A 114,918-nucleotide genomic window follows, 5' to 3' on the forward strand; every position below is an offset into this window, starting at 1 on the left:
TTTCCCCGTAATCGGGGTGACACCACGAGAGCGGAACCAGGAGAGGAATAATCTCCCGGTTCACAGCGTCCTCGCTGTGCGCCTGCCAGTCGAAGACCGGCAGGACTTTTTCAAAGGAACCTCGTCCCAGCTGATGCTGGAGACGGGGTATCAACATATCTGGCGTTGATTTTTGGCACGCTGTTGAGTTCTCAAGGAACGGACGCTTCCTTTGTACTCACCCTCTCGGGCTTTCCTCCGGGCGCTTCCCTTCGGTATTTCGTGTTTCCGACTCTATCAGACCGTTTTACCGGCCGATTTCCACGGGGTCTTGCTTCGCTTTCCAGGACTCGCTTTCGCGTTTCCCTTCCGGCGGTCGTAACTCTAACAGCGTTTTCTCGCCTCTCTGACCACACCCGTGAGTACAGAGGTCTAGACCAGAGGTAGGGTTCGACTCGTTAGAGGCCGCAAGGGATCACGGTGCTCGTTGGCATCTCGTGCTCCCAGGCGGAGGTACGACAGTACATGGGCCCCGGTGCGCGGTGCAAATCGTTTGCGGGGTGCTCTACGTCAGCCAACCGGTACCTCTCATGCGGAACCGGGACTTTTTATGACTTACGCTTCTGAACGGTACGTCGTCCAGGACAGGCAGTGACGACGACCATCAATCTCCACCCCTGGGAGGCTTGCCATGACCAATGTGACGTCCCCGCTTGCCGGACGCGCGATTGGGCTCTCCGCCGTTCCTGACCCGGTGTTCTCCGGTGCGATGGTCGGCCCCGGCACCGCCATCGACCCCGCGCGTGAGCCTTCCGAGGCCGTCGCTCCCGTCAGCGGCATCGTCGTTTCCCTTCACCCGCACGCCTTCGTCGTCGTGGACGAAGAGGGGCACGGTGTACTGACGCACCTGGGCATCGACACCGTTCAGCTCAACGGCGAGGGCTTTGAGCTCCTCGTCAACAAGGGCGACACCGTTCAGCGTGGTCAGGCCGTGGTGCGTTGGGACCCGGCCGCGGTCGAGGCCGCCGGCAAGTCTCCGGTGTGCCCCGTCGTCGCGCTCGAGGCCACCGCCGAGTCGCTGTCCGATGTCGTCGAGGACGGCGACATCAAGGCGGGCGAAGCGCTGTTCGGCTGGAAGTAGCAGAGCGCCGTCACTGACGGTCCGCAGGACAACCATCGCGGCGGCTGGGCCCGCCGCACTATCGGAGACGGGTGAGATGGAGACAACGCTGCGAGGCGTCGGCGTGAGCCACGGTGTGGCGATCGGCGAGGTTCGGCACATGGGGACGGCGGTACTGGAGCCGCCGGCCAAGCAGATTCCGGCGGAGGACGCGGAGCGCGAGCAGGGGCGCGCCCGTCAGGCCGTCGAAGCTGTTGCGGCCGACCTGATTGCGCGCGGCAATCTGGCCGGTGGCGAGGCCCAGGCGGTGCTCGAGGCGCAGGCCATGATCGCTCAGGACCCCGAGCTGATCGCCGACGTCGACCGCCGTATCGCTGTCGGCAGCACGGCCGAGCGTGGGATCTACGACGCCTTCTCGCACTACCGGGAACTGCTGGCCGGTGCCGGCGAGTACATGGCCGGTCGTGTGGCGGACCTCGACGACGTGCGGAATCGTATCGTCGCTCGTCTGCTCGGTGTTCCGATGCCGGGTGTGCCCGACAGTGACAAGCCGTACGTCCTCATCGCCCGTGACTTGGCGCCTGCGGACACCGCTCTGCTGGACCCCACGCTCGTTCTCGGTTTCGTCACCGAAGAGGGCGGGCCGACCAGCCACAGCGCCATCCTGGCCCGCGCTCTCGGAGTACCGGCGATCGTGGCTCTGCCCGGCGCGGGTGAGCTCGCCGAGGGCACCGTGGTCGCGGTGGACGGCAGCACGGGCGAGATCTTCGTGGAGCCGAGCTCGGAGAAGCGTGCCGCTCTCGAGGCCGCTGCCGCCGAGCGCAAGGCGGCGCTTGCCGCTTCGACCGGTCCCGGCGCCACCTCGGACGGGCACAAGGTGCCCCTGCTCGCGAACGTCGGCGGACCGGCGGACGTGCCGGCCGCCGTCGAGGCCGGGGCCGAGGGTGTCGGGCTCTTCCGCACCGAGTTCCTGTTCCTCGACGACAGCAAGCAGGCTCCGTCCGAGGAGAAGCAGGTCGAGGCGTACCGCCAGGTGCTCGAGGCGTTCCCCGAGGGACGTGTCGTGGTGCGTGTGCTGGATGCCGGTGCCGACAAGCCGCTGGACTTCCTGACTCCTGGCGACGAGCCGAACCCGGCTCTGGGCGTGCGGGGTCTGCGGTCGCTGCTCGACCACCCCGAGGTGCTGCGTACCCAGCTCACGGCGCTGGCGAAGGCGTCCGAGGGGCTGCCGGTCTACCTCGAGGTCATGGCCCCGATGGTCGCCGACCGCGCAGACGCCAAGGCGTTCGCCGATGCCTGTCGTGAGGCGGGGCTGCAGGCCAAGTTCGGGGCGATGGTGGAGATCCCGTCCGCCGCGCTGCGTGCCCGGTCCGTGCTGCAGGAGGTCGAGTTCCTGTCGCTCGGCACGAACGACCTGGCCCAGTACACGTTCGCGGCCGACCGTCAGGTCGGTGCCGTGTCGCGTCTGCAGGACCCGTGGCAGCCCGCGCTGCTCGACCTGGTCGCCCTGTCCGCCGATGCGGCCAGGGCCGAGGGCAAGAGCTGTGGTGTGTGCGGTGAAGCCGCGTCCGACCCGCTGTTGGCCTGTGTGCTGACCGGTCTGGGTGTCACCTCCCTGTCCATGGGCGCCGCGTCGATCCCGTACGTGCGGGCGACGCTCGGCAAGTACACGCTGGCCCAGTGCGAGCGTGCGGCTGCCGCCGCCCGTGCCGCGGACTCCGCCGAAGAGGCGCGCAACGCCGCTCAGGCGGTGCTGTCCGGCGAGTAGTCGGCCAGTTCAGCTCTTCTGGAGGGCGCTCCACCAACCGGTGGAGCGCCCTTCGCGGTTTCTCGTCAGGTCAGTGCCGGTGCCGGCCGTCCGGGTCGCTCGCGTTCGCCGCCGGTGCGGAGCGGTAGTCGACGTCGGGTTCCGGCGCCATCAGGTCGCCCGAGTAGGCGTCGATGCAGTAGGCGTCGAAGACCTGGGCAGCGGTGAGTTCATGGAGGCCCTCGTCCTTCAGTTGCCAGCCGTACACCTGGTCCCGCTCCCCCGTCCTGCTGGTCCGCAGGACCAGTCCGCACGCGCTGTTCGTGGCGACGGCCAGGGCGAGCACCGTCGTCAGCTCCATGGCCGCGGACTCGTCGAGCCGGACGGTGTCGGGTGCGAGGGCATGGACGTGGAGGACCGCTTGCAGGGGGTCGCGGGTGGTGGAGGCGCTGCACACCATGTGGTGGATGCCCTCGCCGATCGCGTCGAGGACTCGGGCGAGGAGATACGACGCCCGCGCGAAGGCGATCCGGCCGATGTCCTGGCCGCACACCGCGCAGGGGCCGATGTGGGCGAGGACGGACGAGGCGTACGTCCAGGTCGCCCGGCGCACCGCCTCCTCGACGAGGTCGGGGACGAGGTCGGCCAGTGGCTGTCCGTCGTACGGGACCGAGGGGCCCATCGAGGCGAGTTCGGCGGTGAAGCGGGTACGGCTGGTCGCGGTGTCCGGTTCGAGGCCGGTCTCCGCGCAGAACTCCGCGTACTCCTCCGGGTCGAAGAGGGCCACCGTGGTGTGGCCCCCGGACGCGGCCAGGGATTTGAGCAGGCCTTCCACCTGCCGCAGGTATGTCTTGTGGTCCTCGAAGGTGAAGCTGCGGTAGCGCCGCATCGCCGTGAAGTCCTGCTCGTCGGCCAACAGGCCGATGGTTCCGGCGACTTCGCGGCGCAGAGTGCTCCGCATGCCGATGGTCCGGCCGTGCTGGGTGTTCGCCATGATTCCCCCTGAGTGCTCTCGATCAATGCTCACTCAGAGTAATCACGGGTACTGACAATGGCCTGTGGCCGGGGTGCACGACCGGACGTGAGCGGGGGCTCAGGCGCGCTTGCGGGCGATGTCCTCGTAGAACCTGAGGAGGTCCAGGTTGTCGATGGAACCCGGATTCACCGCCTTCTCCAGCGGTGTGCCCTGCAGAAGACGCTTGACCGGGACCTCGATGCGTTTGCCGGTGAGGGTGTGGGGGACGCCGGGGGCTTCGATGATCTCGTCGGGGACGTGACGCGGGGAAAGCTGTTCGCGGATGATCTGCTTGATGCGGGAGCGGAGAGCGTCGTCGAGGACCGTGCCGGGCGTGAGGTGGACGAAGAGCGGCATCCAGTACCCCCCGTCGGGCTGTTCGAGGCCGATGACGAGGGACTCGCGGATCTCGGGGAGGCGTTCCACGGCTTCGTAGATGTCGGCCGAGCCCATGCGGACGCCCTGGCGGTTGAGCGTGGAGTCGGAGCGGCCGTGGATGACGACGGAGCCCCGCGAGGTGAGGGTGATCCAGTCGCCGTGGCGCCAGACTCCGGGATACGTGTCGAAGTAGCTGTCGTGGTACCGGCTGCCGTCGGGGTCGTTCCAGAACCGGATCGGCATGGACGGCATGGGGTTGGTGACGACGAGTTCGCCGACTTCGTCGACGAGAGGGTTGCCCTGTGGGTCCCAGGCCTGGAGGTCCGTGCCGAGGCCGGGTGCCTGGAGTTCGCCGATGTGGACGGGGAGCGTGGCGACGGCTCCGGCGAAACAGGAGCAGACGTCGGTGCCGCCGCTGACCGAGGCGATCCAGAGGTCGGCGCGCACCTCGTCGTGGAGCCAGCGGAAGCCGTCCGGCGGGAGTGGGGAGCCTGTGGTCGCCACACACTTGACGCGGGACAGGTCATGGTCGCGTGAGGGGTGCACGTCGGCTTTGCGGCACGCCATGACGTAGGCGGCGGAGGTGCCGAAGAGGGTCGCGCCGGTGCGTTCCGCGACGGCCCACTGCGCGCCGGTCTCCGGGTATCCCGGGCTGCCGTCGTAGGTGACGATCGTGGTGCCGGTGAGGAGGCCGGAGACGAGGAAGTTCCACATCATCCAGCCGGTGGACGTGTACCAGAAGAAGCGGTCGTCGGGGCCCAGGTCGCAGTGCAGACCGATCTGCTTGAGGTGTTCGACGAGGATGCCGCCCTGTGACTGGACGATGGCCTTGGGGAGGCCGGTCGTGCCCGAGGAGTACAGCACCCACAGGGGATGGTCGAAGGGGACTTCTTCGTAGACAGGTGCCACGTCGCCCGATGTGAGGGCTGCCCATTCCAGGGCTCCTTCGGGGGCCTGGCTCCCGAGCAGGGGGATGTGGACCACTGCGCGCAAGGAAGGCAGTTCGGAGCGGAGTTCGGCCACCGTGTCGCGGCGGTCGTGTTCCTTGCCTCCGTAGCGGTAGCCGTCGACGGTGAACAGGACGACCGGTTCGACCTGTTGGAAGCGGTCCAGGACGCTGCGGGCGCCGAAGTCGGGGGCGCAGGAGGTCCAGACGGCGCCGACGGCCGCGCTGGCGAGCAAGGCGACGACGGCTTCGGGGATGTTGGGGAGGTAGCCGCTGACGCGGTCGCCCGGGCGGACGCCGAGCGTGCGCAGCTCCGCCGCCAGCGAGCCGACCTGTCGGCGGAGCTCGGCCCAGGTGACGGGGCGGGGTTCGTGCGTCTCGTCGACGTGGAGGATGGCGGGGCTGTCCGCGCGTGCGGGGTCGTCCGCGGCGCGCAGGGCGTGAGCGGCGTAGTTGAGGGTGGCGCCGGGGAACCATTCGGCGCCCGGCATGGACCGGTTGCCGAGCACGCGCGCGTAGGGGTGTGTGAAGCGCACGTCGAACCAGTCGGTGACGGCCTTCCAGAACGTTTCGAGTTCGGCGACCGACCAGCGGTGCAGCGCCTCGTAGCCGCCGTCGGCGGGTGCTCCGTGGTGCTCGGCCGCCCAGGCCTGGAAGCGTGTGATCTGTGCGTCGGCGATCTGTTCCCGATCTGGCTGCCAGAGCGGTGACGGGTTCGCTGTGTCCATGGGGCGGCTCCCGGAATGTACGCGGCGTGGGCGTCCTTGGCGCGCACGGGCTGGGGTGTGCGCGTGACGCGGCTGACAGCGACGATGCCACGTGATCGACTTCGGCACCAGGGCGTTCCCCACATAGTCGGTGTCGTGAAGATGTGCTGGCACCACGGGTGAACGGCAGTTGAACGCGGCACGCGCGCGTGGCAGTCAGTGGCAGGGTGAGCGGCATGGACGGTCGTGGCCTGGCGCGCTCGGTGAAGGCGGCTACTCAGGTGGGCGCCGCACAGGGGCTGCGCGCCGTACGCGCCTCGTGGCGGCACCGCCGGGCGGATTCCGTGGGACTGCCGCGGCGTGGGCCGGAGCGTGCCCGGGTGCCGGGGAGCGTGGTCGCGGTGGACCCGGAGCCGGGTGGTGGCCGGGTGCACTTCGCCAGGTCCCGGCTGCGGATCATGGTCACGGTGAACGGGGCTGTCTTCTGGGGCTGGGACGGGGCCGATCCCGAGCCCTCGTACGCCCTGTCCGGGGTGTCTCCGGAACCCGACGCGCGCGTGACGCTGGAGCCCGACAAGGACGGCGGCTGGCGGGTGGTGTCCGAGCGGGCGACGGTGACGGTCTCCCGGCACGGTGCCATCGAGGTGTGCACGCCGGGTGGAGTGATGCTGCGCCGGGATCTGCCGCCACGGTGGTGGGAGTCGGAGGGTGGCGCGGAGCCGCATTGGGTGCAGCGTTCGGAGCTGGCCGCGGACGCGCGGTTCTTCGGGCTCGGTGGGCGTTCTTCGGGGCTGCGGCTGCGTGACGGCACGTATCGGCTGTGGAACAACGGTCCGGGCGGCTCCTTCGCTCCTGGAGAGGATCCGCTGGCCCTCACGATGCCGGTGCAGATGGTGGTCGCCGACGCCGGAACGCATCTGGTGTTCCACGACACGACGTGGGGTGGCACGGTCGATCTGCGCGAGGGGTGCGAGGGCAACGGGTCGGGGCACGACCGTGCCGGGGGTTCCGAGCTGCGCATGGAGGGCGGTCCGTTGCGGTGCTGGACGGTGGTGGGCTCGCCCGCGCGCGTGCTGCACACCTGGGCTCAGTTGACGGGTGGTGCCTCGGTGCCGCCCTCTTGGGCATTGGGGCACCACCATGGTCGACAGGGCTTCGCCAGCGAGGCGGAGGTCCGCCGCGTCGTGGCCGGCCACAAGGAACACATGTTGCCGCTGGAGGCGGTGCACGTGGACATCGGACCCGATGAGGCGCAGGGATTCGCTGCCGATCGTGACGGCTCCGCCTGGTTGCCGCGGCTTGCCGAGGAGTTGCGCGCCGACGGGGTGCGCCTGGTGTCCGTCGTCGCGCCTGCGGTCAAGCCCGTTCGCGGCAACGCCGTGTACGACGGCGGGCGCGCGATCGACGCCTTCGTGCGGGACAGCGCGGGCCGAGCGGTGCGGGGTGTCGTACGGGACGGCGAGTCCGTGTATCCCGACTTCACGGCGGAGCGGGTGCGCAAGTGGTGGGGCGGGCTGTACGAGGAGCGGCTCGGGCAGGGCTTCTCGGGGTTCTCGCACGACATGGACGAGCCCGTGTCCTTGGCCGCGTTCGGGGACCCCACGTTTCCGCTCGCCGCCCGTCACGATCTCGACGGTCGTGGTGGCGATCATCGGGAGGCGCACAACATATATGGGCTGTGCATGGCGCGGGCCGGGTACGAGGGGCTGCGTGAACTCCAGCCTCAGGAGCGGCCTTTCGTGTTCTCGCGCTCCGGGTGGGCGGGGACGGCACGCTACGGGGGGACGTGGTCCGGCGATGTCGCGACCGGTTGGCACGGTCTGCGCTCCTCGCTCTCGCTCGTCCTGGGGCTCGGTCTGTGCGGTGTGCCGTGTTCGGGGCCGGACGTGGACAGCGGCGGAGAGCTGTCGCCCGAGCTGTTCTTGCGCCGGTTCCAATTGGGCGCCTATATGCCGCTGTTCCGTACGCGCTCGGCGTCGCACGCGGACAGCCTCGGACCCTGGGCCTTCGGTGACGAGGTGCTGGGGCACGCGCGCGTGGCGCTGGACGAGCGCCGTCGCCTGCTTCCCTACTTCGTGACGCTCGCTCACCTCGCGCGGCGTACTGGTGCCCCGTATGTGCGTCCCTTGTGGTGGGGGTCGCCCGAGGACCGGGCGCTGCGCGACTGCGAGGACGCCTTCTTGTTGGGTGATTCCTTGCTGGTCGCACCCGTGTGCGAGGCGGGTGTCACGAGCAGGGACGTGCTCCTGCCGCAGGGGCGCTGGTACGACACGGTGACCGGTGAGGCGTTCGAGGGTCCCGCACGGGTGACGGTGCATGCGCCTTTGTCACGGATTCCCGTGCTCGCGCGCGCGGGCGCCGTGGTGCCGGTACGCGCCGACCACGGCGGCATCGCGCTGGACGTCTGGGCCCCGGCCCCCGGGTGCTCGGGCGGCGGTCATGTCGTCCGGGACGCCGGGGACGGCTGGGAGGAGCCGGAGGTCGAGCGGTACCGGGTGCACCGGAACAGCGGGCGTGTGGTCGTCGAGACGGACGGTGAGGGCGGCGGTGAGGAACCGCCCCACCCCGTGCGCGTACGGGGACTCTGAGCGCCCGCAGAGGGCCTTCAGCGCCTTCTGCGGTGGCTTCCCACCACGGGTAGCGGCCTTATGGGTAGCGACCCTCGAACCAGGCGCGGACCGCCAACGTGTGCAGCGGGAAGGCGAGTTCGGCCGGGCGTCGCAGGAGGTGCCAGCCGTCGGTCTCGTCCGTCGGCGCGCTCGCCGGCAGCTGTGCCGCCGGGCGCTCGGGGAGCAGCCCGAAGAGGAGGAGGTGGCCGTCCGGGGCGCTCATGGCGTCGACGAGGCGTACGTCACGGGCTGCCGCGTCGATCCCGGTCTCCTCCTTGAGTTCACGGACGACGGCCTGACGCCAGTCCTCCCGGTCGTCGACGAACCCGCCGGGCAGAGCGACCTCGCCCCGCGCCGGCGCGATGGTGCGGGTGATCACGACCAGCGCCGTGCCGGTCGTGTCGTACACCGGTTGCAGGGCGATCGCCACGGGCAGCGGGTTGCGGTAGGCGACGGAGTCGCAGGCGGCGCAGGTGCGCGGCCAGCCGCGTACGTCGTTCCCGTAGGCGGCTCCGCAGCTCGAACAGTGGGAACCCGGAACGGGATTGATCGCGGGATGGATTGATGCGGACACGGCGCGGACTGTATCCGATCACCGGAGTTCGGTCTTCCCCTACCGGCCCGGCGCCTGATAGACGCTGGACCATGATGCGAACTGCAGCCGCTCTGCGGAAGCTCACTGTCCTGACGGCCGCCGCGCTGCTCGGCGTCGCCGCCGCGCCCTCGGCCGCCGAGGCGACTCCCGACCCGAAAGCGCCCAAGAAGTTCGTGGCGCTCAGCGACGTCGACCCCACGATCCTTCAGGAGATCCGCTACTTCACCGAGCACAACTTCGTGGGTGAACCGGTCGACGGCTACAAGAAGCCGATGTGCATCCTTACGAGACCGGCCGCCAAGGCCCTCCACAAGGCGCAGGTCGGACTCCTGAAGAAGGGGTACTCGCTCAAGGTCTACGACTGTTACCGGCCGCAGCGCGCCGTCGACCACTTCGTGCGGTGGGCGAAGGATCTCGACGACCAGAAGATGAAGGCGGAGTTCTATCCGCAGGTGGACAAGACGCGCTTGTTCGCGGACGGTTACATCGCCGAGAAGTCCGGCCACAGCCGTGGCTCCACCGTCGATCTGACGGTCGTGAAACTGCCTGCGCGACCCACGCGGCCCTACGTTCCGGGCGAGCCGCTCAAGGCCTGCTACGGGCCGCAGAAGGAGCGGTTTCCCGACAACTCCGTGGACATGGGGACGGGGTTCGACTGCTTCGACACGCTGGCGCACACGGACGATCCCCGGATCCAGGGTGTGCAGCGAAGCAACAGGGACCTCTTGCGGAACGCGCTCTCGGACCAGGGGTTCGTCAACTTGCCCGAAGAGTGGTGGCACTTCACCTACAAGCCAGAGCTGTTCCCGGACACGTACTTCGACTTCCCCATCGCGCGGAGGTCCCTGACCGGGCACTGATGTCTCCGAGGACGACGGCGATCCTGCCTGGCAGTCCTCCTTGGACGTCCTTGGACGTCCTTGGACGTCCTTGGACGTCGCGATCCGGCGTCGGCGAGGGCGCGACCGGAAACACCCCCGTGGATCCCGGTCGCGCCCTCACCGGTATGGGGACGCAAGCGGGCCTTACATGGTTCTTACGGGACCCCTGACGCCGGACGGTTGCCCGTGGCACACTTCTGACGTTCCGTCAGATTCGGTGTCGGGGAGGGTTCGTGTCGCGTACGCCTGCTCCTGTCGTGTCCGGTTGGTTCGCCGGGGAGGGGGACGACTTCCGTCTGTTGGGGACGCGGTGTTCGGCCTGCGCGTCCGTGTACTTCCCGCGCGAGGACAGGTCCTGCCGCAATCCGGGGTGCACGGGCGGGGACCTGGCCGAGGTGCCGCTGTCGCGGCGCGGGCGGATCTGGTCGTACACCGACGCGCGGTACCGGCCGCCGGAACCGTACGTCTCGGACCGGGAACTTCCGTGGGAGCCGTACACGTTGATCGCTGTGGAGCTTGCCGCTGAGCGATTGGTCGTGCTCGGGCAGGGAGTTCCTGGGGTGAGTGTGGCCGATCTCGAGGTCGGCATGGAGGTGGAGGTCGTACCGGGGGTGCTCGGCGAGGACGGGGACGCGGCGAGCGGTACGACATGGACGACGTGGCACTGGCGGCCGACGGGGGTGACGGCATGACGGAGGACGTGGCGGTGCTCGGCGCGGGCATGCACCCCTGGGGCAAATGGGGGCGCAGCTTCGTCGAGTACGGGACGGCGGCGGCGCGGGCGGCGCTCGCCGACGCGGGCGTCGACTGGCGGGACGTGCAGTCCGTCGTCGGCGCCGACACGGTGCGCGGCGGATATCCGGGATACGTCGCGGGAGCCACCTTCGCGAAGGCCCTCGGGTGGCAGGGTGCGCGGGTGACCAGCGTGTACGCCGCTTGCGCCTCGGGTGCGCAGGCCATCGGTGCCGCACGGGCGCAGATCCTCGCCGGGCTCGCGGACGTCGTGCTCGTCGTCGGGGCCGACGCGGCACCGAAGGGGTTCTTCCGGCCGGCCGGGGGCGACCGGCCGGACGATCCCGACTGGTTGCGGTTCCGGGTGCTCGGGGCGACCAACCCGACCTACTTCGGTCTCTACGCGCGCCGGCGCATGGCCGTGCACGGAGACACCTTGGAGGACTTCGCCCAGGTCAAGGTGAAGAACGCGGCCTGTGGCGCGCTCAATCCGAACGCGCGGTACCGCAAGACGGTGTCGGCCGAGGAGGTCGCCGCCTCCGCCGTCGTCGCGGATCCGCTGCGGCTGCTCGACATCTGCGCGACGTCCGACGGTGGCGCGGCGCTGGTCCTGTCGAGCATGGAGTTCGCGAGGCGGCGCGGGGTCGCGGATCCCGTGCGGATCCGGGCGGTGTCGACCGTGACGCCGACATTCCCGAACACGGTGCTCGACCTGCCGGACATCGCCACGGACTCGGCCGCGGGGGTCGAGCCGGACGGCTCCTCGTTCCGGTCCTCCATCGCCCGGGCCGCCTACGAAGAGGCAGGCATCGGGCCCGAGGATCTGTCGCTGGCCGAGGTCTACGACCTGTCCACCGCGCTGGAGTTGCAGTGGTACGAGGATCTCGGGCTGTGCGCCGAGGGAGCGGCGGCCAAGCTGGTGCGCGAGGGCGCGACCGCGCCGGGCGGCCGAATACCGGTGAACGCGAGCGGCGGGCTGGCCTCCTTCGGCGAGGCGGTTCCGGCTCAGGCCATTGCCCAGGTGTGCGAGCTGACCTGGCAGTTGCGGGGCACGGCCGGTGCGCGGCAGGTGGCGGACGCGCGGGTGGGGATCACGGCCAACCAGGGGCTGTTCGGGCACGGTTCGTCGGTCGTGGCCGTGCACTGATCCGCCCCGCACCAGCCATTCGTACGCTGCGTGACCGTGCCGGAATGCTGCGTGAACAGCGCGTGAACTGGGCCTGGGGGTGCTCCGGGGGCGCCATCATGCTCCCGTGCGCTCCTGGACGGACAGTCTCCGCTTCGCCTTCCAGCCCGTGGTCAATCTGACGACGGGGACCGTGGCAGCGCTGGAGATACTGGCCCGCCCGGAACACGGTGACGTGCTGGCCCGGGCCAGGCGCGAACCCGAACTCGACGGGCACCTCGCGGCGTTGGCGATCCGCGACGCGGCACGCAGGGAGACGCTCCTGCCGCTGCATGTGAACGTGTTCGCGGGCACGCTGGCCGACCTCGGCGACCTGGCCGCGCTGCGCGACGCCGTGCGCGCGGCCGGGCGCCTGCCGTGGGAGGTGACGGTCGACGTGGGCCCGCCGTTCACGCACGTACCGCATCGGGCTCTTCTGGAGGGTGTGGAGGCGCTGCGCGGGGCGGGGTTCCGGATCTGTGCGGACGGGGTCGGGGACGGTGACGTACCGCTGCGGCTGCTCGACGATCTGGCACCCGACCTGGTCAAGCTGGACGCGTCGCTGCTGACACGGGCGGCGTCGGTGCGCGCGATGCGGACGCTGTGCGAGGAGTCGGGGGCGCTGCTCGCGGTCGAGGGGGTGGAGACGGAACGGCAGTGCGCCGCGGCGCGGGACGCGGGGGCCCAGCTCGCGCAGGGCGAGCTGTTCGCGCCGCCCGCCCGGCTCCCGACGTCGGAGGTGTACGTGCCCGAACTTCCGGCCGCGGCACGTGCGTTCCGACCTGTGGGGCCGTCGGTGAGGGAGTTCGTGCGGCCCGCGGCGCTGCTGCCCGAGTCGGCCTCGGCGGAGCAGGTGCGCAAGCTCCTGACCGGGGCGCCCGAGGTGTCGGGCGTGCTGCTCGTGGACGCGGCGGGGGTGCCGGTGCGGTCGGTACAGCGGGACCGGTTCCTGCTGTCGCTGTCCGCGCGGTACGGGCACGCGCTGTACGCGGACCGGCCTGCGGCGCGCCTCGGTGACCTGCCGCGCACCGTGGGCGTCGCGGCGACCGCGTGGGAGGTGCTCGATGTCGTCGCGGACGGTGAACGCAGCCGCGCCGCGGACGATGTCGCCGTGGTCGACGACGGCGGGCGGTGCGTGGGCGTCGTGCGCCTCGCCGACCTCGTACGGGCCCTCGCGGAGAGCCGGGTCGAGGAGGCGGCCGGGCTGAATCCGCTGACCCGGCTGCCCGGTTCGGACGCGGTGACCTGTGAGGTGGACCGGTGGGTGGCGCAGGGGCGGGCGTTCGCGCTGAGCTGGCTGGACATCGACGGGTTCAAGCAGGTCAACGACGGGGCGGGGTTCGCGGCGGGCGACGAGCTGATCCGCTCGGTCGGGCGGGCGCTCGCGCGGACCGAGTCGGAGGCGCTGCGGGTGGGGCACATCGGAGGCGACGACTTCCTGGTCCTGGCCGATCCGGACCGGCTCGGTCCGCTCGCCGCCGCGGTGCTCGACGCGTCCTGGTCGGCGGGCGGGTGTCCGGTGACGCTGTCGCTCGCCACGCTGGTGTGCCCGCCGGGCAGTGTCCCGGACCACCGTCGGGCGGCGGCCCGCCTCGCGCCGCTCAAGCAGGCCGCGAAGGCGCTGTCCGGGGTCAGTTGGGTGTGCGGGCAGGCGGGACGGGAGGGGTACGAGGTGCGGCGCGGGACGGCGGCGACGGACGGGGCCTCCGCCGTGCCGACGCGGCAGGGGGCCTCGCCCGCCTCGTAGGGGCGGCGGCCGCAACTGCCTTACAGAACAGGGTACTTAACGGAGCGTTTGCCGCCGGACAACCGTTGCGGTCTGCGACCTTGACGCTCCAGTAAGGCCGGTGAACACTTCCGGGTGTCAGTCGGCATCGCCGCATGACGGCCCATCGACGCCCGGGGGCGCACGCTGCCCTCAAGGCGTCTCCTGCCCGGTCGGGCCAGGTCAGGGCCGCTCCCCCACGCGCGGTTCCGGCTGTGCGGGCACGCTCGTCACGGATGCCGGGCGGGGCACGGGATCGCCCCTGTCCTCGGCTGAAGTAGCCAGAACCAGCCAGGGGAAACGCCCCCTGCGCGGAGGACCGGGGCCGTCGCCCCGGGCGAGGGGCTAGGAGCCGCTATGCACAGCAACGGAGACATCTTCGTCGGTGAAGTAATCGGCACCGCCATTCTGATCCTGCTCGGCGCGGGCGTCTGCGCCGCCGTCACCCTCAGGCATTCCAAGGCCAGAGCCTCGGGGTGGATCGTCATCGCGTTCGGCTGGGGTTTCGGCGTGCTGGCCGGCGCGTACACGGCGGCACCGCTCTCGGGCGGCCATCTCAATCCCGCCGTCACCATAGGCATCGCCGTCGACACCGGCGAGTGGGGCGACGTATGGGTCTACCTGTGCGGCCAGATGGTCGGGGCCATGCTCGGCGCCGTCCTCGCGTACCTGGTGTATCTCGCCCAGTTCAACGCCAACGTGAGCTCCGGTGTGCGGGGCGCGGACGCCGCCGACGACGCGGACGGTCCGCTTCCGACTCTGGGCATCTTCTCGACGATCCCCGAGATCCGTAACCTGGTCGCGAACCTGATCACCGAGATCATCGCGACGATCGCCCTCGTCCTGCCCATCCTGGCGTTCGGGCTGACCAAGGGCCTGGGCGAGTCGGGTACGACCGCGCTGATCGTGTCGCTGCTGGTCGTCGGCATCGGTCTGTCGCTCGGCGGGCCGACGGGTTACGCCATCAACCCGGCCCGTGACCTGGGCCCGCGCATCGTCCACCAGTTCCTGCCGATCCCCAACAAGGGCACGTCCGACTGGGGTTACGCCCTCGTCCCGGTCGTCGGGCCGCTTCTCGGCGGCGCGCTGGCGGGGGTCATCTACAACGCAGCGTTCTGAAGCGCGGCCGCGGAAGGGCTCCGGCTCGCTCCCGCGGCGTCCCGACACCCCACCCACGTACGACCGTCTTCTCACGAAGGGGTAGCCATGCCCGAGACTTCCGTGAAGTACGTCGCCGCCATCGATCAGGGCACCACCTCCAGCCGCTGCATCATCTTCAATCAGGACGGCGAGATCGTCGCCGTCGACCAGCGCGAACACCGTCAGATCTTCCCGAAGCCGGGCTGGGTGGAGCACGACGCCACCGAGATCTGGTCCAAGGTGCAGGCCGTGGTGGCCGGCGCGATCGCCAAGGCGGGCCTGCGGGCCGACCAGCTCAGCGCCCTCGGCATCACCAACCAGCGCGAGACGACGGTCCTCTGGGACCGGGCCACCGGCAAGCCGGTGCACAACGCGATCGTGTGGCAGGACACGAGGACGTCGGCGCTCTGCAACGAACTGGGCGGCTCCGACGGACAGGACCGGTTCCGAGACCAGACCGGCCTGCCGCTCGCGAGCTACTTCTCCGGGCCCAAGGCGGCCTGGCTGCTCGACAACGTGCCGGGGCTGCGGGCGCGCGCCGAGCGCGGCGAGATCGCCTTCGGGACGATCGACTCGTGGCTGATCTGGAACCTCACCGGCGGCACCGACGGCGGTGTGCACGTCACCGACGTGACCAACGCCGGGCGCACCATGCTGATGAACCTGGAGACCCTTCAGTGGGACTCCTCGATCCTGTCGGCGATGAACGTGCCCGAGGCGGTGCTCCCCGAGATCCGGTCGTCGGCCGAGGTGTACGGCACGGCGGTCGGTCAGCTGTCCGGTGTGCCCGTCGCGTCCGCGCTCGGTGACCAGCAGGCCGCCGTGTTCGGGCAGGCCTGCTACGACACCGGGACGGCGAAGAACACGTACGGGACGGGCAGCTTCCTGCTGCTCAACACCGGGAACCGGCCGGTGCCTTCGAAGAACGGGCTGCTCACGACCATGGGGTACAAGATCGGCTCCGAGGCTCCGGTCTACTGCCTCGAAGGGTCGATCGCGATCACCGGCGCCCTGGTGCAGTGGTTCCGTGACCAGCTCGGCATCATCAAGACCGCCGACGAGATCGAGACACTGGCGGCGAGTGTGGCGGACAACGGCGGGGCGTACATCGTGCCCGCGTTCTCCGGTCTGTTCGCGCCCTATTGGCGTTCCGACGCGCGCGGTGTGGTCACCGGGCTGACCAGGTACGTCACCAAGGGGCATCTCGCTCGTGCCGTCCTGGAGGCGACGAGTTGGCAGACCCGTGAGGTCGTCGACGCGATGTACCAGGACTCCGGGGTGCAGATCACGACCCTGAAGGTCGACGGCGGCATGACGAAGAACAATCTGCTGATGCAGCACCAGGCGGACGTGCTCGGCGTGCCGGTGATCCGGCCCAGGGTCTCCGAGACGACGTGCCTGGGCGCCGCGTACGCGGCCGGGCTCGCGACGGGTGTGTGGAACGACCTGGACGAGCTGAAGGCGCACTGGCAGCGGGACGTCGAGTGGACGCCCTCGATGGACGCGCAGGTCAGGGACCGCGAGTACCACAACTGGCGCAAGGCCGTGGAGAAGAGCTTCGGCTGGCACGAGGACGACGCGTAGGTCGCCGGTAGATACGCGAGGAGGACGGTACGCGCGCGTGGCGGACGGAAACATCGCCACGCGCGCGTGCGTGTGCGGGGGTACCGCTCAGGTGGTGGCGGGCTGGCGGCGTCGGGCGGAGGCCGCCGCGGCGTGTTCGACCACGCCGATGAGGACGTTCTTCACGGAGTCCTTCTCGCGCGCGTCGCACAGCACCACCGGAACACCGGGGTCGAGGTCGAGGGCCTGGCGCACCATGTCGGCGGGGTAGCGCGCGGCGCCCTGGAAGCAGTTGACGCCGACGACGAACGGGATGCCGCGCCGCTCGAAGTAGTCGACCGCGGCGAAGCAGTCCTCCAGGCGGCGGGTGTCCGCGAGGACGACGGCGCCCAGCGCGCCGGTCGCGAGTTCGTCCCACAGGAACCAGAACCGGTCCTGGCCGGGCGTGCCGAAGAGGTACAGGACCAGGTCCTTGCGGACGGTGATCCGGCCGAAGTCCATGGCGACGGTGGTGGTGTGCTTGCCCTCGACGCCCTGGGTGTCGTCCACGGGGCGGCCCGCCTCGCTGAGCAGTTCCTCCGTGCGCAGGGGCCTGATCTCGCTGACCGCGCCGACAAGGGTCGTCTTGCCCACGCCGAATCCGCCGGCCACCAGGATCTTGAGCGTGACGGGCTCGACGGGGGCCTTGCCGCGCTCGGAACGCCCGAAGATCATGGGTTGTCTCTCCTGACTCACTGGTCTCGCTGGTTGCAGGGCGAGCGGGTGGTGCGGGTTGATACGGGTCAGCTCGATCGGTGCCGTCGAGTCCTCAAAGAGCTCTGAGGCCGTCGATCACGTCGCGCAGAATGCTCTCGTCGGGCAGTTCCGCCGGGGGGACCGGGCGGCTGACGTGGACCAGCCGGTCGTCGACGAGATCGCCTATCAGGACGCGGACCACACCGACGGGGAGGTCGAGTTCGGCGGCGAGCTCGGCCACCGACTGCGGGCTGTCGCGGCACAGTTCGACGATGTCGACGTGTTCCGGCGACAGTGTCTGGTCGGCCACCGGGTCGCCGCCGCGCTGTTCGGCGACGACGACCGCGATGAGGTCCAGGCGATGCTGGCCCGCGCTGGTGGTGCGGCCCCGCGTCATGGCGTACGGGCGCACGACGGGACCGGCGTCGTCGTCGAACCAGTGCTGGGTCTCCTGCGTCTCCTGACCGTCTGCGCTCATACCCGACCCACTACCCGCCGGCGGTCAGATCCGTGCGCGGGGCCGTCGCCAGATGTGCGCCCACGCGTTTGACCAGCAGGGTCATCTCGTAGGCCACGAGGCCGACGTCGGAGTCCGCGTCCGACAGGACGGCGAGGCAGCTGCCGTCGCCCGCCGCGGTGACGAAGAGGAAGGCGTCGTCGAGCTCGACCACGGTCTGCCGGACGCCGCCCGCGTCGAAGTGCCGGCCCACGCCCTTGGCGAGGCTGTGGAATCCGGAGGCGACGGCGGCGAGGTGCTCACTGTCCTCCCGGGTGAGGTCCTTGGAGACCCCTGTCGGCAGTCCGTCCCCGGAGAGCACGAGCGCCTTGCGGATGCTGGCTACGCGCTCCACCAGGTCGTCGAGAAGCCAGTTCAGCTCCCGCGAACCCCCCTGGGTGGTGTGCGCGGTGGCCTTCGGTGCGGTCATCGACCGTCCCCCTCAAATGTCGTTCTCTGTGCTGTGCCGCCGGAGGTCTTGTCGCTTGTGGCGCTCTGGTCGCTCGTGGCGGTCACGTCGCTCGTGGTGGTCTGGTCACTTGTGCCGGCCTCGTCGGCTGTCGTCGGCTCGCCGCTGTTCGTGGTCATGGCGTGCGTGACGGCGTCGCCGCTCGTGGCGTTCTTCTCGCTCGTAGTGGGCTCGTCCCCCGCGGCGTTCTCCTCGCGGCCGCGCCGCCAGCCGCTCTGGAGCGAAGCCATCCGGCTGCGCACCTCGTCGGCGTCGCGCTCCGCGGGCTGCTCGGAGACCGGCTCGGCCCGGTCAGGGGCACGGTCGCGGCGCAGATCGGGCCCGTCCTTCAACTGCGGGGCCAGATTCGCCTGTCGTACACGGCGGGGCAGCCCCCCGGCAGTCGCCGCGGAGTCCGGCCGCGCTGCCTCGGTGAGCGCGGGCCTCGGCGGCTGCGGGTCCGTGGCGGCGGTCGTCTCGGTGGCGCGGGCGCGCCGCCTGGGCAGGTCGGCCGGCGGCGGGGGCGGGGTGGCGGATCGTCGCGCCGCGCCCTCGCGGTCGTGCAGCTCACCGGGTTCCGCGGCCTTGCGGCCGCTCTCGCCGAGGCGGGTGTGGATGACGGGCCTGCCGTGCGAGCTGACGAGTTTGGGGGTGCGGCGGCGCGGCAGCGGTACGAGACCGCCGGGAGCGGTGTCGTGGTCGCCGTCGCCGCCCCGGTCGGGCCCGAAGGCGCCGTCGCGGTCGGTGTCGTCGGCCTGCTGATGCTGCTCGCCGGGGGTTCCGGCGACGGGGCGGCGCGGGCGGAAGAGGTCGCCGCGCTCGCTGTCGTCGTCGCCCAGGGCGCCGGGGAACGAGGTCATGTCCGACGTGGCCAGCGGGGCCTCCAGCTCCACCGGCCCGTCGAGCACGGAGGCGGGCAGACCGGGCAGGCCCGGGCGGCCCTCGGCGGGGGCGAGGCCCGGGCCGCGGCCGGCCGACGGCGTGCGGCGCACCGCGTCCGGCCGGTCGAGGCGGAACCCGGCGCCTTCGGTGTCCGGTGCGTCGGTGAGCAGGGCGTCCGGGATGAAGACGACCGCGGTGGTGCCGCCGTACGGGGACGGCTGCAGGGAGACGCGTACGTTCTGCCGCTGCGCGAGGCGGCTGACCACGAACAGGCCGAGCCGGTCGGTGTCGGAGAGTTCGAACTCGGGGGTCTCGGCGAGCCGCAGGTTGGCGTCGAGCAGGGCGTCGCCGGCCATGCCGAGGCCGCGGTCGTGGATCTCCAGGGTGAACCCGTTGGCGACGCTCTCGCCGAGGACCTGCACCGCGGTGTGCGGGGGCGAGAACACCGTGGCGTTCTCCAGGAGTTCGGCCACCAGGTGGGTGAGGTCGGCGACGGCGGGTCCGGTCACCGCGATCCGCGGCAGCCGGCGCACCTCGATGCGCTCGTAGTCCTCGACCTCGGCGACGGAGGCCCGCACGATGTCCATGAGCTGGACGGGCTTGCGCCACTGCCGGGAGGGAGCGGCGCCGGAGAGGATCACCAGGCCCTCGGCGTGCCGGCGCATGCGCGTGGTCAGGTGGTCCAGGCGGAACAGGTCGGCGAGTTCGTCGGTGTCCTCGGTCCTGCGCTCCATCGTGTCGAGCAGGGTCAGCTGCTTGTGCAGCAGGACCTGGCTGCGGCGGGCGAGGTTGACGAAGACCTCGGAGACGCCGCGGCGCAGCTCGGCCTGCTTCACGGCCGCTTCGACGGCTGAGCGCTGCAGGGTGTTGAGGGCCTGGCCGACCTGGCCGATCTCGTCCTTGTCGTACTCGAGGCGCGGGGACTCGGTCTCCACGTCGACCTCTTCGCCGGCGGCGAGGCGGCGCATCACGCTCGGCAGCCGGACGCCCGACGCCTCATGCGCCTCCAGGCGCAGCCGACGCAGGTCACGGACGAGGCCGCGGCCGATGCGGAGCGACAGGAAGATGGAGAAGAGCAGGGCGAGCAGGCCCAGCACACCGGCGATCCCCGCGCGCAGGAACACCTGGACGGCGACGGGCCGGGCCCTTTCCTCGTACTGCTCGGCGGCCTCGGTGTTGCGGCCGTCCAGCTCGTGCAGGACCTGCCCGGCCGCCTCGTCCCACCGCCGGGCGGTGACGCCCTTCGGGGTGCCGGGCTTACCGTCGACGACGGCTTTTTCTGCGTTGTGCAGCGGGGTGGTGTCGGCGCTCCGCCAGTAGCGCTGGTAGCGGGAGCGTTCGTCGCTGGAGAGCAGCGCGAGATTGGTGTCGTACAGGAGCGTGCGCTGGGCGACGAGGTCGGAGACCTGGCGCAGTTCCTCCTGGGTGAGGCGGCGGGCGACGAGTCCGGAACTCACCAACGCGTCTTCCTGGGAAAGCAGTTCGCGCGCCTTGACCACGCCGACGACGGCGCGGCCCTCGCGTTCCACCTTGGCGTCGTCGATGGACACGACGTCCAGCAGGAAGTCGTACGTCGGTGTGATCAGGCCGTTGTAGAAGCTGAGGGCGCCGGCACGGGTGACGGTGCCCTCGTCCACGTTCCGGCGCAGGGACTCGATGTCGTCGAAGCCCTCCAGGGCTGCGTCCAGGGTGCCGCGCGCGTCGCCGTCCATCTCGTCGCGCAGGTCCGAGTTCCGGGCCTTCTCCTTGATGTCGGACATGGCCTCGTCGGAGGCGCTGCGCTTGGCCCGCAGGGCCGACTGCGCGTCGGAGGCGCGCGGGTCCGCGAGGTAGACGAGGGTCTGGCGGCGCTCCTCCTGGAGGACGCGGCCGGTCTCGGCGAGCGGGTAGCCGATGGAGTCGGCGACCTTGCTGGCGGAGAACAGCTGTACGGCGGCGCGTCCCGTGATGACCGAGGCGAAGGCCCAGATCGCTGTCAGGGACAGCAGCGGCACCATCAGCAGCGCCACGATCTTCCGGCGGATGGACTTCCCGCGAAAGCGCATGGCCTCCCCCAGATCGACCCCCTGCGGTCAGGGGCACACATGTGCGTCAACGAGCGGCGCGAGCCTACTACTGCGACAGGAGCAACTCGAAGGCCTGTCCGGATGCTGTCCGGCCCAACAGCGGTGCGGACGTCACCAGTTGTCCGGGCATTGCGGGAGATTGCATCCCGGAATCCCCGCACTCGTCGGCGATCACATTCAGCCTGACCCGAGGGAGAGTTGGCCGGAATCTTTCGCTCTTCCCTTCGGGTGGGATCGGGAGGTTGAAGAACGGATCCGGGAGATCGGTGGGCGGAGCAGGGCAGTTGCCTCGCTCCGGGGATCTTTCGAGTCCGCGATCGGGAATCTTCCGGGCTCGCCGTTCGTCTTCCATCACAGAAGGGTGAAGGGGGCACGCGGAGGCCGGGCAGGCAGCGTGAAGCGGATCAAACCGGGCAGTCACAGTTCAGGCCGGTGCGGGGGCACCGGGACCGAGGCCCGGGAGCGGCGGGGAGTGATGTGGTGATGGGCACGGCGGGGCGTGGCGAACTGTGGGTGGAGGAGCCGGCGAAGCGACGCCGGATGCCTGATCCTGTGCGGACGGCGGCGGTCCGGGCCGTACTCATCGTCTCGCTGACCCTGGTCCAGGCGATGGTCGCGGTGCTGTGCACGCTGGCCGACTCCTGGCTGGCGTTCCCCATGGTGCTCAGCAGCGTGGGCAGCACGGTGGTGGCGACCTGGGGCGTCCTGGACGTGTGGGTGACGCGCCAGGTGTGGAACCAGCGGAACGGCGTGGTCTCGGTCCCCGCGAGCACGGCCCGACGCCTGCGCAGAGAGCGCCGTCGGGCCCGCCGCGGCACGCGGGCCGGACGGCGCGCCCCGGAGAGCATACGGACGCAGGGCGGGACCGGGCAGCTGACGCATACCTGACGGCGCCAGGTGACGGCGATGCCCGACGAAGCCGGGCGACAGCGAGCAGGCCTGCCCGACGCCAGGTGATGCCGGGCAGGCAAGGCCCGCACGCCGGAACCCGCGCGGCTCACCCCACCCCGACCGTCGACTCCGCCCCCGCCACCGCAGTCGTCAGACCGTCGGCGCGGGCCAGTTCGCGACGTACGCGGGTGAAGGGGCGCGGCATGTCGACCGCGAGGGCGGCCGTGGTGACTCCGTCGCACTCGTAGTGGGCCAGGAAGCGGCCCTCCTGCGGTGAGCCCTCCACGATCCGGACGGTGTCGCCCTTGCGACGTCGACCGGCGAACTGAATACGGGAGCCGTACTGGTCCGACCAGAAGTAGGGCAGGGGGCGGGCATGTTCCACGGTGCGGCCGGACAGCAAGTTGCGTACGGCGATACGGGGTTGGGCCGTGGCGCTGGTCCGGTGTTCGGCGCGGACGCCGCCGACACGGGCCACGTCGCCGACGGCCACGACCTGGGGAAGAGAGGTGACACAGCCGTCGTCGCAGAGCACACCGTCGCGCACGGCGAGCGGGGAGCCGGCCAGCCAGCCGGTGTTCGGCACCGCTCCGATGCCGACGACGACGATGTCGGCGGGGAGCGCGCGCCCGTCGGTGAGCGCGACGCCGGTCACGCGTCGGCCGCCCGCGGAGTCGCCGACGAGCTCACCGCCCGCGGCCTGCGCGACGTCACCGTCCTCGAACAGGGCCCGCTGCCCGCGCCCGGCGGCTCCACCTCCCACGCGCCGGGGCTCGTCTTCCAGACCAGCCCGTCGAAGACCATGACGGAGTTCGCCCGGTACACGGTGGAGAAGTTCAGCGCGCTGGAGGCGGACGGGCTGTCCTGCTTCAACCCGGTCGGCGGCCTGGAGCTGGCGACGACCCCGAGCGCGGGGACGAACTGCACCGCAGGGCCGGCTGGGCCGCCTCCTGGGGCGTCCGCGGCGAGCTGGCCTCCGCCGCCCGGTGCAAAGAGCTGTGGCCACTTGTCGACGAGTCGATGATCCTGGGCGGCTTCCACACCCCGGACGACGGCCTCGCCCGCGCCGTCCTCGCCGCCCGCGCCCAGACGCACCGGGCCGAGGAGCGCGGCGCCCGCTTCCTCGACCGGCACACCGTCACCGGCCTCGAGCGGGCGGACGGCCGGGTCACCGGGGTGGTCACGGACCGCGGCACGTTCCCCGCCACGCACGTCGTCTCCGCCGCCGGTTTCTGGGGCCCGGTCATCGGCCGGATGGCGGGCGTCGACGTACCGCTGCTTCCGCTCGCCCACCAGTACGCGCGGACGAAGCCGCTGCCCGGGCTGGGGGGTGTGAACGATCCGCGCACCGAGGCGTCGAGGCCCATCCTCCGTTTCCAGGACCGCGATCTGTACTTCCGCGAGCACACCGACCGCATCGGCATCGGGAGTTACGCGCACCGGCCGCTGCCCGTCGACCCCTTCACGGTGCTCGCGTACGACGAGGCGCGGGCCCGGGCGAGGGACATGCCGTCCTCGCTGCCGTTCACCGAGGCCGACTGGGCGCCCAGCTGGGAGGACTGCCGCGCGCTCATGCCGGCCCTCCGCGACACCGAGATCGAGGAGGGCTTCAACGGCGTCTTCTCCTTCACGCCGGACGGCATGCCGGTTCTCGGCGAATCGAGCGCGCTGCGCGGCGTCTGGCTGGCCGAGGCCGTCTGGGTGACGCACTCGGCGGGCGTGGCGAAGGCGGTCGCCGAGGGGATGGTGGACGGTCATCCACAGACCGACCTGCACGAATGCGACGTCCATCGCTTCGAGGACGCCCGGCGCTCGCCCTCCTACGTGCACGACCGCGGGGCGCGGCAGTTCATCGAGGTCTACGACGTCATCCACCCGCTGCAACCCCTGGAACAGCCGCGTCCACTGCGCGTCAGCCCGTTCCACGCCCGCCAGCAGGAACTCGGCGCGCACTTCCTGGAGGGCGGCGGCTGGGAGCGCCCGCACCGGTACGAGGCCAACGCCTCTCTGGTCACGGAGACCCAGGCCCGCGATCCCTGGTCCGCCCGCCACTGGTCCCCCGTCGCCGCCGCCGAGGCGAGGGTCACTCGCGAACGCGTCGCCCTCTACGACATGACGCCACTGCGCCGCCTGGAGGTCACAGGACCGGGCGCCCTGGCGTTCCTCCAGCGCATGACGACCAACAACCTCGCGAAGAAGCCGGGCGCGGTCACGTACACCCTGCTGCTCGACGAGAAGGCCGGTATCCGTTCCGATCTCACGGTGGCCCGGCTGGCTCCCGACCACTTCCAGGTCGGTGTCAACTCCCCCGCCGACACGGCCTGGTTGCAGCGGCACGCGCCCGCGGACGTGCACATCCGCGACATCACCTCCGGCACCTGCTGCATCGGCGTGTGGGGCCCGCTCGCCCGCGCCCTCGTGCAGCCGCTGACCCGCGACGACTTCTCCCACGAGGGCTTCGGCTACTTCCGCGCGCGGCGGACGTACCTCGAGCACGTGCCCGTCACGGCCCTGCGGCTGAGTTGCGTCGGCGAACTGGGCTGGGAGCTGTACACCACCGCCGACCTGGGCCTGCGCCTGTGGGACACCCTCTGGCGGGCCGGGCAGGAGCACGGGGTGATCGCGGCGGGCCGCTCGGCGTTCAACAGTCTGCGGCTGGAGAAGGGGTACCGCGCCTGGGGCCACGACATGACGGAGGAGCACACTTCGTACGAGGCCGGACTGGACTTCGCCGTCCGCCTCGACCGCGGCGACTTCCTCGGCCGGTCCGCCCTCGAACAACTCCCGCCACCACGGCGCCGGTTGACCGCGCTCCTGCTCGACGATCCGGCGGCCGTCGTCCTCGGCAAGGAGCCGGTGTACGTGCACGGAGCCACCGGGACCGCGCAGGGCTACGTCACCAGCGCCGCGTACGGCTGCACGCTGGGCCGCTGTGTCGCGTACGCCTGGCTGCCGCCGCTGCCCACCGGCACCGGCGTGCACATCGAGCACTTCGGGGAGAAGGTGCCGACCACCGTCGCCGAGGAGCCGCTGTTCGACCCGAAGATGACCCGCATCCGGCGCTGACCTGAAGGCCACCGACCCCCCTGAGGAGACCCGTGGTGTCCCCCACCTACGACGTGATCGTGATCGGCCTGGGCGGCATGGGCAGCGCCGCCGCCCACCATCTCTCGGCGCGCGGCATGCGCGTCCTCGGTCTGGAGACGTTCGGCCCGGTGCACAACCGCGGCTCCAGTCACGGCGGTTCACGCATCACCCGCCAGTCGTACTTCGAGGACCCGGCGTACGTGCCGCTGCTGCTGCGCTCCTACGAGCTGTACGACGACCTGGAGCGCGCCACCGGCCGCGACGTCGCCACGTTGTGCGGCGGCGTGATGGTCGGCCGCCCCGACTCCCGCACCGTCTCCGGATCCCTGCGCTCGGCCCGGCAGTGGGACCTGCCGCACGAGATGCTCGACGCGAAGGAGATCCGCCGCCGCTTTCCGACCCTCACCCCCGAGGACGACGAGGTGGCGCTGTACGAGGCGAAGGCCGGGCTCGTCCGCCCCGAGAACACGGTCGCCGCCCACCTCCAGCTCGCCACGCGATCCGGTGCGGACCTGCACTTCGAGGAACCGATGACGCGCTGGGAGCCGTACAAGGGCGGCGTCCGGGTCCGCACGGCCGAGAACACGTACACCGCGGGCCAGTTGGTGATCTGCCCGGGCGCATGGGCGCCGCGGCTGCTCGCCGACGTCGGGGTGCCGTGCACCATCGAGCGGCAGGTCATGTACTGGTTCCGGCCGACGACCGGGGTCGCGCCCTTCACGCCCGAGCGGCATCCCGTCTACATCTGGGAGGACGCACGGGGCGTCCAGGTCTACGGCTTCCCCGCGATCGACGGCCCGGACCTCGGCGCGAAGGTGGCCTTCTTCCGCAAGGGCACGGTAACCACCCCCGAGACCATCGACCGCACGGTCCACGAGGACGAGATCGCCGCCATGGCCGACCATATGGCGCCCCGGATCCCGGCCCTGCCCGGCGCCTTCCTCAAGGCCGCGACCTGCATGTACTCCACCACGCCCGACGAGCACTTCGTGATCGCGCGGCACCCCGCGCATCCGGACTCGGTGACCGTCGCCTGCGGTTTCTCCGGGCACGGCTTCAAGTTCGTGCCGGTCGTCGGGGAGATCCTGGCCGATCTTGCGCTGACGGGCACCACCCGGCACCCCATCGACCTGTTCGACCCGCGCCGCCTGACGGCCGCGCCCGCCGCCCGAGGAGTCCGCCCATGACGACGACACCGGTCGCCCCCAGCCTGATCGCCACGCTTCCCGGCCGCTACTACACGGACCCCGAACTGTTCCGGACCGAACAGGAGCGGATCTTCGCGCACATGTGGTTCTGCGCGGTGCGCTCCGCCGACCTGGCCAAGCCCGGCGCCTTTCGCACGGTCCAGGCGGGCCGCGAGAACGTCCTGGTCACCCGCACCCGCACCGGAGCGGTGAAGGCCTTCCTGAACGTCCGCCGGCACCGCGGCGCCCGCCTGTGCACGGAAGCCGTCCGCGAGGTGCGGCGCAATCTCCAATGCCCTTACCACGCCTGGACGTACGACCTCGACGGCAGGCTGATCGCGGCGCCGAACCTGACCAGGATGCCCGACGTCGACCGGTCCGCGTACGGCCTGGTCGAGGTCGCGCTGCGCGAGTGGCTCGGCTACGCGTGGCTGTGCCTGGCCGACGAGCCGCCCTCCTTCGAGGAGACGGTGATCGGCGCGGCCGTCGAGCGGCTCGGCGACGCGGCCGCCATCGACCGGTACCGCACCCTCTTCCACACGTGGCTCGCGGAACAGCTCCGCGAGCCAGGTGGGCCTGCCTAGTTCGGCTGGGGCTCCGGACGCTTGTACATCCGGGTGGCCGTGATCTCGCCGTGCACCGTCTCCCCCTGCGGGTCCTGCTGCGGCAGACCCGGCCGGAGGTGCTCCTCCACGCTGATGTACTTCAGCCCGGCCCGGAGGTCCGCGTCGTTGCGCAGCCGGATCACGAGGGGGAACTCGGCGAGCGCCGTCGTGTCGAACAGGCCGGTGGTGTAAAGGAGTTGGACACCGAGCGCGTCCGAGACGGCGCGCTGCAGCTCCAGCAGGTACGTGGCGTTGGCGCGGCCGATCGGGTTGTCGAGGAACAGCGTGCCCGCGTGGCGGTGCTTGTCGCGGCCCCGGTCGTTCGAGCGCAGCGCGGCCATCGTGCAGTACAGGGCGATGGCCGCGGTGAGCAGCTGCCCGCCGGAGAACACGTCGCCCATCTGCCCGACGGGGACGCGCTCGGCGCGCAGCACCGCGTCCGGCTTGAGGATCTCGACGGCGACGCCCTTGGGCTGCAGGGCGGCGCTGACGCCGCGCAGCAGCAGGGACATGCCGTCGCGCCGGAGGTCGGAGTTCTTCTTGACGGCGGCGCGGGTCGCCTCGTCGACGACCTCGCCGAGCCGCTCGGTGAGCGTGGCCTGGTCGGGCTCCTCGAAGCGGATCCGCAGGAACTCCTGCCCGGACCACTCGCCGAGCCCCTCGGGCAGCCGGGACAGCCGCTGCGCCGACCGGAGGGTGGCCAGGGAGGACTCCACGAGCCCTCGCAGCCGGTCCACGATCGAGTCCCGGTTCCGCTCCAGCTGCGCCAACTCGTCGGTGAGGACGCGCAGTCGGGGCGCGAACGCCTCAGCCCACTGCTGCGCGTGCTCGGGCAGCGCGGAGGCGGGCAGCTCGCGGATCTGCTGGCGGGCGGGGGTGCGCACCTGCTCGTACCGCGTGGAGTTCGCGTGCCGTACGAGGATGTCGCCGGCCTCGCGGACCGCGGCCTCGGCGGCGGACAGATCGGCGGAGCAGCCGCGCAGCGAGCGCCGGGTCTCGGCGGCGGCCGTGCGGGCCTCCTCCAGGGTGCCCTGGTACGGCTCCGGCTCCTCCTGCTCCTCGGTGTCGGCGGCGTGATCGCGCAGCAGGTCGCGCAGGAGCGCCGCGGTCTCGTCGAAGCCGCCGGTGCCGTCCTCCGCGGCGCGGTGCGCGTCGAGCAGTTCGCCGTGGGCGGCCCGGGCGGTCGCCAACGCGTCGGTGCGCACGGCGAGTTCGATGGTCGCGGTGCGCAGCAGCTGCTGGGCGTGCTCGGTGTCGCCCGGGACGAGGTCGTCCGGCAGCTCGGTGTGCGCGTCACCGTCCTCGGGCGCGTGCCGCTCGGCCTCGCCGCGCAGCCGGCCGAGCTGTTCGCTGGCGGTGGAGGCGCGGGTCTCCAGGAGCTGGACGTGCTCGTCGGCGCGGGCGGCGGCGGCCTGCCGGGACGGCCCGTCGGAGCCCTCGGGCGATTCGAGCAGGGCAGCGGCCCGGGTGCGCACCTTGTTGGTGAGCCGGTTCAGCTCGGCGAGCGCGGCGGACTCGTCGCTCTCGGCGCGGGCCTGTTCGGCGCGCAGGTCGGCGCCGACGCCGACCTTCTCGTACACCTGCGACGCGGCGCGGTAGGCCTCGCGCAGAGCGGGCAGCGACGCCCTGGGGGCCTCGCCGTCCGGGCTCGCGGGAACGTCGTCGGGGGCGCCGGCGATCTCGGCGCGCTCGGCGCGCAGCGTGCGGGCGGTGCGGTGGGCGTCGTCCGCGGAGCGCTGGGCGGCGCGCCGGTCCTCGTCGGCGGCGCGCGCGTGCTCCAGGCAGGACTGCGCGCGGGCCTCGGACTCGACGGCCTCGTCGGCGAGTTCACGGACCTTGGCCTGCCAGGCGGCGCGCTCGCGCAGGCGGTACGCGAGCCCGGCCAGGGCGTCGGCGGCGCGACGCGCCTTCTGCGCGGCTTCCTGTCGCTCGTCGCGTACGCGCGTGGCCTCGCCCGAGACCTCGTCGGCCTCGGCGTGTGCGGTGCGGGCCTCGGCCAGCTCGGCCTCGGCCTCCTCGGCGAACGTACGGGCCTCCGTCGCGGCGGCCGCCAGCTCGGCGAGGCGGCCCGCCGGGCAGCCGGACCGCCAGGAGCCGATCCGGGCGGCCAGCTCGCGGTCCTTGGCGAGGCGTCCGGCGAGCGTGCGGATGTCCTCGTCGCGTCGCGCGGCCCGCTCGCGCAGCGCCTGCCGCTCCTCGTCGGCGGCGTGCTCGTCGTGCATGGCCGGGTTCGGCGGTACGAGGAAGACGCCCTCGTCGGAGTGGTTCTCGGCCGGGGTCGGGGCGAGCAGGGCGGCGGCGGTGCCGACGGCCACGGCGGAGCGCGGCAGCAGGGCGGCGCCCGCGAGCGCCTCCCTGGCCCGGACGTGCGAGGCCGGGTCGGTGATGATGACGCCGTCGACCAGCTCGGGCCGGGCGGCGAGCACGCGCGCGTGGTCGGCCGGGTCGACGGACTGGGCGAGGTAGCGCCAGCCGGGCAGGGCGGGGATGCCGTGCTCGCCGAGGAACTCGACGGTGGCGAGGACGTCCGGTCCCGGCGGCAGGAGTCCCCCGTCACCCAGGGCGCCGAGGATGCGGGAGTCGTCCGCGGCGGCGGTGCGCAGTTCGAACAGCTGGCGCTCGGCGGAGGCGACGGAGTCGTCGAGGAGGGTCTTGAGGTCGTCCGCGGCCCGGTCGAGGTCCTCGGGCGTGAGGGACGCGTCGTCGGTGGCCTCGGCGCGGGCGCGCACGGCTCCCGGGAATCCGGCACTCTCCGGGGCCTTCAACGGCCCGTTCACACCGAGGAGTTCGGCGAGCCGCTCCTCGCCGGCCAGCGACACGGCGGCCCGCTCCTCGGCCCGGTGGGCGTTCTCGGCGGCGCTCGCGGCGTCGGCCGCGCGGGCCGCGGTCAGTTCGGCGCGGGCCTCGGCGGCGCCGGTCTCCCGGGCGTGCTCGGCCGCCCGGCGGGCCGCCTCGCGCGCGGTGTCCCACGCGGCGACCGTGGTCTTCTCCGCGTCGGCCGCGGCGAGCGCGGCGCGAGCCGGGTCGGCGTCGGGCGCGCTGTCGTCGAGCCATCCGGCGCGGACGGCCTCGGCGGTCTCCTGCTCGACCTCGCTGAGCCGCTGACGCAGGTGCCCGAGTTCACTGCGGGCGCGCTGGGCCTCGGTGGCGGCGGCGGTCGCGTCGCGGTGCGCGGTCTCACCGGCCTCCTGGAGGACGGCGGAGCGCTCCTCCTCCTCGTTCGCGTGCTGCTCGGCCTTCTCGGCGGCGCCGTGCAGGGCCCGTACGAGATCGGACGCGGCCTTGGCGCGGGCGGCGAGCGCGGGGGCCGCGTCCCGCTCGGCCTCGCGGATGGCGACGGCCACGCGCGCGGAGCGGTCGGACGCCGCCCGGTGCCGGAGGACGGCCTCGGCGGCCTGCCAGGCGGAGTGCAGGGTACGGGCGTCGGCCAGCTCGCGCTTCTGGACGGCGGCGGCCTTCTCGGCTCCGGCCAGCGCCAAGGAGGCGTGCCGGTAGGCGAGTTCGGCGGCGATCAGCGCGCTGCGCTCCCGCGCGGACTCGGCCTCGGTGACGGTGTGCGCGGCGGCGGTGACCCGCTGGGCGAGATCTCCGGCCCGGCCCCGCTCGACGGCGGCGCGGGCGGAGAGGCGCCGGGCCAGCATCCGCGTACGGCGTTCGGCTCCGGCGTGGATGTCCCGCGCGCGGGAGCGCGTCTCGGCGGCCTCCACGATCCGGGTCAGCAGGTCCACCGAGCCGGCGGTGAACTCCCGCTCGGCGATGAGCTCGGCGCGGCGGCCCAGCTTGTTCCCGAACCCGCTGACGAGGTCGGCGAGTCCGTCCGTGTCGCGGGTGTCCGTCACGGCGCGCAGCAGCAGGTCGGTGAAGTCGGAGTCCTTCTTCACGGCGAACAGGCCGGCGGCCTCGCCCTCGTCCGCGTTCATCTCCCGCTGGTAGCGGAAGAGTTCGGGGTCGAGGCCCAGGTCGCCCAGGTGCTCGTTCCACCGGTCGTGGATCTCTTCCCAGTGGACTTCGAGGTGCGGGTACACCTTGCCGGCCTCCACGAGTGCGTCGCGGAAGCCCTTCATGGTGCGGCGGCGGCCCTGGGCGCTCGACGCGCCCTCGGCGACCGGCCGTACGGCGTTGGACTCCGCGACCGGGAGTGCGTCGAGGCTCATCCCGGGCCCTGGCCGGAACGAGTACCAGGCCTCGGCGAACTTCCGCGGGTCGTTGGAGACCTGCCGCCCGCGCCATTCGCTGACCTTGCCGACGACGACGCATTCGCCGGTGAGGGTGTGCTGCCACTCCAGGGCGACGTGTCCGCAGTCGTCGGCGAGCAGGAACTTGCGGAGCACACCGGAGCTGGCGCCACCGAGGGTGTTGCGGTGGCCGGGCAGCATCACCGAGAAGATCAGCTTGAGCAGGACCGACTTGCCGCCACCGTTCTCCAGGAAGAGCACACCGGCCGGCGCGGGGCGGCGCGGCGGGCCGACGGGCTCGTCCTCGAAGAACTCCGCCTGGGTGGGGGCGGGGTCGGGCACGTGCGCGCCGACACCCCGCAGGTCGAGCACGGTGTCGGCGTAGCGCGCGCCGGCAGGCCCGATGGAGTAGAGGCGAACCCGGGACAGCTCGTACATGGCGGACTCTCGTGGTAGGTGCGGAAGTTCAGGAGGTTCGGGGTCAGGAGTGGAACGGCAGGCCCGCGTCGGCGACGAGCTCTCCCGCGTCCTCGTCCATCGGCGGCACCAGGCTCGCGGAACCGTCGGTCACGGCCACGACGCCCAGGTCGAGGAGCTCGGCCATGGCGGCGGTGCCGGCCATGTCCCGCACCTGCAGCTGGTAGCGGGCCGTCGTGCGGTACGTGCCGCCGCCGTCGTCCCCGGTTCTCTGCAGGAATCCGGAGTCGGTGAGGAACGCGACCGCCTTGGCGACGATGCCGGTGGTCGAACTGGCCAGGCGGCGGGTGTCCTTGGTGGCGCCGGTGGAGCTGCGCCGCGCCCAGATCCGCCAGGCCGCTTCGAGGCCGGGGGCGTCGGTCGCCGGGTCGGTGTTCTCGCCCGACTCCTCGGCCCGCTCCTCCAGCTTGCGGCAGGCCTGCCGGACGAACGCGTCCACGCCGTTGACACTGACCCGGCCGATGTAGCCGTCGTCGGCGAGGTCCTCGGGGCGCGGGAACGCGAGCGCCGCGACAGCGAGGTGGGCGAGTCCGTGCAGGAAGCGGTCGGTGGAGTCGGCGGCGGTCCTGCGCGCGTAGTCGCCCATCCGCACCGCGAACACGGAGTCCTCGGCGGCGGTCACGGCCATGCCCGCGCGCGGGGACACCTCCAGGACGACCAGCCCGAGCCCGCTCGCCACGGCGTCGGCGAGCCGGGCGAACGGCGGGTCCTCGCGGTAGCGGCGCAGCAGCTCGCCGTACTCCTGGTCGCGGGAGGGCTGCAGCTTGGGCTGCAGGCCGAAGGCGACGAGCCGCGCGGCGTCGGCGGCGTCGGCCGGGGTGATCGGGGCGGCGGTCTTCACCGAGCCGGCGCCCGGGGCCGACGCCTCGGGCTCGCCCCACTCGGCGTGCTCTTCGGGGTGCTCGGTCACGGGCGGTGCTCCTCGGTCGTTCCTCGGTCGTACGTACGGGTCGGCATCACGCGGCCTCCGTCCGGTCCGCGGCCATGCCGACCGCGTCGAGCAGCGCGGTGCCCACGATGAGGTCGGCGCCGCCGAACTCCGGGTCGTCGAGCTCCGTGCCGTCGTCCACGGCGAACAGCAGCTTCTCCTCGCCCTGCCGGTAGGCGGTGCCGACCGCGGGGCTCGCCGCGTGCACCGCCAACAGGGCGACCAGGTACGGCAGTTCGGAGTCGCGCCTGCGCGCATCGGCCAGCAGTCCGGAGAGCCGTCGCGGCGCGTCCGCAGGCAGGTCGAGCAGTTCCTTGGCGCTCGCGAGCTGCTCCTCGCTGAACCGGCTGTCGTCCGGCGTCTCGATGAGATCCGGCTCGGGCATCTCGGCGCCGAGGTGCTCTCGCTCCATGGGCGGGGTCAGCAGTATGTCGACGAGATCGCCGACGCGTACGGAGACGGGCGTCCGCAGCCCCGTGCCCCGCGCGAAGAACGCGTCCGTCACCTTGCGCGCGCCCTCCACCGGCAGCGGCAGGAGCGGTGCGACGAGCTGCCCGTACAGGTCGAGGCCCGCGCGCGCGGAGGGTGTGGCGAAGGCCTGCCGGTCCTGCTCGGCGCGGAACAGCGGCCCGGCTTCGAGCAGCCGCGACTGCAGCTGCGTATGGCGGCGGATGCAGTCCTTCACGATGTCGACGAGCTCGGCCGCGCGCCGCTTCTGCTCGGGGTCCTCGGACTCGTCGCGTGCCTTGCGGATGTTCGTGAGGATCGCGTTCTCGTGGCGGTAGCGGTCCGCCACGTGGTCGAGCGCCTCGGCGATCATGTCGGGCACGGCCTGCAGCCAGTCGACGGCGCGCACATTGCGCCGCGTCGCGTCCAGCGCCTTGCGCAGGGTCTCCGAGTACTGCACGGTCCGGTACCGGGCCTGCTCGGCGGCGAGCTGCGCGTCCGCGAGCCGCCCGCGGCTGATCAGGACCTCGAGCTTCACCTCGGCGGCGATCTGCGCGCTGGTGACGTCGGTGTCGAGCGCTCCCACGAGGACGTTGACCGCTTCGTCCGTCGTGCGGAGGTAGACGCTGCCCCCGTAGCCGGGTACTTCCTCGATCAGCTTGAAGTCGTAGTCACGCCGCACATAGGAGCCGTCCGTCGCGAACGTGCCGTACACGGCGCGGAAGCCGCGGTCCACACTGCCGACGTTGATCAGGTTCTCCAGGACCCAGCGGGCCACCCGCTCGTGCTCGGCGGACGGCCGCAGCGGGGCCTGCGCGGCGATGCGCGGGACGAGGCGAGCCACTATCTGCTCGTGGTCCGCGCCCGTGTCGAAGTCCATGTTCAGCGTGACGAGGTCGATCGCCGAGAGGGCGACCTCGGCCATGCCGTACGTCGAGTACTCGCCCGCGAGGTTCGCCTTGCGCACGTCCAGGTCGTGCAGCGGCGCGGTGCAGGCGAGCGCGCGAAGCCGCCGCGCGAGCCCTTCGTCGGCGGCCGGGCCCGGTGCGGGGCGCGGCCCCGCGCTGAGCTGGGGCGGAACGGATTCCGTGGTGGCAGGCGAAGTCACGGAGCACAGACTAGGCGCTGGGTCTGACAACGGTCGAAACGACGCAGATGCGACGGTGGCAGCGGGCCGCTACGCCTCGCGCGCCACCCGCTGCCCGTACACCTCGACGAGGCCGTCGCGGGAGTCGTCGAGATAGTCGGCGAGCAGCGCCTCGGCGTCGTCGCGGCGCCCGTCGGCGAGCGTCTCGACGATCTTCAAGTTCCGGGCGAGATAGGGCTCGTGGAGGCGGCGCGGGTCGTCGACGACGTGGAACGCGAGGCGCAGTTCGGCGAGCACGCTGCGCATCAGTTCGTCGGTGCGCTCGCTGCCGGCGAGGGCGACGAGTTCGCGGTGGAAGTGGATGTTGGCGGTGGAGACGCCCTTCCACTCGCGGGCCTTCGCCGCGCGCTGACCGTCGGCGACGGCCGCGGCGACCCGGTCGAGGGCGTACGGCGGTGTGCCGAGGGAGCGGACGACGGAGCACTCGATCATGCGGCGGATCCGGTAGATGTCCTCGACGTCGTCGACGCTCAGGACGCGGACGAAGACACCGCGGTTGAGCCGGTGCTCGAGCAGCCGCTCGTGCGTGAGCAGGCGGAACGCCTCGCGCAGGGTGTTGCGGGAGACGCCGAGCGCGCCCCCGATGCTGTCCTCCGACAGACGGGTGCCGGGCGGGAAGAACCCTTCCGCGATCCGGCTCCTGAGGATGTCGGCGACCCGCTCGGCGGTGCTGGTGCGCCCCAGCAGCGCGCGATCGTCCGCAAGTGCGTTCAGTTCTTCCGTGGCCACGGCCGAATTCAAGCGCAGATACAAGAACGAAACAACGTGGGTATTGAGGGATCGTTCAACGATCCTCTACCTTGGCGGACAGATACGGCTCAGCACGGCTCAGCACGGCTCAGACATGGCTCAGGCACGGCTCTCCGCGAGTACTCCTGTGAGGTGCTTCATGAGCACGACTCCACCGACGCCCGACACCGTCCGGCTGTCTCCCCGACTTCCCGCCCCCGAGGGCCCGTTCGGCTGGCTCCGGGCGCTCGGCCCGCGCGGCCGGCGCGCGTTCGCGGGTGCCTTCGGCGGCTACGCCCTCGACTCCTACGACTACTTCACGCTGCCGCTGAGCATGGTGGCGCTGGCCGCCTACTTCGGGCTCGACAGCGGCCAGACCGGACTGATCACCACCGTCACGCTGGTCGTCTCGGCGGTCGGCGGCGCCGCCGCGGGCGTGATCGCCGACCGGTTCGGCCGGGTCAGAGCGCTGATGATCACGGTGATCACCTATGCCGTGTTCACCGTGGCATGCGGGTTCGCGCCCACCTACGAGACGCTGCTCGTCTTCCGCGCCCTCCAGGGTCTCGGTTTCGGCGGCGAGTGGGCCGTCGGCGCGATCCTGGTCGCCGAGTACGCCTCGGCGAAGCACCGGGGCCGCACGCTCGGCGCCGTGCAGAGCGCCTGGGCGGCGGGCTGGGCGCTCGCCGCGATCGTCTACACCCTGGTGTTCCAGTTCCTCGACGCGGACCTGGCCTGGCGCGTGATGTTCTGGACGGGTGCGCTGCCCGCCCTGCTCGTGGTGTGGCTGCGCCGCCGCGTGCAGGACGCCCCCAAGGCGTCGGAGAAGCTCGAAGTCAGCGCCCACAAGGGCTCGTTCACCGAGATCTTCAAGCCGGGACTGCTGCGCACGACCCTCTTCGCGGTGCTGCTGTCGACCGGCGTCCAGGGCGGTTACTACACGCTCGCCACCTGGGTGCCCACCTACTTGAAGTCGGACCGGGGACTCACGGTGGTCGGCACCGGCGGCTATCTGACGTTCCTCATCTCGGGCGCCTTCATCGGCTACCTGACGGGCGGCTACCTCACCGACCGTCTCGGCCGTAAACGCAACATCGTGCTGTTCGCGATCCTCTCGGCGGCGAGCATCGTGGCGTACACGAACATCCCGGACGGCGCCGACGGTCTCCTCCTGGTGCTCGGTTTCCCGCTCGGCTTCTGCATGTCGGCCATCTTCAGCGGCTTCGGCTCTTTCTTGAGCGAGCTCTATCCGACCGCCGTACGCGGCACGGGTCAGGGCTTCACGTACAACACCGGCCGCGCGATCGGCGCCGTCTTCCCGACGCTGGTCGGCTTCCTCGCGGACAGCTGGGGCGTGGGCGGCGCGCTCGTCTTCGGGGCGATCGGCTACGCCCTGGCCGTCGTCGCGCTGCTCGGACTGCCGGAGACCCGAGGAAGGGAACTGCTGTGACCCCCACCGATGAACGCACGACACGCACCGCCACCCTGACTCCGCGCGAGGCCCGCGCCCTGTTCCGTACGGGCACCGGCGCCCCCACGGCGGGCTGGGCGCGCGGCCACACGCAGGCCAACCTGATCGCCGTACCGGCCGACTGGGCCTACGACCTGCTGCTGTTCTGCCAGCGCAACCCGAAGCCCTGCCCGGTCCTGGACGTCACGGACGCGGGCGACTGGTCCACCGTCCTCGCCCCGGGCGCCGACCTGCGCACGGATCTGCCGCGCTACCGGGTGTGGGAGCACGGCGAGTTGACGGCCGAGCCGACCGACGTGCTCGACCACTGGCGCGGCGACCTGGTCTCCCTGCTGCTCGGCTGCAGCTTCACCTTCGAGTGGGCGCTGGCGGCGGCCGGCGTACCGCTGCGCCACATCGACCAGGGCACGAACGTGCCCATGTACGCGACCACGCGCGCGTGCCGTGCCGCGGGCCGCCTGCACGGCCCCATGGTCGTGTCGATGCGTCCGATCCCGCCGCACGCCCTGGAGGCCGCGATCCGGGAGAGCTCGCTGATGCCCACCGTCCACGGCAGCCCGGTGCACCTGGGCGATCCGCGGGTCCTCGGCATCCAGGACCTCGACGCGCCGGACTTCGGTGACCCGGTGGCGAGGGAACCGGGCGACATCCCGGTCTTCTGGGCCTGCGGAGTGACGCCCCAGGCGGCCGTGATGGCGTCCAGGCCGCCGTTCGCGATCACGCACGCGCCGGGGCACATGTTCCTCACGGACACCCGCGACGAGCAGCACAGGGTGGCCTGAGACCGGCCCGCGGCCTCGTGGGGATCCGCTGGATCCGCGAGCCGGCCCGCGGCCCCGCCGCTCCGGGGGAGGGCGGGGCCGCGGCGCGTCAGGCGGCGGGTTCCTCCGCCACGACCGGGACGGACAGTGCCGACAGGGCCGTGGCGACCGCGGCCGACGCCCGCAGGTCGAGCCGCCCGCTCGTCCCGCGCAGCCCGTGCCGCACCTCGTCGGCGGCCAGGGCGACGAGCTGCGGCAGCAGGTCGGTGCAGCGCCGGGCGACCCATCCGGTGCCCACCGTGGCCAGCCACCGGAGGCTTGCCGTACGCGTCGGCGCGGGCCCCTGCGGTTCGGTGCCGGGCGCCGGCCCGAGCGCCGTCCCCGACGCGGCCAGCAGTGCGTGGAAGCGAGCGGCGAGCAACCGGTGCCCGCGCTCCCCCGGATGCAGCCGGTCGGCGCTCCACAGGGCACGGTCGGCCACCCAGTCGGCGTCGGCGGCGTGCAGATGGACGGCTCGGTGGCGCTCGGAGAGCGCGTGGACCACGGAGTTGACGGCACGCTGCCGACGCGCGAGCGGGCGGGCCAGGGCCCCGGGCAGACCGAGCAGCGCGCCGGGGTCGGGCAGGCACGCGGTGAGCAGCACCGCGCCCCGCTCGCCGAACGCGCCGTACACGGTGTCGAGGCGCGCGGCGACCGCATGGATGTCGAAGGTGCGGCGCAGGGTGTCGTTGACCCCCACGACGACGGACACGAGGTCGGGCGCGGAGGCCAGCGCGGCGGGCAGTTGTCGGGCGAGGACGTCGCCGGTCTGCGCGCCGATGACGGCGAAGTTGCGGAACTCCACACCCACTTGGTCGGGCGCGAGTCCTTCGGCCAGCAGCGCGGCCCATCCCCGCCACCGCCCGTCGCTTCCCAGGTCGCCGATCCCTTCGGTGAGCGAGTCGCCGAGCGATGCGAACCGGAGGGGCCTGGGTGCCGACGCCCGCGGGGCGGCCACGGCGCACGGGGCCTTCATGCCACCGTCTCCCGCCGCTCGGCCCCCGGTGCCCGCACCGGGGGCGCGTCGTGCGCCGCCAAGAAGGCGTCCACCGAGGGGCCCCAGCCGAAACACTCCGCACGCGCGCGTGCGGCGGCCCTGCGTCGGCGCGTGGGGCGTGCCAGCACCGTCCGTACGGCAGCGGCGAAGGACTCCGCGGTGTCGCCCGCCACGGCCCCGGCCGCGCCGACCACCTCGGGCAGCGCGCAGGACGCGCTCACCACGACCGGCGTGCCGCAGGCCAGGGCCTCCAGAGCGGCGAGCCCGAACGTCTCGGCGGGCCCGGGCGCCAGACACACGTCGGCGGTGGCCTGGAGGGCCGCCAGTGCGCCCGGGTCCGCGACATGCCCCAGGAAGGTCACCGGCAGCCGCCGCGCCCGCTGTTCGAGCCGCGCCCGCAGCGGCCCCTCTCCCGCCACCACCAGCCGAGCGGGAACGCCCGCCGCGCGCAGCGCCTCCAGGGCGGCGATCCCGGTTCCTGGCCGCTTCTCCACGGACAGCCGCGTGCACATGACGAGCAGGATCTCGTCCACGCGCGCGTGCCGCTCCCGCACCCGGGCGTCCCACAGTTCCGGGCGGCAGCGGGCGAGATCGACCCCGAGCGGGGCCCGCACCACGTTGCGTGCCCCGATCCGCACGAACTCCCGCTCCGCCCACTCCGTGGTGCACACCACGCGCGCGTAGGCGTGCGCGGTGCGGGAGTTGAGGACGTCGGCGGCCCGGCGTGCCGCCTGCTCGGGCAGGCCCCAGGTGCGGAGCACGCCGTGCGCGGTCTCGTGGGACACCATCACGGCGGGCACCCGCGCGCGCCGCGCCCACTCGCCGGTCCAGCGCAGCGTCGTCCGGTCCGACACCTCCAGGCGGTCGGGGCGCAGGTGCTCCAACAGCTTGGCCACGCGGCGCCGTTCGGCCAGTACGCGGTACCCGCCGGTGCCCGGCAGCGGCGCACCGGGCAGGGTGATGACGCGTCCCTGTGCGGTCCGCACGTCCGAGGGCCGCTCGCCGGGCACGATCAGTACGGGTTCGTGCCCGGCGGCCGCGTAGCCGGTGCCCAACTCCCGCAGCGCGGTGCGCAGTCCACCGGACGCGGGGGCGACGAAGTTGGCGAGCCGTACGATCCGCAGCGCCCCGCTCATGCCGCCACCGCCGTCCGCGCGCGCAGCACGTCCGCGTAGTGCTCGATCAGCAGGTCCCCGACGGCCTCCCAGGTGCGCCCGGCGACAGCGGCCCGCGCGGCCGTCCCGTAGGCGGCACGCAGCCCTGGATCGGCGGCCAGGGCGCCCACCGCGTCCCGTACGGCGTCGGCGTCACCGGGCGGCACGAGGAGCCCGGTCGTGCCGTGCGCCACGAGGTCGAGCGGTCCGCCGGCCGCGGGGGCGACCACCGGCACGCCGCTCGCCATGGCCTCCTGCACGGTCTGGCAGAAGGTCTCGTACGGGCCCGTGTGCACGAAGACGTCCAACGAGGCGAAGATCCCGGCGAGTTCGTCGCCGGTGCGGCGTCCGAGGAACACGGCGCCGGGCAGCGTCCCGCGCAGCGCCCCGGAGCTCGGTCCGTCGCCGACGACCACGACCCGTACACCGGGCAGCCCGCACGCCCGCGACAGCAGTTCCACCTGCTTCTCGGGCGCGAGCCGCCCCACGTAGCCGACGAGCAGTTCCCCGCCGGGCGCCAGTTCGGCCCGCAGGAGCTCGTCGCGGCGCTCGGGCCGGAACCGTACGGCGTCCACGCCCCGCGGCCACAGCCGCACCCGGGGCACCCCGTGCGCCTCCAGGTCGCGCAGTGCGGCGCTGGACGGGGCGAGCGTCCGGTCGGCGGCGGCGTGCACCCCGCGGATCCGCCGCCAGGCGGCCGACTCCCCCGTCCCCATGTACGTACGGGCGTATCCGGCGAGGTCGGTCTGGTAGACGGCGACGGCGGGGACCCCGAGCCGCGCCGCCGCGGCCATCCCGCGCACACCGAGCACGAACGGGCTGGCGAGATGGACGAGTTGGGCCCGGTGCGCGACCACGGCCTGGGTGACGCGGCGGCTCGGCAGCGCGACCCGCACCTGCGGATAGCCGGGCAGCGGCAGCGACGGGACGCGGACGACCGGGCAGGGTGCGGCCGCGTCCGCCTCGGGCCCGGCGGCGGTGGCCGGGGCGACGACGAGGGGTTCGTGACCGCGGGCGGCGAGGTGCCGCGCGGTCTGCAGGGCGCAGTGCGCCACACCGTTGATGTCGGGCGGGAAGGACTCGGTCACGATGACGACACGCATAGGGGTGTTCTCGCCGCGTCCGGCGTGCCCACGTCAACGTGGATCTTTCCCGCCGTGGAACGCCTCATGAGCGTTGCGTCACCCGCGACACCTGGGGAAACGGCGGGGAACAGCGGGAGGCGGTCCCTCTCCCGAGGGGCCGCCTCCCGTCCATCAGCGCGTCACAGGGCCGGCGCGTCCGGCCCGATCCTGCTGCGTACGGCGGTCTGCACCTCGGCCTCCTCGGCCGGGTCGGCGGCGAGCCTGCGCAGTTGGTCGACCACCCGGGCGTCGCCGGTCTCGGCGTGCCGTGCGGCGACCTCGCGGGTGGACTCCTCGCAGTCCCACAGGCATTCGACGGCGAACCCGGCGGCGAAGGACGGGTCGGTGACGGCGAGGGAGCGGGCGGCGTGCCCGCGCAGATGGGACGACGCGGTCTCGCGGTAGATGTGCCGCAGGACGGGGGCCGCGCAGGCGATGCCGAGGCGGCCCGCTCCGTCGACGAGCGGCCACAGGGTGGGGGCGTCGGGTCCGTCACCGCGGACGGCCTCCCGCAGGGCGGACAGCACCAGTTCGCCGTCCTTGGGGCCGCCCTGGCAGGCGAGCATGCGGCCGGCGGCGGCGCCGAGGACGTCGGGCCGCGGCGCCCAGCGTCGGGCGCGCTCCACGGCGGCGACGGACCGCATCCGCTCGAAGCACTCGACGGCGGCGTCCACGACTGCCCGGGAGGGTGACTCCACGGCGGCCTCGACGAGATCGAGGACGTCGGGATCGTGGGTGTCGGTCAGGTAGCGCAGGGCGGTGCAGCGGGCCCCGTCCGTGCCCTCGCGGGCCGCCCGCAGGATCCCGGCGCGATCGGCGGGCCCGGCCACGGCGCTCAGACAGCGCGCGGCCGGCACGTACAGCACGGCGCCCCGCTCGAAGCCTTCCTGGGCCCAGTCGAAGACGGCCTGCACGCTCCACTCGGGGCGGGGCCCGGACGGTCGCAGCTGCCGCTGCCAGCGGTCGAAGGAGCCGGCTTCCTGGGCGGCACGCACGCGTGCCCCCACATGAGGTCGCGGGTCCTCGGACCACAGCCGCCAGGGCCGTGGCTCGAAGGCGTCCCGGACGGCCGCGACCAGTTCGGCCTCGGCGTGGGCGGGGAACCTGGCGAGGATCGGCTCGGCCAGGGCACGCAGCCCGGCGTCGTCGTCGCGCAGCGCGAGCTCGTCGAGCGCCCAGGCCCAGTTGCCGCCGAAGGCGGCGTACCTGCGCAGCAGCTCCAGGGCGTCCCGCCTGCCGTAGGAGGCGAGGTGCCCGAGCACCGAGAGCGCGAGGCCCGTACGCGTCTCGTCGGTGTCGACGAGGTCGTCGGGGTCGAAGAGGTGCCGCTCGATCTCCCCGAGCTCTCCGTGGAGATCGAGGTAGAGGCGGGCGTAGTACAGCGAGCGGTTCTCCACCTGCCAGTCGTGGCGGGGGTCGCTCAGCACACAGTGGTTCAGAGCCGCGAGAGCCTCGTCCCGCGGCGCCGTCAGCGCGTGCAGGGTGCCGTCACCGCGGCCCCGCTGCAGCAGGCCGAGCAGCGTACCGCTGGGCGCTATGACCGGTTCGAACATGGGAAACAGCCTCACATCAAGCGTCGACGCAACCGGGAACCTGCACCTACCTGGCCACGCGACAACACGTCGGAGCGCCCGCCGTTTCTTGCTTGCTGCAAGCCATCTCTCTGCCTCTCGTCCAAGGCCCGATCCCGGGCCACTTACGGCCCGCGTGGCACATGGGCACCAGCTGCCCCGCCATCGCGTCCGTAAATCACGCCGTCATCATGACCCAGCGGTTCTGCCCGCCGCGACCACATTTCCCGTACCCCCGTTTTGCCTGGTCAGTGCTGGTGGCTCAGGCCGCGCCGAAGAGCTCGAGCAGCTCCGCCTTGCCGAACATCCGGGCCGTGTCGACCGCCGACGGCGTCCCCGCGGCGGGATCCGCACCGCCGTCGATCAACGCCCTGATCACGGTCTCCTCGCCCTTGAAGACGGCGCCCGCGAGCGGGGTCTGCCCCTTGTCGTTGGCACGGTTCGCGTCGGCGCCGCGCCCCAGGAGCGCGGTCACGGCCGGCGCGTGCCCGTGATAGGCGGCGAGCATGACAAGCGTGTCCCCCCGGTCGTTCGTGAGGTTCGCGGGCACGCCCGCGTCCACGTACGCCACGAGCGCCTCCGTCTCGCCGCGGCGCGCGAGATCGAAGATCTTGGTGGCCAGCTCCACGACCTCGGGGTCGGGGGCTTCGCTCATCGACCGAACCGCCTTTCACATCCGTGCCGGTACGGCTCTGCGGCCGTACGAGTGAATCGACAGCGTACTGCCCGGCCGAGCACATGAGCCGACCCCGGCGAGGCAAAGATCATCAACAGCACGGACGACCGTCCGGCGGCACGCCCGGGTAGCTCACCAGCCGCCTGCCGATTGGGTGAATTCGATAAAAATCCACCCATTTGCACCTTTTATCGTATAGATACATGCTGTGAGCCTGGAAGAACTCATGGTGACTGTCCCCACCAACCAGGAGAAACCTCATGATCCTGTCCATCTCGGGCGTCGTGCTGCTCGGCATCATCGTCTTCCTGTTCTTCCGCAAGGACGGCCTGAAGGCCTCGCACGCACTGGTGTGCGCCCTCTTCGGCTTCTACCTGGCGGGCACGGCCATCGCCCCGAGCATCAAGGCAGGCGGCGCGAGTCTCGCCAGCCTGCTCGGCGGGATCAAGTTCTGACGGCCCATCCACCCGCACACACCTTCAGGAGAATGACGTGGCCAGGCGTCCGAATTCACCGTTGCCCCGCATTCTGAGCACCGGCAGCGCGTCTATCGCCCGGAGCCGGGAGATGGCGCGGACGGCCGCCGACGGTGCCACCGACGTCCTCCATCCCCTCATCACGATCACCCGTGGACTGCGTCGCCTTGCTTCCGCCGGGCGACGCAAGTGGGCGGACACCCCCAAGGACCGGCGCGGACCGCTGCTGTTCCTGGTGGCCGCCGTGGTCCTGGTCGTGGTGTTCATCCCCTACGGGCCGCTGCTCGCGATCATCACGGTCATGGCGGCGGCCGCGTGGAAGGGCCGCGATCCCAAGCAGCCCCCCGAGCCCGCGGGCCCGGACGAGTCACAGGTCAAGCGCCTCTCCTCGCTCTACGAGGCGCTCGTCCCCTACTTCTCGGTCGCCGAGGACCCGAACCCGCTCTACGCCCACGGCGGCGAGTGGGAGAAGGCCTTCGAGACGTACGACTTCGACGGCGACGGCCGCTTCGACCGGCTCACGATCAGCTACCCCGCCTACTTCACCGACGGCGAGGCGGAGTCGCGGGCCCGGATCGAGCAGCTGCTCGGCGCCAAGCTGGGCCGCGGCCGTGAGTACCACTTCGCCTGGGACGAGGAGGGCAACCACCTGACCGTGACGGTGCTCGCCCCGCTCCCGACCGACATCGCGGCCCAGCGGTTCGTGACCGCTCCGGCCGAGACGGTGCTCGGCTTCACCGACGAGACCGGGGTGCAGCGCACCCTGCCGGTCATGGAGGGCGAGGAACAGCGGGACATGCCGCCGGTCGTCTGGCGCACCGGCATCCGCTCCACCGAGCCCCACCTGCTGGTCGTCGGCCAGCCCGGCAGCGGCACGACGTCCCTCGTGCGCTCGGTCGCCCTGCAGGCCCTCGAGCACGGCGACGTGCTGATCGTCGAGGGCAGCGGGACCGGCGACTACGCCTGTTTGGTCGGCCGCGACGGTGTCCTCGCCGTGGAGTGCGGCCTCGCGGGCGCGCTCGCCAGCCTCGAATGGGCGGCGCACGAGACCGAGCGGCGGCTGATCGCGGCCAATCGGGCGCGACAGGCCGGGCACCCCACCCCGGACGACATCAAGCGCCCGCTCTGGATCCTGCTGGACCGGCCGAGCGCCCTGGGCCACCTCGCGGCGGCCGACGGCCGCAAGGACCCCCAGACGCTGCTCCAGGTGCCGCTGCGGCACGGGCGCGCGGCGGGGGTCACGGTCGTCGTGGCGGAGCAGTTCGACAGCCTGGACTCATTGATCGACCCGGTGCGCCAGCACACCCGCGCGCGCGTGGTGCTCGGTCCGGCCACTCCGGAGGAGCTGGAGGACGTCCTCGGCACCCAGCCGCCGACGACCCCCACCGCCGACGTCCCGGCCGGCCGCGGCTACGCCCGTCTCGGCACCGGCCAGGTCCACCGGCTCCAGGTGCCGGCCACCCCCGACCCGTACGACGACGCGACCAGTGAGGCGCACCGTCAGGCGGTCATGGGGCTGCTGCCGCAGCGGGTCACGGCCGCGGACTCCACGGACTCCGCGGATCCCGCCGTGGAGTCCGTTCCGGACGAGGCCGAGGCGCTCGCTGAGCGCTGACGAAGGCGCCGCTCGACGGCTTACGCGATCAGGGTGCGCGGCACGTCCCCGCCCGCACCCTGGCCGTCCGTCACGAGCCTGGCCGCTGCCGCGAGCCGCACCGCCGCCTCGTCGGCCACGGCGCCGCTCACGGTGAACGGCAGCCGCACATATCCCTCGAAGGCACCGTCGACGCCGAATCGCGGCCCGGACGGCACCCGCACCCCGACCCGCTCCCCCACTTCGGCGAGCCGGGACCCGGACAGGCCGCCCGCCTTCACCCACAGCGTCAGGCCGCCGTCCGGTACGTCGAACTCCCAGGCGGGCAGTTCGCGGCGGAGCGCGGCGACGAGGGCGTCCCGGTTCTCGCGCGCCTGGCCGCGGCGCAGTTCCACGGCCTCCTCCCAACCTCCGGTGTTCAGCAGCCAGTTCACGGCCAGCTGCTCGAGGACGGGGGTGCCGAGATCGGCGTACGCGCGGGCGGCGACCAGGCTGCGGATCACATCGGGAGCGGCCCGCACCCAGCCGATCCGCATGCCCGCCCAGAACGCCTTGCTGGCCGAGCCGACCGTGACGACGGTCGAGCCCGCGGGGTCGAACGCGCAGACACGGCGCGGCATTTCACGGTCGCGGTCGAAGTGAAGCTCGGTCATCGTCTCGTCGACCACGAGCACCGTGCCCGCGGAGCGCGCGGCGTCCACCAGGGAGCGGCGCTGCTCCTCGTCGGCGAGCGCGCCGGTCGGATTGTGGAAGTCGGCGACCACGTAGGCGAGTCGGGGCGCGGCGTCGCGCAGCACCTGGCGCCAGCGGTCGAGGTCCCAGCCCGCGAGGCCGTCCGCCATGGCGACGGGCACGAGCCGCAGTCCGGCCTCCCGCATCAGCTGGAGGATGTTGGCGTAACTGGGCGACTCGACGGCCACCCGCTCGCCGTGGCCCGCGAAGAGGTGGCAGATCGCGTCGATGGCGCCCATGGCCCCGGTGGTGACCATGATCTGCTCGGGCATGGTCGGGATGCCGTGGGCGGTGTACCGCTCGGCGATCATGGTGCGCAGGGCGGGCAGCCCCGCCGGGTAGTCGCCGTGGGTGTGGGCGTACGGCGGAAGCTCTTCGAGGGCGCCCTGCACGGCACGGGTCAGCCAGGGCTCGGGCGCGGGCAGGGCCGCGGTGCCCAGGTCGATGATCGAGCCGAGGGCCTCGGGCGGCAGGGGTTCCAGGCCGCGCGCGGGCAGCGGTTTCCCGGCCGGCACGGCGGTCCAACTGCCCGCTCCCCTGCGGGACTCCAGGAACCCTTCGCCGCGCAGCGCCTCGTAGGCGGCCGCGACGGTGGTCCGGCTCACGGAGAGCGCCTGGGCGAGCTCGCGCTCGGCGGGCAGGCGTGTGGCCACCGGAACGCGGCCTTCCAGGACGAGCAGGCGGATGCCGTCGGCGAGCGCGCGGTAGGCGGGCGGGCGCCGGGTGCCGGGGCCGGCGGGGCGCGGCTGCTGCGAGGTGAGCAGCCGGCCGAGCTGGGCCGAACCGATCGCCGAAGTCCACTGAGCCATGCGATCCAGTCCACCTTCCCGGAATTGGCCGTGGTTGGCCGGTGTTTCCAGGCCACAGAGTGTCATGGGTCAGGCCACTACCACTACAGGGGGCACCTCTTGTCCGCGCCGGAGCCGTCATCGTCGTCAAGCGGCGGGCCGCTGGTCCGCCGACTCGTTCAGCTCTACGTGGGCCTGGCGCTGTACGGCGTCAGTTCGGCGCTCCTGGTGGAGGCGGGGCTCGGCCTGGAGCCGTGGGGTGTGCTCCATCAAGGGCTCGCCGAGCTGACGGGCATCTCCATAGGCGTCGTCTCGATCATCGTGGGCGCGATCGTGCTGCTGCTGTGGATCCCGCTGCGCACACGGCCGGGGCTCGGCACGGTCTCGAACGTCTTCGTGGTCGGCCTCGCCATGGACGGCACGCTCTCCGTGGTGCCGGAGGTGCACGCCTATGGAGTGCGCGTTCCGCTGATGCTGGCCGCGATCGTGCTCAACGGCGTCGCGACCGGGCTCTACATCGCGGCGAAGTTCGGTCCGGGTCCGCGCGACGGTCTCATGACGGGGCTGCACCTTCGCACGGGCCGCTCGATCCGCCTGATGCGCACGTGCATCGAGATCGCCGTCGTGGTGACCGGCTTCGCGCTCGGCGGCACGATCGGCGTGGGCACCGTCCTGTACGCCCTCGCGATCGGCCCGCTGGCCCAGTTCTTCCTGCGCGTCTTCGCCGTCCCCGCGCCGTCGGCCGGTTCCACCGTGGTGGCCGGCGCGTCACCGCGGCGGGCGATACTGCGACGGTGACCGCGCGCATCCGCCACCCCTACCTCGACCACCCCGGGCCGCTCGCCCTCGCCCATCGCGGCGGGGCGGCGAACGGCCTGGAGAACACCGTGGCCGCGTTCCGCCGTGCCGTGGACCTCGGCTACCGCTACATCGAGACGGACGTGCACGCGACGCGTGACGGCCGTCTCGTCGCGTTCCACGACGCCACCCTCGACCGGGTCACGGACGCGCGCGGCCGCATCGCGGACCTCCCGTGGAGCGAGGTCCGCCACGCGCGCGTGGCGGACCGTGAGCCGGTCCCGCTCTTCGAGGACCTCCTCGAGTCCTTCCCCGATGTCCGCTGGAACGTGGACGTGAAGGCCGAGCCCGCCCTGGTCCCCCTCCTGGACCTGCTCCGCCGCACGCGCGCGTGGGACCGGGTCTGCGTCGGCTCGTTCTCGGAGGCCCGGGTCGCCCGGGCTCAGCAGCTCGCGGGCCCGCGCCTCGCGACGTCGTACGGCACCAGGGGGGTGCTCGGGCTGCGCCTGAAGTCGTACGGCCTCCCGGCGGCCCTGCGCCGCTCGGCGGTCTGCGCGCAGGTGCCGGTGGTCCACGGACGCGTCCGGGTCGTCGACGGCCGCTTCGTGCGGGCCGCCCACGCGCGCGGCTTGCAGGTCCATGTCTGGACGGTCAACGACGAGTCCGAGATGCGGCGTCTTCTCGACCTGGGGGTCGATGGCATAGTTTCCGATCACATCGAGACGCTGCGGGACGTCCTGAAGGACCGGGGAAGCTGGGTCTGACGGCCGGCCGGGCGCGACGGACCACGGGGACAACAAGGGGACACGGGTGGGCACCGACACCGCGCACGGGACGGCGGCGGGCGCGACGGCCCTCGCCGACCGCAAGCGCGAGCAACGCGGCTGGTACTTCTACGACTGGGCGTGCTCGGTCTACTCGACGAGCGTCCTCACGGTGTTCCTCGGCCCGTACCTCACGTCGATCGCGAAGGCCGCGGCGGACGCCGACGGCTATGTGCATCCGCTGGGCATCCCGGTCCGCGCGGGCTCCTTCTTCCCGTACACGGTCTCCCTGTCGGTGATCCTGGCGATCTTCGTGATGCCGCTCGCGGGCGCCGCGGCCGACCGCTCGGGGCGCAAGAAGCCGCTGCTCGCGATCGCCGCCTACACGGGCGCGGCGGCGACGACCGGAATGTTCTTCCTGGACGGCGACCGCTATCTGCTCGGCGGGCTGCTGCTCGTGGTGGCGAACGCCTCGCTGGCCGTCTCGATGGTGCTCTACAACTCCTACCTGCCGCAGATCGCCCCTCCGGAGGAGCGCGACGCGGTGTCGTCACGCGGCTGGGCCTTCGGTTACGCGTCGGGCTCCCTCGTGCTGCTGGCGAACCTGGTGCTGTATCTGGCCCACGACTCCTTCGGTCTCTCGGAGTCGACGGCGGTGCGCATCTGTCTGGCTTCGGCAGGGGTGTGGTGGGGCGCGTTCACGCTGGTACCCCTACGCCGCCTGCGCGACCGGCGCTCGGCGTCCGCGCCGGGTGACGCGTCGGCGCCGTCGGGGACGGGCCTGCGCCAGCTCGTGGCCACGTTCAAGGACATGCGCCGCCACCCGCTGACGCTCTCCTTCCTTCTGGCGTACCTCGTCTACAACGACGGCGTGCAGACGGTGATCTCGCAGGCCTCCGTGTACGGCTCGGAGGAACTGCGCCTCGACCAGTCGACGCTGATCACGGCGGTGCTCCTCGTGCAGGTCCTGGCCGTGGTCGGGGCCCTCACGATGGGCCGGCTGGCGCGCGCGTACGGTGCGAAGCGCACGATCCTCGGCTCCCTGGTGGCCTGGACGGTGACGATCGGAGCGGGCTTCTTCCTGCCCGCGGACTCTCCGCGCTGGTTCTTCGTGCTGGCCGTCGGCATCGGTCTCGTCCTCGGCGGCACCCAGGCCCTCTCCCGCTCACTGTTCTCGCATCTCGTCCCCGCGGGCAAGGAGGCCGAGTATTTCTCCGCGTACGAGATGAGTGACCGGGGCATGAGCTGGGTGGGGCCCCTGGTGTTCGGGCTCGCGTACCAACTGACGGGGAGTTACCGCGACGCCATCGTGTCGCTGGTCGCTTTCTTTGTGATCGGTTTTGTCCTGCTGGCGCGGGTACCTGTCCGTCAGGCGGTCCGCGACGCGGGGAATCCCGTACCGACCCGGATTTAGCGCCTGAAGGCAAAGGCCGGTAGTGTACGCGGTTGGCCTGCCAGGCGGACCGTTACTGCATGTCAATAATCTGAAACGCTGGGTGACATCTGGTGTCAGATGTGACAAACCGGGCGCCGGTGGGTACAACAAGGGGCGGCTACGACGGCGACGCATGACCCGAGTACCGGGAATCTTTACCGCCGACCGGACGTTGACCGGATGACGACGACAGCGACACCTGTCCTGTGGGCGACAAGCCCGGGAGGCACGATTCATGAGTGAGCGAGCTCTTCGCGGTACACGCCTCGTAGTGACCAGCTACGAGACGGACCGCGGCATCGACCTGGCTCCGCGCCAGGCCGTGGAGTACGCATGCGAGAAGGGGCACCGGTTTGAGATGCCCTTCTCGGTGGAGGCCGAAATTCCGCCGGAGTGGGAGTGCAAGGTCTGCGGGGCCCAGGCACTTCTGGTGGACGGTGACGGCCCTGAGGAGAAGAAGGCCAAGCCCGCCCGTACGCATTGGGACATGCTGATGGAGCGGCGCACCCGCGAGGAACTCGAAGAGGTCCTCGAGGAGCGCCTGGCGGTGCTGCGCTCGGGCGCGATGAACATCGCGGTACACCCGAGGGACAGCCGCAAGTCCGCATGATCCTGCGGGGCTGACAATTCAGCACAACGGCCGGGGGCCGGACACACACCGTGTGTCCGGCCCCCGGCCGTTTCGTCATGCGCCTCAGGGCGTGATCGGCGGGCGCCGGTCCGCGTCGTCGCGGCGCGGGCCCGGGTACTCGTCCTCACGGATGACCTCACCCTGGATGACGGTGCCGCCGGGCTGGTGCATGCGCGCCTGCTGGAACGCGTTCCCCAACGTGCCCGGGGACGCCGCGCTCATCCTCTTCTCCAGGGTCCGCTCCGTGTAGCGGCTGAGCGCCGTACGGACGGGCGGGACGAGCAGCAGCAGGCCGAAGGCGTCCGTGATCAGGCCGGGGATCATCAGGAAGAGCCCCGCGAGCAGCAGCAGGCCGTTGCCGCCCTGCCGAGGCTGGTCGCCGGCCTCCACGACGCCCTGCTGCTGGCGTCGCAGCGTCTCGTTCAGGTTCTGGAAGGCTCGGCGGCCCGCGGCCTTGATCACGACGGCGCCCAGCACGAAGCCCGCCACCATCAGCAGGAAGTACGTGAACCCACCGATCGCGTTCGCCACCACGGTGGAGAGCCAGATCTCCAGGACCACCCACGCGGCGACGGCGAGCGGGAGGAACGTACGGGCCCGGGAACGCCGGGCCCCGGCGGGCTTGCTGGGCGGGGTACCAGTGGTCATGCCTCAAGTGTGCCTGGGGCCGCGTGCAAGTGGCGTAAGCGCGGGATCAAGATCGACGGGCGGCCTGTGCCGCGCGCTCAGCGGGCGTCCGGCTTGCGGCCGAGCACCTTGCCGACCCGCTCCCCCACGCCCCACGTGGTGACCCGCCACAGGGCCTCCACGACGATGTCCTTGCTCATCTTGGAGTCGCCCAGCTCGCGCTCGACGAAGGTGATGGGGACCTCGACGACGTGGTAGCCGGCCTTGATCGAACGGCGGGCCAGGTCGACCTGGAAGCAGTAGCCCTGCGACGCGACCTCGCCGAGACCGAGCCCCTCCAGGGTCTCCCGGCGGAAGGCACGGAAGCCGCCGGTGACGTCGCGGATCGGCACGTCCAGGAGGAGACGCGAGTACGTGGACCCGCCGCGGGAGAGGAACTCGCGGGACTTCGGCCAGTTCACGACCCGGCCGCCCGGCACCCAGCGCGAGCCGAGCACGAGGTCGGCGCCCTTGAGGGCGGTGAGCAGGCGGGGAAGTTCCTCCGGCTGGTGCGAGCCGTCGGCGTCCATCTCGATCAGGACGCCGTAGTCGTGCTCGATGCCCCAGGCGAAGCCCGCCAGATAGGCGGCGCCCAGGCCTTCCTTGCCGGTGCGGTGCAGGACGTGGACCTGCTCGTCGTCGGCGGCCAGCTCGTCGGCGAGCTTGCCGGTGCCGTCCGGGCTGTTGTCGTCGGCGACCAGGACGTGCGCCGCCGGCACGGCCGCCCGGACGCGGCCCACGATGGACGTGATGTTCTCCGCCTCGTTATAGGTCGGAATGATCACCAAGGCCGTACCCAGAGGGCCGAACTTCCGCCCACCGCCGTCGTTCACAGCTTCCCCTTAAAACTTCCGTCCACAAGGGGACCACCATAGCGAGCACGCCAGTTCACGCCGACAAGGCTCCCTGCGGCAGCTGAGTGAGTGCGTGGGGTAAGGGTGTGAGGGAACTGCGGATCGGGGCCGGGCGTCCTTCGGGCCGACCTGGGGCCCGCTGGCTGCGGGTCGACGCAAAGCCGTTGTCTACTGAACGCCCGGGCCCCACCCGGGTCGCACCTCGCCGACCGGCCGGAACGTTCCGGCGCCCCGTGGCGCGGGCGCCGGCCTGCGTTCTACGACTGCGTGGGCCTGCCCGGTCGCGCGAAAGGTGGTGGACTCGGCCGAACCTACCCGCCCCACGCGGCGTTCTGTCAACAGCCGTTTGACCTGCACCTCTTCGGGAACTCCCCTGGTCAGGGCGGAGGAGTCGCAGGTCGTACGGGACGGTCTCACCGTGGAATCCGGGGCGCGCCGCCCCGGTACATCACTCGTCCGGCCGTACGAAGACCGTCTGTCCGAAGACCACGGTCCGCAGGCAGACGGGCAGGGCGGCGCCCGGCGTCAGGTCCGGCAGGCCCGGGGTGCCGGAGCGCGGGTCGGTGGACCAGCGGGCGACCCGGTCGTCCGGGGCCTGCACGACCAGCTCGTCCGTCCGCCAGACCGCGTAGTCCGCGGGGGCGCCGGGGACGAGGACCCCCGCGTCGTCGCGGCCGACGGCCCGCCAGCCGCCCCGCGTGTGGGCCGTGAAGGCGGCGCGCACCGAGACCCGGTGCTCGGGCGTTCGGTGGAAGGCCGCGGCACGGATCGTGCCCCACGGGTCCAGCGGGGTGACCGGGCTGTCGGAGCCGAAGGCGAGCGGGACGCCCGCGCGCAGCAGGGCCGCGTACGGGTTGAGGGTGCGGGCCCGCTCCGCGCCGAGGCGGTCGGCGTACATGCCGTCCTCGCCGCCCCACAGGGCGTCGAAGGCGGGCTGCACGGACGCCGTGAGCCCGAACTCGGCGAAGGCGGCGACGGTCTCGGGGGTGAGCATCTCGGCGTGCTCGACGCGGTGCCGGGCGGCGCGCACGCGCGCGAGGCCGATCTTCTCGGCGGCGGTGCGCAGGCCGTCCACGACCGCGGTGACGGCCGCGTCGCCGATGGCGTGGAATCCGGCCTGGAGGCCCGCCTCGCTGCAGGCGACGACGTGTGCGGCGACGTCGTCGGCGGTGAGGTATCCGGTGCCGGTGTGGGCGGCGTCGGCGTACGGCTCGTGCAGGCACGCCGTGTGCGAGCCCAGGGCGCCGTCCACGAACAGGTCACCGGCGGCTCCGAGCGCGCCGAGGCCGCGGGCGCGCTCGATGTCGCGGTCCGCCCAGTAGCCGACGACGCGGGGGCCCGCCTCGGAACGGGCGAGGTCGAGCAGGCCCGTGAAGTCGTCCTCGGAGGAGATGTCCGGGCCGCCGCACTCGTGGACCGAGCCGATGCCGAGGGACGCGGCGTGCCGGAGGGCGGCGCGCTGGGCCTCGGTGCGCTGCTGCGGGCCGACCGCGGCGAGGGCGGCGGCGCGTACGGCGTGGTGGGCGTCGCGGGTGAGGGGGCCCTCGGGGTCGTATCCGGCGCGGTCGGTGACGCCGGGGACGAGGTCGAGGAGGGCCGTGCTCACGACGGCCGAGTGCACGTCGATGCGGGAGAGGTAGACCGGGCGGCCGCCGGTGGCCTCGTCGAGTTCGGCGCGGGTGGGCGGCCGGTCGTCGGACCAGCGGGCCGCGTCCCAGCCGTGGCCGAGGAGGATCCGGTCGGTGGGGCGGGACGTCGCGTGGTCCCGTACGAGGGTGAGGGCTTCGGCGCGGGTGCGTGCGGCGGTGAGGTCGAGGCCGGTGAGGGCCAGGCCGGTCGACGTGGTGTGCACGTGGGCGTCGGTGAACGCCGGGGTGACCAGGGCGCCGTCGAGGTCGACGACCTCGTCCACGCCGTCCGCGAACGCGTCCGCAGCGCCTTCCGAACCGACCCAGGCGACGTGACCCGCCTCCACGACCATGGCGGTCGCGAAGGGGTCGGCGGGGCTGTGGACCTCGCCGCGGCGCAGGAGGACGGTGCGGGTGCTGGGGGGCGTGCTCATGGGGACAGTTTCGCGTGTTCGGCGAGGTGGTTCCGCCTCGGGGTCCCTTTTGTCACGCGGAGACGGGGCGCGGGCGGGCGGCCGGAGCGCTCGCCCCGCGCCGGGGGCCGCGCTAGATACGCGGAGGGCGCGCCTCGTACGGGGTCGAGAGGACGACCGTCGTGCGGGTCGAGACCCCGGCCAGGGAGCGGACCCGGGCCAGGAGGTTCTCCAGTTCGTGCGGGGTCTCCACGCGGACCTTCAGGATGTAGTTCTCGTCTCCGGCCACGCTGTGGCACGCCTCGATCTCCGGTACGCCCGCGAGGCGTTCGGCGATGTCGTCGGGGGCACTCGGGTCGAACGGCTTCACCGAGATGAACGCGGTGAGCGGCAGGCCGACCGCCTCGGGGTCGACGACCGCCGCGTAGCCGCGGATCACGCCACGCTGTTCGAGGCGGCGCACCCGCTGGTGCACCGCGGACGTGGACAGGCCCGTGGCCTTGCCCAGGTCGGTGTAGCTCATCCGCCCGTCCTTGACGAGCAGCTGCACAATCTGTCGGTCGAGCTCCTCCATGGCGACGAACCTACCGGTCCCTTGATCCTCCCGGTACCGGAGAGGCCCTCTCGTTTACCGCGCTCACGGCACCTGCAATCGGCATGTGACGAAGGCCACACGCATCGGGCCGTGTCCGGGGGCTCCGCGCGATTACGCCGGTCATGGGACGGGAAGTGCTTGCTGTGGTCGAGGCCGCACCCCATGGACATCAGCGGCCGGCCCACCCGAGGGGGAGAATCCCATGCAGAGTGTGAAGCGTCCCGGACGCCCTGCCACGCGCGGCAACCGCAAGCAGGCGGTCGTCGAGCCCCAGCCGGAGGGCGTCGAACCCGACGCGTTCGACGCCGACGAGCTCGACGCGTACGACACTTTCGAGATGTACCGGGTGATCTGCCCGGACTGCGCCCAGCCGATCGCGCTCCTCGCGGACGAGGACATGCTGCCCGAGCACGCCCATGTCACCTCGCCGTGGAACCCGTTCGGGCTCTCCGTCTGCGCGGGCACCGGCCGCGCGGCCGCCGAGGCGCGCCCCGCCGACGAGTCGACGGGTACTCAGGAGCAGGACACGGCCCTTCTGTTGACGCTCCCTCAGGAGCTCGACTGGCGCACCCAGCCCTTCTCGCACGTGGGCGGCCCGGGCTCGCGCCCCATCCGGGTGCCCCAGCAGGTCCGCCGCGCCGCCTGACCCGCTCCGGCTCAGGACAGGCCCTCCCAGTAACCGCCCTGCACCATGGCCCGCAGACTGCCGTGGTGCAGGATCAGCGTGTCCGGGTCCTCGGGCACCGCGACCTCGCCGAAGTGGGCCTGCCGGTAGGCGACCCTGAGCATCACCACGGCCTGCCGCAGGGCGGCGTACAGCGTGTAGAAGTCCATGTCCCGCGGGGTGTGGCCGGTGAGTTCGGCGTAGCGCGCCTCGATCCGGTCGCGGCGCAGGAAGCCGGGCAGGCCCCGCTGGCCGAAGCTGACGGTCAGGTCCTGGAAGAAGCGGTGCAGATAGACCGTCCAGCCGAGGTCGACCTCGCGCGGGGCGAGGGCCGCCATCTCCCAGTCGAGCACGGCGGCCGGCTCGAAGCCGTCGTAGATGATGTTGCCGATACGGGCGTCGCCCCAGTTGAGGACCGCTTCGCCTTCGTGCCGCGGCCACATTTCCTCGAGGCGGTCGAAGGCGCTCTCGATCAGTGGTGAGGGGGCACGGCCCGCCACCACCCATGCGTAGTAGGCGCGTTGGGCGGTGACGTGGCGGCGCAGCGGGCTGCCGTCTCCGGGCAGGGCGAGGAACTCCGCCTCGGCCGCCGGTACGCCGTCGTGCAGCCGGGCGAGGATTCCGACGCTCGCCTCCTCCAGGCGGGCCCGCTCCTCGTCGCTCGCCGCGTGCAGCCAATTGCCCTCGTACGTGTACGGCATGACGTCGGGCGGCACGTGTCCGGTGACGCGCTCCATGACGAAGAAGGGGGCCCCGAGCGGTCCCGGGTCCTCCTCCAGCCACAGCACGCGCGGCACCGGGATCCCGGTGCGCTCGGCGGCGAGGCGCATCGTGCGGTACTGCCGCGGCATGTCGTACACCGGGAAGATCGTGTACGCGGACGGGTCGGCCGCGAGCCGCAACGCGCAGGCCCTGACGGGCGGTTCGGGGTGTTCGATGTCGAAGAGGAGGGTCTCGCTCGACATGCCGTTGGACTCCGGGACGCTGACGTTCACCGCCTTGGCGCCGGGCAGCCGGACACCGAGCCAGGCGGTCAGGCGGCGGGCCAGTTCCTCGGGTTCACGGGTGGAGGTGCGCGGTCGGGGCGCTGTCGCCATCGTCGAACTCCCTCTGCCTAAGGGTGGGCTACGGACGTTCCGGGGCCGTCGAATCGAAGCCCGTGAACCCGCTCGGGTCGTGCCGGCCGAAGCTGCCGTGCTCGAAGATGCCGTGGCCGACCTGCCCGTCGAGGGTGAAGCGGGCCGCGTGGTCGATGACCCCGTAGGCGGCCAGGGGGTGGGCGGACGGGTCGGAGAGGTCGTAGCTGCGCCGGTCCGTCCAGCCCTGGCCGCGCCAGGTGCCGTGCTGCCAGTCGTCGGCCGGCGGGTAGCCCGCGCCGACCGCTAGGGGCGAGGAGGCGAGGATCTCGACGCCGAGTTCGACGGGTTTGCGGTCGACCGGGTCGATCAGGTGGATGACCGCGCTCTCGGGGTGCCGGGTCCCGGGGCGGTAGGTGATGTCGGCCTGGGGCCAGCCGAGTTGGCGGTCGCGGTGGCCCTCGCGGACGAGGGTGGCCTCGTTGAGGGTGCGGTAGCCGTCGGCGTCCTCCTGGGTGATGACCATGAGGAAGCGGTCGTCGAAGCGGACCGGGGCCCAGATCCAGTGGAAGCCCTCGGTGGGGTGGTCCTGGGCCAGCCGGCCGCCTTCCTCCCCCGGCACCGGGCGCACGCCCCAGCTCCGGTCGCGGGTGCCGGTCCAGCCGCGTACGTCGATGTCCCGGCCGCCGATCCGCAGCCGCCCGTCGACCCGGCCCGCCTGTACGAACCGCTTGCCCTCCAAGGTCAGGCGCCCGCCCCGGCGCTGGGTGTGGTGCGGCTCCCAGAGGGCGGGGAAGGCCGCTTCCCAGTTCATCTCGTACGAGAGTCCGTCGGGGTCGTCCGGGTCGGCGGCGCAGGTCAGGACGAAGCCCTTGAGCGGGCGCTCGACGTGGATGCGCAGCGGGCCGACCTCCATCCGCATCCGGTTGTCGTCGCGCAGCGCGTCCGAGGCGCGGACGGCGTGCAGGGTGTCGCCGACGCGCAGGGTGGCGTAGGCGTCGATGACACCGAGGTTCGGGTAGACGCCGAGACCGAGGATGAGCAGGAACCGGCCGGTGGGGTCGACGAGATGGAAGATGCAGCGGTCGTAGGCGTTGCGGTCACCGGTCGCCACGTGCTTCATCGAAAGCGGCACCTGGTGGACGGGATACTCGTCGAGAGCCACGGGACGTTCGTCGTCGGCCACAGCAATCCTCCCTGCGTGCACGGCAGTTGACGTCGCCCGGAGGGGTACGGCCTACCCGGCGGCGGAGTTGACGGTACGTCAGGTATCGAGCGCTGGCCAGACGTTCGACAGGGGCGGGCCCGACATGCGGTTATGTCGTGAACTGACGCCCGATTCCGTCAACACGTGACCTTGGACGTCCCTCGAACGTTGCCCTGGCATGACCCCGACGGAGACCCCGGCCTCTGCCCCCACCGGACGACGAAGGCGCATCCTCGTTCCTGTTGCCGCAGAATCGGTTCATCAGCAGCAACACCAGGAACATCAGCCCCCTCAGACACACCCGACGCACTCTGCGCACCCGGTTCACGTGACGCATGCGTCCCAGCCGACCCATCAGCCCCAGCCCGTGCACCCGGTTCCGCCGCACGCCCACCCCCGCGGAATGCCCCCCGCGCACCACCCCGACCCGCCCATCTACCGCGCGCTGATCGCGAGTTGGGCCGACCGCGGTAGGACGCTGCCGGGTCAGCACGACCCGGAGTGGGCGCGGCTCGTGGCACCCACCGTGCACACCGGACAGTTCACCGGGCAGTTCGCCGGACAGCCCACCGGGTCGTACACCGCGCAGTTCAGCGCGACTCAGGTCCCGCGAGGTGGCGGGCGATGACCATGCGCTGGATCTGATTGGTGCCCTCGACGATCTGCAGCACCTTGGCCTCGCGCATCAGGCGCTCGGCCGGGAAGTCCGCGGTGTAGCCGTACCCGCCGAGGACCTGCACCGCGTCCGTGGTGACCTTCATCGCGGCGTCGGTGCACAGCAGCTTCGCCATGGCCGCCTGCTTGGAGAACGGCCTGCCCGCGTCCCGCAGCCGGGCCGCCGACAGGTACAGGGCACGACCCGCCTCGACCTGCGTGGCCATGTCCGCGAGCATGAACCGCAGGCCCTGGAAGTCGGCGATGGGGCGACCGAACTGGGACCGGCCCTTCGCGTACGACACGGCCTCGTCGAGCGCTGCCTGCGCCACGCCGATTGCGCAGGCAGCGATGCCGAGACGGCCGGAGTCGAGCGCGGAGAGGGCGATCTGGAAGCCCTGCCCCTCGTCCCCGATCCGCCGCGCGTCGGCGACGCGCACTCCGTCGAAGTGGACCTGGGCGGTGGGCGAGCCCTTCATGCCCATCTTCTTCTCGGGCACGGCGGCGCTCAGCCCTGCCGCGTCGCCCGGCACCAGGAACGCCGTGATGCCGTGCGCGCCCTCACCGCCGCTGCGGGCCAGCACCGTGTAGAAGTCGGCGACGCCGCCGTGGGTGATCCAGGCCTTGGTCCCGGTCAGCACCCAGTCGCCGCCGTCGCGCACCGCCTTCGTCCGCAGCGAGGCGGCATCCGATCCCGACGACGGCTCGGAGAGGCAGTACGCGCCGAGCAGACCGCCGCCGAGCATGTCGGGCAGATGCTCCGAACGCTGCTGCTTCGTACCGAAGTTGGCGAGGGCGTGGCAGGCCAGCGAGTGCACGCTGACCCCGAGCCCGACCGTCAGACGGGCGGCCGCGAGCTCCTCCAGGACCTGGAGGTAGACCTCGTAGGGCTGGTCGCCTCCGCCGAACTCGGAGTCGTAGGGCAGTCCGAGCAGTCCCGATTGCGACAGCAGCGTGAACGTCTCCCGCGGGAAGCGGCCGGCATCCTCCTCCTCGGCCGCGCGCGGGGCGATCTCCCGCTGTGCGATGTCACGGACCAGCCGCAGCAGATCCTGAGCTTCGTCCGTCGGCAGCTGACGCTCGACTCCTGGCTCCGGCATGGCGACGCTCTCCTCCCTGGGCGGGCGCTGCGGCGGCGTCGCGGGGTGAGGCGGCGCCGCCGGGTGGTCACTACCGAGCCGATGCTGCCCTTCCGGGTCTCGGAAGCGGCTGACCAGCGGCTGTGGCGTGTTGAGTATTCCCGATCCGGGGCCTCCCGTCACTAGTTAACGACCGCTTACTCCAAGTTTTTCGGGAGGCGGGTGCGGCAGGCGGTGCGATCGGTGTGGGAACCGGGGAGATTGGTTCGGACCATTGACCTCACTGGTCTAGTCCTCCTACTGTTCCGTCCGCAGGTCCAGCACGGCAACCCCCACGTTCCCCCATGCTCCCCTCCCCCACGAGGAGACACGATGCTCAGACCGCACCTCCCCCGCGCGCGCTTCAAGGCGCTCGCCGCCGCCGCGTGTTGCGCCGTTCTCGGCGCGGGACTGCTCGCCTCCGCGGGCACCGCGACGGCTCAGACAGACGTCAACCGGACCACGGCCGCGGCCGGTTCGAAGGTCGTCGGATACTTCACCGAGTGGGGTGTCTACGACCGGAACTACCACGTCAAGAACATCGACACCTCCGGCTCCGCCGACAAGCTCACCCACATCAACTACGCCTTCGGCAACGTCCAGGGCGGCAAGTGCGCGATGGGCGACTCGTACGCCGCGACCGACAAGGCGTACACCGCCGACCAGTCCGTGGACGGCGTCGCCGACACCTGGGACCAGCCGCTGCGCGGCAACTTCAACCAGCTGCTCAAGCTGAAGAAGAAGCACCCCGGCCTCAAGGTGCTGTGGTCCTTCGGCGGCTGGACCTGGTCCGGCGGGTTCGGCGAGGCCGCGAAGGACCCGGCCGCGTTCGCCCAGTCCTGCTACGACCTCGTCGAGAACTCCAAGTGGGCCGATGTCTTCGACGGCATCGACATCGACTGGGAGTACCCGAACGCCTGCGGCCTGACCTGCGACACCAGTGGGCCGGACGCGTACAAGAACCTGATGGCGGCGCTGCGCTCGAAGTTCGGCGGCGACTACCTCCTCACCTCCGCCATCCCGGCCGACGCCTCCGACGGCGGCAAGCTCGACGCCACCGACTACGCGGGCGCCGCTCAGTACGTCGACTGGTACAACCCGATGACGTACGACTACTTCGGCGCCTGGGACGCGCAGGGTCCGACGGCCCCGCACTCGCCGCTGACGTCGTACGACGGGATCCCGAAGGCGGGCTACAACACCGACGCCACCGTCACCAAGCTCAAGGCGGCGGGCGTCCCGGCGTCCAAGCTGCTCCTCGGTATCGGCTTCTACGGGCGCGGCTGGACCGGCGTCACGCAGGAGGCGCCCGGCGGCACCGCGACCGGTCCCGCGCCCGGCAAGTACGAGCAGGGCATCGACGACTACAAGGAGCTGAAGACCAAGTGCCCCGCGACGGGCACGGTCGGCGGCACCGCGTACGCGTACTGCGGGAACAACTGGTGGAGCTACGACACCCCGCAGACCATCGCGGGGAAGATGGACTACAAGAACCAGCAGGGTCTGGGCGGCACCTTCCTGTGGGAGCTGTCCGGTGACACGTCCGACGGCGAACTGATCAAGGCCGTCAACTAGCGGCAGGCACAGGAGTGTCGGGGCGGGGTCCGGATACCGGGCCCCGCCCCTCCGTCACAGTCACTGTCACGGGCGCGGGGGCGCCGGGTACGACGGCTCGAACTCCTCGATCACGCGCAGGGTTTCTCCGAGGGTGCGGACCAACAGGGCTCTGACGGTGTCCCGTTCGGGGTCGCGGTGGCCGATCCAGTCGAGGGTGACGCCCTCCACGCTGCACAGCCAGCCGAGCAGGGCGAGGCGGACCAGGGACGGCAGTTCCGGTGCGCCGTACGCGCCCTGGGCGATGGTCGCGATCATCGCCTCGCGCACGCCGTCCCGGATGGCCTGTACCTCGGCGTCGAAGCCGACGCCGCCCGTGATGATGGTGCGGTACGCCGCCTGGTGGTGCTCGGCGTAGCGCAGATAGCCGTCGATGGTGCGGTGCACACGGTCGACCGGCGAGAGGTCGCCGGCGGCGCTGGCCCGTTCGACGAGGTCGCCGACGGACTCCTCGATGATCGCGAGGTAGTAGCCGCGCTTGGACGTGAAGTAGTAGTAGATCAGCCCCTTGGCGACGCCCGCGTGCCGGGCGATGTCGTCCACCGACAGTGCGTCGTAGGACGTGTCGGCGAACAACTTCCGTCCGATGGCGATGAGTTCGGCGCGGCGGGCGGCGGAACGGCCGGTGCCGCGCGCCCGCTGGTGGCTAGTGTTCAATTCCGGTCCCGGTCTCCGACTCCCCTGCGGATTCCGCAGTATGGCAGTCCGCGGTGGGGCACCGGCGGCCCTCCGTGACGCGGGTCACCTCACCGTGGGCCGTGGAACGCTCACGCCGTGTCGCCCGACGGGACGGTCACATCCAGCCGACCTGCGTGACGAACATCGCGAGGACCACGACGAAGGTCCAGCCCAGGACGTGCTCGAGGATCTTCGGTCCCTCGTCCTTGGGGCCTCCGGTACGGGCGCGCGCGACGAGGGACGCGACGGCGGCCGACAAGGAGCCCGAGGTGGCGGAGGTGGTGGAACTGGCGGTCATGGGCGTCTCGCTCGGTTCGTGATCGGGTGCGCGATCAGGTGCCTGATCGTGGCAGGGACTCCCCCGAGCGCCCAGGTCCCCTCCGGCGCCCTTTCCACCATGCCATCGCGACGGCCCGTCGCGACCGAGACCTTGGTCACGCGCCGGCCCCGGCGGGGGTGGCCGGCCGCACGGGAGCGACGGAACGGTCAGGGGTTCAACGGTGGCGGCGCGGCCAGGCGAAGCGGCGGCGGATCCATACGAGCGTGCACGCGGGGAGCGCCGCCTGGACCGCGCAGGTCAGCCACAACCCGTGCACCGCGGCACCCCGTACGAGCAGCGGTGGGGCCGCGAGTGTGCCCGCTGCCGGTCCGAGGACGAACAGCACATGACCGGTGCGCGGCGGTCGAGGCCGCTGCCCGCCGAAGTCACGGAACATGAGGCGCAGCGTGAGCATGAAGACCGAGAGTCCGAGCCCCCACACCGCGACCGCGCTCCCTATGGCCAACCAGGCGTCGGCCCACAGGGCTTCTCCGTGTGTCCTCGGCATGTGCCGAGTCTCGCCGCCCGCGCGGGGCACCCGCATGAGGTCGCGTACTCATCCGTGCGCCGCGCCGGTCGCGGCGCCCCGCCGTCGTTCCGCGTCGTGGACGGCGGGGCGCGGGAGCGCTACCGAATGCCGACCTTGGCCAGCGCACGCCGCTGAGCCGGGGTGGGGTGGGCCGGGAAGTACAGGTAGCAGACGCCGCCGGTGCCGGAGGACACGTTGCCGGAGGCGTTGTAGCGCTTGGTGCGGAGCCAGATGGTCTCCCACTCGTGCCGCTTGTAGACACGGCGGACCGCCGGGTCGCTCGGCGAGGCCGGGTCGTTGGCGATGACGTCGCCGTCGGCGGTGAAGCCGATGACCGTCATCAGGTGTCCGGACGTGCCGTAGCCGGCGCCCGTCAGCTCCTCCTTCAGGAACGACTGGGACGTTATGGCCGGGATGCCGGCCGCGATCAGCGTCTCCAGGTCGGCGAGCGAGGAGAGCCGGGTGACGACGCCCTGCAGGTCCTGGTACGTGGCGGCGTACGCGGCGTTGAACGGCCAGTTGCCGCAGCCCTCGTACTGGTAGTCGTAAGTGAAACGCGCCGCGTGGCAGACCTGCGGGTCGGCGTAGGACGGGTCCACCCAGGCCAGCTGGTCGGCCGACGGCTTGCGCCCCCAGTACTCGATGATCATCTGCGAGGAGGTGGGGCTGCACCAGGCCTCGCCGCCGTTGTCGTACTCGGGGTACTGGCCGGAGTGGATGCTCTGCGAGTAGCGCGGAACCGTCAGCTCCTCGGCGAGGCCCGGGGTGGAGGCCGGCACCGTGAAGCGGTCCGGGACGTCCGAGCCCATGGCTCCGAGGCGCCAGACGGTCGGTACGGCCTTGCCGCCCGGCGTGCGCAGCAGGGTCAGGCGCAGCCGGTAGGAGGCGAGGCGCAGGCCCGACGCCGCGTCGTCGATGGAGAAGGTGTCCGTCCAGATGCTCGACCGGCCGTCGCTCTGGTCGTCGACGGACGTGCGGCGGATGTCGACGTCCTTGTCGTCCCCGGCGGTCCAGCGGCCCATCACGTACCAGGGCGTCTGAGTGCCGTCGCCGTAGGTGCCCTGGAGTTCGATCTCGATCCAGGTGCCGGAGGGGGTGTGCGCGTTCCAGGAGGCGATGACCTCGGTCGCGGGCACGGTCAGCCGGTGGACCGGGGAGGTCCAGGTCGCGTACTCCCACTCGCCCGTCCTGTTCAGGTGCGGGTCGGTGTACGTCCTCGTCCCGGCCGGCTTGGCCAGGGTGATACCCGGCCGGTGTCCGGCGAGGGCGCGGGTGCCCTGTCCGGTGCCGGAGCGCCAGTCGGTGTACGTCGTCCAGGTGTGGTTGTCCACGAGGCGGGCGGGGGCCTTTTCCTGTGCGGGGGCCGCGGCGTGCGCGGTGGCGGCCGTGGTCGCGGCGAGCGCGACGCCCGCGGCCGCCGCCAGAACGGTTCTGCGGGACGGGGAGGCTGCGGTCGGCTGGTCGGGGCGGGTCATCGGGAGGATCCCCCTCTTCGACGGATCGGACGGACGGATCAGGCGGACGGAACGGGCGGACGGGGCGGGTGCGGGGCGCGCAGCCGGTCGTGCGGGGTGCGTTCCTGGTGGAACAGTGCGCCAACTATGGCTGCCGGGGCGGGACTTCCACCAGCGTTTCGAGGCTGCTCCGGGCCACCAATATTGGTCTTCACCACTGGCATGACCTGCGGCGGCGCGGCCGAAACCGATCCGGCCCCCGACGTACCCTTGCGGCCGTGGACTTTTCGCACGTGCCCCTCGCCCAGTACGCCGACCGGCTGCGCCGGCTGCCGCCCTCCTGCGGACCCGTCCGCCTCGTCGGCATCGACGGGCACGCGGGTTCCGGCAAATCGACCTTCGCCGCGCGCCTCGCCCGGGCGCTCGGCGACGCGCCCGTGCTGCACCTCGACGACATCGCGAGCCACGACGCCCTCTTCGCCTGGACCGGGCGGCTGCGCGAGCAGGTGCTCGATCCGCTCGCCCGGGGCGCGGCCGCGCGCTACGAGACGTACGACTGGAACGCCCGCCGCTTCGGCGCGGTGCGCCAACTCCCGCCCGCCGACGTGGTCCTGATGGAGGGCGTGGGGGCCGGGCGGCGGGCGGTGCGGCCGTTCCTCGCGGAGCTGGTGTGGCTGGATCTGCCGGGAGAGGCCGCGTGGGAGCGGGGGCGCGCCCGGGACGGCGAGGAACAGCGGGCCTTCTGGGACGGCTGGATTCCAGCGGAACGGGAGCACTTCGCGCGGGACCCGTCGCGGCCCTTCGCTGAAGAATTGGTAAGAGAGTGCCCAGAGGGATACGAGATGCTGGAAGGCCCTGCTGGGGCCGCCCGGAATCGCCGCTCCGTCACGCACAGTGAGGAACCGCCAGCGGTGCGCTGAACCAACGGAAAGCGCCTTCCGCCAGTTTCCGTGAGTGCCTCAACTCGGCTTGACCCAGGGGCCGTACAGGACTTACGTTCTCAATGTGCGGCCTTTCGGGGCCGCCCGCAGTCGCGAAGCCCCCGGTTGTTCCCCCGTGATCGGGGGCTTCGTTCTGCCCGCAATGCCCTTTCCCGGGCGCTGCGAGGCGCTCTTCGTTCACCCTGAGTCACCCTTCGGTACCGCGCTCACCTGCGCCGAATCCCCCACTGCCGCACCGATCCGACCCCGTTGCGCCCTTCGGCGCACCCTGTGCCCGCAGGTACGATGCCTCTCGGTGCGGGCTCTGGACGGCTCGCTGTCCGCATCGTGACAACTCCCGTCCATGACAGCTTGGTTCAGGGCGAATCAGGTTCATCGGGGGCACGGCTTGTGGGGGACGTGATGGACTTCGGCACTGGGGCACCACCGACGGGCCCGGCCGACCTCGCCTGGCTGCGAGGCGTCGACGCCTACACGATGGGCGCGTATCCACAGGCGGAGGAGGAGTTCAGGGCCGCCGTCCGGATGGATCCGGGCATGGCCGACGGCTGGCTCGGGCTGCACGCCCTGCGCATCGACACGACGACGGCGCTGCTGCGGATGTTCCGGCACCGCGACCGCTTCGGCGAACAGCGCGCCAGGCACCGGCGCACGCTCAACTCCTGGTACTGGCTCGGCTGGTGGGTGCAGCCGGTCCTGGAACATCCGCGCGACCTGCTCCTCGCGCACGCCTCGCACTGGCTGGACGGCCGCCATGTCCCGGATCTGGACCGGGCGTTGGCCACGCTGCCGCCGGTCGACGCGGATCCGCAGGTGCGGTTCCTGCACGCCTGCCGGGCCTATCTGGTCAAGGACTGGGAGCAGTTGGTCCGGCACACGGACCCGCTCGTCGACGATCCCATGCTCGGCATCGAGGCCGGCCTGTTCGGCGGCATGGCGCGGGTCCGTCTGGAGATGTACGGCCAGGCGGAGCCGCTGCTCTCCTCGGCGCTGATGCGCTGCCGCAGCGAACAGCCGCAGCGCAAGGAGCTGCGGTACTGGCTGGCCCGGGCGCACGAGGGCACCGGGCGCAGCGCGGCTGCACTGCCGCTGTACCGGGCGGTGCACCGGGTCGACCCGGCGTTCATGGACACCTCGGCCCGGCTCGCCGCGATCACCGAGGGGGACGGCTACGGGGACTTCGCCGACGGCGCCGACTTCGCCCCGATGTCCTTGACGGGCTATCAGGACGGCCTGGACGGAGCGGAGTCCGTCGATCCGCTGTTCGCCAGTGACGGGCGCGACCTGAAGGTGTCCGAGCCCGATCTGCCGCCGCCCGGCGGTGCCACGCCGGACGCCTCGGACATCGTGCGGGAGAAGGCCGTGGTCCCGGTGTCGCCGCTGCCTCCGGGTCCCGCGGATCCCACCCTGCTCGAAGAGGCGCTCTCGGAGCTGGAGTTGATGGTGGGCCTGGAGCCCGTCAAGCGCCAGGTCAAGGCGTTGTCGGCCCAGTTGAACATGGCGCGGCTGCGTGCCGGGCAGGGGCTGCCCGTCCAGCCGCCGAAACGACACTTCGTCTTCTCCGGCCCCTCGGGTACCGGTAAGACGACGGTCGCCCGCATCCTCGGCCGGGTGTTCTACGCGCTCGGGCTGCTCGGCGGTGACCATCTGGTGGAGGCGCAGCGGGCCGACCTGGTCGGCGAGTACCTGGGCCAGACGGCGGTCAAGGCCAACGAGCTGATCGACTCGGCCATGGGCGGGGTGCTCTTCGTCGACGAGGCGTACGCGCTGTCCAACTCCGGTTACGGCAAGGGCGACGCGTACGGCGACGAGGCACTGCAGGTGCTCCTGAAGCGGGCCGAGGACAACCGCGACCATCTCGTGGTGATCCTCGCCGGGTACCCGGAGGGGATGGACCGGCTGCTCGCCGCCAACCCCGGTCTTTCGTCCCGCTTCACGAGCCGGGTCGACTTCCCCTCGTACCGGCCGCTCGAACTCACCGCGATCGGGGAGGTGCTGGCCGCGGAGAACGGGGACGTGTGGGACGAGGAGGCCCTCGACGAGCTGCGGTCGATCGCCGGGCACGTGGTCGATCAGGGATGGATCGACGAGCTCGGCAACGGACGGTTCCTGCGGACGCTGTACGAGAAGTCGTGCGCCTACCGGGACTTGAGGCTGACCGGGTACCTGTCGGAGCCGTCCCGGGACGATCTGGCGACTTTACGGCTGCCGGATCTCATGCAGGCGTACGGCGAGGTGCTCTCCGGACGGGGACCCTCGGGGTTGTGAGAGTGGGGCCCGCCCGGGCGGGCCCCACCACGGCCCTGGCGGAACTACGCCAAGGCACCTTCTCTGCTACGGGCCTGCGGGACCTGTACGTCCTCGCGGTGGGCCGGGTCGCGGACCTCTCCCACCAGGAGTTCCAGCACGTCCTCCAGGGCGACCAGGCCGAGGACCCGGCCCGAGGCGTCCGCGACCTGCGCCAGGTGCGTGGCCGCGCGGCGCATCACCGTGAGGGCGTCGTCCAGGGGCAGTTCCGAGCGCAGCGTCGTCATCGGGCGCCAGATGTGCTGCGGCACCGCGCGGTCCGTGTCGGGGCCGTCGATCAGGTCGAGGACGTCCTTGACGTGGAGGTAGCCCATGAAGGCGCCGGTGTCCGCGCAGACCGGGAAGCGGGAGTAGCCGGTGCGGGCGGTCAGCTCGATGACCTCGGCCGGTGTGACCGAGGGGCCCACCGTCACCAGCGACGCCTTGTCGAGCAGGACGTCCGTCACCGGCCGGGAGCCCAGTTCCAGCGCGTCCTCCAGGCGTTCCTGTTCCTCGGGGTCGAGGAGCCCCGCCTGGCCGGAGTCCTCCACCAGGCGGTTGAGCTGTTCGCTGGTGAAGACCGCCTCGACCTCGTCCTTGGGTTCGACCCGGAAGAGCTTGAGGATGAGACGGGCGCAGGCGCCGAGCGCGAAGGTGATCGGCTTGCAGAGGCGGGCGAAGGCGACGAGGCCCGGGCTGAACCACAGCGCGGTCTTCTCGGGCGCGGCCATCGCCAGGTTCTTCGGGACCATCTCGCCGATGACGAGGTGGAAGAAGACCACGGCCGCGAGCGCGATCACGTACCCCAGCGGGTGGATCATGCCGTGCGGCAGGTGGATCGCCTCGAAGAGGGGCTCCAGGAGCTTGGCCACCGTGGGCTCGGCGACCGCGCCGAGGGTCAGCGAGCAGACGGTGATGCCGAACTGGGCCGCCGCCATCATCTGCGGCAGGTTCTCGAGCCCGTACAGGACCTGACGGGCCCGCTTGCCGGGGATCGGTTCGATCTGGCTGCGGCGGACCGAGACCAGGGCGAACTCCGCTCCCACGAAGAAGCCGTTGGCGAGCACGAGCAGTGCGGCGAAGACGAGTTGCAGGGCGCTCATCGGGCCGCCTCGAGGAGTGCGGCGCCCGCCGTGCGGACGATCCGGACCCGCTCGGCCCGGTAGTGGTCGACCTGGCGCACCGAGAGTTTCCAGCCCGGGAGTTCGGCCTTGTCGCCGGGGGCCGGGATGCGGCCCAGGAGATCGGCGACCAGGCCGGCCACCGTCTCGTACGGGCCCTCGGGTACGTCGAGTCCTATGCGGCGCAGGATGTCGACGCGGCAGCCGCCGTCGGCGTCCCAGGCGGGGCGGCCGTCCTCGGGCGGCGCGGCGGCCAGCTCGGGGAGGTCGAGTCCGTCGTGTTCGTCGCGGACCTCGCCGACGAGCTCCTCCACGATGTCCTCCAGGGTGACGACACCGGCGGTGCCGCCGTACTCGTCGACGACGACCGCGATGGGCTGCTCACTGCGCAGGCGTGCCAGGAGCGGCTGGACGGGGAGCGTCTCGGGGACCAGGAGCGGTGCCTGGGCGATCCGGCTCACCGGGGTGCGCAGGCGCTCGTGCGCGGGTACCGCGAGCGCGTCCTTGAGGTGGACCATGCCGATGACCTCGTCGATCCGTTCCCGGTAGACGGGGAACCGGGACAGGCCGGTGGCGCGGGTCAGGTTGACCACGTCCTCGGCGGTCGCCGACGCCTGCAGGGCGCTGACCTTCACGCGCGGCGTCATGACGTGCTGCGCGGTCAGCCCGGCGAGCGAGAGGGTGCGGACGAAGAGGTCCGCCGTGTCCTGCTCCAGGGCGCCGGCCTGGGCCGAGTGCCGGGCCAGGGAGACGAGCTCGCCGGGCGTGCGGGCGGAGGCCAGTTCGTCGGCGGGCTCGACGCCGAGCGCGCGGACGAGCCGGTTCGCGACCGCGTTGAGCAGGGCGATCACCGGGCGGAAGAGCCGGGCGAAGACCGACTGCGGTCCGGCGACGAAGCGGGCGACCTGGAGCGGCTTGGAGACCGCCCAGTTCTTGGGGACGAGTTCACCGATCACCATCTGCACGGCGGAGGCGAGCAGCATGCCGACGACGACCGACACCCCGCCGACCGCGCCCTCGGGGATGCCGATGGCGGTGAACGGGCCGCGGAGCAGTTCCGCGAGGGCCGGCTCGGCGAGCATGCCGACGACCAGGGACGTGATGGTGATGCCGAGTTGCGTGCCGGAGAGCTGGAAGGAGAGTTCCTTCAGGGAGCTCACGACGGTGCGGGCGCGCTTGTCGCCCGCGGCCGCGGCCTGTTCGGCTTCGGGGCGCTCCACCGTGACGAGGCCGAACTCGGCCGCCACGAAGAAGCCGTTGGCGAGGATCAGGAGGAAGGCGGCCGCGAGAAGCAGCAACGGGATGGTCATGCCGCCGCCTCCGGGGACGTACGCGACGCGGGGGTCGCGGTATGTCGGGAGGGGGCGGCGCAGGTACTACCGGACGATCCGTCCATCGCTGGAGGGAGTCACTCCTCGGTTAGCAGGAGCCCCGGGCGTACGGACCGGGGCGGGGCGTCGCTCGATGCGCGCCCTGTCACCAGATTAATCAAGACCGGGGACGATGCGTCAGGGCCCGGGCCCCCGAGTCAGCCCTGAGGTTGCGCGTGGGCCGAGTCGGCCAGCGCCCGCAGCGCCCTGGCGTCGCGGATCGCGGTCTTCCTGGCCATGCCGGGCTGGATGCCCATGGCGGCCATGCTGGTGCCGTCGGTGAGGTTGAGGAACACCCACGGGTCACCGGGCCGCAGATTGACCTGGACGATCTCCGCCCAGGTCAGACGGCGGCTGCGCGCGATGTTGACGACCGTGACGCCCGCGTCGTCCGCGACGACCTTGGGGCGGGCGAGCAGCCCGAGCACACCCCAGAAGAGCGCCGCGGTGAAGACGAAGCTGAGCTTCTCCCCCGGGCTCATCCCGTTCAGGACGAGCGCGACCACGGTGATGGTCACGAAGGAGGCGGCGCCGAGGGCGTGCAGGATGACGCGGGTGCGGCCCGGCCGGAACGTGACCGGCAGGCTGGGCAGGGCTTCCGACATGGTCTCGGCGTCCTCAGAGGCGGCAGGCGTGGATGGCCGTGGTGAGGATGGCCCGCGCGCCGAGGGCGTACAGGTCGTCCATGATCCGCTGCGCGTCCTTGGTGGGGACCATGGCGCGCACCGCGACCCAGCCCTCGTTGTGCAGCGGGGAGACCGTCGGCGACTCCAGGCCCGGGGTGAGGGCGACGGCCTTCTCCAGGTGCTCGGCGCGGCAGTCGTAGTCCATCATCACGTAGCTGCGGGCGACCAGGACGCCCTGGAGGCGCCGCAGGAACTGCTGCACCTTCGGGTCGTCCGTCTCGGCGCCCTTGCGGCGGATGACGCACGCCTCGGACCGCATGATCGGGTCGCCGAAGACCTCCAGGCCGGCGTTGCGCAGCGAGGTGCCGGTCTCGACGACGTCCGCGATGGCCTCGGCGACGCCCAGCTCGATGGCGGTCTCCACGGCGCCGTCCAGGTGGACGACGGACGCGTCGACGTCGTGCTCGGCGAGGTACTTGCCGACGATGCCCTCGTACGAGGTCGCGATCGTCTTGCCCGCGAGGTCGGCGAGGTCCTTGACCGCGCCGGGGCGGGAGGCGAAGCGGAAGGTGGAGCGGGCGAAGCCCAGCGGCAGGATCGCCTCGGCGTGGGCGGCCGAGTCGATCAGCAGGTCCTCGCCGGTGATGCCGATGTCGAGCTTGCCGGAGGACACGTAGATCGCGATGTCCTTGGGGCGGAGGTAGAAGAACTCGACCTGGTTGTCCGGGTCGACCGTGACGAGTTCCTTCGACTCCTTGCGCTGGCGGTATCCGGCCTCATGGAGCATCGCCGACGCAGGTCCGGACAGTGAACCCTTGTTGGGGACGGCGATGCGCAGCATGAGGCGGGATTCCTTTGCGTGATCAGGGAGTTGAGAGCGAACTGGGGTGACGGCTCAGAGATGGGCGTACACGTCGTCGAGGGAGATGCCGCGCGCGACCATCATCACCTGGACGTGGTACAGCAGCTGCGAGATCTCCTCGGCGGCGGCTTCCTTGCCCTCGTACTCGGCGGCCATCCATACCTCGGCGGCCTCCTCGACGACCTTCTTGCCGATGGCATGGACACCCTTGCCGACCAGTTCGGCGGTGCGGGAAGTGGCGGGGTCGCCGGTGGCGGCCTTCTGCTGGAGCTCGGTGAAGAGCTCCTCGAACGTCTTATTGGACATGGTGGTCCCTACTTTACGCGGCTCTCCCGTGCCCTTAACGCCAGGGTTCCGCGACCGTACGCAGCGTGGTCGCGGTGGCCACGGCCGCGGTGACCGCTTCGTGGCCCTTGTCCTCGCTGGAGCCCTCGATGCCCGCGCGGTCCAGGGCCTGCTCCTCGGTGTCGCAGGTCAGCACGCCGAAGCCGACCGGTACGCCGGTGTCGACGGAGACCTGGGTGAGGCCGTTGGTGACGCCCTGGCAGACGTACTCGAAGTGCGGGGTGCCGCCGCGGATGACCACGCCGAGCGCCACGATCGCGTCGTAGCCGCGGTCCGCGAGGACCTTGGCGACGACCGGCAGCTCGAAGCTGCCGGGGACGCGCAGGACGGTGGGCTCGCTGATGCCCAGCTCGTTCAGGGCGCGCAGGGCGCCGTCGACGAGTCCGTCCATGACCTTCTCGTGCCACTGGGCCGCGATGACGGCCACGCGCAGGTCGCCGCAGTTCTTCACGCTCAGTTCGGGTGCACCCTTGCCGCTCACGCGCTTCTCCTGGTGTGTACGTAGAGGGAATGAGGGAGTTACTGGTTGCTGCAGGTGGACGTGCGGGGCGCGTCCAGCCAGGGCAGGTCGTGGCCCATCCGGTCCCGCTTGGTGCGCAGGTAGCGGAGGTTGTGCTCGCCCGCGGTGATGGGCATCGGCTCGCGGGCCGTGACCTTCAGGCCGTGCCGGGTGAGGGCGTCGGTCTTGTCGGGGTTGTTGGTCATCAGGTGCAGGCTGCGCACGCCGAGGTCGTCCAGGATCTGGGCGCCGGCCGCGTAGTCGCGGGCGTCGGCGGGCAGGCCGAGCTCCAGGTTGGCGTCGAGGGTGTCGCGGCCCTGCTCCTGGAGCTCGTAGGCGCGCAGCTTCGAGAGCAGGCCGATGCCGCGGCCCTCGTGTCCGCGCAGGTAGACGACGACGCCGCGGCCCTGCTCGACGATGCGGCGCATGGACTCCTCCAGCTGGGGACCGCAGTCGCAGCGCTGGGAGTGGAAGATGTCGCCGGTCAGGCACTCGGAGTGGATCCGGACGAGGACGTCCTCGCCGTCGCCGATCTCTCCGTGGACCAGGGCGACGTGCTCGACGCCGTCCACCGTGGAGCGGTAGCCGTACGCGGTGAACTCGCCGAAGGCGGTGGGGAGTTGGACGGTCGCCTCGCGCTTGACCGTGGGCTCGGCGGAGCGCCGGTACGCGATGAGGTCCTCGATCGAGATGATCGTCAGGCCGTGCTTGCGGGCGAACGGGATCAGCTCGGGCAGCCGCAGCATCACGCCGTCCTCGCCGGCGATCTCCACGATGGCACCGGCCGGGCGCAGGCCCGCGAGGCGGGCGAGGTCGACGGCGGCCTCGGTGTGGCCGTTGCGGACCAGGACGCCGCCCCGCTTGGCGCGCAGCGGGAAGATGTGGCCGGGCCGGACGAAGTCACCTGCCTCGGCCGTGCCGGACGCGAGGAGGCGGAGCGTGGTGGCGCGGTCGGCGGCCGAGATGCCGGTGGTGACGCCGTGCGCGCCGGAGGCGTCGACGGAGACGGTGAAGGCGGTCTTCATCGACTCGGTGTTGTTGCCGACCATCTGCGGCAGGTCGAGCCGCTCCAGCTCGTCGCTCTCCATGGGCGCGCAGATCAGGCCGCGGCACTCGCTCATCATGAAGGCGACGATCTCGGGCGTGATCTTCTCGGCGGCGACGACGAGGTCGCCCTCGTTCTCCCGGTCCTCGTCGTCGACGACCACGACGGGGCGGCCGGCCGCGATGTCCCGGACGGCCCGCTCGACCGGGTCGAGGGTGAGGTCGGTGTCGGCGGAGATCTCGTACAGGTGGGGTGCCGTGCTCATGCGTGGGCTCCTTCGAGACCGTGGGCGGGGGCCGAGGCCGCTCGGGACCGCAGCCACCAGTCGCGCATGCCCCACAGGACGAGCGCGCCGTAGATGACGTAGACGAAGCCGGAGAAGGCGTAGCCGTTGGCGAAGTTCAGCGGGACGCCGACGGCGTCGACGAGCAGCCAGGCGAACCAGAACTCGACCATGCCGCGCGCCTGGGCGTACATGGCGACGATCGTGCCGACGAAGATGTACGCGTCGGGCCAGGGGTCCCAGGACAGCGTCGGGTACGCCTTGAAGAGCAGCGCGACGGCGACCGTGCCGGCGGCACCGGCGAGGACCATCAGGCCGCGCTCCTTCCAGGTGGCGAAGCGCACGGCTATGGAGCCGTCCTGCGCGTTCTTCCTGCCGCGGACCCAGGCGGCCCAGCCCATGGCGGCGACGACCATGACGACGACCTGCTTGCCGGCGCTGCCGGTCAGGTGTCCGGCGAAGGCGCCGAAGAGGATCAGGCCGGAGACGAACTGCACGGGCCAGGTCCAGATGGAGCGCTTCCAGCCGAGCGCGAGCGCGATCAGGCCGAAGGTGTTGCCGATCATGTCGGACCACAGGATGTGCTGGCCGAAAGCGGTGAAGGCCTCGGAGTTGAGCCAGTTCACTTGGTGCCCCCGTTGAAGCTCTGGCCCGCGCCGAGCATGCGCTCGACGTACTTGGCGATGACGTCGACCTCAAGGTTGACCGGGTCGCCCACCTGCTTGATGCCGAGCGTGGTCAGGGCGAGGGTGGTGGGGATGAGGCTGATGGTGAAGTAGTCGGCGGCGGCCTCGACGACGGTGAGGCTGACGCCGTCGACCGTGATCGAGCCCTTCTCGACGACGTACCGGGTGAGCTCCGCGGGGAGCGAGATCTTGACGATCTCCCAGTGCTCGGAGGGGGTGCGCTCGACGATGGTGCCGGTGCCGTCGACGTGTCCCTGCACGATGTGTCCGCCGAAGCGGCCGTCGGCGACCATCGGCCGCTCCAGGTTCACGCGGGAGCCGGTTTCGAGGGCGCCGAGGCTGGAGCGCTTGAGGGTCTCGGCCATGACGTCGGCGGTGAACGCGTCGTTCTCGTGCTCGACGACCGTGAGGCACACGCCGTTGACCGCGATGGAGTCTCCGTGCCGGGCGCCCTCGGTGACGACGGGGCCACGAACGCGGAAGCGACAGGCGTCGTCGAGCGTCTCGACGGCGGTGATCTCGCCCAGCTCTTCGACGATTCCGGTGAACACTTCCCGGGTCCTCCCTCTACGGGTCTGGACTCCGGGGCACTGTCGTACGACGACGACAGAACGAACGGACGACGACACCGGGAGCGACAACGCCGCATGCAGGGCACCCTGGGGTGCCCGAAACAGCCGGCGACGCGCACCTGGGTGCCCGCCCGCCGCGCACTGCCTCCCATCCGGACTTTAACCGTCGGTCCAGGAATTTCACCTGGTCAACCGGTCACTGGACGTGACCGGGTCGCGGACTGTAACCGCCGGTTCGGACTTTCACCGACCCCGGAGTGCGCTGCTTCTGGTACGGCCAGTGTGCCACGTCCGATCGATGTGCATGCATGCGATCACTGTGGGCTGACTCACAGGCCATGAGCCTGGTTTCGGCCGCCGGTCGGGAATATGGCGCCAACTCGCCGCTCCCACCTGGGTTGTTGAGATTGGTACAGACCTATTGACGGGCTGGTCTAGTCCTCTTAAGTTCCTCGCAACCTCGTCGTGCACCACCGATCCCTTCTTCCGGAGGAACCGCCGTGCCGTACCCCAGACCCCCCAGACCCGCCCTGCTCGCCGGAGCGGCCGCCGTGGCGGGGCTGCTGCTCGCCTCGCTCCCCGCGACCGCGTCCCAGGCCACCGACCAGGAGGCCTGTCGCCCCGACGGCCTCTACGAGACGCCCGGTGTCTCCGTCCCGTACTGCTCCGTCTATGACACCGACGGGCGCGAGAAGATGGGCGCGGACCACCAGCGCCGCGTCATCGGCTACTTCACCGGGTGGCGCACCGGCAAGGACGGGACGCCCGCGTACCTGGCCTCCGACATCCCGTGGGACAAGATCACCCACATCAACTACGCCTTCGCGCACGTCGATTCGGGCAACAAGATCTCGGTCGGGGCGGACTCGGAGAAGAACGCGGCGACCGGGATGACCTGGCCGGGGGTGGCCGGCGCCGAGATGGATCCGGCGCTCCCCTACAAGGGGCACTTCAATCTGCTCAACAAGTTCAAGAAGCAGCACACGAACGTGAAGACCCTGATCTCGGTGGGTGGTTGGGCCGAGACCGGCGGCTATTTCGACGACGACGGGAAGCGTGTCGACTCCGGCGGCCTCTACGCGATGGCCACGAACACGGACGGCAGTGTCAATCAGGCGGGCATCGACACGTTCGCCGACTCGGCCGTCGCGTTCATCAAGAAGTACGGGTTCAACGGCGTCGACATCGACTACGAGTACCCGACCACGATGAAGGACGCGGGCAATCCGCTGGACTGGTCGCTGGCCAACGGGCGCCGGGCCGGTCTGGTCAAGGGCTACGCGGCGCTGATGAAGACGCTGCGCGAGAAGCTGGACCGGGCGGGCGCGGCCGACGGCAAGCACTACCTGCTCTCCGTGGCGGCACCGTCGTCGGGATATCTGCTGCGCGGCATGGAGACGTTCCAGATCCAGAAGTACCTGGACTACGTCAACATCATGTCGTACGACCTGCACGGCGCCTGGAACGAGCACGTCGGCCCGAACGCCTCCCTGTTCGACGACGGCAAGGACTCCGAACTGGCCGCCGCGGGCGTGTACTCGACGTCCCAGTACGGCGGCACCGGATATCTGAACACCGACTGGGCCTATCACTACTTCCGCGGCTCCATGCCGTCAGGCCGGATCAACATCGGACTGCCGTACTACACACGGGGATTCAAGAACGCCACGGGCGGGACGGACGGGCTGTGGGGCAAGGCCGCGTCGACCGACTGCCCGGCGGGGGCGGGGCTGACGAAGTGCGGTGACGGGGCCGTCGGCATCGACAACCTCTGGCACGACCTGGACACCAACGGCAAGGAGGCGCCCGCCGGATCGAACCCGATGTGGCACGCCAAGAACCTGGAGAAGGGCATCGTCGGGGACTACGTGACGAAGTACGGCTTCCCCGCAGGCACCAAGCTGACGGGTACGTACAAGAGGAACTACGACGCGACGCTCGTCGCGCCCTGGCTGTGGAACTCCGAGAAGAAGGTCTTCCTCTCGACGGAGGACGAGCAGTCGGTGGCCGCGAAGGCGGCCTACGTCGCCGACCGGGGCATCGGCGGCGCGATGATCTGGGAGCTGGCCGGCGACTACGGCTGGAACGCGACGAAGGGCCAGTACGAGCCCGGGTCCACGCTGACGAGCACGCTCTACGACACGTTCAAGTCCGCGACGCCGTACGGCGCGAAGCGCTCGACGATCGACCTGCCGAGCGAGGCGCTCGACATCGACGTGAGCTTCGGGGAGTTCCCGCTCGGCGACTCCAACTACCCGATCTCCCCCAAGATGAAGATCACCAACAACACGAAGGCGACGCTGCCGGGCGGTACGGAGTTCCGGTTCGACTACGGGACGTCCGCGCCGGCCAACGCCAAGGACCAGTCCGGGTTCGGCACCACGATCGTGCGCAGCGACCACAGCGGCAGCAACGTGGGCGGTCTGAAGGGCGACTACAACCGAGTCTCGCTGAAGCTGCCGAGCTGGCAGTCGGTGGCGCCGGGCGCCTCCGTGACGGTGGACTTCGTGTACTACCTGCCGGTGTCGACGCCCTCCAACTGGACGGTGACGTTCGACGGGAAGACGTACGCGCTCGCCGGTGACCTGGCGCGCGGGACGAGCGTCGTGGAGCCCGGTTCCGGATCGACGTCCTCGCCCTCCCCGGCCCCGAGCCCTTCCGGCTCCGGCGGTACGTGCGCGAACGCGGCCTGGAACGCCACCGCCGAGTACGGCAGCGGCGCGGTCGTCTCCCACGGCGGCCACTCCTGGAAGGCGAAGTGGTGGACGAAGGGTGAGGAGCCCGGCAAGACCGGTGAGTGGGGGGTGTGGCAGGACCAGGGGGCCTGCTGACGCCTCGCCCCGGGTGGCAGTCGAGATGGCCGAGGTCGCGTCCCGGCCGGCCGAACTGGGGGGCGCCGCTCCGGCGGGGCGGATGACATCCGGTTCGCGGGTGCGGCTTCGGTGGGGGCTGGTCGCGTAAGTTCCCCGCGCCCTTGAAGGCACGCGCTCCGCGCGGTCTTCCTCTGGGCGAGCGGAGCTCGCTTCCAGGGGCGCGGGGAACTGCGCGAGAAGCCCGACCGGGCCGCGGGCGTCGAGCGGCCCGAAGTCCTACGGCGTGAACACGTCCTCCTGGGCCGCCTCCCGGGCCATCAGCAGGGCCCCGCGCAACACCGCCCCGCCCCCCAGCTCCCCCGCCCGCACCTCCGTCGCGAGCGGCGACATCAACGTCAGCCGGGACGCGACCCGCGCGGCGAACGCGTCGCCGCCCGCGCGGCCGACCTCCCCGGCGAGGACCACGCAGCCGGGATCGAGCACCGCCACGACCGCGGCCGCGCCGAGCACCACCCGGTCGGCGAGCGCGTCCAGGAACCCGTCCGCGCCGGAGGCCACCGCCGCGCGGACGACCTCGGCGGCCCGCTCCACGGGCTCACCCGGGCCCACGAGCCCGTGGCCCGCCGCGAGTTCGAGGATCGCAACGGAACCGGCCAGCGAGTGGAAGCCCCCGCCGCAGTCGGTGGCGGACGGCACCCTGCCGGTGCCCGGCACCGGCAGGAACCCGACCTCGCCGGTACCGCCGGAGGCCCCGCGGCGCAGCTTCCCGTCCAGGACGACGGCCGCGCCGATGCCGAGACCGAGCCACAGCAGCACGAACGTGTCCCGGTCACGGGTCGCGCCGTCGCGCTGCTCGGCGAGGGCGGCGAGGTTCGTCTCGTTCTCCACCAGCACGCGCGCGGGAAGACGTTCCTGGAGCGCGGCGACCAGGCGGCGATGCCACTCGGGCAGCCCCGAGGAGTCGCGCAGTTCGCCGGTCGCCGGGTCGATGAGCCCGGGCGCGCCGACACCGACGGTGTGCAGCCGCTCGGCGCCCGCCTCCTTCGCCGTACGTTCCAGGAGGGCGACCGCACGCTCGACGGCGGCTCCGGCCTGCTCGCCCTCCTCGACCGGCAGCGCCGCCTCGGCGAGCACGGTGCCCAGCAGGTCGGCGACGACGAGACGGACGCCTTCGGTGCGGACGTCGAGGGCGGCGAGGTGGGCCCGGTCGGCGACGATCCCGTAGAGCTTGGCGTTCGGACCGCGCCGCTGCGCGCCGGCCTCCCCGACGACGGCGATCAGGCCGGAGGCCGTGAGGCGTTCGACGAGGTCGGCGACGGTGGGCCGGGACAGGCCCGTGAACTCCTTCAACTGCCCCGCGGTGAGCGGGCCTTCCTCCTGGAGGAAGCGCAGCGCGAGCCGGTCGTTGATGGCTCGGGCGGTCCTCGGCGATGCGGGCATGGCCGGATCCTACGACGAAACGGGGTTATCTATCAGGCAGGGTTCCTGATAGTTTACGGCGGCACCGTGAGGGACGAGCATGCACAAGCACCGGGAGGGGCTCGCGGGATGAGTGAAGTGACTTACGGAACAAGGGAGTTGAAGCGGGCGCGGTACGCCGTCGCGACCGTCTTCGCCGTGCACGGGGCCGTGACGGGCTCCTTCGCGACCCGGGTTCCCTGGATCCAGGACCACGCGGGCGTCAGCGCGGGTCAGCTCGGGCTGGCGCTCGCCTTCCCGGCGATCGGCGCCTCGGTGGCGATGCCGCTGGCCGGCAGTATCAGCCACCGCTTCGGGGCGCGCACGGCCCTGCGCGGACTGATCGCCCTGTGGACGCTGGCGCTGACCCTGCCGTCGCTCGCGCCGAACCTGCTCACGCTCTGCGCCGTGCTCTTCGTCTACGGGGCGACGGCCGGCATGTCGGACGTGGCGATGAACGCGCTCGGCGTCGAGGTCGAGACCCGCCTCGACAAGTCGATCATGTCGGGGCTGCACGGCATGTGGAGCGCGGGCGCGCTGATCGGTTCGGCGGGCGGCACGCTCGCCGCGCACCTGGGCGCGGACGCCCGGCTGCACCATCTGCTCGCCGCGGCGGTGCTGACGCTCACCGGGCTCGTGGCCTGCCGCTGGGTGCTCGACCTGCGGCCGACCGAGGACGAGGAGCCGCCGCCGCGGTTCGCGCTGCCGCCGAAGTCGGCGCTGCTGATCGGCGCGGTCGGGTTCTGCGCGGTGTTCGCGGAGGGCGCGAGCCTGGACTGGTCGGCGGTCTATCTCAAGGACGTGCTCGGTACGTCGGCGGGCCTCGCGGCCGCCTGCACCACCGGCTTCACGCTCACCATGGCGATCGCGCGGATCGCGGGCGACAGGGTGGTGGACCGGTTCGGCGCGGTGCGCACCGTGCGGGTCAGCGGTGTGGGCGCGGCGATCGGCGCGCTGATGGTGGTCGTGGCCCCGAACCCGGCCGTCGCGATGGCCGGATTCGGACTGCTCGGCCTCGGTATCGCGGTGGTCGTGCCGCTCGCCTTCGCGGCGGCCGGGCGCAGCGGCCCGAACCCGAGCCTGGCCATCGCGGGTGTCGCCACGATCACGTACACCTCGGGGCTCATCGCGCCGTCGGCGATCGGCACGATCGCCGAGGCGACGAGCTTGGTGGTGTCGTTCGGCCTGGTCACGGTGCTGGCGTGCGGCCTCGCGGTGTTCGCGGGGGTGCTGCGCGCCGGTGACCGGACGAGCCGGGCGAAGGTGCCGGAGCAGCTCAGCCCTGCGGCAACAGCAGATCCTGCGACGAAGCCCTGAGCGCGTCGCTCCAGCGCGCGGGGCGCAGCGTCTTCGGGTCCAGGCGGACCAGGACGCGCGTCCCGTGCGCGTGGGTCACCGACCCGTCCGCCGAGCAGAACCGGAAGCCGTACGTCAGGCCGGTGTTGCCGAGCCGCTCGATCCACAGGTGGACGGCGTACGCGCCGGGGCGCAGGACCGGGGCGACGTACGTGATGGTGAGTTCCTTGACGGCGTTGCAGAAGTCACCGGCCGCTTCCCAGTCGCCCTCGAAGACGAGCCCGCGCTCGTTCCACAGCGCGGTCCAGGCGCGTTCGACGAGGACGGGGTAGCGCGCGTTGTGCAGCATGCCGAGCGCGTCGAGGTCGTCGAAGTGGACGTCGACGGGGACGAGCCGACCGATGCTGTCGACGTTGTCGGGGAATCGGTCGGGGGCGACGGCGGTCACGGATGGAGCTCCTGGTGCGGTGCGTGATGGGCCCCCATCGTAAGTCGCCCGGCTAAGCAAACGCTCAGAAAACCGGCGTGACCTGCGCCTCAGCCGTTACCACCCGACCCTGACGCGGATCCGGATCAACGCCGCGGGCACGACGAGAACGCACACTTACGTCCGCTTAACATGAGGCGATCGTTTCAGGCCACAGAAAGCAGAGTGCGCGCATGGACCTCGGCGTCCGCTGGAAACTTCACGGCGACGGGAAGACCCCGGCCCCGGGTGCCGTCGTCCGTCCCGACGAGCGGCTGTCCTGGCCGCGCACGATCGGGCTCGGTGCCCAGCACGTGGTGGCGATGTTCGGTGCGTCGTTCGTGGCGCCGGTGCTGATGGGGCTCGACCCCAACCTCGCGATCATGATGTCCGGTGTCGCGACGGTCATCTTCCTGCTGGCCACGCGCGGCCGGGTGCCCAGCTACCTGGGGTGTTCGCTCTCCTTCGTGGGTGTCGCCGCGGTGATCCGGGCCTCGGGCGGCTCCAGCGCCACGGTCACCGGCGCCGTCTTCGTCGTCGGCGTCGTGCTGTTCCTCGTCGGGCTCGCGGTGCAGAGGTTCGGGGCGCGGATCATCCATGCCGCGATGCCGCCGATCGTGACCGGCGCGGTCGTCATGCTGATCGGCTTCAACCTGGCTCCGGTCACGGCCTCCACGTACTGGCCGACCGATCAGTGGACGGCGCTGCTCGTCATGCTGTTCACCGGTTTGGCCGTGGTGTGCCTGCGCGGATTCTGGTCCCGGATCGCGATCTTCCTCGGCCTGATCTTCGGGTACGCGGTCTCGTGGCTCTTCGACCAGGTCTTCGGGAAGATCCACTCGACGAACGGCGGCACGGAGGCCGTGGACCACTGGCGGCTCGACCTGTCGGGCGTGGGCAAGGCGGACTGGATCGGCCTGCCCTCCTTCCACGCCCCGTCGTTCGAGTGGTCGGCGATCCTCGTGGCGCTGCCCGTCGTCATCGCGCTCATCGCGGAGAACGCGGGCCATGTGAAGGCCGTCGGCGAGATGACCGGCGACAACCTCGACGGCAAGCTCGGCACCGCGATCTCCGCGGACGGCGTCGCGTCCATGCTCTCCACGGCCGTGGGCGGCCCGCCCAACACCACGTACTCCGAGAACATCGGCGTCATGGCGGCGACCCGCGTCTACTCGACGGCCGCCTACTGGGCCGCGGCCGGTTTCGCCCTGCTCTTCGGTCTGTGCCCGAAGTTCGGCGCGATCGTGGCGGCGATCCCGGGCGGTGTCCTCGGCGGCATCACCGTCATCCTGTACGGCATGATCGGCCTGCTCGGCGCGCAGATCTGGATCAACGCCAAGGTGGACCTGCGCAATCCGCTGAACCTGGTGCCGGCCGCCGCGGGCATCATCATCGGCGTCGGCAACGTCTCGCTGAAGTTCTCCGACAACTTCTCGCTGAGCGGTATCGCGCTCGGCACGATCGTGGTCATCACCGGCTACCACGCGCTGCGGGCGATGGCCCCCGTGCACCTCAAGTCGCAGGAGCCGCTGCTCGATTCGGGGACGTCGGCGTACGACAAGGAGTCGGCCGAGTAGCACGGTCCCAGGGCCGGCCTCAGTCCGCCAGCTCGTAGGCGTAGTCCGGCGTGAACGTCCCCGGGCTGCCCTTGCAACCGTCCGACTCCCCCGGCAGCTTCACCCACAGATAGGCGTCGATCCCCGTCACTCCGGTGCGCAGGGTCGGCGCCTGTCCCAGTTTGCGGCCGTCCGGGTCGCACCATTCGCCGCCCGCCGGGGCGCCGTTGCCGTTGCGGCTGGTGTCGACGACCGCGCCCATGGTGCCGGGCGCGCCCATCGCGGCGAGGACCGCGCGGGCGTACGCGATCTCGTCCGCGGTGCGGTTGAAGTTGGAGACGTTGGTGAAGATGCCGTCGGAGGAGGCGGGGGACGCCGCGCCCGCAGCCCGCAGCCGCGCGGCCTGTGTCCCGGCCGCGTTCCAGTCCGAGTGTCCGGCGTCGTAGTAGACCCGGGCGCGCGGGTTCGCCGCCTTCATGACGCGCCCCGCGCGGGCCAACGACGCGTAACGGTCGGCCCGTTGGCCGCCGCTGAGGCACTCCGTCTGCGACAGCGCGTCGGGTTCCAGTACGACGATGACCTCGCGGGAGCCGAGTCCGGCCGCGAACCTGTCGATCCAGCCGTCGTACGCCGCCGTGTCGGGCGCCCCGCCGTCGGAGGCGCCACCGCAGTCGCGCTGCGGTATCGCGTACGCCACGACGACCGGCACCCGCCCGCTGCCCGCCGCGCCCGAGGTCACCGCGCGCACCCGGGACGTGATCGTCGAGGGCGCGAAGTCGGCGAACCAGACGGCGGCCGGACGGTCCGCTATCCGCGACTCGATGAGGGGCCTGCGCGGGTCGGACCGGTGGGCGCGCACCCAGTCGAGGACCTGGGACTCGCCGTGCCGGTACAGGCCGGTGGCCGCGGGCGCCGCGGTCGACGGCGCGGACCGGAGCGCCCGGGTCCTCGTCGGCTCGGGCCTGGGCTTCGGCTTCTTCGAACTCTTCGACGGGGAGGGCGAGTTGGTCGACTCCTCCGCGCTCGGCAGGCCGGGCAGCGGCATCAGACTCGGGGGCGCGCTGACGGAGGGACGCGCCTCGTCGCCGGCGTCCGGGCTCCGGTCCAGGGCGGACACGAGCCCCGCGACGGTCCCGACGGCGGCCACGACCGAGGCGGCCGCGACCATCGCGCCGCGCCGCGCCGCTCGTCGCCGTGCCGCCCGCCGCTCGGCGAGCCGGCGCGCTCGTAACCCTGACACCGTGCTCTCCCCCCTGCGTTCGGGCGGCCGTTCCCTCGTTTCGGGGAAGCCCCCGGCCAGCCGACGCCCGCGTCAGCCTAGGGCTGGGACGCTTCGTGCATGGCGCAGTTGGAACGGATGACAGGGCCCCGCATCCCGGCCCAAGGAGTCGACTCGGTGATCGCGAGGATGCGCGCGCTCGCCACGCACCTGCCGCCCGGGGACGGGATCGCGGTCTTCAACCGGGTCTACCTCTCGGTCACGGAGGCGGTGGATCTCGCCATCGACCAGGGGGCCCGGGGCGGCTTCCCGGACCGCGGGGCCGCCGTCGCGCTGGACGTCCGCTTCGCCGAGCGCTATCTGACGGCGGTCGACGCGGCGGCCTGCGGGGTGCGCCCGCCGGCCTGCTGGCGCCCGCTCGTGCAGTTCCGCCGCCATCCCGGAGTACGTCCGCTGCAGTTCGCGCTCGCGGGCATCAACGCGCACATCGGGCACGATCTGGCACTGGCCGTCGTGGACACCTGTCGTACGCTCGGCTGCGAACCGGAGGCCCTGGAGGACGAGTTCGACCGCGTGGGCGATCTCCTCGTCTCGCTGGAGGAGCACATCCGCGAAGAGCTGATGCCGGGGCCCGATCTGCTCCAGGTCGCCGACCCCCTGACCCACCTGCTCGGCTCCTGGAGCCTGGACCGGGCGCGCGACGGGGCGTGGGCGGCGGCCCGCGCCCTGTGGGCGCTGCGCGAACTGCCCTCCCTGACGGCCGAGTTCGCCCAGCGCCTCGACACCTCGGCGGGCCTGGTGGGCCGCATGCTGCTCACCCCGCTCCCCGAGTTCACCCGCCTCACCGATCTCGCCGGCCTCACCGACTGAAGCACGCCGGTCACGGCACGGAACTTCCCGGCTATAGCTGTACGTTGAAACTTTCGGCACCCGGTGCACACGTTCCGTACGCGACGAAGGAGCACGGCATGACGACCCGACTCGGCCTCGGCCTCCCGCAGATGAGGCAGTACGACATCGGCCGCGACATCCCCGACGTGGCACGCGCCGCGGAGGCGATCGGCTACGAGAGCCTGTGGGTCTTCGAGCGCATCCTGTTCCCCGAGCCCGCGCGGCAGGGTCTGTACGGGATGCCGGGCGTGCCGTGGCCCGAGCAGTACCGCTCGGTCGCCGACCCGCTCGTCTCGCTCACGCTCGCGGCGTCGGCCACGTCCACGGCCCGGCTGGGCACGAGCGTGCTCGTGGCGCCGCTGCACGTGCCGTTCCAGCTGGCCCGTTCGCTGGCGTCGCTGGACGTGGCGAGCGGCGGCCGCGTGGTCGCCGGGCTCGGCACGGGCTGGTCGCACGACGAGTACGCGGCGGCGGCCGTGGCCCCCTTCGAGAAGCGCGGCAAGGTCCTCGACGAGCTGATCGGCGTGTGCCATGCGGTCTGGGGCCCGGACCCGGTCACGTACGAGGGGGAACTGACGACCGTCGCCCCGGCCGTCGTCGGCCCCAAGCCGGCCCGCCCCATCCCGATCCTGCTGCCGGCGGGCAGCCGGAAGGCCGCGGCCCGCCTGGTCGACCGGGCGGACGGGTGGATGCCGGCGGCGATGGGCGCCGAGCCGCTGAAACAACAGTGGTCGCAGTTGCGGGAACTGGCGCAGGAGCGCGGTCGTACGGCACCCCTGCAGAGCGTGCTGCGGGTGAACACCGCGTACACGCGCGAGCCGTACACCGGCGACGACCGCCGCCCTTTCCAGGGCAGCGTCGACCAGATCGTCGAGGACCTCGTGGCGCACGACGAGGTCGGTCTGGAGGAGATCCTCATCGACGTCCAGGGTCGGCTGCGCGATGCCGAGGAGCTCAAGGACGTGGCGGCGGAGGTGTACACGAAGGCGCGGGCGGCGGGCGTCTGAGCCGGTCGCCCGCGTGATGCGCGCGACCCCGTGGACGCGCCCGACTCCGTAGGTGCGCACGACTGCGCAGGTCAAGGACGGCCGTGTCACAGATCCGTTCCCGCGGATCGCACGACGGGCCGGGGAACAGCAGTTCACGACTGCCGTCCCCGGCTCTCATGTAACAGGCACGTATTAGGGGTGGGCGGGGTGGAACGGCCCGCCCGGCCGACGGGTCTTGATGCTCAGTAACGCCGCTCGGACCGAGTGGCCGCCACCGATCAGAAGGACGAGACCATGCGCGCCCAGAAGCTCACCATCGCCGCCATCGCCCTCGCGGCGGGTCTCTCGCTCACCGCCTGCCAGGGCAACGACGACTCCGCCTCGGGCGCGAGCGACTCCGGCTCCTCCGCCGCGGCCGACTCCTCGGCGTCGTCATCGTCGTCGCCGTCGGCCGGCGGCTCCGACAGCGGCGGCTCCGCCGACAACAGCGCCGACAACGCAGGCGGCGGCGACGCGGCGACCGACGCCCCGGGCAGCGGCGGCGGCCAGGTCAACACCGGCCCCTGCAAGACCGCCGGCCTCGGCTTCAGCACGGCGCACGGCATGGGCGAGGGCGACTTCATGGTCGCCATGAAGAACACCGGCGACGCCTGCTACCTCAAGGGCTTCCCGGGCGTGGACCTCAAGGCCGACGGCGCCCCCGAGGGCACCAGCGCCGACCGCAGCGGCGTCGCCCCGGTGACCGTCGTCCTCAAGTCCGGCGAGGAGACCCGCTTCCACCTGCACTACACGCCCAACACCTCGGGCGGCTCCGGCTTCACCTTCACCACCCTCGTCGTCACGCCGCCGAACGAGACCCACTCCACGTCGCTGCCGGTCAGGATCAACGTACCCGTCTCCGAGAACGGCACCGGGAACTTCACGGTGGACCCGGTCGGCACCGGCAAGCAGTGAACCGCCGCTAGTCCTCGGGCAGTTCGACCGGAGCGATCGTCTCGTACAGGTCGCCCGGTCCGGGGTTGGCCGCGTCCGTCGTCCCGCCCAGGTGGTGCATGACGCCCCACACCGCGTTCAGCGCGGTCTGCACCGCCCCCTCGGCCCAGCCGGCCGTCCAGGAGATGTCGTCACCGGCGAGGAAGATCCCGCGCCGGTCGGCCGGCAGCGCGTCCTGCATGAAGTGCGTGAACAGGCGCCGCTGGTAGCGGTAGTGGCCCGGCAGGTTCGCCTTGAACGCGCCCATGAAGTACGGCTCGTTCTCCCAGGACACGGTCACCGGGTTGCCGATGATGTGCTTGCGGATGTCGACCTTCGGATAGATCTCGCCGAGCGACTTCAGCATCACTTCGAGCCGCTCGTTCGCGGACAGCGGCAGCCACTTCAGGCTGTCGTCGCACCAGGTGTAGGAGAGGCAGATGACGGCGGGCCTGTCCGGGCCGTCGTCCAGCAGATAGGTGCCGCGCGTCATCCGGTCCGTCAGCGTCATCGACATGACGTCCCGCCCGGTCGGATTTCCCCTGTCGTCGACGGCCTTGTCCAGCCAGAACGGCCGGTCGACGGGGACGAACAGCTTGCTGGACTCCATGTAGTGGGTGCGCTCGATCGCGGTCCAGTGGTCGATCGGGAACAGCGCGTCGTCGCACGCCACCTTCGACAGCAGCATCCAGGACTGGGCCGTGAAGATCGCCGCCTTGTACGTGCGGATGTCCCCGTCGGCGTCGGTCACGGTGATCCGGTTCCCGGCGGTGCGGGACAGGCGGGTCACGGCGGGCCGCGGTGCGCCGTCCGGGTGCAGCGACTTGAGCGACGTGCCGTACGCCCAGTGCAGGATCTTCTCCGGCTCACGCTCCCACAGGCGCAGCGGCAGCTGCTGCGAACCGCCGACGATGCCGCGGTGGTGGTCGTCGGCCTCGGTGTAGACGACGCGCAGGATCTCCAGGATGGAGTTGGGGAAGTCGGTGTCCCAGCCGCCCGTACCGAACCCGACCTGCCCGAAGATCTCCCGGTGCCGGAACGACTTGAAGGCCTCGGACTCGCACAGGAACCCGTAGAAGGTCTGGTTGTCGAGCTTCTCCACGAGCTGCGCCCAGATCTCGCGGATGCGCGGCACGTCGCGCTCGCGCATCGCCTGGTTCATGTCGGAGAAGTCGGCGCCCTCTTCGAGACAGGCGTTCCATGCGGCGGCGACGTCGCGGTAGACCTGCGGCAGGTCGTCGATCGTCTCGGCGTAGTGCGACTCGCCCTTGAGGTCGACGACGGTCGACGGGGTCGCCGGGGAGAGCGGGTTGGGGAACTCCCGGGTCTCCAGGCCCACCAGGTCGATGTAGTGCTGCAGCGCCGTCGACGACGGCGGGAAGCGCATCGCGCCCATCTCGGCGGTCAGCGCGGGGTCGCAGCCGTCGAAGCCCACCGTGCGCAGCCGCCCGCCGATCTCGTCGGCCTCGTACACGACGGGCTTGAGGCCCATCTTCATCAGCTCGTACGCGGCGACGATCCCGGACAGGCCACCGCCGATGACGGCGACCTCGGTGCCGTGCTCGGTCGCGGGTATCTGGCCGAGGCCCGCCGGGTGCGCGAGGAAGTCGTCGTACGCGTACGGGAAGTCCGGACCGAACATGGTGATCGGCGGCTGACCGTCGGTGTGCTGGACGGCGGTGGGCACCGTGGACGTCATGAGGCGCGGACTCCTTGCGGATACGGGCGGTCGAGGCAGGGGTGATCGCCACCGCGGAAGGTGTGGACAAAGAGGTGGGGATCGCAAAGACGGTACGTTTCCGCAGGTCGGCGGGACAAGACGGGACCGTTGCGTCTGCGTGTGCGATCCGTTGCGTGCGAGAGCGCCGGGGCGGCGATTCGTTGCGCGCCCGGGCGCGCCCTCGGCCGGATGCGCCGCGCGGGCGTCCGGCCCGCGCGGCGCAGACGGGTGCCGGCCGTCGAAGCCGGGCCACCCGATCCGTCAGCGACCCGTCAGGCGGGCGACCCGGACGTGAAGCGCCTCATCAGCGGTGACAGGACCAGCACGGACCTGGTCCGCTCGACGAACGGCTCCCCCGCGATCCGCTCCAGGACCCGCTCGAAGTGCCGCATGTCGGAGGCGAAGACCTGGACGAGGGCGTCCGCGTCGCCGGTCACGGTGGAGGCGGCGACGATCTCCGGGTACCGCTCCAGCCCCCGCCGGATCGCGTCCGGCGAGGTGTTGCGGCGGCAGTAGACCTCGATGAAGCCCTCGGTCTCCCAGCCGAGCGCGGCCGGGTCGACCCGCACGGTGAACCCGGTGATGGCGCCGGTGGCCCGCAGCCGGTCCACGCGGCGCTTCACGGCGGGCGCGGACAGGCCGACGATCTGGCCGATGTCGGCGTAGGAGCGGCGGGCGTCCTCGGCGAGGGCGTGCACGATGCGTTCGTCGAGATCGTTCAGCAAGGCAGGAGGTTCACTTCTGTGCGCTGGCTCACTTCTGAGCACCGGGAGCGGAGGCGAGCCGGGAGCGGCGCATCCCGTAGCAGAAGTAGAACACGAGACCGACGACCATCCAGGCACCGAAGACGATCCAGGTGATCCCGGACAGACTGCCCATCATCCAGACGCAGAACGCGAAGCCGAGGACGGGCAGGACCGGCGACAGCGGCACCCGGAACGTGCGCTTCATGTCGGGCCGGGTCCGGCGCAGGACGATCACCGCGATGTTGACCAGGGCGAACGCGAAGAGCGTGCCGATGCTGGTGGCGTCGGCGAGCTGGCCGAGCGGGATCGCGGCGGCGAGCACACCGCAGAACAGGGACACGATGACGGTGTTGGCGCGCGGGGCGCCGGTCCTCGGGTGGACCTTGGCGAACGTCTTCGGCACGAGTCCGTCCCGGGCCATGGCGAAGAGGATGCGGGTCTGTCCGTAGAGCACGGTGAGCACGACCGACGCGATGGCGACGACAGCGCCGGCGGCGAGCAGCGTCGCCCAGACCGACTGTCCTGTGACGTCCTTCATGATCCCGGCGAGGGTGGCCTCGGTGTCGCTGAACTGCTTCCAGGGCCGCGCCCCGACGGCGACCGCGGCGACGAGGACGTACAGCGCGGTGACGATGACGAGCGAGAGCATGATCGCGCGCGGCAGGTCGCGCTGCGCGTTCGTCGCCTCCTCCCCGGCGGTGGAGGCGGCGTCGAAGCCGATGTACGAGAAGAAGAGCGTGGCACCGGCGGCGCTGACGCCCGCCATGCCGAGCGGCATGAAGTGCTCGTAGTTGCCGGACTGGAAGCCCTTGAAGCCGATCGCGCAGAACAGCAGCAGCGAGACGATCTTCACCACGACCATGATCGTGTTGGCGCGGGCGGACTCGCGGGCGCCGCCGAGCAGGAACACCATGGCGAGCAGCACCACGATCAGCGCGGGCAGGTTGAAGATGCCGCCGTCACCGGGCGGTGCGGAGAGCGCGTCCGGGATGGTGACGCCGATGGTGCCGTCGAGCAGCGTGTTGAGGTACTCGCCCCAGCCGACGGCGACGGCCGCGACCGAGACGCCGTACTCCAGGATCAGACACCAGCCGCAGACCCAGGCGACGAGCTCACCCATCGTTGCGTATGCGTACGAGTAGGAGGAGCCGGCGACCGGGATGGTGCCGGCCAGTTCGGCGTACGAGAGGGCCGAGAAGAGCGCGGTGACGCCGGCGATCACGAAGGACAGCGTGACCGCGGGGCCGGCCTTGGGGACCGCCTCGCCGAGCACGACGAAGATGCCGGTGCCGAGCGTGGCCCCGATGCTGATCATGGTCAGCTGCCAGAGGCCGAGCGAGCGCCGGAGCGTGCCGCCCTCGCCCTGGCCGCCCTCCGCGACCAGGCGTTCCACGGGTTTGCGGCGCATGAGTCGGGCGCCGAGACCCACGGGGTCTCCCTCTGCGGGCGGGGTGCGCTGGTCGAGCACGGGCTGGCTCCTTGATCGCTGCCGATGGGAGGACGGCCATGACAAGGGAGCACAGGGCGGCCCACACACCGACCGGGGACCGCCGAGCAGGCCGTCCCCCGCCACGCCACGTACAGCGGATGACTCTAGAGGACTCTTGTTCCCGTCTGTAATGCAGCAACCTTGCGTGACCCCGGACGATCGTTGCGCGTACCGGCGTGACACAGGTGTTCATTGCGTCGCCCGTTGTGTCCGTTGTGCTCGGTGTGTTCGATGCCACACCTCACGCAGGGGAGTGAAACCGCCGTACCGGGGTACCCGAAATCGCTGTCCGTCCCGTTGACCGGAGGAGATCACCGATGGTCAACCCGGCTTACCGCGAGGCAAGTTAGGGACGTGCATCATGTGCTGGGCAGCACATGTGTCCGGAGAAGCAATGTGAGAGGGGCTTGTGAGTACCAGCGACACCGACATCCGCAATCTGTTGCTCGAAGCGCTGCGGGACCAGGAGGGACGGATCGCCGACCGGTGGACGTCGCTCCAGCTGGACCAGGCGGCACTCGGCACGGACATGACCGAGAGCGAGCTGCGCGAGGAGGCACACACCCTCATCGACGCGCTCACCGACGCGCTGGCCGGCGACACCCCCGTCGAGCGCCTGGTGGCCGCGCACCACAACCTGCGCACGGCCGTCACGGAGCTGTCGCTGCGCCGGGTCCGGGCGGGCTCCACGCCCACCGACACCTCGCTGGCGGTGCTCTCCCTCAAGGAGGCCCTGCTCGCGGCCGTGCAGCACATCACCCGCGACATGGGTGAGCTGTACGCGGCCGCGATCCTCGTGAACCGGATGCTGGACGCGGCGGGCGCGCTCTCCTTCGAGACGTACGTGGAGGGCCGTGAGGAGATCATCCGGCGGCAGAGCCGTCAGCTGATGGAACTCTCCACGCCCGTCGTGCGGTTGTGGAAGCACGTGCTCGCGGTACCGCTGATCGGCACGCTCGACACGGCCCGTACCCAGATCGTCATGGAGTCGCTGCTGCAGGCGATCCAGGACGACGAGGCGAAGGTCGCCATCATCGACATCACCGGGGTGCTGACCGTCGACACGGCGGTCGCCCAGCACCTCATGCACACCGTCAACGCGGTCCGGCTGATGGGAGCGGACTGTGTCATCAGCGGCATCCGCCCGCCCATCGCCCAGACCATCGCCCAGTTGGGAATCGACCTGTCCACCATCCTCACCCGCGCCACCCTGGCCGATGCCCTGTCCGCCGCGGTCAGACTCACGGACGCGCCCGCCGTCGGGTTCGCCGTCGCCGAGTCGGCAGCACGGTGATGGAACCGCGCCCGCAGGGCGTCCCCATTCTGCGGCTCGGCGACGTCCTGGTGACGGGGCTGCTCAACGAGCTGGACGACCGCTCCGCCGTGGCCTTCACGGACGAACTCACCGAGCGGATCGTGGCCGACGGCGCCCGTGGCGTGCTCATCGACATCTCCCGCCTGGAGATCATCGACTCGTTCGTGGCCCGTACGCTGATGGAACTCACCACGATGGCACGGCTGTTGGGCGCCCGGGTGATCGTCGCCGGGATGCGGCCCGCCGTCGCCATCACCCTGGTCGAACTCGGTATCCAGCTGATGGGCGTGGAGACCGCGCTCAACGCGGAGCAGGGCCTGACCGCACTCGGCTGGCAGCGGACCCTGGAGGCTCCCGGCCATGACCATGTCGGATGAGCACACGGCGCCCACGGCGTGCCCCCCGGGCATCCAGGTGACCGTGCAGCGCACGTACGAAGTCCATTCGGACGACGACCTGCTGACGGTCCGTCATGCCGTGCGGGCGGCCACGGTCGAGTGCGGCTTCGGTCTGGTCGACCAGACCCGGGTGGTGACGGCCGCGAGCGAACTCGCCCGCAACGCCTTCATCCACGGCAAGGGCGGTGCCCTCACCGTGGAACTGCTCACCCGTACCGGCGCGAGCGGCATCCGGCTGGTCATACAGGACGACGGTCCCGGCATCCCGGACATCGGGGCGGCCCTCACGGACGGCTTCACCACCGGCGGCGGTCTCGGCCACGGTCTGGGCGGCGCCCGGCGGCTGATGGACGAGTTCCACCTCGACACCCGCCCCGGTGTCGGGACGACCGTGACCGTCGTGCGCTGGACGATGCGATGACCTGGACGACGCGATGATCCAGCCCGCCCAGGACCGCGCCGTCACGGCGCAGGTCGTCATCGACCATGCCAGCGCCGTGCACCACGCCGCGCGTCTCGCCAGGGAGGCCGCGGCGGCCGGTGGCATGTCCGCCGCTGCGGCGGACCGGGCCGCGGTGCTCACCAGCGAGCTCGCCGGGAACCTGCTGCGGCACGCGGTCGGCGGCGCCGTCTATGTGCAGTGCCATCCGCTGGACAGCGGGCTCGACGTGGTCGCCGTGGACCGCGGGCCCGGCATGGCGAGCCCCGACCGGGCCATGGTCGACGGTTTCAGCACGGCCGGTTCGCTGGGCTCCGGGATGGGCGCGGCCCGCCGCCTCGCCGACGAGCTGACCCTGCGCACCCTGCCCGGCGTCGGCACGCTGATCTGCGCCCGCCTGTACGCCCCCGGCGCCCGGCCGCCGCCGACCGATCTGGGCCTGCTGTGCCTGCCGGTCCGCGGCGAGCGGGCGTGCGGGGACAGCGCGGCCGTGGTGGACGCGCCGGGCGGCCGGACCGCGCTCGTCGTGGACGGGCTCGGGCACGGGGTGGAGGCGGCCGAGGCCAGTGCCGCCGCGGTGGCCGCGTTCCGCGCCGCGCCGGAACGCCCGCTGCCGGAGCTGCTCACGGCGATGGATCGCGCGCTGCGCTCGGGCCGGGGCGCAGCGGTCGGCGTGATCCGGCTGCGGCCCGGCACGGTGGAGCACTGCGGGATCGGCAACGTACGGCTGGCCCTGGTCACCCAGGACGGGGTACGGTCCCGGGCGCTCGGCCAGCCGGGCGTGGTCGGGTGGAACATGCCGCGCCCGCTGCCCCGCACCCTGCCGATGCCCGAGGAGAGCGCGGCGGTCCTGTACAGCGACGGCATCACGGCGCGCTGGGCGGACAGCGCCACCCCCTTCCTGCTCGGGCTGCCTCCCCGGCTGCTCGCCGCGGCTCTGGGGCACGGCCACCGCAGCGCCCGCGACGACGCGACCGCCCTGGTCTCCGGGGCGGCAAGGAGGAACTCATGACCGACAAGGCGGCCGCGCACCACCGTACGACACACCGGTCGCTGCCCGAACTGCGCTCAGCGGTGCGGGCGTTGGCGGCACGGTTGCGCCTGCCGGTCGAGTTGCGCACCCGCCTCGCCCAGTCGGTGTCCCGGGTCGCCGAGACCGAACTGCGGGCGGGTCGCCTCGTCACCCTGGAGGCCCTGCCCGAACAGGCCTCGGAGGAGCGGCAGTTGACGCTGCGGCTGCGGGCCCCCGCGGCCTCCGCCGTGGAGAGCCTGCCGCTGCCCGCGCGGCGCGAGGCGGACACCACGGTGTGGCACATCCCGCTGCCGGCCCAGCCGTCCGCGGGCCAGGCGCCCGGCTCCCCCGTGGAACTCCTGGAGGAGGAGCTGCGGGTGGCGGTCGCCCGGGCCGAGACCCTGGAGACCGACCGGCGCAGCCTCACCCACGAGCTGGACGAGACGAACAGCGGAGTCCTCGCCCTGTACGTGCAGTTGGAGGAGCGCGACGAGCAACTGCGGCGCGCGCACGGCCAGATGCTGCGCGAACTGGAGGACGCGCTGCGCCCGGCCCCGATAAAGGTCGACGGCCTGGAGCTGGCCATCCACTACGCCCCGGCCGGCACCGACGCCCCCACCGGCGGCGACCTGTACGACTGGTTCCAGCTCCCGGACGGCACCGTGCACATCACGGTCGTGGACGCCCTCGGCCACGGTGTCGCCAGTACCCGCAGTGCCCTGAACGTGACGCACGCCGTGCGCACCCTCACCCTGGAGGGCCACTCCCTGGAGACGATCGTCGGGCGCACGGACGAGATCCTGCTGCCCTACGACCGGGAGCTGATGGCGACCGTGCAGCTGGTCCGGATCGATCCGGTCTCGGGCCGCGTGGCGCTCGCCAACGGCAGCCATCCGCCGCCCCTGCTCGTGAGCGAGGACGGCAGCGCCCGCTTCCTCGAGATGCGCGGCCGGGGCATCGGCTACCCGATGGCGGGCAGTGAAGGACTGCGGCACGAACAGCTCGCCCCCGACGATCTGCTCGTCCTGTACACGGACGGCCTGACCGAGAGCCGCCGCGATCCCTATGAGGGAGAGCGGCGGCTCACCGCGGCGGCGGTACGTCACCGTCGCCGCCCCACCGAAGAAATTCCCGGCGCCCTCGCGGAGGAGATGCACACCGTGATCCTGCACCCGGACGACACGCTCGCCCTGACCGTACGGAGAAGCCGATGAGCAGCGCGGCGATACCCGACGACCCGACCCACGCCCTGCGGCTGGCCGTCTCGAAGGGCCCGCGCGGCCCGGTCGTGGCCCTCACCGGTGACCTCGACTACGAGAGCGCGCCGCGGCTGCTCGACACCCTGCCGGAGGTCGAGGTGGCGGCCGGCGGCACGGTGACCCTCGACCTGGCGGACGTCCGGTTCTTCGACTCGGGCGGCATCAACGCCCTGCTGCGGGCCCGCACCGGGCTGCAGGAGCAGGGCGTCGAGCTCGCGGTGCGCAGGCTCTCCCCGGTGGTCGAGCGCATCTTCCGGATCACCGGTCTCGACACGGTGCTGACCCCCGACGAGACGCCGGGGCCCGAGACCGGTACCGGGCCGGTGGCGGGGTAGCCGTAACGCATGGAGATCGTGATGGACGGTCCCCTGACGGGGACACAGGCCCGGCGCACCGCCGCCAGGTTTCTCGCCGAGCACTGCCCGTGGGCCGACAAGGACGCGGTGCTGCTCGTCGTCTCGGAGCTGGTCACCAACGCGGCCCGGCACACGGGCGCCCTCGCCCGGCTGCGGCTGCGCCTCGACGCGGCGGAGCTGGCGGTGTGCGTGGAGGACGCCGACCCGCGCGCGCCGGTGCCGCGCCCGCCCGACATGGGCGGGGGCGGCGGGTTCGGCTGGCACATGGTGGAGCGCCTCGCGGAGCGGCTCGCGGTGCTCGAGGCGCCGGGCGGCAAAAGCATCGAGGCCGCGTGGGCCGCGCCGGTCGCGCCGTCTCCGGCGTGACCACGCGGCCTCGTGAGCGGCCGGCCCCGAGGGCCGGTCGCTACTACTAGCTCCAGCTGGCGTGCAGCGGCTTGCCCTCGGCGTAACCGGCGGCCGACTGGATGCCGACGGTGGCCTTCTCCTCGAACTCGGCGAGGGAGTTGGCACCGGCGTACGTGCAGGAGGAGCGGACGCCCGCGATGATCGAGTCGATCAGGTCCTCGACGCCCGGACGCTGCGGGTCGAGGAACATGCGGGAGGTGGAGATGCCCTCCTCGAACAGCGCCTTGCGGGCGCGGTCGTAGGCGGACTCGTCGCTCGTACGGTTCTTGACGGCGCGGGCCGAGGCCATGCCGAAGGACTCCTTGTACGCACGGCCCTTGGCGTCGTGCTGCAGGTCGCCCGGCGACTCGTACGTCCCGGCGAACCAGGAGCCGATCATCACGTTCGACGCACCGGCGGCGAGCGCCATGGCGACGTCGCGCGGGTGGCGGACACCGCCGTCGGCCCAGACGTGCTTGCCGTACTTCTTGGCCTCGGCGGCGCACTCCAGGACGGCGGAGAACTGCGGCCGGCCGACGCCGGTCATCATGCGGGTGGTGCACATGGCACCGGGGCCCACGCCGACCTTGATGATGTCGGCACCGGCCTCGATGAGGTCCTTGACGCCCTCGGCGGCGACGATGTTGCCGGCCACGATCGGAACCCGCGGGTCGAGCGCGCGCACGGTCTTGATCGCGGAGATCATCGACTCCTGGTGCCCGTGGGCGGTGTCGATGACGAGGGTGTCGACGCCCGCGTCGAGCAGTTGCTTGGCCTTGCCGGCCACGTCGCCGTTGATGCCGACGGCGGCGGCGATGCGCAGCTTGCCCTCGGCGTCGACGGCCGGGGAGTAGAGGGTGGCGCGCAGGGCGCCGGTGCGGGTGAGGATGCCCGCGAGCTTGCCGTCCTTGTCGACGGCCGGGGCGTAGCGGCGGTTGGCGCCGTCCAGCTTGTTGAAGGCGTCGCGCGGGTCGATGTCCGCGTCGAGCAGCAGCAGGTCCTTGGACATGACCTCGGAAAGCTGCGTGAAGCGGTCGACGCCGGTCAGGTCCTGGTCGGTGACGACACCGACGGGGCGCTGCTCGGCGTCCACGACGACACCGGCGTTGTGCGCGCGCTTGGCCAGCAGGGCCAGGGCGTCGGCGACGGTCTGCGTCGGGGCCAGCACGATCGGGGTGTCGAGGACGTGGTGGCGGGTCTTCACCCAGGAGATGACCTCGGTGATGACCTCGATCGGGATGTCCTGCGGGATGACGACCAGTCCGCCGCGGCGGGCCACGGTCTCGGCCATACGTCGCCCGGCGATCGCGGTCATGTTGGCGACGACGAGCGGGATCGTGGTGCCCGTGCCGTCCGGCGACGAGAGGTCCACGGCCTGCCGGGAGCCGACGGCGCTCCGGCTCGGCACCATGAAGACGTCGTCGTACGTCAGGTCGTACGCGGGCTTGATGTCATTGAGGAAACGCACGTGCGCAGGTCCCGATCGCTAGAAGGGAGCCCCGGAAGGATGCCGCCGGGGCACAAAGCACGTACTTCATTTTCCCATGCGGGCCACCATCACGTCTTCGGGCCGAACGTCCCAAGGTCAGGGGGTGCGACTTGGATGATCATCCGAGAGCGAGGGCGGCGGCGACGCCCCTGGCCAGGTCGCCGCCTGAGTGGTGTCCCACGGTGAGCAGGCCGCGCAGCGCGGCGGGCAGGTCGCGGCCGGTGAGCAGGGCGTGGGCCGGGGCCACGCACTCGCCGCGGACGGCGTGCCGCAGGAGCGCGGCCGAGAGCAGGGTCGTGCGGCGTGCGGCGTCGGCCACGGCGGCCGTGACCGGGGCGGAGAGCGGCGGGGGCAGGGCGAGCAGCAGGCCGCAGAGGATGTCGTCGCCGGACGGGGTGAGGCCGGGGCCGAGGCCGAGCAGGGCGTGGGCCGCCGCCGCGATCCGGTCGGGGCGGCCCGCGCGCAGGGCGGTGCGCAGCCGGTCGAGGCCGTCGGCGACGGGCCGGGGCGCGGGTGGGGCCCAGGCCGCGAGGAGGCGCTCCAGGTCGGCGCCGCGAAAGGGCGGGTGCGGGCGGCCGGGCGCGACCCGGGGCGGGGTCCAGCGTCCGGCCGCCCGCACCCGGTACGGGCCGGCGCGGACCCCGTCCGCGCCGAGGGTGGCGGGGGTGCCCGGCCGGGCCGCGTCCAGCGGCAGCTCGGCGCAGGGGTACGGCACGACGATCGCGTTGGGCAGCCGGATCGCGTCCCGCGTCACCACCGCGAGGGCGGGCAGCCCGGGATCGCCGGTGGCCAGGTGGACGGCGTACCGGGTGGCGGCGACGACGCGGGCGGGGCGCGGCGGCCCGGTGAGCAGCCGGGCGACGGAGGTGCTGACGGCGCCCGGCACGACGGACCCGGGCGTCACTCCGGGAAGGCGTCGAGGGCGCCGGTGAAGCAGCTCATCGGGGCGTGGGTGAGTCCGGCGCCGATCTGGCCGATGCCGGGTTCGCGGTGGGCGATGCCGGTGGTGACGACGGGTTCGAGGCCGGTGTCGACGACTTTCCGTACGTCGATGCCGACCGGGCTGCCCGCGAAGTCGAGCCCGGAGAGCCGGTAGTCGCGGTGCCGCCCGAGGGTGATGGTCGCCATCTCCTCGCTGATCCGGCGGGCCCGCGCCGGGGTGCCGCCGACGAAGCCGACGATCGCCGGGGCCGCGGCGAGCGCGAACCCGCCGAGCCCGTGGGTCTCGGTGATGGCGCTGTCGCCGATGTCGGGGTTGGCGTCGTCGGGTCCGTACCCGGCGAAGTAGAGCCCGTCGACGGGTGCGGCGGGCGCCGTGAACCAGGCGTCGCCGAGTCCGCTGACGCGGATGCCGACGTCGACGCCGTTGCGGGCGAAGGCGGTGACGAGGGTGGAGCCGGGTACTCCGTGGCCGGCCATGAGGGCCAACTTGCTCGCCGCCATGGAGAAGTTGAGGAACCAGTAGTTGTTGTCGCGCAGGAAGTCGAGGGCCTCGATGCCGCCGAGGTCGGCGTGGCGGGCGAGCGCGGCGGCGAGTTCGCGGGTGAGCAGGGCGCTGGCGGCGGTGTTGCGGCTGTGGCACTCGTCGCCCATCTGGAGCGCCTGGGCGGTGACGGCCCGGAGGTTGACGGGGTCGGGCAGGGACCGCAGCGCCGCCCGCAGCGCGGGTCCGAGCCGCTCCCCCATCCAGCGCAGGCGCCGCATCACGTCGTCGCCGAGCGCGCCGTAGCGCAGGCAACGCCCTTGCCCCTCATTGAGGTTGGAGTAGGCGCGCAGCCCGGTGGCCCGGTCCTCCACGACCATCAGCGGCATGGAGGCGGAGACTATCCCGGCCATCGGGCCGACGGCGTCGTGGTGGTGGCAGGGCGCGAACCGGATGCCGCCGGAGTCCGCGAGGCGGGTCGCCTCCTCCTCGGTGGCGGCCCACCCTTCGAGGAGCGCGGCACCGACGACGGCGGCCCGCATGGGCCCGCACATCCGCTCCCAGGCGATGGGCGGCCCGGCGTGCAACAGCAGCCGTTCCTCGGCGAGTTCGGGGATCAGCTCCCCCGCCGGGCGCACGTCGGTCCACAGCGGCTGTACGTCCAGGACGCGTGCGAGCGCCGTCGCGTTGGCGGTCTCGATGTCGGGCCGCGCGGTGAGGCGGGCGAGCTTGGCGGCGAGGCGTTCGTCGCCGGCGGCGGGCGGCCGCCAGTCGACCTGGGTGACCGTCGCCCCGGCGGCGCGCGGCGCGGCGGCGAACTCGTCCACGCCGACGTTGACGACGTGCGGCGGGGCCGCGAGGAGCGGGCGGACGGACGAGGTCATGCGGAGCCTCCGATCGTGGCGGCGTGCGCCGGCCTGGCGTCGAACCCACCCGGACTGTCCAGTAGTTGCGCGCACGCCAGCGCCGCTTCGGTGCTGCTGCCCACCACCACGGCGCCCGCCTCCCGCAGCGTCCGGCGCTGGGCGCTCGCCCCCTGCGGGTCGTCATCGGTGCCGACGACGAAGCAGAGCACGGCGGGACGGTCGGCCCCGGTCCCCCCATCGGCCTCGGCGTCGGCCTCGGCCAGGGTCGCCGCGACGGCCGCCGCCGGATCCGCGGCGGCCCCGTACCCGATGACGACGTCGAGCACGACGACCGCCGTCGCCGGGTCGGCCAACGCCGCACGCAGGTACGCGGTGCGCACGCCCGGGTCGATCATCGGGTGCGGGCGGCCCGCGGTGAACTCGTCGTCGCCCAGGTCGAGGACGAGGTGCCGGGGCGGCAGCGCGGGCAGCCGCCCGCTGCGGTCGAGCTCCCCGAGGACGGGGCCGAGCAGCAGGCCCGCCTCGTGGGCGAAGGTGCCGCCCGCGTACAGGGCGCGCAGCAGGCGGCGGGAGGGCGGCAGCGCCGGGAGCCGCGGCCCGGACGAGGGCGGGACGGGCCTGCCCAGGGCCTGTTCGGCGGCGGCGCGCGCGGCCTCGTACAGGGTCGACGCGAGGGTGACTCCGTGCGGCAGCGGCACGCCCGCCGGGTCCCAGCCGAGGAAGCAGACGACAGCGGGCTTACCCAACTCGCTCATGTGTCGCAGCAGTTGTTCGGCCACCCGGGGCGCGGGCGGCTTGGAGACGAGGACGACGGAGTCGGTCGCCGGGTCGGCGGCGAGCGCGTCCAGGGCCGCGCGCATCGTCAGCCCGCCGACCTCCTCGCTCACGTCGCGGCTGCCGGTGCCGATGATGTGGCTGACGCCGGCGCCCATGTCGTGCAGCAGGGTCGAGACCTGCTGCAGTCCGGTGCCGGACGCGCCGACGAGGCCGATGCCGCCGCGCCGTACGGCGTTGGCGAAGCCGAGCGGGACGCCGCCGACGACGGCGGTGCCGCAGTCGGGTCCCATCACGAGCAGACCGCGCCGGGCGGCCTCCCGCTTGAGCTCCACCTCGTCGGCCAGCGGCACGTGGTCGCTGAAGACGAAGGCGTGCAAGCCGCGCCGCAACGCCTTGCGCGCCTCGGCGGCGGCGTAGGCGCCGGGCGTGGAGATCAGTGCCAGGTCGGCGTCGGCGGGAGCCCCGGCGAGGGAGCGCAGCGGCGGCCCGCCCTCCCCCGGCTCGCCCTCGGGCGGTCCGTCGGCGGCGCGCAGCGCGCTCACGGCGGCGGCGAGCGCGGCGTCGGCCGCGGCGTCCGTGCCGCGCACGGCGACGATCAGGTCGTTGGGCGCGGCCGAGCGCCCCTCGGCCGTCAACATCCCTGTCTCGGCGAGGACTTCACGGTTGGCGGGGGTTCCCATGACGAGGCTGACGGCGTCCACGCCCGGCTCTCCGGCCAGGCGCGAGGCCACTCTCATCAGGGCGACGGAGTCGGCGTACAGGTCTTTGTGCACGGCGTTTCGCAGCACCATGGGCCCGACTGTAGGCACCACGCACCGCCGCGGGACATGGCTCCGGCTGCCAGTGTCCGCCAGGGGTTTACCGGCACCAGGTGACAGTGACCCACCGGGTGCGGGCCCCGGATCATGGAGGGCACGGGCAGCGTCGCCCCTTCGTGCGGCGGCGCGGCCGCCACGACCTGGACGCGACCTCTCAGGAACTCTCCCGGACCGCCAGCAACCGCTGTGCGTACACCGCGAGTTCGGTCTGCAGACGCGCCATCGCGTGACGTTCCAGACCGCCGGTGAGGCGCTCGATCTGGCGCAGCCGGTAGCGCAGGGTGTTGTAGTGGATGTGCAGCCGGGCCGCGGCGGCGACGCCGTTGCGGTCCTGCAGCAGATAGACGCCGAGGGTCTCGACGAGGGCGCCCTCGTTGCGGTGGTCGTGCTCGATGAGCGGGCCCAGCGCGTCGTCGACCATGCGGCGCAGCTCGGCGCTGGGCACCTGCCCGAGCAGCCGGTACACGCCCATGTCGGCGTAGGTGCGCACGAAGTCGTCGCCGTGCACCTCGCGGCCGAGGCCGAGGGTCTGCACGGCCTCCCCGTAACTGCGGTGGTACGCGGCGAAGTCGGCCTGTTCCGAGCCCGCGGCGACGACCACGTTCCAGTCGGGGTGGGCGGCGGTGACCGCCGTGTGCAGGGCCTGGCAGCGGGCCGCGAGGGAGTCCCCGGGCTCCATGAGCGCGGCGAGCCCGGTCTGGTTGCCCCAGAGCAGGGCCTGCGGCCCGGCCGCGCCGCGCACGAGGCTCAACAGCCTTTCCTCGAAGACGGGTTGGGGCAGCGGTGCGGTGCCGTCCGGGGCCGTCGCCTCCAGCAGGACGGCGGCGCGCGGCAGCCGCAGGTTCCAGCCGAGCGCGGCGGCCCGGCTCAGGGTGTCGGCGCGGTCGCGCGGCGCGCGGGACACCAGGTCCATCAAGAGCGTGGTCCGGTACCGCTGCTGGCGGCTGGCAGCGGCCTGCTCCTGCGCCGCGATCATGCAGGCGACGGTGGTCGCGTGGTCGAGCGCCATCCGCTGGTGCGGGGTGAGCTCCGCGCCGCCCTCGGCCCACAGGGCGACCGCGCCCCCGCGCCGGATCCCGGTGTCGATGGGCCGCGTCGCGGTGGCCGGCACGTCGCGCGGCGGGGCCCCTGCCGAGGCGAGGACGCCGCCCTGCCGGTCGTGGACGGCGACGGCACAGCCGGACAGCTCCAGGAGTACGTTCATGAGTTCCTGGTAGGAGCCCCCTTCGACGGCGACCGCGGTGAGCCGCTCGTGCAGGGCGCGGGACTGCTCCAGCTCCAGGGCGTGCCGGTTCAGTACGGTGCCGAGGACCTCGGAGAGGATGTCGTTGAACATGACGTCGCCGGGCAGGGCGATCACCGGGAAGCCGAGCGCGTCGCCCAACGCCAGCATTTTCGGCGGCAGTTCGGGCAGGTAGGGTCCGACCTTCACACCGAGCGCGGCGAGCCCGCGGCCGGCGAGCGTGGGCACCAGGGCGGTCAGCGCCGCCTCGTCGTCCCGCACGGCGTACGCGGTGGTCAGCAGCAGCTCGCCGCCGCGCATCCAGCGCACGATGTCGGGCACTTCCATGATGTTGACGACGCGGATGCGGCGCGCGCCGCCGCGGGCCCCGGCGACCAGCCGGGCACCGCCGAGGCACGGCAGGTCGAGCGCCTCGCGCACGGTGAGGCCCGAGGAGAGGTCGTAGCCGCGGGCCTGGCCGGTACCGGTGCCGATGCCTGTCATGTGCAGTCACTATGCGACCGTCCGATGCCATCCGTAAGACACCGCGCGTTACTTCCATGTATCCCGTTCCGGCATGTCGGAAGCCTTGTCATCCGGTGCCAGCGCGCGGCCCGCCTTCCTGGCGTCCGCTGCCCATGACGCCCCGTCGCACCGCGCCTACCTTGACCGCATGATCTCGCCAACCGCTCACCGGACCGTGGCCGTCGCCATCGGCGGCAACGCCCTGCTGCGCGGCCTCGCGGTGGCGCTCGCGGGCCGGCTGCGCACGCTCGGCCGCGATCCGGGCCGGGCGTCGGCGCTGCTCACGCACACGGTGGTGGACGCTGCCGACCCGGCGTTCCGCCGGCCGTCCAAGCCGATCGGCGCGTACCACGACGAGCCGACGGTCCGCGGGCTCGCCGCCGCGCACCGGTGGACGGTGGCCGAGCAGCCGGGCCGTGGCCGGCGCCGCGTGGTGCCGGCGCCGCGTGGTGCCGGCGCCGCGACCGCGCCGGGTCCTGGGGACGGCCGCCGTCCGCACCCTCTCGGCCACCGGCCGCACGGTGATCGCGGGCGGGGGCGGCGGCATCCCGCTCGTGGAGTCGGCCGACGGCGGCCTCAGGGGCGTGGGGGCCGTCGTCGACAAGGACCTCACCTCGGCGCTGCTCGCCGAGGGCCAGTTCCCCGAGGGCGGCATGGGCCCGAAGATCCGCGCGGCGCTCGACTTCGTGGCCGGGGCGCCGCACCGCCGGGTACTCATCACGTCGCCGAGCGGCCCGCCCACCGCACACGAAGGGCACGGCGGCACGTGGCCGGAGCACGGCCCGGCCCCGCATCCCCCGTACCCCCAAGGACCGCTCACGGCTGGGAGGCCGCAGTGACACTGGAATCCGGGCAGGGCCCGATCGACGGCACGCACTACCTGGAGGCCACCCCGGAGAACGTCACCTGGGGCCGCCTCCCCAGCCGCACCACTCCGTGCGCGCTCACCGTCGCGTCCGGCGACACGGTCACCTTCGACACGGTGTCCCACGAAGGGATCCTGGAGGACCAGGGCGGCGACCCGGTGGCGTTCTTCGGCCGCTACGGCGTGGCCGCCGCCGACGTGCTGTCCGACGCCCGGCTGCTCGCCAAGTCGCCGCACCTGCGCGACCCGGACCACGACGGCCCGCACGTGGTCACCGCCCCGGTGCACGTCACCGGCGCCGAACCCGGCGACCTGCTGCGCGTCGACATCCTGTCGCTGCACCGGCGCGCCGCGTACGGCCTGGTCTCCAGCCGCCACGGGCGGGGCGCCCTGCCGGAGCGGTTCGCGCTGGACGGACCGGAGTTCACCTTCTGCGCGGTGGACGGCGAGCTGGGTGTCATCCGCTACGCCGAGGACCGGGCGGCCCGCTTCCCGCTCCACCCGTTCATGGGCATCATGGGCGTCGCCACCGACACGGACGAGACCGCGCACAGCGTTCCGCCGGGCCGTCACGGCGGCAACATCGACGTGAAACACCTCGCCACCGGCGCGACCCTCTACCTCCCCGTACAGACGGAGGGGGCGGGCTTCCACACCGGTGATCCGCACTACGCCCAGGGCAACGGCGAGGTCGCCCTCACCGCGCTCGAAGCGCCCCTGCGCGCGACGTTCCGCCTCACGGTCCTCAAGGGCGCCCGGGCCCGCGCGGCGGCCGGGACCCTGGCCGAACCCTTCGGCGAGACCGAGCACCACTGGATCCCCATCGGCCTGCACGAGGACCTGAACCTCGCGATGAAGGCGGCCGTCCGCTCCGCCCTCACCTTCCTCACCGACCGCTTCGGCATGGAACCCCACGCCGCCTACGCCTACTTGAGCGCCGCCGCCGACTTCGAGGTCTCGCAGGTCGTCGACCAGGTGCAGGGCGTGCACTGCCTGATCCGCAAGGCCGACTTCGTCTCCGGGAGCGCGCTGTGAGCCGCCTGATCCTGCGCCGGGCCCGCGTGGAGAACGCGGCGGCGCCCCGCGACCTCCTCATCGAGGACGGGGTCGTCCGCACCGTGGGCACGGTTCCCGACACGGAGGTCGGCGAGAGCATCGACTGCGCGGGCCGCATCGTCCTGCCCGGCTTCGTCGAACCCCATCTCCACCTGGACAAGGCCCTGTTGGACGCCGTCCGCCCGAACCCCGACGGCACCCTGGCCGGCGCCATCGCGGTGACGGGAGAGCTGAAGCGGGCCTTCACCCACACCGACGTGCGCGACCGCGCCCGCACGGTCCTCGAGACAGCGATCCGCAACGGCACGACCCTGATCCGCGCCCACCCCGACGTCGACCCCGTCGCGGGCCTCCTCGGCGTCGAGGTGCTCATCGAACTGCGGGAGAAGTACCGGCAGTTGGTGGACCTCCAGATCGTGGCGTTCCCCCAGGAGGGCATCTTCCGCTCCCCCGGCACGGAGAAGCTCCTCACGGCGGCGATCACCGCGGGCGCGGACGTCGTCGGCGGCTGCCCCTACAACGAGGACTCCCTCGCCGACGCCCACCGCCACGTGGAACTCGTCCTGGACCTGGCCGCCGAGCACGGCCTGCCCGCCGATCTGCACGCGGACTTCGCGGACGACGCGAGCGATCCCCGGTACGCGCTCGCCGAGTTCATCGCGGAGCAGACCGCCCGCCGCGGCCTGTCCGGACGGGTCGCGATCGGCCACGCCACCTCCCTCGCGGGCCGCCCGCCGGCCGACCGCGCCCGGGCGCTGGCGGCACTCGCCGAGGCGGGCGTCGCCGTGGTCCCCCTCCCCGCGACGGACCTGCACCTCGGCGGCCGCCACGACACGACGGCGACGCGCCGCGGCATCGCCCCGGTCCGCGAACTCTGGGCCGCGGGCGTCCTGGCGGCCTGCTCCTCCAACAACATCCGCAACGCCTTCACCCCGTACGGCAGCGCCGACGCCCTGGACACGGCGCTGCTGCTCGCCCAGACCGGCCATCTCTCGGGCCCCACCGACCTGGCCCGCGTCCTGCGCATGATCACGTACGACGCGGCCCGGGTGACCGGCACGGCCGACGACTACGGGATCCGCCCGGGGGCCCGCGCCGACCTGGTGGTCCTGGACTCGACCACGTACGACGACATCGTCCTGGACCGCCCCGACCGCGCCTACGTCATCAAGGCGGGCCGCGTCGTGGCGCGCACCACCCGCACCACCGAACTGCTGGCCCCGTAAAGCCAGTTGCCCGAACGAGAACCCGCACGGCACCCGCGCACCCTGCCAACCCTTCCCCCTCCGCCAAGGAGTCCCCATGCGCGAACGCCTCCCGCACGAAATCGTCGCCTCCGTACTCGCCGGGCTCACGGCGTTCATCGGCGGCAACGCGCTCCATCTGCCGCCCTGGGCGATCTTCATCTCGTGGGCGGGCACGTTCCTGCTCGGTGGCCCGAACCTGACGAACGCCAAGCGGCTCTGGCTCGCGATGCCCGCGGGCTCGACGTTCGCCCTGGTGATCGTGGTGATCGAGAACCACGCGGGCACGGCCTTCGGCGAGGGCCAGTGGGCCCGCAACGCCTTCCAGGCCCTGGTCATCCTCGTGGTCAACAGCGCCCTGATGTACGCGGGCCGGCTGAAGGCGCTGTCCCTCGTCCCCGGCATGTTCTTCGGTTTCGCGAGCTACTTCGCCACGTACTTCGGCGGCTTCGGCCACGACGCAGGGAACATCTGGTCCGCCTGGATCAGCGTCGTCGCCATGAACGCGCTGGGCCCGGTCTTCGCGTACCTGTCGACGAAGCTGACGTTCCCGACGGAAGACGACCGGCCGGCCACGACAGTGCCGCACCCGGCGACGGAGTCCGGGACCCAGCAGGCCCAGCAGGCCTAGAACGGCTGGAAGGCGCCCAGCGCCAGCGTCACGCGCACCGCGCCGGCCTGTTCGAAGATCTCCTGGGCGATGTCCCACTGGTCCGGCGCCCGACGCGCGTAGTCCCGCCACCCGCTGACGACGAGCACGAGTCCGCGTCCGGCGGCCTCCGGCAGTTGCCCGGGGTCGCCGAGCGCGTCGGCGAGCGCGTCCCAGTTCCGCCCGAACCACTGCGGCAGGTCGAGGGCGGCGGCACAGCGGTCCATGAAGCCGGCCTTGTCCGCGACCCCGTCGAGGTCGAGCACCCGGACCGTCCAGTCACCGCTCCCGCTCATCGCAGCACCACCTTGAACGACTCGTAATGGTCATCGGTGTAGTACGTCTCCCCGGCGTCCCCGGTGACGATGCGCCGCGCCCCGCGGTCCCGGGAGCCCGGCGTGGGCACGGTGTACTCGTGGTAGTAGCCGCGCTCGTGCCGCGGCAACTCCCGTTCGTAGTTCCCGAAGACGCTGCCGTCCTTCTCGTACGGGAACGGCCCGCCCCGGTCGATGAGGGTGAGCGTCCGCCGCGCCTCGACGGGCAGCCGGCTCGCCCGCACGGTGGCCATGCCGGAACCCGAGCCGGACTCGGAGCAGCCGACCAGCAGGACGCAGCAGGCCAGCAGCAGACAGAGAAGGCGGACCAGTCGAAGCCGGGGCAGCATGCCCTGATGCTGTCAGAAGTCGGCTGCTCCGGCGATCGAGGAGCGGGGCCCTGGGCGGGCCCCGCGACCTCACACTCCGTCGGGGTCGGCCCGCTGGAGCGCGGGCTTCGGCGTCGACCCTGCCGTCAGCAGGTGATCGGCCGCGGAGGTGTCGGTGACCAGGCTGGTCACGAGGCCCGACCGCAGCACGGCGTCGATGGCGGCGGCCTTGCGCTGCCCACCCGCGATCGCCACGACTTCCGGTATCCGCCGGAGGCGGTCCGCCTCGACGGTGATGCACCGCTCACCCAGGTCCCGCCCGACCCGACGCCCCTGGGCGTCGAAGAGGTGGGCCGACATCTCGGCCGCGACACCCAGCGAGGCGTAGTGCGCGCGCTCCTCGTCGCTGAGCATGTCGTGCACGGTGGAGATGCCCGGCTCCCAGGAGCCGATGGACACGCACGCCACGGTGACCTTGTCGAAGTACTCGAAGGCGCGGGCGATCCCGGTCTGGTTGCGCAGCGCGGCCGCGGTGGCCTCGTCCGGCAGCAGCATCGGCGCGTAGATCGGGTGGGCGTCGCCGCCCGAGACCTGCGCGGCGCGCCGTACGGCCTCGACGGAGCCGCGCTCCGCCGTCCCGGCGTCGTACACACCGGTCAGCTGCACGACGGTGCACGGCGGCAGCCGGTCGAGCGCCGCCGCCATGTGGATGGTGGACCGGCCCCACGCGAGGCCGAGCACATCGCCTTCGGTGACGAGCTCGCCGAGCAGGTCGGCGGCGACCTCGCCGAGGTTCTCGGGGTCGGGCGACTCCTCGGCCTCGGCCGGCGACTCGACGACCACCACGTGCCGCAGGCCGTAACGGGCACGCAGCGCGTCGGAGCGCTCGGCGTCCAGCTCGGCCGGGACCCGGATCTCGATCCGTACGAGATCCCGCTCCAGGGCGGTCTCCAGGACCCGGGCCACCTTGAAGCGGCTGACGCCGAACTCCTCGGCGATCTGGATCTTGGACTTGCCCTCGAGATAGAAGCGGCGGGCCATGGCCGCCGCCTGCATCAGCTCCGCGGGTCCCATCCGCAGGGCTGCGCGTCCCGCCGATGATGCGGACACGGCGATCTCCTCACTGCTCTTTCTTCACGACTCACACGACAACACGGGCGACATCAGTGGGCCACGGCGTTCGACACACAGACCGCGCCCACTGCACGCACTACTGTTCACAACCTGGATACGCCGTTCATCCTTGCAGATCCTGCGGGCTTGATCAGCCCTGATGGAACGGCGTTCATGTATCCGTGGCTCAGTGGTCGCACGCCCAGGAGGCCGACGACGTCGCCCCCGCGGCCTGCTCGCGCAGCGCACGGACCGCCTCGGCCGGGTCGTTCGCCCCGTATACGGCCGAACCGGCGACGAAGACATCGGCTCCGGCCTCCGCGCACCGCTCGATGGTGGACGCCGAGACACCGCCGTCGACCTGCAACCACAGCTCGAGCCCGTGCTTGGAGATCAGTTCACGCGTCCGCCGGATCTTCGGCAGCATGATGTCCAGGAACGCCTGCCCGCCGAAGCCCGGCTCAACCGTCATGATCAACAACATGTCGAGCTCGGGGAGCAGATCCTCGTACGGCTCGATGGGCGTGGCCGGCCTGAGCGCCATGGAGGCGCGGGCGCCCTTGGCGCGGATCTCGCGCGCGAGGCGGACCGGCGCGTGGGCGGCCTCGGCGTGGAAGGTGACGGACCCGGCCCCCGCTTCGACGTACTGCGGCGCCCAGCGATCGGGGTCCTCGATCATCAGATGGCAGTCCAGCGGGGTCTCCGTCGCGCGCGCCAGCGACTCTACGATCGGAACCCCCAGGGTGAGGTTCGGAACGAAGTGGTTGTCCATGACGTCGACATGGAGCCAGTCGGCGCCTTCGACGGCCTTCGCCTCGTCGGCGAGGCGGGCGAAGTCCGCGGAGAGGATGCTCGGGTTGATCTGAACGGCCATGCCCCAAGACTGCCATGCCCGCCGCCGCTTTCCCGCCTCGGTCTGGACCAGTCCCGCATACCGATGCCGAGCCGTGCCCTCGCGTGCCATTGTGGGCGGCCCACAGCACGTACACAGCAGGCAACCGCGCAGACGCAGCGGGGGGCGCCATGGCGGACGTACAGGACGCGGACGTACAGGACGAGGGGATCCGGCGGCGCGGGGTGGCGTGGCTGGTGTGCGGGCGGCGCAGCAAGTGGCTGATGCTGCTGCTGTGGCTGGTGGTCATCGTGGGCACGGCCCCGCTCGCCCAGAAACTCACGGACGCGCAGGACAACGACGCGCAGTCCTGGCTGCCCGGCTCGGCCGAGTCCACCCAAGTCCTGGACCTCTCCAAGGACTTCAGGCCGGAGACCATCCCCGCCGTCGTGATCTACGCGCGCGACGGCGGCCTCACCGTGGCCGACCGCGCCCGGATCGCCGCCGACGCCCGCCAGATCAAGGAGCTGAGCGACCACGGCCTGCGCGGCGCGGAGGCCCGCGGCCCGGTCTTCGACAAGAAGGTCCGCCCGTCGGCGGCGCAGATCCACATCCCGGTGACGATGGACGAGAAGGGCTGGGAGCGCATCGCCCCGGCGGTGGACTCGGTCCGCGAACGGACAGGTACGTCGACCGGCGGCCTCGCCATCCACATCACGGGACCGGGCGGCACCTCGGCCGACTTCTCCGAGGCGTTCGAGGGCATCGACTCCACCCTCCTCCTCTCGGCCCTCGGCATCGTGATCGTCATCCTCCTGTTCACCTATCGCAGTCCCACGTTGCTGCTGGTGCCGGTGGTGAGCGTGGTGGCCGCGCTGTTCACGGCCCAGGCGCTGATCTACCTGCTCGCCGAGCACGCGGGCCTGACCGTGAACGGCCAGAGCGCGGGCATCCTGACGGTCCTGGTCTTCGGCGCGGGCACCGACTACGCGCTGCTCCTCGTCGCCCGCTACCGGGAGGAGCTGCGGCGCCACGAGGACCGCCACGAGGCGATGGCGCTCGCCCTGCACCGGGCGGGCCCTGCCGTCCTGGCCTCGGGCGCCACGGTGGTCCTGAGCATGCTGGTGCTGCTCACCGCCGAGATGAACTCGACGCGCGGCCTCGGCCCGGTCGCCGCGATCGGCGTCGGGGTCGCCCTGCTCGCGATGCTGACGCTCTTCCCGGCCCTGCTGGTGATCTTCGGCCGCTGGATCTTCTGGCCCGCGATCCCGCACATGGGGAGCCCGGAACCCACCGAGCACGGCGTCTGGGCCCGCACCGGCCGCCGCATCGCGCGCCGCCCGCGTGTGGTGTGGGGCGCGACCGCGCTGGCCCTCGCCGCGCTCTCCTTCGGGCTGCTCCAGCTCCGGGCCGAGGGCATCAGCAACGCCGACTCGTTCACCGACAAGCCGGACTCCATCGTCGGGCAGGAGGTGTCCGCGACGTACTTCCCGGCGGGCACCGGCGACCCGCTCGTCATCGTCGCGAACCAGGACCGCGGCGCCCGGGTCACCCGCGCCGTCGCCACCACCGACGGCATCGTCCGCACCAGCATCGGCGTACCGCCGGGCACCAGGGCCGAGGCCGGCGGCCGGGTCCTCTTCGAGGCCACGACCAGCGACCCGTCCGACAGCCAGGCGGCGCGGGACACGGTGGAGCGGGTGCGCGAGGCCGTGCGCGCCGTTCCCGACGCGGACGCCAAGGTGGGCGGGGGTCCCGCGGCCCTGCTCGACATGGACCGCGCGACGACCCACGACAACAAACTGGTGATCCCGCTGGTCCTGGTGGTCGTCCTGCTGATCCTGGGGCTGCTGCTGCGCGCGCTGGTGGCGCCCCTGCTGCTGATCGGGACCGTGGTCCTGTCCTTCGCCGCGGCCCTCGGCGTCAGCGCGCTCGCCTTCCGCCATCTCTTCGACTACGCGGGCGAGTCGACGGACTTCCCGCTGTTCGTCTTCGTGTTCCTGGTGGCGCTCGGCATCGACTACAACATCTTCCTCACGACCCGCATCCGCGAGGAGGCGATCCGCCAGGGCACCCGCCCCGGCGTCGTCACGGGCCTCGCCGCGACCGGCGCGGTGATCACCTCGGCGGGCCTGGTCCTGGCCGGCACGTTCGCGGCCCTCGGCACGCTCCCGATGGTGGCGTTCGCGGAGATCGGCTTCGCGGTGGCGCTGGGGGTGCTCCTGGACACGTTCATCGTGCGGTCGGTCCTGGTGACGGCCCTGTTCCTGGATGCCGGGCCCAAGGTGTGGTGGCCGCACCCCTTGTCGACATCGGACCCGGCTCCTCCGAGCGCGCCCCCTCCGGGCCCGTCCGGCGATTGAGAACCGGGGCACGTCCCCATGACCATGAAGTCGTCGGGCCGATGAGTTTCCCGCGCCTCACCGGTCTGTACGCGTGAGACCGACTCACGGAAGGCCGGCGCCATGCGGAAACTGATCTACGGCATGAACCTGTCCCTGGACGGCTACATCGCCGCGCCCGGCGACGACATCGGCTGGAGCGTGCCGAGCGACGAGCTGTTCCAGTTCTGGTCCGACCAGCTGCGGGCCACCGACCTGACGCTGTACGGGCGCAAGCTGTGGCGGACGATGAGCTCCTACTGGCCGACCGGCGACCAGCAGCCGGGCGCCACCCCGGCGGAGACCGAGTTCGCGCGCCGCTGGCGGGACATGTCGAAGGTGGTGTTCTCCTCGACGATCGACAAGGTCGACTGGAACACCCGCCTGGTCACCGGCGACGCGGTCACCGAGATCACCCGGCTCAAGGCCGAGGACGGCGGCCCGATGGACATCGGCGGCGCCACGCTCGCCGGGGCGGCCATGCGGGCCGGGCTGATCGACGAGTACGTGCTGGCCACCGCGCCGGTCCTGGTGGGCGGCGGCACGCCGTTCTTCGCCGCGCTGGACAGCTGGGCGAACCTGAACCTGGTGGAGACGCGGACGTTTCCCGGCGGCGTGGTCCTGACCAGGTACGAGACGAGGCGCTGAGCACCCCGCAGCGCACACGCCCGCTTACGAGGTCCGCCGGATCAAAGCCAGATACATCGCGTCGGTGCCGTGCAGATGCGGCCACAACTGCACGTCCGGTCCGTCCCCGAGCCCGGCCACACCCTCCAGCATCGGCCGCGCGTCGATGAGTTCGGCCCCACCGACCGACTTCAGCACGTCGTCGACGACGGCCCGGGTCTCCGCGAGGTGCGGCGAGCACGTCGCGTACCCCACGACACCGCCGACCCGCACGGACTCGAGGGCCATCCGCAGCAGGGCCCGCTGCAACGGCCCGAATCCGTCCAGGTCCTCGGGCCGGCGCCGCCACCGCGCCTCGGGCCGGCGCCGCAGGGCCCCGAGTCCCGTACAGGGCACGTCCATCAGGATCCGGTCGAACGTTCCCGGCCGCCACGGAGGCCGCGTCCCGTCGGCGGCGATCACCTGGTACGGCCCGGGATTCCCGTCGAGCGCCTTGGCGACGAGGCCCGCCCGGTGGGGCTGCTTCTCGGAGGCGAGCAGCACGGCTCCCCGCTCCGAGGCGAGCCCGGCCAGCATGGCCGCCTTGCCACCGGGACCGGCGCACCCGTCCAGCCACTTCTCGTCCGGCCCCTCCAGCGGAGCGTTCGCGAGTGCGAGCGCGACCAGCTGGCTGCCCTCGTCCTGCACGCCGGCGCGCCCGGTCCGCACGACGTCGAACGACCCCGGCTCGCCGCCCTCCGCCAGGCGCACGGCATACGGCGACCAGCGCCCGGGAAGCCCGGATTCCTCGCCCACCTCGGCGAGGATCGCCTCGGCCGTGGTCCGCCCCGGCCGCGCCACGAGCGTCACCTCGGGCCGCTCGTTGTCGGCCTCCAGCAGGTCCTCGATCCCGGCACGCCCCCCACCCAGCGAGTCCCACAGCGCGGACACCACCCATCGCGGATGCGAATGCACCACGGCGAGGTGGTCCTCGGGATCCTCGTCGTACGGCGGCGCGACACGCTCCACCCAGGCGTCGAGGTCGTGCTGCGAGACCTTCCGCAGCACCGCGTTGACGAACTTGGCCCGCCCGTCACCGAGCACGACCCGCGCCAGGTCCACGGACGCGGACACGGCGGCATGCGTGGGGATCCGCGTCCCGAGCAGCTGGTGCACCCCGAGGTTCAGCACATCGAGGACGGGCGGATCGACCTCGCGCAACGGCCGGTCGATGCAGGCCGCCACGATCGCGTCGTACGTCCCCTGGCGGCGCAGCGTCCCGTACACGAGCTCGGTGGCGAGCGCCGCGTCCCGCCCGTCGAACTTGTCGGGGCCCTCCTTCGCCCGCGCCTTGCGAAGCAGCGGCGGCAGCACCAGATTCGCGTACGCGTCCCGCTCGTCGACCGCGCGCAGCACCTCGAAGGCGAGCATGCGCACCGGGTCCTTCGTGGGCTTGCGGTACGGCTTGCCGGGCTTACGGGGACGACGGTTCGACGAGGCCGGACGGCCTTCCTGGCCGTGGGGGCCCTGCTGGTCGTTCAAAGGTGCTCCGCTGCTGGATTCGTACGGGCGCTACGCACGGGTCGTACGCCGGGATGAACCCTCCAAGCGTACGACCCGCCACCCACGGCGGGCCTCCCGGCCTCAGCCCAGGCGCTCGCCCGAGCCGATCCGCACCCCGCGCGCCCAGTCCGCGGCGGCCATCGGCTTCTTGCCCTGGGCCTGCACCCAGAGCAGCTCGACGGCGTACGAGCCCGTGCCGACGTACAGATTCTTCTTGCCGACGCTCAGCTCGCCCGGTGCCAGGTCGGTGCGGTCCGGGACCGGCACCGCGGAGCGGACCTTCAGCCGCTCGCCGCGGAACTCCGTCCACGCGCCGGGCGCGGGCGTGCAGCCGCGCACCACGCGGTCGACGCGCAGCGCGGGCGCGGCCCAGTCGATCCGGGCGTCCTCGACGGTGATCTTCGGGGCGAGGGAGATCCCGTCGGCGGGCTGCGGCACGGCCTGCACGGACCCGTCCTCGATGCCGTCCATGGTCGCGACGAGCAGCCCGGCCCCCGCGAACGCGAGCCGTGTCAGCATGTCGCCGCTGGTGTCGGCGGCCCGGACCGCCTCCGTCACCGTCCCGTACACGGGCCCGGAGTCGAGCCCCTCCTCGATCAGGAAGGTCGAGGCACCGGTGATCTCGTCGCCCGCCATGATCGAGTGCTGCACGGGCGCCGCCCCGCGCCAGGCGGGCAGCAGCGAGAAGTGCAGGTTGACCCAGCCGCGCGCCGGCACGTCGAGGGCGATCTTCGGCAGCAGCGCGCCGTAGGCGACGACCGGGCAGCAGTCGGGCCCGATCTCGCGCAGCCGGGCGAGGAACTCCTCGTCGCGCGGCTTGGCGGGCTTGAGCACCTCGATGCCCGCCTCCTCGGCCCGCTCGGCGACCGGGCTCGCGACCAGGCGGCGGCCACGCCCCGCGGGGGCGTCGGGCCGGGTGACGACCGCGGCGACCTCGTGCCGGTCGGAGGCGATCAGGGCGTCCAGAGCGGGAACGGCGACCTCGGGGGTGCCGGCGAAGACGAGCTTCATCGGTGACTGACAGCCTCTCGGGGCGGGGTGACGGGCAGCGCACCAGTCTATGGCGGTACCGCCTCGGCCACGCATCTCGGGCATCGAGGGGCGCACGCCAGAACGTGCGCCCTGCGCATATGCGGATGCGCCCGAACAGCGTGACCCCTCACCGGATGGCGCGTTGGTCAAGGAAGAGTTGACCAGACAACGGGCCGTCATCACTCGTTCGCCGTCAGAAAACTGTCGTCAGAGGCTGTCGTCAGAGGCTGTCGCCGCTCGGTGCCTGACCGGCCCCATCCTTTTCATTTTCATCGCCGGTTCGAGAGGCTTGTAAATGGCCGACCACGCAACCCACGACGCCCAGGCACGGGCCAGCCTGCACCTGCTGGTGCGGGACATCGAGCGGGTCCGGCGGCAGGTGGACGCACTGCGCACCCTCACCGCACAGCTCGGCAACGTGTACCGCCCGCGCCGCTCGGGCCCCTCCGCGGGCTTCGTCGTCTACGGCAGGGCACCCGCCCCCACCGTCCGTCTCGCCCAGGAGCTGCGCGACAGCGTGGAGACCCTGGTGACAGCGGCCGTGGACTTCGACCGTTCGCTGGGGTTCTCGTGGGACGCGGTGGGCTCCGCGCTCGGAGTCACCAAGCAGGCGGTGCACCGCCGTTACGGAGCGCGCCGGGCGGCGACCCAGGCGGCCGCCGAGGCCGAGCGGGGCGCCGAGACCCCGACGACGGCCACCACCACCGCCACCCGCCCCCCGGTACCGATGGGCAGCGGCCCGCTCCCCTCGGTGCCCGCGGCGCGCTCGATGCCGACCCAGCCGACAGCGGGCAGCACGGGCCTGCGCGAAGAGGCGCGCCCCACCGCCTTCCCCGGCCCGCGCAACGGTTGAGCCGAGCACGACGCTGCCTCCCCCTACGTCATGTACGGGGAGGCAGCGGCATGTTGACGCCCGAGCGGCAACCCGGCGTGACGCCGGGTCACCCGATGTCGAGCGGATCCACCCGCACCCGCACGGGCTCGACGCCTCCGCGAGCCATCCGTGCGGCCTGCGCCTGCTTCAGGGCGCGGGCGAGGGCGGCGCCGCTGCCCGGCGGCACCCGCACCAGCGCCCGCTCCCACTGCTCACCGGGCGGCGGTGCCCCCGGCCGCCGAGTGCCGCCGCCCCCGGCCTCGGGCACCGGTACGGGACCCAACACCTCGGCGTCCGACGGCAGTTCGACCGCTCCCAGGAACTCCGCGACCGCCTCCGGCAGCCCGCTCACCGCCGCCATCCGGGACACCGGCGGAAACCCCAGCTCGGCCCGGTCGGCG

General features: G+C 72.0%; 99 protein-coding genes, 3 pseudogenes and 1 riboswitch (1 of these 103 only partly in view). Of the genes and pseudogenes, 46 read left to right on the forward strand and 56 right to left on the reverse strand.

The window, feature by feature from the left end:
* Window positions 1-670: 670 nt before the first annotated feature.
* Together B072_RS0135445 and ptsP are read left to right on the forward strand one after the other, a co-directional pair.
* Window positions 671-1,120 carry a PTS sugar transporter subunit IIA gene (locus B072_RS0135445; RefSeq protein ID WP_026246637.1) on the forward strand — a complete coding sequence of 150 codons (450 nt, stop codon included), beginning with the start codon at window positions 671-673 and terminating at the stop codon, window positions 1,118-1,120.
* Between the two features lie 76 nt (window positions 1,121-1,196).
* Window positions 1,197-2,867: a phosphoenolpyruvate--protein phosphotransferase gene (gene ptsP, locus B072_RS0135450; RefSeq protein WP_026246638.1), complete on the forward strand. Its 1,671-nt coding sequence runs from the start codon at window positions 1,197-1,199 to the stop codon at window positions 2,865-2,867.
* A 70-nt stretch (window positions 2,868-2,937) separates the two neighbouring features.
* Here ptsP and B072_RS0135455 read toward each other — a convergent pair whose 3' ends face one another.
* Together B072_RS0135455 and B072_RS0135460 are read right to left on the reverse strand one after the other, a co-directional pair.
* A complete protein-coding gene (locus B072_RS0135455) occupies window positions 2,938-3,840 on the reverse strand; it encodes a hypothetical protein (protein ID WP_018534730.1) in 903 nt (300 codons plus the stop codon).
* A 99-nt stretch (window positions 3,841-3,939) separates the two neighbouring features.
* Window positions 3,940-5,913 (reverse strand): acetoacetate--CoA ligase, encoded by a 1,974-nt coding sequence (locus B072_RS0135460; RefSeq protein WP_018534731.1) that lies wholly within the window; start codon window positions 5,911-5,913, stop codon window positions 3,940-3,942.
* A gap of 215 nt (window positions 5,914-6,128) precedes the next feature.
* Between B072_RS0135460 and B072_RS0135465 the strand changes: the two genes are divergently transcribed.
* Window positions 6,129-8,480 (forward strand): glycoside hydrolase family 31 protein, encoded by a 2,352-nt coding sequence (locus tag B072_RS0135465; protein ID WP_026246639.1) that lies wholly within the window; start codon window positions 6,129-6,131, stop codon window positions 8,478-8,480.
* 58 nt (window positions 8,481-8,538) lie between these two features.
* Here B072_RS0135465 and B072_RS0135470 read toward each other — a convergent pair whose 3' ends face one another.
* Window positions 8,539-9,075 (reverse strand): NUDIX domain-containing protein, encoded by a 537-nt coding sequence (locus B072_RS0135470; RefSeq protein WP_018534733.1) that lies wholly within the window; start codon window positions 9,073-9,075, stop codon window positions 8,539-8,541.
* Window positions 9,076-9,146: 71 nt separating this feature from the next.
* Here B072_RS0135470 and B072_RS0135475 point away from each other — a divergent pair, with 71 nt between their 5' ends.
* The 6 genes from B072_RS0135475 (at window position 9,147) to glpK (ending at window position 16,363) form a co-directional block, all read left to right on the forward strand.
* Window positions 9,147-9,956, forward strand: coding sequence for a M15 family metallopeptidase (locus tag B072_RS0135475; RefSeq protein ID WP_018534734.1), 810 nt, complete (start codon window positions 9,147-9,149; stop codon window positions 9,954-9,956).
* Between the two features lie 254 nt (window positions 9,957-10,210).
* On the forward strand, window positions 10,211-10,669 hold the full coding sequence (locus B072_RS0135480; RefSeq protein WP_026246640.1) for a Zn-ribbon domain-containing OB-fold protein: 459 nt from the start codon (window positions 10,211-10,213) through the stop codon (window positions 10,667-10,669).
* Window positions 10,666-11,856 carry a lipid-transfer protein gene (locus tag B072_RS0135485; protein ID WP_018534736.1) on the forward strand — a complete coding sequence of 397 codons (1,191 nt, stop codon included), beginning with the start codon at window positions 10,666-10,668 and terminating at the stop codon, window positions 11,854-11,856. The genes B072_RS0135480 and B072_RS0135485 overlap by 4 nt, the downstream gene beginning before the upstream one ends.
* 106 nt (window positions 11,857-11,962) lie before the next feature.
* The gene (locus B072_RS0135490; protein ID WP_018534737.1) at window positions 11,963-13,621 is read left to right on the forward strand and encodes a GGDEF domain-containing protein; all 1,659 of its coding nucleotides are present in this window, start codon (window positions 11,963-11,965) and stop codon (window positions 13,619-13,621) included.
* A gap of 375 nt (window positions 13,622-13,996) precedes the next feature.
* Window positions 13,997-14,758, forward strand: a complete 762-nt coding sequence (locus tag B072_RS0135495) for an MIP/aquaporin family protein (RefSeq protein ID WP_018534738.1) — start codon at window positions 13,997-13,999, stop codon at window positions 14,756-14,758.
* Between the two features lie 87 nt (window positions 14,759-14,845).
* Window positions 14,846-16,363 carry a glycerol kinase GlpK gene (gene glpK, locus B072_RS0135500; protein WP_018534739.1) on the forward strand — a complete coding sequence of 506 codons (1,518 nt, stop codon included), beginning with the start codon at window positions 14,846-14,848 and terminating at the stop codon, window positions 16,361-16,363.
* 87 nt (window positions 16,364-16,450) lie between these two features.
* On the opposite strand, the gene B072_RS0135505 is transcribed toward glpK, so the two are convergent.
* The 4 genes from B072_RS0135505 to B072_RS0135520 form a co-directional block, all read right to left on the reverse strand.
* Complete coding sequence (locus B072_RS0135505) at window positions 16,451-17,056, reverse strand: GTP-binding protein (RefSeq protein ID WP_018534740.1); 606 nt, start codon at window positions 17,054-17,056, stop codon at window positions 16,451-16,453.
* A 94-nt stretch (window positions 17,057-17,150) separates the two neighbouring features.
* On the reverse strand, window positions 17,151-17,555 hold the full coding sequence (locus B072_RS0135510) for a DUF742 domain-containing protein (RefSeq protein WP_018534741.1): 405 nt from the start codon (window positions 17,553-17,555) through the stop codon (window positions 17,151-17,153).
* Window positions 17,556-17,565: 10 nt separating this feature from the next.
* The gene (locus tag B072_RS0135515; protein ID WP_018534742.1) at window positions 17,566-18,003 is read right to left on the reverse strand and encodes a roadblock/LC7 domain-containing protein; all 438 of its coding nucleotides are present in this window, start codon (window positions 18,001-18,003) and stop codon (window positions 17,566-17,568) included.
* Window positions 18,000-20,948: a nitrate- and nitrite sensing domain-containing protein gene (locus tag B072_RS0135520; protein ID WP_018534743.1), complete on the reverse strand. Its 2,949-nt coding sequence runs from the start codon at window positions 20,946-20,948 to the stop codon at window positions 18,000-18,002. The genes B072_RS0135515 and B072_RS0135520 overlap by 4 nt, the downstream gene beginning before the upstream one ends.
* A gap of 321 nt (window positions 20,949-21,269) precedes the next feature.
* On the opposite strand from B072_RS0135520, the gene B072_RS50050 reads away from it, so the two are divergent.
* Entirely contained in the window at window positions 21,270-21,857 is a 588-nt protein-coding gene (locus tag B072_RS50050) for a hypothetical protein (RefSeq protein ID WP_078506694.1), read from the forward strand.
* Between the two features lie 109 nt (window positions 21,858-21,966).
* Here B072_RS50050 and B072_RS44850 read toward each other — a convergent pair.
* Window positions 21,967-22,539, reverse strand: a pseudogene (locus B072_RS44850) (oxidoreductase C-terminal domain-containing protein); the annotation flags it as partial.
* Window positions 22,540-22,560: 21 nt separating this feature from the next.
* On the opposite strand from B072_RS44850, the pseudogene B072_RS0135535 reads away from it, so the two are divergent.
* From B072_RS0135535 to B072_RS44855, 3 genes and pseudogenes are all read left to right on the forward strand, one after another.
* Window positions 22,561-24,926, forward strand: a pseudogene (locus B072_RS0135535) (GcvT family protein).
* Between the two features lie 35 nt (window positions 24,927-24,961).
* Complete coding sequence (gene solA, locus B072_RS0135540; protein ID WP_018534748.1) at window positions 24,962-26,134, forward strand: N-methyl-L-tryptophan oxidase; 1,173 nt, start codon at window positions 24,962-24,964, stop codon at window positions 26,132-26,134.
* Window positions 26,131-26,664 (forward strand): annotated as a pseudogene (locus B072_RS44855) (aromatic ring-hydroxylating oxygenase subunit alpha); the annotation flags it as partial. The gene solA and the pseudogene B072_RS44855, both read left to right, overlap by 4 nt.
* Before the next feature lie 50 nt (window positions 26,665-26,714).
* On the opposite strand, the gene B072_RS0135550 reads toward B072_RS44855, so the two are convergent.
* From B072_RS0135550 to B072_RS0135565, 4 genes are all read right to left on the reverse strand, one after another.
* On the reverse strand, window positions 26,715-31,352 hold the full coding sequence (locus B072_RS0135550; protein ID WP_018534749.1) for a hypothetical protein: 4,638 nt from the start codon (window positions 31,350-31,352) through the stop codon (window positions 26,715-26,717).
* Window positions 31,353-31,395: 43 nt separating this feature from the next.
* Window positions 31,396-32,301: a hypothetical protein gene (locus B072_RS0135555; protein WP_018534750.1), complete on the reverse strand. Its 906-nt coding sequence runs from the start codon at window positions 32,299-32,301 to the stop codon at window positions 31,396-31,398.
* A gap of 46 nt (window positions 32,302-32,347) precedes the next feature.
* The gene (locus B072_RS0135560) at window positions 32,348-33,874 is read right to left on the reverse strand and encodes a hypothetical protein (RefSeq protein WP_018534751.1); all 1,527 of its coding nucleotides are present in this window, start codon (window positions 33,872-33,874) and stop codon (window positions 32,348-32,350) included.
* Window positions 33,875-33,943: 69 nt separating this feature from the next.
* A complete protein-coding gene (locus B072_RS0135565; RefSeq protein ID WP_018534752.1) occupies window positions 33,944-34,642 on the reverse strand; it encodes a GntR family transcriptional regulator in 699 nt (232 codons plus the stop codon).
* 160 nt (window positions 34,643-34,802) lie between these two features.
* Here B072_RS0135565 and B072_RS0135570 point away from each other — a divergent pair, with 160 nt between their 5' ends.
* Entirely contained in the window at window positions 34,803-36,092 is a 1,290-nt protein-coding gene (locus B072_RS0135570; protein ID WP_018534753.1) for an MFS transporter, read from the forward strand.
* Entirely contained in the window at window positions 36,089-36,895 is an 807-nt protein-coding gene (locus B072_RS0135575; protein WP_018534754.1) for a putative hydro-lyase, read from the forward strand. Before B072_RS0135570 ends, B072_RS0135575 begins: the two co-directional genes overlap by 4 nt.
* Before the next feature lie 88 nt (window positions 36,896-36,983).
* Here the strand turns inward: B072_RS0135575 and B072_RS0135580 are convergent, their stop codons facing one another.
* The 5 genes from B072_RS0135580 to B072_RS0135600 all read right to left on the reverse strand — a co-directional run bounded on the left by B072_RS0135580 (window position 36,984) and on the right by B072_RS0135600 (window position 42,414).
* Window positions 36,984-37,889 carry an SGNH/GDSL hydrolase family protein gene (locus B072_RS0135580; protein ID WP_018534755.1) on the reverse strand — a complete coding sequence of 302 codons (906 nt, stop codon included), beginning with the start codon at window positions 37,887-37,889 and terminating at the stop codon, window positions 36,984-36,986.
* Window positions 37,886-39,046, reverse strand: a complete 1,161-nt coding sequence (locus B072_RS0135585) for a glycosyltransferase (protein WP_018534756.1) — start codon at window positions 39,044-39,046, stop codon at window positions 37,886-37,888. The genes B072_RS0135580 and B072_RS0135585 overlap by 4 nt, the downstream gene beginning before the upstream one ends.
* On the reverse strand, window positions 39,043-40,167 hold the full coding sequence (locus B072_RS0135590) for a glycosyltransferase family 4 protein (protein WP_018534757.1): 1,125 nt from the start codon (window positions 40,165-40,167) through the stop codon (window positions 39,043-39,045). The genes B072_RS0135585 and B072_RS0135590 overlap by 4 nt, the downstream gene beginning before the upstream one ends.
* Before the next feature lie 161 nt (window positions 40,168-40,328).
* Window positions 40,329-41,741, reverse strand: a complete 1,413-nt coding sequence (locus tag B072_RS0135595; protein WP_018534758.1) for a hypothetical protein — start codon at window positions 41,739-41,741, stop codon at window positions 40,329-40,331.
* 280 nt (window positions 41,742-42,021) lie between these two features.
* Window positions 42,022-42,414: an ankyrin repeat domain-containing protein gene (locus B072_RS0135600; RefSeq protein WP_018534759.1), complete on the reverse strand. Its 393-nt coding sequence runs from the start codon at window positions 42,412-42,414 to the stop codon at window positions 42,022-42,024.
* A 281-nt stretch (window positions 42,415-42,695) separates the two neighbouring features.
* On the opposite strand from B072_RS0135600, the gene B072_RS0135605 reads away from it, so the two are divergent.
* Window positions 42,696-42,890, forward strand: a complete 195-nt coding sequence (locus B072_RS0135605) for a hypothetical protein (RefSeq protein ID WP_018534760.1) — start codon at window positions 42,696-42,698, stop codon at window positions 42,888-42,890.
* Window positions 42,891-42,927: 37 nt separating this feature from the next.
* Window positions 42,928-44,526: an ATP-binding protein gene (locus B072_RS0135610; protein ID WP_026246642.1), complete on the forward strand. Its 1,599-nt coding sequence runs from the start codon at window positions 42,928-42,930 to the stop codon at window positions 44,524-44,526.
* 20 nt (window positions 44,527-44,546) lie between these two features.
* Here B072_RS0135610 and B072_RS0135615 read toward each other — a convergent pair whose 3' ends face one another.
* On the reverse strand, window positions 44,547-46,046 hold the full coding sequence (locus B072_RS0135615) for a PLP-dependent aminotransferase family protein (RefSeq protein ID WP_018534762.1): 1,500 nt from the start codon (window positions 46,044-46,046) through the stop codon (window positions 44,547-44,549).
* Window positions 46,047-46,145: 99 nt separating this feature from the next.
* Between B072_RS0135615 and B072_RS0135620 the strand changes: the two genes are divergently transcribed.
* The 4 genes from B072_RS0135620 (at window position 46,146) to B072_RS0135635 (ending at window position 49,632) form a co-directional block, all read left to right on the forward strand.
* Window positions 46,146-46,823: a YczE/YyaS/YitT family protein gene (locus B072_RS0135620; RefSeq protein WP_043245402.1), complete on the forward strand. Its 678-nt coding sequence runs from the start codon at window positions 46,146-46,148 to the stop codon at window positions 46,821-46,823.
* The gene (locus B072_RS0135625) at window positions 46,820-47,587 is read left to right on the forward strand and encodes a glycerophosphodiester phosphodiesterase (protein ID WP_018534764.1); all 768 of its coding nucleotides are present in this window, start codon (window positions 46,820-46,822) and stop codon (window positions 47,585-47,587) included. The genes B072_RS0135620 and B072_RS0135625 overlap by 4 nt, the downstream gene beginning before the upstream one ends.
* A 46-nt stretch (window positions 47,588-47,633) precedes the next feature.
* Complete coding sequence (locus B072_RS0135630; protein WP_018534765.1) at window positions 47,634-49,001, forward strand: MFS transporter; 1,368 nt, start codon at window positions 47,634-47,636, stop codon at window positions 48,999-49,001.
* 256 nt (window positions 49,002-49,257) lie between these two features.
* On the forward strand, window positions 49,258-49,632 hold the full coding sequence (locus tag B072_RS0135635; RefSeq protein ID WP_003977404.1) for an RNA polymerase-binding protein RbpA: 375 nt from the start codon (window positions 49,258-49,260) through the stop codon (window positions 49,630-49,632).
* Window positions 49,633-49,716: 84 nt separating this feature from the next.
* On the opposite strand, the gene fxsA is transcribed toward B072_RS0135635, so the two are convergent.
* The 4 genes from fxsA to B072_RS0135655 form a co-directional block, all read right to left on the reverse strand.
* Window positions 49,717-50,301: an FxsA family membrane protein gene (gene fxsA / locus B072_RS0135640; RefSeq protein ID WP_018534767.1), complete on the reverse strand. Its 585-nt coding sequence runs from the start codon at window positions 50,299-50,301 to the stop codon at window positions 49,717-49,719.
* 77 nt (window positions 50,302-50,378) lie between these two features.
* Window positions 50,379-51,152: a polyprenol monophosphomannose synthase gene (locus tag B072_RS0135645; protein WP_018534768.1), complete on the reverse strand. Its 774-nt coding sequence runs from the start codon at window positions 51,150-51,152 to the stop codon at window positions 50,379-50,381.
* Window positions 51,153-51,621: 469 nt separating this feature from the next.
* Complete coding sequence (locus tag B072_RS0135650; protein WP_018534769.1) at window positions 51,622-53,235, reverse strand: amidohydrolase; 1,614 nt, start codon at window positions 53,233-53,235, stop codon at window positions 51,622-51,624.
* Window positions 53,236-53,347: 112 nt separating this feature from the next.
* The gene (locus tag B072_RS0135655) at window positions 53,348-53,788 is read right to left on the reverse strand and encodes an Lrp/AsnC family transcriptional regulator (protein WP_018534770.1); all 441 of its coding nucleotides are present in this window, start codon (window positions 53,786-53,788) and stop codon (window positions 53,348-53,350) included.
* Between the two features lie 223 nt (window positions 53,789-54,011).
* Between B072_RS0135655 and B072_RS0135660 the strand changes: the two genes are divergently transcribed.
* Entirely contained in the window at window positions 54,012-54,455 is a 444-nt protein-coding gene (locus tag B072_RS0135660) for a hypothetical protein (RefSeq protein ID WP_018534771.1), read from the forward strand.
* Between the two features lie 11 nt (window positions 54,456-54,466).
* On the opposite strand, the gene B072_RS0135665 is transcribed toward B072_RS0135660, so the two are convergent.
* On the reverse strand, window positions 54,467-55,570 hold the full coding sequence (locus B072_RS0135665; RefSeq protein WP_018534772.1) for a phosphotransferase family protein: 1,104 nt from the start codon (window positions 55,568-55,570) through the stop codon (window positions 54,467-54,469).
* Between the two features lie 28 nt (window positions 55,571-55,598).
* On the reverse strand, window positions 55,599-56,735 hold the full coding sequence (locus B072_RS0135670; RefSeq protein ID WP_018534773.1) for a hypothetical protein: 1,137 nt from the start codon (window positions 56,733-56,735) through the stop codon (window positions 55,599-55,601).
* A gap of 424 nt (window positions 56,736-57,159) precedes the next feature.
* Between B072_RS0135670 and B072_RS47090 the strand changes: the two genes are divergently transcribed.
* Window positions 57,160-57,384 carry a hypothetical protein gene (locus B072_RS47090; protein WP_078506696.1) on the forward strand — a complete coding sequence of 75 codons (225 nt, stop codon included), beginning with the start codon at window positions 57,160-57,162 and terminating at the stop codon, window positions 57,382-57,384.
* On the opposite strand, the gene B072_RS0135675 is transcribed toward B072_RS47090, so the two are convergent.
* A complete protein-coding gene (locus tag B072_RS0135675) occupies window positions 57,347-58,510 on the reverse strand; it encodes an acyl-CoA dehydrogenase family protein (protein WP_018534774.1) in 1,164 nt (387 codons plus the stop codon). The genes B072_RS47090 and B072_RS0135675 overlap by 38 nt on opposite strands.
* 351 nt (window positions 58,511-58,861) lie before the next feature.
* On the opposite strand from B072_RS0135675, the gene B072_RS0135680 reads away from it, so the two are divergent.
* Window positions 58,862-60,103, forward strand: coding sequence for a glycoside hydrolase family 18 protein (locus B072_RS0135680; protein WP_018534775.1), 1,242 nt, complete (start codon window positions 58,862-58,864; stop codon window positions 60,101-60,103).
* A gap of 66 nt (window positions 60,104-60,169) precedes the next feature.
* Here B072_RS0135680 and B072_RS0135685 read toward each other — a convergent pair whose 3' ends face one another.
* From B072_RS0135685 to B072_RS0135700, 4 genes are all read right to left on the reverse strand, one after another.
* Window positions 60,170-60,799 (reverse strand): TetR/AcrR family transcriptional regulator, encoded by a 630-nt coding sequence (locus B072_RS0135685; protein WP_018534776.1) that lies wholly within the window; start codon window positions 60,797-60,799, stop codon window positions 60,170-60,172.
* Between the two features lie 136 nt (window positions 60,800-60,935).
* Window positions 60,936-61,118 carry an SCO1431 family membrane protein gene (locus B072_RS44860; RefSeq protein WP_018534777.1) on the reverse strand — a complete coding sequence of 61 codons (183 nt, stop codon included), beginning with the start codon at window positions 61,116-61,118 and terminating at the stop codon, window positions 60,936-60,938.
* Between the two features lie 196 nt (window positions 61,119-61,314).
* Window positions 61,315-61,647: a hypothetical protein gene (locus B072_RS0135695; protein WP_158689284.1), complete on the reverse strand. Its 333-nt coding sequence runs from the start codon at window positions 61,645-61,647 to the stop codon at window positions 61,315-61,317.
* A gap of 119 nt (window positions 61,648-61,766) precedes the next feature.
* Window positions 61,767-63,143, reverse strand: a complete 1,377-nt coding sequence (locus B072_RS0135700; protein WP_018534779.1) for a peptidase C39 family protein — start codon at window positions 63,141-63,143, stop codon at window positions 61,767-61,769.
* Between the two features lie 257 nt (window positions 63,144-63,400).
* On the opposite strand from B072_RS0135700, the gene B072_RS0135705 reads away from it, so the two are divergent.
* Both B072_RS0135705 and B072_RS0135710 read left to right on the forward strand, forming a co-directional pair.
* Window positions 63,401-64,042, forward strand: coding sequence for a uridine kinase family protein (locus B072_RS0135705; protein WP_106433004.1), 642 nt, complete (start codon window positions 63,401-63,403; stop codon window positions 64,040-64,042).
* 423 nt (window positions 64,043-64,465) lie between these two features.
* Entirely contained in the window at window positions 64,466-66,331 is a 1,866-nt protein-coding gene (locus B072_RS0135710; protein WP_018534781.1) for an AAA family ATPase, read from the forward strand.
* Window positions 66,332-66,375: 44 nt separating this feature from the next.
* Here the strand turns inward: B072_RS0135710 and B072_RS0135715 are convergent, their stop codons facing one another.
* From B072_RS0135715 to B072_RS0135755, 9 genes are all read right to left on the reverse strand, one after another.
* Window positions 66,376-67,452: a hemolysin family protein gene (locus tag B072_RS0135715; protein WP_018534782.1), complete on the reverse strand. Its 1,077-nt coding sequence runs from the start codon at window positions 67,450-67,452 to the stop codon at window positions 66,376-66,378.
* The gene (locus tag B072_RS0135720; RefSeq protein ID WP_018534783.1) at window positions 67,449-68,780 is read right to left on the reverse strand and encodes a hemolysin family protein; all 1,332 of its coding nucleotides are present in this window, start codon (window positions 68,778-68,780) and stop codon (window positions 67,449-67,451) included. The genes B072_RS0135715 and B072_RS0135720 overlap by 4 nt, the downstream gene beginning before the upstream one ends.
* 218 nt (window positions 68,781-68,998) lie before the next feature.
* A complete protein-coding gene (locus tag B072_RS0135725) occupies window positions 68,999-69,445 on the reverse strand; it encodes a PH domain-containing protein (protein WP_018534784.1) in 447 nt (148 codons plus the stop codon).
* Window positions 69,446-69,458: 13 nt separating this feature from the next.
* Window positions 69,459-70,307 (reverse strand): ATP phosphoribosyltransferase, encoded by an 849-nt coding sequence (gene hisG, locus B072_RS0135730; protein ID WP_018534785.1) that lies wholly within the window; start codon window positions 70,305-70,307, stop codon window positions 69,459-69,461.
* 54 nt (window positions 70,308-70,361) lie between these two features.
* Complete coding sequence (locus B072_RS0135735) at window positions 70,362-70,634, reverse strand: phosphoribosyl-ATP diphosphatase (protein WP_018534786.1); 273 nt, start codon at window positions 70,632-70,634, stop codon at window positions 70,362-70,364.
* A 34-nt stretch (window positions 70,635-70,668) separates the two neighbouring features.
* Window positions 70,669-71,154: a 6,7-dimethyl-8-ribityllumazine synthase gene (gene ribH / locus B072_RS0135740; RefSeq protein ID WP_018534787.1), complete on the reverse strand. Its 486-nt coding sequence runs from the start codon at window positions 71,152-71,154 to the stop codon at window positions 70,669-70,671.
* Between the two features lie 38 nt (window positions 71,155-71,192).
* Complete coding sequence (locus tag B072_RS0135745; RefSeq protein WP_018534788.1) at window positions 71,193-72,482, reverse strand: bifunctional 3,4-dihydroxy-2-butanone-4-phosphate synthase/GTP cyclohydrolase II; 1,290 nt, start codon at window positions 72,480-72,482, stop codon at window positions 71,193-71,195.
* Complete coding sequence (locus B072_RS0135750) at window positions 72,479-73,126, reverse strand: nicotinamide mononucleotide transporter family protein (RefSeq protein ID WP_018534789.1); 648 nt, start codon at window positions 73,124-73,126, stop codon at window positions 72,479-72,481. Before B072_RS0135750 ends, B072_RS0135745 begins: the two co-directional genes overlap by 4 nt.
* A complete protein-coding gene (locus B072_RS0135755) occupies window positions 73,123-73,737 on the reverse strand; it encodes a riboflavin synthase (RefSeq protein WP_018534790.1) in 615 nt (204 codons plus the stop codon). The genes B072_RS0135750 and B072_RS0135755 overlap by 4 nt, the downstream gene beginning before the upstream one ends.
* A 155-nt stretch (window positions 73,738-73,892) precedes the next feature.
* Window positions 73,893-74,023, reverse strand: a riboswitch (FMN riboswitch).
* Window positions 74,024-74,258: 235 nt separating this feature from the next.
* Between B072_RS0135755 and B072_RS0135760 the strand changes: the two genes are divergently transcribed.
* Window positions 74,259-76,589, forward strand: coding sequence for a chitinase C-terminal domain-containing protein (locus tag B072_RS0135760; protein WP_026246645.1), 2,331 nt, complete (start codon window positions 74,259-74,261; stop codon window positions 76,587-76,589).
* A 258-nt stretch (window positions 76,590-76,847) separates the two neighbouring features.
* Here the strand turns inward: B072_RS0135760 and B072_RS0135765 are convergent, their stop codons facing one another.
* Window positions 76,848-78,011: an ROK family transcriptional regulator gene (locus B072_RS0135765; protein WP_018534792.1), complete on the reverse strand. Its 1,164-nt coding sequence runs from the start codon at window positions 78,009-78,011 to the stop codon at window positions 76,848-76,850.
* Window positions 78,012-78,119: 108 nt separating this feature from the next.
* Here B072_RS0135765 and B072_RS0135770 point away from each other — a divergent pair, with 108 nt between their 5' ends.
* Window positions 78,120-79,346 carry an MFS transporter gene (locus B072_RS0135770; protein ID WP_026246646.1) on the forward strand — a complete coding sequence of 409 codons (1,227 nt, stop codon included), beginning with the start codon at window positions 78,120-78,122 and terminating at the stop codon, window positions 79,344-79,346.
* Here B072_RS0135770 and B072_RS0135775 read toward each other — a convergent pair.
* Window positions 79,306-79,773, reverse strand: a complete 468-nt coding sequence (locus B072_RS0135775; protein ID WP_018534794.1) for an acyl-CoA thioesterase — start codon at window positions 79,771-79,773, stop codon at window positions 79,306-79,308. The genes B072_RS0135770 and B072_RS0135775 overlap by 41 nt on opposite strands.
* A 212-nt stretch (window positions 79,774-79,985) precedes the next feature.
* On the opposite strand from B072_RS0135775, the gene B072_RS0135780 reads away from it, so the two are divergent.
* Window positions 79,986-81,368, forward strand: coding sequence for a uracil-xanthine permease family protein (locus B072_RS0135780; RefSeq protein WP_018534795.1), 1,383 nt, complete (start codon window positions 79,986-79,988; stop codon window positions 81,366-81,368).
* Between the two features lie 19 nt (window positions 81,369-81,387).
* Here B072_RS0135780 and B072_RS0135785 read toward each other — a convergent pair whose 3' ends face one another.
* Window positions 81,388-82,515, reverse strand: a complete 1,128-nt coding sequence (locus B072_RS0135785) for a glycoside hydrolase family 6 protein (protein WP_018534796.1) — start codon at window positions 82,513-82,515, stop codon at window positions 81,388-81,390.
* Window positions 82,516-82,686: 171 nt separating this feature from the next.
* Here B072_RS0135785 and B072_RS44865 point away from each other — a divergent pair, with 171 nt between their 5' ends.
* The 3 genes from B072_RS44865 to B072_RS0135800 all read left to right on the forward strand — a co-directional run bounded on the left by B072_RS44865 (window position 82,687) and on the right by B072_RS0135800 (window position 85,400).
* The gene (locus B072_RS44865) at window positions 82,687-83,436 is read left to right on the forward strand and encodes a DUF5995 family protein (protein ID WP_051127371.1); all 750 of its coding nucleotides are present in this window, start codon (window positions 82,687-82,689) and stop codon (window positions 83,434-83,436) included.
* A gap of 98 nt (window positions 83,437-83,534) precedes the next feature.
* Complete coding sequence (locus B072_RS0135795; protein ID WP_018534798.1) at window positions 83,535-84,464, forward strand: LLM class F420-dependent oxidoreductase; 930 nt, start codon at window positions 83,535-83,537, stop codon at window positions 84,462-84,464.
* A 276-nt stretch (window positions 84,465-84,740) separates the two neighbouring features.
* Window positions 84,741-85,400, forward strand: coding sequence for a DUF4232 domain-containing protein (locus B072_RS0135800; RefSeq protein WP_026246647.1), 660 nt, complete (start codon window positions 84,741-84,743; stop codon window positions 85,398-85,400).
* A 7-nt stretch (window positions 85,401-85,407) separates the two neighbouring features.
* On the opposite strand, the gene B072_RS0135805 is transcribed toward B072_RS0135800, so the two are convergent.
* The 3 genes from B072_RS0135805 to B072_RS0135815 all read right to left on the reverse strand — a co-directional run bounded on the left by B072_RS0135805 (window position 85,408) and on the right by B072_RS0135815 (window position 89,352).
* Window positions 85,408-87,117 carry a flavin monoamine oxidase family protein gene (locus tag B072_RS0135805; protein ID WP_018534800.1) on the reverse strand — a complete coding sequence of 570 codons (1,710 nt, stop codon included), beginning with the start codon at window positions 87,115-87,117 and terminating at the stop codon, window positions 85,408-85,410.
* A gap of 293 nt (window positions 87,118-87,410) precedes the next feature.
* Window positions 87,411-87,863 (reverse strand): Lrp/AsnC family transcriptional regulator, encoded by a 453-nt coding sequence (locus B072_RS0135810; protein ID WP_018534801.1) that lies wholly within the window; start codon window positions 87,861-87,863, stop codon window positions 87,411-87,413.
* A gap of 28 nt (window positions 87,864-87,891) precedes the next feature.
* Window positions 87,892-89,352, reverse strand: a complete 1,461-nt coding sequence (locus B072_RS0135815; RefSeq protein WP_018534802.1) for an amino acid transporter — start codon at window positions 89,350-89,352, stop codon at window positions 87,892-87,894.
* 430 nt (window positions 89,353-89,782) lie between these two features.
* On the opposite strand from B072_RS0135815, the gene B072_RS0135820 reads away from it, so the two are divergent.
* Genes B072_RS0135820 through B072_RS0135850 form a run of 7 tightly spaced genes read left to right on the forward strand, consistent with a single transcriptional unit; the run spans window position 89,783 to window position 94,518 of the window.
* Window positions 89,783-90,667, forward strand: a complete 885-nt coding sequence (locus B072_RS0135820; RefSeq protein ID WP_018534803.1) for an STAS domain-containing protein — start codon at window positions 89,783-89,785, stop codon at window positions 90,665-90,667.
* Window positions 90,667-91,065, forward strand: coding sequence for an STAS domain-containing protein (locus B072_RS0135825; RefSeq protein ID WP_018534804.1), 399 nt, complete (start codon window positions 90,667-90,669; stop codon window positions 91,063-91,065). Before B072_RS0135820 ends, B072_RS0135825 begins: the two co-directional genes overlap by 1 nt.
* A complete protein-coding gene (locus B072_RS0135830) occupies window positions 91,049-91,507 on the forward strand; it encodes an ATP-binding protein (RefSeq protein WP_018534805.1) in 459 nt (152 codons plus the stop codon). Before B072_RS0135825 ends, B072_RS0135830 begins: the two co-directional genes overlap by 17 nt.
* 13 nt (window positions 91,508-91,520) lie before the next feature.
* Window positions 91,521-92,537 carry a SpoIIE family protein phosphatase gene (locus tag B072_RS0135835; protein ID WP_018534806.1) on the forward strand — a complete coding sequence of 339 codons (1,017 nt, stop codon included), beginning with the start codon at window positions 91,521-91,523 and terminating at the stop codon, window positions 92,535-92,537.
* Entirely contained in the window at window positions 92,534-93,751 is a 1,218-nt protein-coding gene (locus B072_RS0135840; RefSeq protein ID WP_018534807.1) for a PP2C family protein-serine/threonine phosphatase, read from the forward strand. Before B072_RS0135835 ends, B072_RS0135840 begins: the two co-directional genes overlap by 4 nt.
* Window positions 93,748-94,131, forward strand: a complete 384-nt coding sequence (locus B072_RS44870) for an STAS domain-containing protein (protein WP_018534808.1) — start codon at window positions 93,748-93,750, stop codon at window positions 94,129-94,131. The genes B072_RS0135840 and B072_RS44870 overlap by 4 nt, the downstream gene beginning before the upstream one ends.
* Before the next feature lie 21 nt (window positions 94,132-94,152).
* Entirely contained in the window at window positions 94,153-94,518 is a 366-nt protein-coding gene (locus tag B072_RS0135850; RefSeq protein ID WP_234018996.1) for an ATP-binding protein, read from the forward strand.
* 46 nt (window positions 94,519-94,564) lie between these two features.
* Here the strand turns inward: B072_RS0135850 and B072_RS0135855 are convergent, their stop codons facing one another.
* The 5 genes from B072_RS0135855 to B072_RS0135875 form a co-directional block, all read right to left on the reverse strand.
* Window positions 94,565-96,007 (reverse strand): GuaB1 family IMP dehydrogenase-related protein, encoded by a 1,443-nt coding sequence (locus B072_RS0135855; protein WP_018534810.1) that lies wholly within the window; start codon window positions 96,005-96,007, stop codon window positions 94,565-94,567.
* Window positions 96,008-96,146: 139 nt separating this feature from the next.
* Window positions 96,147-96,932, reverse strand: coding sequence for a DUF2877 domain-containing protein (locus B072_RS0135860; protein WP_018534811.1), 786 nt, complete (start codon window positions 96,930-96,932; stop codon window positions 96,147-96,149).
* Complete coding sequence (locus B072_RS0135865) at window positions 96,929-98,335, reverse strand: DUF1116 domain-containing protein (protein ID WP_018534812.1); 1,407 nt, start codon at window positions 98,333-98,335, stop codon at window positions 96,929-96,931. Before B072_RS0135865 ends, B072_RS0135860 begins: the two co-directional genes overlap by 4 nt.
* A complete protein-coding gene (gene fdrA, locus B072_RS0135870; RefSeq protein ID WP_018534813.1) occupies window positions 98,332-99,885 on the reverse strand; it encodes an acyl-CoA synthetase FdrA in 1,554 nt (517 codons plus the stop codon). Before fdrA ends, B072_RS0135865 begins: the two co-directional genes overlap by 4 nt.
* Before the next feature lie 181 nt (window positions 99,886-100,066).
* Window positions 100,067-101,638, reverse strand: coding sequence for a PucR family transcriptional regulator (locus B072_RS0135875; RefSeq protein ID WP_018534814.1), 1,572 nt, complete (start codon window positions 101,636-101,638; stop codon window positions 100,067-100,069).
* Window positions 101,639-102,075: 437 nt separating this feature from the next.
* Here B072_RS0135875 and B072_RS48870 point away from each other — a divergent pair, with 437 nt between their 5' ends.
* From B072_RS48870 to B072_RS0135895, 4 genes are all read left to right on the forward strand, one after another.
* The gene (locus tag B072_RS48870) at window positions 102,076-102,498 is read left to right on the forward strand and encodes a hypothetical protein (protein WP_018534815.1); all 423 of its coding nucleotides are present in this window, start codon (window positions 102,076-102,078) and stop codon (window positions 102,496-102,498) included.
* Window positions 102,495-103,559, forward strand: a complete 1,065-nt coding sequence (locus B072_RS47525; protein ID WP_018534816.1) for an acetamidase/formamidase family protein — start codon at window positions 102,495-102,497, stop codon at window positions 103,557-103,559. The genes B072_RS48870 and B072_RS47525 overlap by 4 nt, the downstream gene beginning before the upstream one ends.
* Complete coding sequence (locus tag B072_RS44880; RefSeq protein ID WP_018534817.1) at window positions 103,556-104,806, forward strand: amidohydrolase family protein; 1,251 nt, start codon at window positions 103,556-103,558, stop codon at window positions 104,804-104,806. Before B072_RS47525 ends, B072_RS44880 begins: the two co-directional genes overlap by 4 nt.
* A 76-nt stretch (window positions 104,807-104,882) precedes the next feature.
* Window positions 104,883-105,455, forward strand: coding sequence for a DUF1097 domain-containing protein (locus B072_RS0135895; protein WP_018534818.1), 573 nt, complete (start codon window positions 104,883-104,885; stop codon window positions 105,453-105,455).
* Here B072_RS0135895 and B072_RS0135900 read toward each other — a convergent pair.
* The 4 genes from B072_RS0135900 to rpe all read right to left on the reverse strand — a co-directional run bounded on the left by B072_RS0135900 (window position 105,452) and on the right by rpe (window position 108,103).
* A complete protein-coding gene (locus tag B072_RS0135900; RefSeq protein WP_018534819.1) occupies window positions 105,452-105,769 on the reverse strand; it encodes a barstar family protein in 318 nt (105 codons plus the stop codon). The two genes, B072_RS0135895 and B072_RS0135900, sit on opposite strands and share 4 nt — an antisense overlap.
* Window positions 105,766-106,137, reverse strand: a complete 372-nt coding sequence (locus tag B072_RS0135905) for a ribonuclease domain-containing protein (protein WP_018534820.1) — start codon at window positions 106,135-106,137, stop codon at window positions 105,766-105,768. The genes B072_RS0135900 and B072_RS0135905 overlap by 4 nt, the downstream gene beginning before the upstream one ends.
* Window positions 106,138-106,206: 69 nt before the next feature.
* Window positions 106,207-107,190, reverse strand: a complete 984-nt coding sequence (locus tag B072_RS0135910; RefSeq protein ID WP_018534821.1) for a sugar-binding transcriptional regulator — start codon at window positions 107,188-107,190, stop codon at window positions 106,207-106,209.
* 226 nt (window positions 107,191-107,416) lie between these two features.
* On the reverse strand, window positions 107,417-108,103 hold the full coding sequence (gene rpe, locus B072_RS0135915; RefSeq protein WP_018534822.1) for a ribulose-phosphate 3-epimerase: 687 nt from the start codon (window positions 108,101-108,103) through the stop codon (window positions 107,417-107,419).
* 149 nt (window positions 108,104-108,252) lie between these two features.
* On the opposite strand from rpe, the gene B072_RS0135920 reads away from it, so the two are divergent.
* Window positions 108,253-110,424 (forward strand): MMPL family transporter, encoded by a 2,172-nt coding sequence (locus B072_RS0135920; protein ID WP_018534823.1) that lies wholly within the window; start codon window positions 108,253-108,255, stop codon window positions 110,422-110,424.
* Between the two features lie 102 nt (window positions 110,425-110,526).
* Window positions 110,527-111,090 carry a dihydrofolate reductase family protein gene (locus B072_RS0135925; protein ID WP_018534824.1) on the forward strand — a complete coding sequence of 188 codons (564 nt, stop codon included), beginning with the start codon at window positions 110,527-110,529 and terminating at the stop codon, window positions 111,088-111,090.
* A 24-nt stretch (window positions 111,091-111,114) separates the two neighbouring features.
* Here B072_RS0135925 and B072_RS0135930 read toward each other — a convergent pair whose 3' ends face one another.
* Together B072_RS0135930 and fmt are read right to left on the reverse strand one after the other, a co-directional pair.
* Window positions 111,115-112,590, reverse strand: coding sequence for an RsmB/NOP family class I SAM-dependent RNA methyltransferase (locus tag B072_RS0135930; protein WP_018534825.1), 1,476 nt, complete (start codon window positions 112,588-112,590; stop codon window positions 111,115-111,117).
* A 102-nt stretch (window positions 112,591-112,692) separates the two neighbouring features.
* Complete coding sequence (fmt, locus tag B072_RS0135935; protein WP_018534826.1) at window positions 112,693-113,622, reverse strand: methionyl-tRNA formyltransferase; 930 nt, start codon at window positions 113,620-113,622, stop codon at window positions 112,693-112,695.
* Between the two features lie 316 nt (window positions 113,623-113,938).
* On the opposite strand from fmt, the gene B072_RS0135940 reads away from it, so the two are divergent.
* Window positions 113,939-114,496: a hypothetical protein gene (locus B072_RS0135940; protein ID WP_018534827.1), complete on the forward strand. Its 558-nt coding sequence runs from the start codon at window positions 113,939-113,941 to the stop codon at window positions 114,494-114,496.
* Window positions 114,497-114,584: 88 nt separating this feature from the next.
* Here the strand turns inward: B072_RS0135940 and B072_RS0135945 are convergent, their stop codons facing one another.
* Window positions 114,585-114,918 carry the 3' portion of a primosomal protein N' gene (locus B072_RS0135945; RefSeq protein WP_018534828.1) on the reverse strand. 1,814 nt of this gene lie beyond the right edge of the window, so the window shows 334 of its 2,148 coding nt (coding positions 1,815-2,148); its start codon lies off the right edge, out of view; the stop codon is at window positions 114,585-114,587.

The organism is Streptomyces sp. HmicA12, from assembly GCF_000373565.1.
In the GTDB taxonomy this organism is placed as follows: domain Bacteria; phylum Actinomycetota; class Actinomycetes; order Streptomycetales; family Streptomycetaceae; genus Streptomyces.

Coding starts and splice junctions, on each gene's coding strand:
- B072_RS0135445 (WP_026246637.1), top strand. CDS start 671: ATGACCAATGTGACGTCCCCGCTTGCCGGACGCGCGATTGGGCTCTCC.
- ptsP (WP_026246638.1), top strand. CDS start 1,197: ATGGAGACAACGCTGCGAGGCGTCGGCGTGAGCCACGGTGTGGCGATC.
- B072_RS0135455 (WP_018534730.1), bottom strand. CDS start 3,840: ATGGCGAACACCCAGCACGGCCGGACCATCGGCATGCGGAGCACTCTG.
- B072_RS0135460 (WP_018534731.1), bottom strand. CDS start 5,913: ATGGACACAGCGAACCCGTCACCGCTCTGGCAGCCAGATCGGGAACAG.
- B072_RS0135465 (WP_026246639.1), top strand. CDS start 6,129: ATGGACGGTCGTGGCCTGGCGCGCTCGGTGAAGGCGGCTACTCAGGTG.
- B072_RS0135475 (WP_018534734.1), top strand. CDS start 9,147: ATGATGCGAACTGCAGCCGCTCTGCGGAAGCTCACTGTCCTGACGGCC.
- B072_RS0135485 (WP_018534736.1), top strand. CDS start 10,666: ATGACGGAGGACGTGGCGGTGCTCGGCGCGGGCATGCACCCCTGGGGC.
- B072_RS0135495 (WP_018534738.1), top strand. CDS start 13,997: ATGCACAGCAACGGAGACATCTTCGTCGGTGAAGTAATCGGCACCGCC.
- glpK (WP_018534739.1), top strand. CDS start 14,846: ATGCCCGAGACTTCCGTGAAGTACGTCGCCGCCATCGATCAGGGCACC.
- B072_RS0135505 (WP_018534740.1), bottom strand. CDS start 17,056: ATGATCTTCGGGCGTTCCGAGCGCGGCAAGGCCCCCGTCGAGCCCGTC.
- B072_RS0135510 (WP_018534741.1), bottom strand. CDS start 17,555: ATGAGCGCAGACGGTCAGGAGACGCAGGAGACCCAGCACTGGTTCGAC.
- B072_RS0135515 (WP_018534742.1), bottom strand. CDS start 18,003: ATGACCGCACCGAAGGCCACCGCGCACACCACCCAGGGGGGTTCGCGG.
- B072_RS0135520 (WP_018534743.1), bottom strand. CDS start 20,948: ATGCGCTTTCGCGGGAAGTCCATCCGCCGGAAGATCGTGGCGCTGCTG.
- B072_RS0135550 (WP_018534749.1), bottom strand. CDS start 31,352: ATGTACGAGCTGTCCCGGGTTCGCCTCTACTCCATCGGGCCTGCCGGC.
- B072_RS0135570 (WP_018534753.1), top strand. CDS start 34,803: ATGAGCACGACTCCACCGACGCCCGACACCGTCCGGCTGTCTCCCCGA.
- B072_RS0135580 (WP_018534755.1), bottom strand. CDS start 37,889: ATGAAGGCCCCGTGCGCCGTGGCCGCCCCGCGGGCGTCGGCACCCAGG.
- B072_RS0135585 (WP_018534756.1), bottom strand. CDS start 39,046: ATGAGCGGGGCGCTGCGGATCGTACGGCTCGCCAACTTCGTCGCCCCC.
- B072_RS0135590 (WP_018534757.1), bottom strand. CDS start 40,167: ATGCGTGTCGTCATCGTGACCGAGTCCTTCCCGCCCGACATCAACGGT.
- B072_RS0135595 (WP_018534758.1), bottom strand. CDS start 41,741: ATGTTCGAACCGGTCATAGCGCCCAGCGGTACGCTGCTCGGCCTGCTG.
- B072_RS0135600 (WP_018534759.1), bottom strand. CDS start 42,414: ATGAGCGAAGCCCCCGACCCCGAGGTCGTGGAGCTGGCCACCAAGATC.
- B072_RS0135605 (WP_018534760.1), top strand. CDS start 42,696: ATGATCCTGTCCATCTCGGGCGTCGTGCTGCTCGGCATCATCGTCTTC.
- B072_RS0135615 (WP_018534762.1), bottom strand. CDS start 46,046: ATGGCTCAGTGGACTTCGGCGATCGGTTCGGCCCAGCTCGGCCGGCTG.
- B072_RS0135635 (WP_003977404.1), top strand. CDS start 49,258: ATGAGTGAGCGAGCTCTTCGCGGTACACGCCTCGTAGTGACCAGCTAC.
- fxsA (WP_018534767.1), bottom strand. CDS start 50,301: ATGACCACTGGTACCCCGCCCAGCAAGCCCGCCGGGGCCCGGCGTTCC.
- B072_RS0135650 (WP_018534769.1), bottom strand. CDS start 53,235: ATGAGCACGCCCCCCAGCACCCGCACCGTCCTCCTGCGCCGCGGCGAG.
- B072_RS0135655 (WP_018534770.1), bottom strand. CDS start 53,788: ATGGAGGAGCTCGACCGACAGATTGTGCAGCTGCTCGTCAAGGACGGG.
- B072_RS0135660 (WP_018534771.1), top strand. CDS start 54,012: ATGCAGAGTGTGAAGCGTCCCGGACGCCCTGCCACGCGCGGCAACCGC.
- B072_RS0135665 (WP_018534772.1), bottom strand. CDS start 55,570: ATGGCGACAGCGCCCCGACCGCGCACCTCCACCCGTGAACCCGAGGAA.
- B072_RS47090 (WP_078506696.1), top strand. CDS start 57,160: ATGCCCCCCGCGCACCACCCCGACCCGCCCATCTACCGCGCGCTGATC.
- B072_RS0135675 (WP_018534774.1), bottom strand. CDS start 58,510: ATGCCGGAGCCAGGAGTCGAGCGTCAGCTGCCGACGGACGAAGCTCAG.
- B072_RS0135680 (WP_018534775.1), top strand. CDS start 58,862: ATGCTCAGACCGCACCTCCCCCGCGCGCGCTTCAAGGCGCTCGCCGCC.
- B072_RS44860 (WP_018534777.1), bottom strand. CDS start 61,118: ATGACCGCCAGTTCCACCACCTCCGCCACCTCGGGCTCCTTGTCGGCC.
- B072_RS0135695 (WP_158689284.1), bottom strand. CDS start 61,647: ATGCCGAGGACACACGGAGAAGCCCTGTGGGCCGACGCCTGGTTGGCC.
- B072_RS0135700 (WP_018534779.1), bottom strand. CDS start 63,143: ATGACCCGCCCCGACCAGCCGACCGCAGCCTCCCCGTCCCGCAGAACC.
- B072_RS0135710 (WP_018534781.1), top strand. CDS start 64,466: ATGGACTTCGGCACTGGGGCACCACCGACGGGCCCGGCCGACCTCGCC.
- B072_RS0135715 (WP_018534782.1), bottom strand. CDS start 67,452: ATGAGCGCCCTGCAACTCGTCTTCGCCGCACTGCTCGTGCTCGCCAAC.
- B072_RS0135720 (WP_018534783.1), bottom strand. CDS start 68,780: ATGACCATCCCGTTGCTGCTTCTCGCGGCCGCCTTCCTCCTGATCCTC.
- B072_RS0135725 (WP_018534784.1), bottom strand. CDS start 69,445: ATGTCGGAAGCCCTGCCCAGCCTGCCGGTCACGTTCCGGCCGGGCCGC.
- hisG (WP_018534785.1), bottom strand. CDS start 70,307: ATGCTGCGCATCGCCGTCCCCAACAAGGGTTCACTGTCCGGACCTGCG.
- B072_RS0135735 (WP_018534786.1), bottom strand. CDS start 70,634: ATGTCCAATAAGACGTTCGAGGAGCTCTTCACCGAGCTCCAGCAGAAG.
- B072_RS0135745 (WP_018534788.1), bottom strand. CDS start 72,482: ATGAGCACGGCACCCCACCTGTACGAGATCTCCGCCGACACCGACCTC.
- B072_RS0135765 (WP_018534792.1), bottom strand. CDS start 78,011: ATGCCCGCATCGCCGAGGACCGCCCGAGCCATCAACGACCGGCTCGCG.
- B072_RS0135770 (WP_026246646.1), top strand. CDS start 78,120: ATGAGTGAAGTGACTTACGGAACAAGGGAGTTGAAGCGGGCGCGGTAC.
- B072_RS0135780 (WP_018534795.1), top strand. CDS start 79,986: ATGGACCTCGGCGTCCGCTGGAAACTTCACGGCGACGGGAAGACCCCG.
- B072_RS0135785 (WP_018534796.1), bottom strand. CDS start 82,515: ATGGTCGCGGCCGCCTCGGTCGTGGCCGCCGTCGGGACCGTCGCGGGG.
- B072_RS44865 (WP_051127371.1), top strand. CDS start 82,687: ATGGCGCAGTTGGAACGGATGACAGGGCCCCGCATCCCGGCCCAAGGA.
- B072_RS0135795 (WP_018534798.1), top strand. CDS start 83,535: ATGACGACCCGACTCGGCCTCGGCCTCCCGCAGATGAGGCAGTACGAC.
- B072_RS0135800 (WP_026246647.1), top strand. CDS start 84,741: ATGCGCGCCCAGAAGCTCACCATCGCCGCCATCGCCCTCGCGGCGGGT.
- B072_RS0135805 (WP_018534800.1), bottom strand. CDS start 87,117: ATGACGTCCACGGTGCCCACCGCCGTCCAGCACACCGACGGTCAGCCG.
- B072_RS0135825 (WP_018534804.1), top strand. CDS start 90,667: ATGGAACCGCGCCCGCAGGGCGTCCCCATTCTGCGGCTCGGCGACGTC.
- B072_RS0135830 (WP_018534805.1), top strand. CDS start 91,049: ATGACCATGTCGGATGAGCACACGGCGCCCACGGCGTGCCCCCCGGGC.
- B072_RS0135835 (WP_018534806.1), top strand. CDS start 91,521: ATGATCCAGCCCGCCCAGGACCGCGCCGTCACGGCGCAGGTCGTCATC.
- B072_RS0135840 (WP_018534807.1), top strand. CDS start 92,534: ATGACCGACAAGGCGGCCGCGCACCACCGTACGACACACCGGTCGCTG.
- B072_RS44870 (WP_018534808.1), top strand. CDS start 93,748: ATGAGCAGCGCGGCGATACCCGACGACCCGACCCACGCCCTGCGGCTG.
- B072_RS0135850 (WP_234018996.1), top strand. CDS start 94,153: ATGGACGGTCCCCTGACGGGGACACAGGCCCGGCGCACCGCCGCCAGG.
- B072_RS0135865 (WP_018534812.1), bottom strand. CDS start 98,335: ATGACCTCGTCCGTCCGCCCGCTCCTCGCGGCCCCGCCGCACGTCGTC.
- fdrA (WP_018534813.1), bottom strand. CDS start 99,885: ATGGTGCTGCGAAACGCCGTGCACAAAGACCTGTACGCCGACTCCGTC.
- B072_RS0135875 (WP_018534814.1), bottom strand. CDS start 101,638: ATGACAGGCATCGGCACCGGTACCGGCCAGGCCCGCGGCTACGACCTC.
- B072_RS0135895 (WP_018534818.1), top strand. CDS start 104,883: ATGCGCGAACGCCTCCCGCACGAAATCGTCGCCTCCGTACTCGCCGGG.
- B072_RS0135900 (WP_018534819.1), bottom strand. CDS start 105,769: ATGAGCGGGAGCGGTGACTGGACGGTCCGGGTGCTCGACCTCGACGGG.
- B072_RS0135905 (WP_018534820.1), bottom strand. CDS start 106,137: ATGCTGCCCCGGCTTCGACTGGTCCGCCTTCTCTGTCTGCTGCTGGCC.
- B072_RS0135910 (WP_018534821.1), bottom strand. CDS start 107,190: ATGGGACCCGCGGAGCTGATGCAGGCGGCGGCCATGGCCCGCCGCTTC.
- rpe (WP_018534822.1), bottom strand. CDS start 108,103: ATGGCCGTTCAGATCAACCCGAGCATCCTCTCCGCGGACTTCGCCCGC.
- B072_RS0135920 (WP_018534823.1), top strand. CDS start 108,253: ATGGCGGACGTACAGGACGCGGACGTACAGGACGAGGGGATCCGGCGG.
- B072_RS0135925 (WP_018534824.1), top strand. CDS start 110,527: ATGCGGAAACTGATCTACGGCATGAACCTGTCCCTGGACGGCTACATC.
- fmt (WP_018534826.1), bottom strand. CDS start 113,622: ATGAAGCTCGTCTTCGCCGGCACCCCCGAGGTCGCCGTTCCCGCTCTG.
- B072_RS0135940 (WP_018534827.1), top strand. CDS start 113,939: ATGGCCGACCACGCAACCCACGACGCCCAGGCACGGGCCAGCCTGCAC.